The 115343-nt window shown below is 39.1% G+C and carries 121 protein-coding genes, 10 tRNA genes, 3 rRNA genes, 1 pseudogene, 2 riboswitches and 1 other annotated feature (1 of these 138 running past the window's edge); of the genes and pseudogenes, 123 read left to right on the forward strand and 12 right to left on the reverse strand.

From position 1 onward, the window contains the following. The first annotated feature begins 1113 nt into the window (after positions 1–1113). From ACWNMY_RS11555 to ACWNMY_RS11920, 74 genes and pseudogenes are all read left to right on the forward strand, one after another. Positions 1114–1815, forward strand: a complete 702-nt coding sequence (locus ACWNMY_RS11555; RefSeq protein WP_449538449.1) for an MgtC/SapB family protein — start codon at positions 1114–1116, stop codon at positions 1813–1815. A 185-nt stretch (positions 1816–2000) separates the two neighbouring features. After that, the gene (locus tag ACWNMY_RS11560; protein WP_449538628.1) at positions 2001–2462 is read left to right on the forward strand and encodes a CtsR family transcriptional regulator; all 462 of its coding nucleotides are present in this window, start codon (positions 2001–2003) and stop codon (positions 2460–2462) included. Positions 2463–2504: 42 nt separating this feature from the next. After that, positions 2505–3050 (forward strand): UvrB/UvrC motif-containing protein, encoded by a 546-nt coding sequence (locus tag ACWNMY_RS11565; protein WP_449538450.1) that lies wholly within the window; start codon positions 2505–2507, stop codon positions 3048–3050. 3 nt (positions 3051–3053) lie between these two features. Continuing rightward, complete coding sequence (locus ACWNMY_RS11570; protein ID WP_449538451.1) at positions 3054–4148, forward strand: protein arginine kinase; 1095 nt, start codon at positions 3054–3056, stop codon at positions 4146–4148. Then, positions 4145–6589 (forward strand): ATP-dependent protease ATP-binding subunit ClpC, encoded by a 2445-nt coding sequence (gene clpC / locus ACWNMY_RS11575; protein WP_449538452.1) that lies wholly within the window; start codon positions 4145–4147, stop codon positions 6587–6589. The genes ACWNMY_RS11570 and clpC overlap by 4 nt, the downstream gene beginning before the upstream one ends. A 75-nt stretch (positions 6590–6664) precedes the next feature. After that, on the forward strand, positions 6665–8035 hold the full coding sequence (gene radA, locus ACWNMY_RS11580; protein WP_449538453.1) for a DNA repair protein RadA: 1371 nt from the start codon (positions 6665–6667) through the stop codon (positions 8033–8035). A gap of 284 nt (positions 8036–8319) precedes the next feature. Continuing rightward, complete coding sequence (locus ACWNMY_RS11585) at positions 8320–9411, forward strand: PIN domain-containing protein (RefSeq protein ID WP_449538454.1); 1092 nt, start codon at positions 8320–8322, stop codon at positions 9409–9411. Between the two features lie 202 nt (positions 9412–9613). After that, positions 9614–10300, forward strand: a complete 687-nt coding sequence (ispD, locus tag ACWNMY_RS11590) for a 2-C-methyl-D-erythritol 4-phosphate cytidylyltransferase (protein WP_449538455.1) — start codon at positions 9614–9616, stop codon at positions 10298–10300. 71 nt (positions 10301–10371) lie between these two features. After that, positions 10372–10854 carry a 2-C-methyl-D-erythritol 2,4-cyclodiphosphate synthase gene (gene ispF / locus ACWNMY_RS11595; protein ID WP_449538456.1) on the forward strand — a complete coding sequence of 161 codons (483 nt, stop codon included), beginning with the start codon at positions 10372–10374 and terminating at the stop codon, positions 10852–10854. Positions 10855–11020: 166 nt separating this feature from the next. Continuing rightward, positions 11021–12478, forward strand: coding sequence for a glutamate--tRNA ligase (gene gltX / locus ACWNMY_RS11600; RefSeq protein WP_449538457.1), 1458 nt, complete (start codon positions 11021–11023; stop codon positions 12476–12478). 695 nt (positions 12479–13173) lie between these two features. Beyond that, positions 13174–13842 (forward strand): serine O-acetyltransferase, encoded by a 669-nt coding sequence (gene cysE, locus ACWNMY_RS11605; protein ID WP_449538458.1) that lies wholly within the window; start codon positions 13174–13176, stop codon positions 13840–13842. Next, complete coding sequence (gene cysS, locus ACWNMY_RS11610; protein ID WP_449538459.1) at positions 13823–15220, forward strand: cysteine--tRNA ligase; 1398 nt, start codon at positions 13823–13825, stop codon at positions 15218–15220. Before cysE ends, cysS begins: the two co-directional genes overlap by 20 nt. A 3-nt stretch (positions 15221–15223) precedes the next feature. Continuing rightward, positions 15224–15631: a Mini-ribonuclease 3 gene (locus ACWNMY_RS11615; RefSeq protein WP_449538460.1), complete on the forward strand. Its 408-nt coding sequence runs from the start codon at positions 15224–15226 to the stop codon at positions 15629–15631. A gap of 18 nt (positions 15632–15649) precedes the next feature. Further along, positions 15650–16393 (forward strand): 23S rRNA (guanosine(2251)-2'-O)-methyltransferase RlmB, encoded by a 744-nt coding sequence (gene rlmB / locus ACWNMY_RS11620; protein WP_449538461.1) that lies wholly within the window; start codon positions 15650–15652, stop codon positions 16391–16393. Between the two features lie 6 nt (positions 16394–16399). Further along, on the forward strand, positions 16400–16909 hold the full coding sequence (locus ACWNMY_RS11625) for an NYN domain-containing protein (RefSeq protein WP_449538462.1): 510 nt from the start codon (positions 16400–16402) through the stop codon (positions 16907–16909). 127 nt (positions 16910–17036) lie between these two features. Further along, entirely contained in the window at positions 17037–17690 is a 654-nt protein-coding gene (gene sigH, locus ACWNMY_RS11630; protein WP_449538463.1) for an RNA polymerase sporulation sigma factor SigH, read from the forward strand. Between the two features lie 147 nt (positions 17691–17837). Next, a complete protein-coding gene (gene rpmG, locus ACWNMY_RS11635; protein ID WP_449538464.1) occupies positions 17838–17984 on the forward strand; it encodes a 50S ribosomal protein L33 in 147 nt (48 codons plus the stop codon). A gap of 37 nt (positions 17985–18021) precedes the next feature. After that, positions 18022–18204: a preprotein translocase subunit SecE gene (gene secE / locus ACWNMY_RS11640; RefSeq protein ID WP_449538465.1), complete on the forward strand. Its 183-nt coding sequence runs from the start codon at positions 18022–18024 to the stop codon at positions 18202–18204. Positions 18205–18437: 233 nt separating this feature from the next. Beyond that, positions 18438–18971, forward strand: a complete 534-nt coding sequence (gene nusG, locus ACWNMY_RS11645) for a transcription termination/antitermination protein NusG (RefSeq protein WP_449538466.1) — start codon at positions 18438–18440, stop codon at positions 18969–18971. A gap of 323 nt (positions 18972–19294) precedes the next feature. After that, a complete protein-coding gene (rplK, locus tag ACWNMY_RS11650) occupies positions 19295–19720 on the forward strand; it encodes a 50S ribosomal protein L11 (RefSeq protein WP_010285014.1) in 426 nt (141 codons plus the stop codon). Between the two features lie 165 nt (positions 19721–19885). Beyond that, positions 19886–20575, forward strand: coding sequence for a 50S ribosomal protein L1 (gene rplA / locus ACWNMY_RS11655; RefSeq protein WP_449538467.1), 690 nt, complete (start codon positions 19886–19888; stop codon positions 20573–20575). 72 nt (positions 20576–20647) lie between these two features. Beyond that, positions 20648–20776: a sequence feature (ribosomal protein L10 leader region), on the forward strand. 74 nt (positions 20777–20850) lie between these two features. Continuing rightward, positions 20851–21351, forward strand: a complete 501-nt coding sequence (gene rplJ / locus ACWNMY_RS11660) for a 50S ribosomal protein L10 (RefSeq protein WP_449538468.1) — start codon at positions 20851–20853, stop codon at positions 21349–21351. Positions 21352–21412: 61 nt separating this feature from the next. Further along, positions 21413–21775 (forward strand): 50S ribosomal protein L7/L12, encoded by a 363-nt coding sequence (rplL, locus tag ACWNMY_RS11665; protein WP_449538469.1) that lies wholly within the window; start codon positions 21413–21415, stop codon positions 21773–21775. Positions 21776–21900: 125 nt separating this feature from the next. Beyond that, a complete protein-coding gene (locus ACWNMY_RS11670) occupies positions 21901–22506 on the forward strand; it encodes a class I SAM-dependent methyltransferase (protein ID WP_449538470.1) in 606 nt (201 codons plus the stop codon). 434 nt (positions 22507–22940) lie between these two features. Further along, positions 22941–26510, forward strand: coding sequence for a DNA-directed RNA polymerase subunit beta (rpoB, locus tag ACWNMY_RS11675; protein WP_449538471.1), 3570 nt, complete (start codon positions 22941–22943; stop codon positions 26508–26510). 175 nt (positions 26511–26685) lie between these two features. Next, positions 26686–30282 carry a DNA-directed RNA polymerase subunit beta' gene (rpoC, locus tag ACWNMY_RS11680; RefSeq protein ID WP_449538472.1) on the forward strand — a complete coding sequence of 1199 codons (3597 nt, stop codon included), beginning with the start codon at positions 26686–26688 and terminating at the stop codon, positions 30280–30282. Between the two features lie 140 nt (positions 30283–30422). After that, the gene (locus tag ACWNMY_RS11685; RefSeq protein WP_449538473.1) at positions 30423–30671 is read left to right on the forward strand and encodes a 50S ribosomal protein L7ae-like protein; all 249 of its coding nucleotides are present in this window, start codon (positions 30423–30425) and stop codon (positions 30669–30671) included. Positions 30672–30776: 105 nt separating this feature from the next. Continuing rightward, positions 30777–31199 (forward strand): 30S ribosomal protein S12, encoded by a 423-nt coding sequence (gene rpsL / locus ACWNMY_RS11690; RefSeq protein WP_099352736.1) that lies wholly within the window; start codon positions 30777–30779, stop codon positions 31197–31199. Positions 31200–31237: 38 nt separating this feature from the next. Then, positions 31238–31708: a 30S ribosomal protein S7 gene (gene rpsG / locus ACWNMY_RS11695; RefSeq protein WP_449538474.1), complete on the forward strand. Its 471-nt coding sequence runs from the start codon at positions 31238–31240 to the stop codon at positions 31706–31708. A 178-nt stretch (positions 31709–31886) separates the two neighbouring features. Further along, the gene (fusA, locus tag ACWNMY_RS11700) at positions 31887–33965 is read left to right on the forward strand and encodes an elongation factor G (protein ID WP_449538475.1); all 2079 of its coding nucleotides are present in this window, start codon (positions 31887–31889) and stop codon (positions 33963–33965) included. Between the two features lie 121 nt (positions 33966–34086). Continuing rightward, a complete protein-coding gene (gene tuf, locus ACWNMY_RS11705; RefSeq protein ID WP_449538476.1) occupies positions 34087–35277 on the forward strand; it encodes an elongation factor Tu in 1191 nt (396 codons plus the stop codon). Positions 35278–35651: 374 nt separating this feature from the next. Beyond that, positions 35652–35960, forward strand: coding sequence for a 30S ribosomal protein S10 (gene rpsJ / locus ACWNMY_RS11710; RefSeq protein ID WP_003348621.1), 309 nt, complete (start codon positions 35652–35654; stop codon positions 35958–35960). Between the two features lie 43 nt (positions 35961–36003). After that, positions 36004–36633 carry a 50S ribosomal protein L3 gene (rplC, locus tag ACWNMY_RS11715; protein WP_449538477.1) on the forward strand — a complete coding sequence of 210 codons (630 nt, stop codon included), beginning with the start codon at positions 36004–36006 and terminating at the stop codon, positions 36631–36633. Between the two features lie 25 nt (positions 36634–36658). Beyond that, the gene (gene rplD, locus ACWNMY_RS11720; protein WP_449538478.1) at positions 36659–37282 is read left to right on the forward strand and encodes a 50S ribosomal protein L4; all 624 of its coding nucleotides are present in this window, start codon (positions 36659–36661) and stop codon (positions 37280–37282) included. After that, positions 37282–37569: a 50S ribosomal protein L23 gene (rplW, locus tag ACWNMY_RS11725; RefSeq protein ID WP_449538479.1), complete on the forward strand. Its 288-nt coding sequence runs from the start codon at positions 37282–37284 to the stop codon at positions 37567–37569. The genes rplD and rplW overlap by 1 nt, the downstream gene beginning before the upstream one ends. 26 nt (positions 37570–37595) lie before the next feature. After that, positions 37596–38426, forward strand: a complete 831-nt coding sequence (gene rplB / locus ACWNMY_RS11730; protein ID WP_449538480.1) for a 50S ribosomal protein L2 — start codon at positions 37596–37598, stop codon at positions 38424–38426. A 57-nt stretch (positions 38427–38483) separates the two neighbouring features. Beyond that, positions 38484–38762, forward strand: a complete 279-nt coding sequence (gene rpsS, locus ACWNMY_RS11735; protein ID WP_449538481.1) for a 30S ribosomal protein S19 — start codon at positions 38484–38486, stop codon at positions 38760–38762. A 17-nt stretch (positions 38763–38779) separates the two neighbouring features. Next, positions 38780–39121: a 50S ribosomal protein L22 gene (gene rplV / locus ACWNMY_RS11740; RefSeq protein WP_449538482.1), complete on the forward strand. Its 342-nt coding sequence runs from the start codon at positions 38780–38782 to the stop codon at positions 39119–39121. Between the two features lie 3 nt (positions 39122–39124). Then, positions 39125–39781, forward strand: coding sequence for a 30S ribosomal protein S3 (rpsC, locus tag ACWNMY_RS11745; protein WP_449538483.1), 657 nt, complete (start codon positions 39125–39127; stop codon positions 39779–39781). Position 39782: 1 nt separating this feature from the next. Continuing rightward, positions 39783–40217 (forward strand): 50S ribosomal protein L16, encoded by a 435-nt coding sequence (rplP, locus tag ACWNMY_RS11750; RefSeq protein ID WP_010285062.1) that lies wholly within the window; start codon positions 39783–39785, stop codon positions 40215–40217. Then, positions 40207–40404 carry a 50S ribosomal protein L29 gene (gene rpmC / locus ACWNMY_RS11755; RefSeq protein ID WP_010285065.1) on the forward strand — a complete coding sequence of 66 codons (198 nt, stop codon included), beginning with the start codon at positions 40207–40209 and terminating at the stop codon, positions 40402–40404. The genes rplP and rpmC overlap by 11 nt, the downstream gene beginning before the upstream one ends. Positions 40405–40432: 28 nt before the next feature. After that, the gene (gene rpsQ / locus ACWNMY_RS11760) at positions 40433–40696 is read left to right on the forward strand and encodes a 30S ribosomal protein S17 (protein ID WP_449538484.1); all 264 of its coding nucleotides are present in this window, start codon (positions 40433–40435) and stop codon (positions 40694–40696) included. Positions 40697–40743: 47 nt separating this feature from the next. Beyond that, positions 40744–41112, forward strand: a complete 369-nt coding sequence (rplN, locus tag ACWNMY_RS11765; RefSeq protein WP_058000134.1) for a 50S ribosomal protein L14 — start codon at positions 40744–40746, stop codon at positions 41110–41112. A gap of 37 nt (positions 41113–41149) precedes the next feature. Then, entirely contained in the window at positions 41150–41461 is a 312-nt protein-coding gene (gene rplX / locus ACWNMY_RS11770; RefSeq protein ID WP_449538485.1) for a 50S ribosomal protein L24, read from the forward strand. A 24-nt stretch (positions 41462–41485) separates the two neighbouring features. Then, positions 41486–42025 carry a 50S ribosomal protein L5 gene (gene rplE / locus ACWNMY_RS11775; RefSeq protein WP_449538486.1) on the forward strand — a complete coding sequence of 180 codons (540 nt, stop codon included), beginning with the start codon at positions 41486–41488 and terminating at the stop codon, positions 42023–42025. 13 nt (positions 42026–42038) lie between these two features. Next, the gene (rpsN, locus tag ACWNMY_RS11780) at positions 42039–42224 is read left to right on the forward strand and encodes a 30S ribosomal protein S14 (protein WP_010285078.1); all 186 of its coding nucleotides are present in this window, start codon (positions 42039–42041) and stop codon (positions 42222–42224) included. A 30-nt stretch (positions 42225–42254) separates the two neighbouring features. Next, complete coding sequence (rpsH, locus tag ACWNMY_RS11785; protein WP_449538487.1) at positions 42255–42653, forward strand: 30S ribosomal protein S8; 399 nt, start codon at positions 42255–42257, stop codon at positions 42651–42653. Between the two features lie 28 nt (positions 42654–42681). After that, positions 42682–43218 (forward strand): 50S ribosomal protein L6, encoded by a 537-nt coding sequence (rplF, locus tag ACWNMY_RS11790; protein WP_449538488.1) that lies wholly within the window; start codon positions 42682–42684, stop codon positions 43216–43218. 32 nt (positions 43219–43250) lie between these two features. Further along, positions 43251–43613 (forward strand): 50S ribosomal protein L18, encoded by a 363-nt coding sequence (rplR, locus tag ACWNMY_RS11795; RefSeq protein WP_449538489.1) that lies wholly within the window; start codon positions 43251–43253, stop codon positions 43611–43613. A gap of 20 nt (positions 43614–43633) precedes the next feature. Continuing rightward, positions 43634–44134, forward strand: a complete 501-nt coding sequence (gene rpsE / locus ACWNMY_RS11800; RefSeq protein ID WP_449538490.1) for a 30S ribosomal protein S5 — start codon at positions 43634–43636, stop codon at positions 44132–44134. 13 nt (positions 44135–44147) lie between these two features. Further along, positions 44148–44330: a 50S ribosomal protein L30 gene (gene rpmD / locus ACWNMY_RS11805; RefSeq protein WP_449538491.1), complete on the forward strand. Its 183-nt coding sequence runs from the start codon at positions 44148–44150 to the stop codon at positions 44328–44330. A 33-nt stretch (positions 44331–44363) separates the two neighbouring features. After that, positions 44364–44804: a 50S ribosomal protein L15 gene (rplO, locus tag ACWNMY_RS11810; RefSeq protein WP_449538492.1), complete on the forward strand. Its 441-nt coding sequence runs from the start codon at positions 44364–44366 to the stop codon at positions 44802–44804. Then, on the forward strand, positions 44804–46096 hold the full coding sequence (secY, locus tag ACWNMY_RS11815; RefSeq protein WP_449538493.1) for a preprotein translocase subunit SecY: 1293 nt from the start codon (positions 44804–44806) through the stop codon (positions 46094–46096). The genes rplO and secY overlap by 1 nt, the downstream gene beginning before the upstream one ends. 58 nt (positions 46097–46154) lie before the next feature. Beyond that, positions 46155–46805, forward strand: a complete 651-nt coding sequence (locus ACWNMY_RS11820; protein ID WP_449538494.1) for an adenylate kinase — start codon at positions 46155–46157, stop codon at positions 46803–46805. Then, positions 46806–47552 (forward strand): type I methionyl aminopeptidase, encoded by a 747-nt coding sequence (gene map / locus ACWNMY_RS11825; protein ID WP_449538495.1) that lies wholly within the window; start codon positions 46806–46808, stop codon positions 47550–47552. Positions 47553–47588: 36 nt separating this feature from the next. Beyond that, a pseudogene (locus ACWNMY_RS11830) lies at positions 47589–47744 on the forward strand (KOW domain-containing RNA-binding protein); the annotation flags it as partial. Continuing rightward, entirely contained in the window at positions 47722–47940 is a 219-nt protein-coding gene (gene infA / locus ACWNMY_RS11835; RefSeq protein WP_025909748.1) for a translation initiation factor IF-1, read from the forward strand. The pseudogene ACWNMY_RS11830 and the gene infA, both read left to right, overlap by 23 nt. A gap of 32 nt (positions 47941–47972) precedes the next feature. Beyond that, positions 47973–48086: a 50S ribosomal protein L36 gene (rpmJ, locus tag ACWNMY_RS11840; protein ID WP_003156543.1), complete on the forward strand. Its 114-nt coding sequence runs from the start codon at positions 47973–47975 to the stop codon at positions 48084–48086. A 23-nt stretch (positions 48087–48109) separates the two neighbouring features. Beyond that, positions 48110–48475 carry a 30S ribosomal protein S13 gene (rpsM, locus tag ACWNMY_RS11845; protein ID WP_449538496.1) on the forward strand — a complete coding sequence of 122 codons (366 nt, stop codon included), beginning with the start codon at positions 48110–48112 and terminating at the stop codon, positions 48473–48475. A gap of 19 nt (positions 48476–48494) precedes the next feature. Continuing rightward, a complete protein-coding gene (gene rpsK / locus ACWNMY_RS11850; protein WP_077620236.1) occupies positions 48495–48884 on the forward strand; it encodes a 30S ribosomal protein S11 in 390 nt (129 codons plus the stop codon). Positions 48885–49250: 366 nt separating this feature from the next. Next, positions 49251–50195 carry a DNA-directed RNA polymerase subunit alpha gene (locus ACWNMY_RS11855; RefSeq protein ID WP_449538497.1) on the forward strand — a complete coding sequence of 315 codons (945 nt, stop codon included), beginning with the start codon at positions 49251–49253 and terminating at the stop codon, positions 50193–50195. A gap of 121 nt (positions 50196–50316) precedes the next feature. Further along, complete coding sequence (gene rplQ, locus ACWNMY_RS11860) at positions 50317–50679, forward strand: 50S ribosomal protein L17 (protein ID WP_449538498.1); 363 nt, start codon at positions 50317–50319, stop codon at positions 50677–50679. Between the two features lie 568 nt (positions 50680–51247). After that, complete coding sequence (locus ACWNMY_RS11865; RefSeq protein WP_449538499.1) at positions 51248–52087, forward strand: energy-coupling factor ABC transporter ATP-binding protein; 840 nt, start codon at positions 51248–51250, stop codon at positions 52085–52087. Continuing rightward, entirely contained in the window at positions 52063–52938 is an 876-nt protein-coding gene (locus tag ACWNMY_RS11870; RefSeq protein WP_449538500.1) for an energy-coupling factor ABC transporter ATP-binding protein, read from the forward strand. The genes ACWNMY_RS11865 and ACWNMY_RS11870 overlap by 25 nt, the downstream gene beginning before the upstream one ends. Beyond that, positions 52935–53726: an energy-coupling factor transporter transmembrane component T family protein gene (locus ACWNMY_RS11875; RefSeq protein ID WP_449538501.1), complete on the forward strand. Its 792-nt coding sequence runs from the start codon at positions 52935–52937 to the stop codon at positions 53724–53726. The genes ACWNMY_RS11870 and ACWNMY_RS11875 overlap by 4 nt, the downstream gene beginning before the upstream one ends. 11 nt (positions 53727–53737) lie before the next feature. After that, positions 53738–54490, forward strand: coding sequence for a tRNA pseudouridine(38-40) synthase TruA (truA, locus tag ACWNMY_RS11880; RefSeq protein ID WP_449538502.1), 753 nt, complete (start codon positions 53738–53740; stop codon positions 54488–54490). A 173-nt stretch (positions 54491–54663) separates the two neighbouring features. After that, positions 54664–55101 (forward strand): 50S ribosomal protein L13, encoded by a 438-nt coding sequence (rplM, locus tag ACWNMY_RS11885; RefSeq protein ID WP_077620243.1) that lies wholly within the window; start codon positions 54664–54666, stop codon positions 55099–55101. A 20-nt stretch (positions 55102–55121) separates the two neighbouring features. After that, positions 55122–55514: a 30S ribosomal protein S9 gene (gene rpsI / locus ACWNMY_RS11890; RefSeq protein WP_449538503.1), complete on the forward strand. Its 393-nt coding sequence runs from the start codon at positions 55122–55124 to the stop codon at positions 55512–55514. A gap of 311 nt (positions 55515–55825) precedes the next feature. After that, entirely contained in the window at positions 55826–56638 is an 813-nt protein-coding gene (locus ACWNMY_RS11895; protein ID WP_449538504.1) for a squalene/phytoene synthase family protein, read from the forward strand. A 100-nt stretch (positions 56639–56738) separates the two neighbouring features. Beyond that, complete coding sequence (gene fni / locus ACWNMY_RS11900; RefSeq protein WP_449538505.1) at positions 56739–57767, forward strand: type 2 isopentenyl-diphosphate Delta-isomerase; 1029 nt, start codon at positions 56739–56741, stop codon at positions 57765–57767. A 277-nt stretch (positions 57768–58044) separates the two neighbouring features. Further along, a complete protein-coding gene (locus ACWNMY_RS11905; protein WP_449538506.1) occupies positions 58045–58824 on the forward strand; it encodes an ABC transporter permease subunit in 780 nt (259 codons plus the stop codon). A 27-nt stretch (positions 58825–58851) separates the two neighbouring features. Next, positions 58852–59550, forward strand: coding sequence for an ABC transporter ATP-binding protein (locus ACWNMY_RS11910; RefSeq protein WP_449538507.1), 699 nt, complete (start codon positions 58852–58854; stop codon positions 59548–59550). Between the two features lies 1 nt (position 59551). After that, positions 59552–60565, forward strand: a complete 1014-nt coding sequence (locus ACWNMY_RS11915) for an aliphatic sulfonate ABC transporter substrate-binding protein (protein ID WP_449538508.1) — start codon at positions 59552–59554, stop codon at positions 60563–60565. 11 nt (positions 60566–60576) lie between these two features. Further along, the gene (locus tag ACWNMY_RS11920) at positions 60577–61092 is read left to right on the forward strand and encodes a thioredoxin domain-containing protein (RefSeq protein WP_449538509.1); all 516 of its coding nucleotides are present in this window, start codon (positions 60577–60579) and stop codon (positions 61090–61092) included. 109 nt (positions 61093–61201) lie between these two features. Here ACWNMY_RS11920 and ACWNMY_RS11925 read toward each other — a convergent pair whose 3' ends face one another. The 5 genes from ACWNMY_RS11925 to ACWNMY_RS11945 all read right to left on the reverse strand — a co-directional run bounded on the left by ACWNMY_RS11925 (position 61202) and on the right by ACWNMY_RS11945 (position 65138). Then, positions 61202–61834: a response regulator gene (locus ACWNMY_RS11925; protein ID WP_449538510.1), complete on the reverse strand. Its 633-nt coding sequence runs from the start codon at positions 61832–61834 to the stop codon at positions 61202–61204. A 12-nt stretch (positions 61835–61846) separates the two neighbouring features. Continuing rightward, the gene (locus ACWNMY_RS11930; protein ID WP_449538511.1) at positions 61847–62965 is read right to left on the reverse strand and encodes a GAF domain-containing sensor histidine kinase; all 1119 of its coding nucleotides are present in this window, start codon (positions 62963–62965) and stop codon (positions 61847–61849) included. A 65-nt stretch (positions 62966–63030) separates the two neighbouring features. After that, a complete protein-coding gene (locus ACWNMY_RS11935) occupies positions 63031–63378 on the reverse strand; it encodes a VOC family protein (RefSeq protein ID WP_449538512.1) in 348 nt (115 codons plus the stop codon). A gap of 14 nt (positions 63379–63392) precedes the next feature. Further along, entirely contained in the window at positions 63393–64421 is a 1029-nt protein-coding gene (locus ACWNMY_RS11940) for an S-adenosylmethionine:tRNA ribosyltransferase-isomerase (protein WP_449538513.1), read from the reverse strand. Between the two features lie 3 nt (positions 64422–64424). Then, positions 64425–65138, reverse strand: coding sequence for an SDR family NAD(P)-dependent oxidoreductase (locus ACWNMY_RS11945; RefSeq protein ID WP_449538514.1), 714 nt, complete (start codon positions 65136–65138; stop codon positions 64425–64427). Between the two features lie 272 nt (positions 65139–65410). Between ACWNMY_RS11945 and ACWNMY_RS11950 the strand changes: the two genes are divergently transcribed. The 4 genes from ACWNMY_RS11950 (at position 65411) to ACWNMY_RS11965 (ending at position 68203) form a co-directional block, all read left to right on the forward strand. Next, positions 65411–65635 carry a hypothetical protein gene (locus ACWNMY_RS11950; protein WP_449538515.1) on the forward strand — a complete coding sequence of 75 codons (225 nt, stop codon included), beginning with the start codon at positions 65411–65413 and terminating at the stop codon, positions 65633–65635. 159 nt (positions 65636–65794) lie between these two features. Further along, positions 65795–66238, forward strand: a complete 444-nt coding sequence (locus ACWNMY_RS11955) for a YbaK family protein (RefSeq protein ID WP_449538516.1) — start codon at positions 65795–65797, stop codon at positions 66236–66238. 68 nt (positions 66239–66306) lie between these two features. After that, entirely contained in the window at positions 66307–67020 is a 714-nt protein-coding gene (cwlD, locus tag ACWNMY_RS11960) for an N-acetylmuramoyl-L-alanine amidase CwlD (protein WP_449538517.1), read from the forward strand. Between the two features lie 136 nt (positions 67021–67156). Continuing rightward, positions 67157–68203: a P-loop NTPase gene (locus tag ACWNMY_RS11965; RefSeq protein WP_449538518.1), complete on the forward strand. Its 1047-nt coding sequence runs from the start codon at positions 67157–67159 to the stop codon at positions 68201–68203. A 53-nt stretch (positions 68204–68256) separates the two neighbouring features. Here ACWNMY_RS11965 and gerD read toward each other — a convergent pair whose 3' ends face one another. Beyond that, positions 68257–68859 carry a spore germination lipoprotein GerD gene (gene gerD / locus ACWNMY_RS11970; RefSeq protein WP_449538519.1) on the reverse strand — a complete coding sequence of 201 codons (603 nt, stop codon included), beginning with the start codon at positions 68857–68859 and terminating at the stop codon, positions 68257–68259. A 149-nt stretch (positions 68860–69008) separates the two neighbouring features. Between gerD and ACWNMY_RS11975 the strand changes: the two genes are divergently transcribed. Further along, positions 69009–69605: a KinB-signaling pathway activation protein gene (locus ACWNMY_RS11975; RefSeq protein ID WP_449538520.1), complete on the forward strand. Its 597-nt coding sequence runs from the start codon at positions 69009–69011 to the stop codon at positions 69603–69605. 141 nt (positions 69606–69746) lie between these two features. On the opposite strand, the gene pdaB is transcribed toward ACWNMY_RS11975, so the two are convergent. After that, entirely contained in the window at positions 69747–70511 is a 765-nt protein-coding gene (gene pdaB / locus ACWNMY_RS11980; protein WP_449538521.1) for a polysaccharide deacetylase family sporulation protein PdaB, read from the reverse strand. Positions 70512–70652: 141 nt separating this feature from the next. Between pdaB and ACWNMY_RS11985 the strand changes: the two genes are divergently transcribed. The 29 genes from ACWNMY_RS11985 to ACWNMY_RS12125 all read left to right on the forward strand — a co-directional run bounded on the left by ACWNMY_RS11985 (position 70653) and on the right by ACWNMY_RS12125 (position 91790). After that, complete coding sequence (locus ACWNMY_RS11985; RefSeq protein ID WP_449538522.1) at positions 70653–70883, forward strand: hypothetical protein; 231 nt, start codon at positions 70653–70655, stop codon at positions 70881–70883. A gap of 300 nt (positions 70884–71183) precedes the next feature. Further along, positions 71184–72733: ribosomal RNA gene (locus tag ACWNMY_RS11990) — 16S ribosomal RNA — on the forward strand. Between the two features lie 408 nt (positions 72734–73141). After that, positions 73142–76075 (forward strand): 23S ribosomal RNA (locus ACWNMY_RS11995). A 241-nt stretch (positions 76076–76316) separates the two neighbouring features. Next, positions 76317–76432 (forward strand): 5S ribosomal RNA (rrf, locus tag ACWNMY_RS12000). The 16S, 23S and 5S rRNA genes sit together here with 10 tRNA genes alongside, the layout of an rRNA operon. A gap of 6 nt (positions 76433–76438) precedes the next feature. Further along, positions 76439–76513: transfer RNA gene (locus tag ACWNMY_RS12005), tRNA-Asn, on the forward strand. 8 nt (positions 76514–76521) lie between these two features. Continuing rightward, positions 76522–76594 (forward strand) — tRNA-Thr (locus ACWNMY_RS12010). A 22-nt stretch (positions 76595–76616) separates the two neighbouring features. Continuing rightward, positions 76617–76691, forward strand: a tRNA-Glu gene (locus ACWNMY_RS12015). Between the two features lie 53 nt (positions 76692–76744). Beyond that, positions 76745–76820: transfer RNA gene (locus ACWNMY_RS12020), tRNA-Val, on the forward strand. 19 nt (positions 76821–76839) lie between these two features. Next, positions 76840–76915: transfer RNA gene (locus ACWNMY_RS12025), tRNA-Thr, on the forward strand. 16 nt (positions 76916–76931) lie between these two features. Beyond that, positions 76932–77016 (forward strand) — tRNA-Tyr (locus ACWNMY_RS12030). 228 nt (positions 77017–77244) lie between these two features. Further along, positions 77245–77319, forward strand: a tRNA-Gln gene (locus ACWNMY_RS12035). Positions 77320–77340: 21 nt separating this feature from the next. Further along, a tRNA-Lys gene (locus ACWNMY_RS12040) sits at positions 77341–77413 on the forward strand. A 6-nt stretch (positions 77414–77419) separates the two neighbouring features. Beyond that, positions 77420–77493, forward strand: a tRNA-Gly gene (locus ACWNMY_RS12045). Between the two features lie 21 nt (positions 77494–77514). Continuing rightward, a tRNA-Ala gene (locus tag ACWNMY_RS12050) sits at positions 77515–77590 on the forward strand. A gap of 177 nt (positions 77591–77767) precedes the next feature. Beyond that, entirely contained in the window at positions 77768–78670 is a 903-nt protein-coding gene (gene rocF, locus ACWNMY_RS12055; RefSeq protein WP_449538523.1) for an arginase, read from the forward strand. 181 nt (positions 78671–78851) lie between these two features. After that, positions 78852–79415, forward strand: coding sequence for an RNA polymerase sigma factor SigW (sigW, locus tag ACWNMY_RS12060; protein WP_449538524.1), 564 nt, complete (start codon positions 78852–78854; stop codon positions 79413–79415). An 11-nt stretch (positions 79416–79426) separates the two neighbouring features. Continuing rightward, entirely contained in the window at positions 79427–80050 is a 624-nt protein-coding gene (locus ACWNMY_RS12065; protein WP_449538525.1) for a zf-HC2 domain-containing protein, read from the forward strand. A 143-nt stretch (positions 80051–80193) separates the two neighbouring features. Further along, positions 80194–81015: a diadenylate cyclase CdaA gene (cdaA, locus tag ACWNMY_RS12070; RefSeq protein WP_449538526.1), complete on the forward strand. Its 822-nt coding sequence runs from the start codon at positions 80194–80196 to the stop codon at positions 81013–81015. Further along, positions 81008–82249: a CdaR family protein gene (locus ACWNMY_RS12075; RefSeq protein ID WP_449538527.1), complete on the forward strand. Its 1242-nt coding sequence runs from the start codon at positions 81008–81010 to the stop codon at positions 82247–82249. Before cdaA ends, ACWNMY_RS12075 begins: the two co-directional genes overlap by 8 nt. 29 nt (positions 82250–82278) lie before the next feature. Beyond that, a complete protein-coding gene (gene glmM / locus ACWNMY_RS12080) occupies positions 82279–83625 on the forward strand; it encodes a phosphoglucosamine mutase (RefSeq protein ID WP_449538528.1) in 1347 nt (448 codons plus the stop codon). Between the two features lie 452 nt (positions 83626–84077). Beyond that, a complete protein-coding gene (gene glmS / locus ACWNMY_RS12085; RefSeq protein ID WP_449538529.1) occupies positions 84078–85880 on the forward strand; it encodes a glutamine--fructose-6-phosphate transaminase (isomerizing) in 1803 nt (600 codons plus the stop codon). A gap of 278 nt (positions 85881–86158) precedes the next feature. Beyond that, on the forward strand, positions 86159–87190 hold the full coding sequence (locus ACWNMY_RS12090; protein ID WP_449538530.1) for an alpha/beta fold hydrolase: 1032 nt from the start codon (positions 86159–86161) through the stop codon (positions 87188–87190). 373 nt (positions 87191–87563) lie between these two features. After that, positions 87564–87884 carry an ArsR/SmtB family transcription factor gene (locus ACWNMY_RS12095; RefSeq protein WP_449538531.1) on the forward strand — a complete coding sequence of 107 codons (321 nt, stop codon included), beginning with the start codon at positions 87564–87566 and terminating at the stop codon, positions 87882–87884. 3 nt (positions 87885–87887) lie between these two features. Then, positions 87888–88277: an SRPBCC family protein gene (locus tag ACWNMY_RS12100; RefSeq protein ID WP_449538532.1), complete on the forward strand. Its 390-nt coding sequence runs from the start codon at positions 87888–87890 to the stop codon at positions 88275–88277. A 134-nt stretch (positions 88278–88411) separates the two neighbouring features. Further along, on the forward strand, positions 88412–88783 hold the full coding sequence (locus ACWNMY_RS12105) for an iron chaperone (protein ID WP_449538533.1): 372 nt from the start codon (positions 88412–88414) through the stop codon (positions 88781–88783). A gap of 60 nt (positions 88784–88843) precedes the next feature. Beyond that, the gene (locus tag ACWNMY_RS12110) at positions 88844–89551 is read left to right on the forward strand and encodes an FAD-dependent oxidoreductase (protein ID WP_449538534.1); all 708 of its coding nucleotides are present in this window, start codon (positions 88844–88846) and stop codon (positions 89549–89551) included. 109 nt (positions 89552–89660) lie between these two features. Then, entirely contained in the window at positions 89661–90227 is a 567-nt protein-coding gene (locus tag ACWNMY_RS12115; protein ID WP_449538629.1) for a DUF4256 domain-containing protein, read from the forward strand. A gap of 86 nt (positions 90228–90313) precedes the next feature. Then, positions 90314–90922 carry a hypothetical protein gene (locus ACWNMY_RS12120; protein ID WP_449538535.1) on the forward strand — a complete coding sequence of 203 codons (609 nt, stop codon included), beginning with the start codon at positions 90314–90316 and terminating at the stop codon, positions 90920–90922. Between the two features lie 31 nt (positions 90923–90953). After that, the gene (locus ACWNMY_RS12125) at positions 90954–91790 is read left to right on the forward strand and encodes a hypothetical protein (protein ID WP_449538536.1); all 837 of its coding nucleotides are present in this window, start codon (positions 90954–90956) and stop codon (positions 91788–91790) included. A 60-nt stretch (positions 91791–91850) separates the two neighbouring features. Here the strand turns inward: ACWNMY_RS12125 and ACWNMY_RS12130 are convergent, their stop codons facing one another. Continuing rightward, positions 91851–92693 (reverse strand): LysR family transcriptional regulator, encoded by an 843-nt coding sequence (locus tag ACWNMY_RS12130; RefSeq protein WP_449538537.1) that lies wholly within the window; start codon positions 92691–92693, stop codon positions 91851–91853. Positions 92694–92831: 138 nt separating this feature from the next. Between ACWNMY_RS12130 and ACWNMY_RS12135 the strand changes: the two genes are divergently transcribed. Further along, positions 92832–93800 (forward strand): DMT family transporter, encoded by a 969-nt coding sequence (locus tag ACWNMY_RS12135; protein WP_449538538.1) that lies wholly within the window; start codon positions 92832–92834, stop codon positions 93798–93800. Between the two features lie 59 nt (positions 93801–93859). Here ACWNMY_RS12135 and ACWNMY_RS12140 read toward each other — a convergent pair whose 3' ends face one another. Together ACWNMY_RS12140 and ACWNMY_RS12145 are read right to left on the reverse strand one after the other, a co-directional pair. Further along, positions 93860–95059, reverse strand: a complete 1200-nt coding sequence (locus ACWNMY_RS12140; protein ID WP_449538539.1) for a phosphoglycerate dehydrogenase — start codon at positions 95057–95059, stop codon at positions 93860–93862. 134 nt (positions 95060–95193) lie between these two features. After that, positions 95194–95271: riboswitch (ZMP/ZTP riboswitch) on the reverse strand. Positions 95272–95387: 116 nt separating this feature from the next. Continuing rightward, positions 95388–95891, reverse strand: coding sequence for a PPC domain-containing DNA-binding protein (locus ACWNMY_RS12145; RefSeq protein WP_449538540.1), 504 nt, complete (start codon positions 95889–95891; stop codon positions 95388–95390). Between the two features lie 149 nt (positions 95892–96040). Next, a riboswitch (SAM riboswitch) is annotated at positions 96041–96152 on the forward strand. Between the two features lie 113 nt (positions 96153–96265). Here ACWNMY_RS12145 and ACWNMY_RS12150 point away from each other — a divergent pair. The 6 genes from ACWNMY_RS12150 (at position 96266) to ACWNMY_RS12175 (ending at position 102292) form a co-directional block, all read left to right on the forward strand. Next, the gene (locus ACWNMY_RS12150) at positions 96266–97081 is read left to right on the forward strand and encodes a MetQ/NlpA family ABC transporter substrate-binding protein (protein WP_449538541.1); all 816 of its coding nucleotides are present in this window, start codon (positions 96266–96268) and stop codon (positions 97079–97081) included. Positions 97082–97160: 79 nt separating this feature from the next. After that, positions 97161–98174 carry a methionine ABC transporter ATP-binding protein gene (locus ACWNMY_RS12155; protein ID WP_449538542.1) on the forward strand — a complete coding sequence of 338 codons (1014 nt, stop codon included), beginning with the start codon at positions 97161–97163 and terminating at the stop codon, positions 98172–98174. A 5-nt stretch (positions 98175–98179) separates the two neighbouring features. Further along, positions 98180–98848 (forward strand): methionine ABC transporter permease, encoded by a 669-nt coding sequence (locus tag ACWNMY_RS12160; protein ID WP_449538543.1) that lies wholly within the window; start codon positions 98180–98182, stop codon positions 98846–98848. Positions 98849–99142: 294 nt separating this feature from the next. Then, positions 99143–99919 (forward strand): enoyl-CoA hydratase/isomerase family protein, encoded by a 777-nt coding sequence (locus ACWNMY_RS12165; protein ID WP_449538544.1) that lies wholly within the window; start codon positions 99143–99145, stop codon positions 99917–99919. A gap of 45 nt (positions 99920–99964) precedes the next feature. Then, positions 99965–101107 carry an alpha-hydroxy acid oxidase gene (locus tag ACWNMY_RS12170; RefSeq protein ID WP_449538545.1) on the forward strand — a complete coding sequence of 381 codons (1143 nt, stop codon included), beginning with the start codon at positions 99965–99967 and terminating at the stop codon, positions 101105–101107. Between the two features lie 18 nt (positions 101108–101125). Beyond that, positions 101126–102292 (forward strand): CaiB/BaiF CoA transferase family protein, encoded by a 1167-nt coding sequence (locus ACWNMY_RS12175; protein ID WP_449538546.1) that lies wholly within the window; start codon positions 101126–101128, stop codon positions 102290–102292. A 19-nt stretch (positions 102293–102311) separates the two neighbouring features. Here the strand turns inward: ACWNMY_RS12175 and ACWNMY_RS12180 are convergent, their stop codons facing one another. Then, the gene (locus tag ACWNMY_RS12180; protein ID WP_449538547.1) at positions 102312–103025 is read right to left on the reverse strand and encodes an MOSC domain-containing protein; all 714 of its coding nucleotides are present in this window, start codon (positions 103023–103025) and stop codon (positions 102312–102314) included. A 599-nt stretch (positions 103026–103624) separates the two neighbouring features. Here ACWNMY_RS12180 and proC point away from each other — a divergent pair. The 3 genes from proC (at position 103625) to ACWNMY_RS12195 (ending at position 107058) form a co-directional block, all read left to right on the forward strand. Beyond that, a complete protein-coding gene (proC, locus tag ACWNMY_RS12185) occupies positions 103625–104485 on the forward strand; it encodes a pyrroline-5-carboxylate reductase (RefSeq protein WP_449538548.1) in 861 nt (286 codons plus the stop codon). Positions 104486–104646: 161 nt separating this feature from the next. Further along, complete coding sequence (proB, locus tag ACWNMY_RS12190; RefSeq protein ID WP_449538549.1) at positions 104647–105768, forward strand: glutamate 5-kinase; 1122 nt, start codon at positions 104647–104649, stop codon at positions 105766–105768. A 27-nt stretch (positions 105769–105795) separates the two neighbouring features. Next, complete coding sequence (locus ACWNMY_RS12195; protein ID WP_449538550.1) at positions 105796–107058, forward strand: glutamate-5-semialdehyde dehydrogenase; 1263 nt, start codon at positions 105796–105798, stop codon at positions 107056–107058. Between the two features lie 55 nt (positions 107059–107113). Here the strand turns inward: ACWNMY_RS12195 and ACWNMY_RS12200 are convergent, their stop codons facing one another. Next, on the reverse strand, positions 107114–107947 hold the full coding sequence (locus tag ACWNMY_RS12200; RefSeq protein ID WP_449538551.1) for a TetR/AcrR family transcriptional regulator: 834 nt from the start codon (positions 107945–107947) through the stop codon (positions 107114–107116). 97 nt (positions 107948–108044) lie between these two features. On the opposite strand from ACWNMY_RS12200, the gene ACWNMY_RS12205 reads away from it, so the two are divergent. The 5 genes from ACWNMY_RS12205 to ACWNMY_RS12225 form a co-directional block, all read left to right on the forward strand. Then, on the forward strand, positions 108045–111131 hold the full coding sequence (locus ACWNMY_RS12205; RefSeq protein WP_449538552.1) for an efflux RND transporter permease subunit: 3087 nt from the start codon (positions 108045–108047) through the stop codon (positions 111129–111131). A gap of 1179 nt (positions 111132–112310) precedes the next feature. Next, the gene (locus ACWNMY_RS12210) at positions 112311–113078 is read left to right on the forward strand and encodes a MerR family transcriptional regulator (RefSeq protein WP_449538553.1); all 768 of its coding nucleotides are present in this window, start codon (positions 112311–112313) and stop codon (positions 113076–113078) included. A 201-nt stretch (positions 113079–113279) separates the two neighbouring features. Next, the gene (locus ACWNMY_RS12215) at positions 113280–114134 is read left to right on the forward strand and encodes a 2OG-Fe(II) oxygenase (RefSeq protein ID WP_449538554.1); all 855 of its coding nucleotides are present in this window, start codon (positions 113280–113282) and stop codon (positions 114132–114134) included. Positions 114135–114378: 244 nt separating this feature from the next. After that, the gene (locus ACWNMY_RS12220; protein ID WP_449538555.1) at positions 114379–114873 is read left to right on the forward strand and encodes a flavin reductase family protein; all 495 of its coding nucleotides are present in this window, start codon (positions 114379–114381) and stop codon (positions 114871–114873) included. An 84-nt stretch (positions 114874–114957) separates the two neighbouring features. Further along, on the forward strand, positions 114958–115343 hold the 5' portion of the coding sequence (locus ACWNMY_RS12225; RefSeq protein ID WP_449538556.1) for a DUF1189 family protein. The gene runs 100 nt beyond the window's last position; 386 of the gene's 486 nt are visible here — the first part of the coding sequence; the start codon lies at positions 114958–114960; the stop codon falls past the right edge of the window.

Here is a 115343-nt window from a genome sequence, read left to right on the forward strand (position 1 = left end):
ACTTTGTCCCTGTGAGAGTAGGACGTCGCTAGGCAAACGAAAGATCAGCTATAATGGCTGGTCTTTTTTGATTTTAATAAACCGGAAGGTTTAGTGGAAGCAAAGAATCATTAGGATATAAATAAAGAAAATGAAGAATAAATGGTTGGGTTTCGAGGAGCAAGGAGTTCAAGGAAGCAAGTGAGCGACAACCGGAGTGTACAGCGTACATGAGGATTGGAGGGAGTGAAGCTGACGCAGAAATCCGAAGTTCATCGGAAGCCAACCACCGAACGCGGAAGTTAAGCTTCGGCGCCGATGGTAGTTGGGACTTTGTCCCTGTGAGAGTAGGACGTCGCTAAGCAAACGAAAGATCAGCTATAATGGCTGGTCTTTTTTGATTTTAATAAACCGGAAGGTTTAGTGGAAGCAAAGAATCATTAGGATATAAATAAAGAAAATGAAGAATAAATGGTTGGGTTTCGAGGAGCAAGGAGTTCAAGGAAGCAAGTGAGCGACAACCGGAGTGTACAGCGTACATGAGGATTGGAGGGAGTGAAGCTGACGCAGAAATCCGAAGTTCATCGGAAGCCAACCACCGAACGCGGAAGTTAAGCTTCGGCGCCGATGGTAGTTGGGACTTTGTCCCTGTGAGAGTAGGACGTTGCTAAGCAAACGAAAGATCAGCTATAACGGCTGGTCTTTTTTGTTACATAAAAATACCTAGGAATCCTGCTCTGGGACTTATACTCGTAAATCTATCCATCTCCAGAGTAACCAATATTTCATAAAGGTGCGATATTGTAATCTTTCAAATGTTTTTTAGATAAGCGATAGAATAATAATTACCTTGTTGATTTTGATTTTTCCTGTACTATCAGCACTCATTTTTTCCCCTAACCTTTTCCCCTATTTTTATCTATATATTTTGTACGATTGTCCATGATATAAATGTCTTACTTAATAGGGCAGAAATACTATTCTAAAAATTATCGGCAGAGAACTCATAAAATCACTAATTATCCGTATAAATATAAAACACTATTTTTTTCTGTTTTATAAAGGTGTTTTGGATTACCTATCGAATAAAATACTTAAACGGAATTTTAGAGATAAGACAAGGGGATGTAGGACATGGCACAATTTCTAGCATCTTTTCAAACTGAAGAGTTTTTTACTATGGCGGTTCGCATTTTTCTGGCAGCATTATTATGTGGATTGGTTGGTTTGGAAAGGGAGGTAAATAAGCATCCTGCTGGATTTCGTACCCATCTATTAGTAGGAGTAGGATCATGTTTAATGATGCTGATGTCTATATACGGATTTCAACCATACCTAGAAATGAGTGAAAATGTCCGATTTGATCCAGCTCGTATTCCTTCCTATGTCATAAGCGGTATTGGATTTTTGGGTGCGGGAACCATCCTAGTTAGGGATGCGACTGTTCGGGGTTTAACTACAGCTGCCTCTATTTGGGTTGTTGCTGGACTTGGATTAATAATTGGATTAGGGATGTACGCACCGGCTATTCTAACAACCATTGTAGTTTTACTAAGCCTAATTTTTCTTAACAGATTTGAGGAATACTTTTTTAAATCTACGAAACGAAAAACAGTACATATCATTATTAATGAAAACATTTCTTCGTTCTCTACTATACTGGAAATGTTTAAGAATAATGGCTTTAAAGTGAAGGACTTTAATATCAAGTACTCAAAGGACAAAATTAATAATAACTGTCAGTACACAATTGATATTGAAGTTACAACCAAAAAGGAACGCTTGCGCTTATACGAGGAAATGTCGAAGTTGGAAATAGTACAAAAAATTTTTTGATTTGGTGTTTAGAGCAGTGTGTGAAATGGCAAGTATAAGAAAGTAAATGCCTTTAATACCAATAATGAATGATTGCTGGATTCATTTTCAACAAGCGAAACAGTTGAAAAAATAAAGCGGTCATTTTATATTATAGTTATAGTCAAATATAGTCAAAGTCAGGGATAGGGTGAGGTGTGGATATGATGAGGAATATATCAGATATCATTGAACAGTATCTCAAAAATGTTCTTGATACGAGTGATCGAGCTATTGTTGAAATAAAAAGAAGTGAGATTGCCGATAAATTTGAATGTGTCCCATCTCAAATCAATTATGTTATAAATACACGATTTACCTTAGAGAGAGGATACTTGGTTGAAAGTAAACGTGGTGGTGGAGGCTACATTCGTATCATGAGGGTAACGGCGAATGATGACTCACAAGTCATAAATCAGCTTGTTCGTCTGATAGATAAACGAATCTCCCAAACGAGCGCAGAAGATGTCATATTCCGCTTAGTTGAAGAGGAAGTAATCTCGAAAAGAGAAGCAAAAATTATGCTAAGTGTAATTGATCGTTCGGTGTTGTTTATTGAGTTGCCCCATCGGGACGAACTACGAGCAAGAATGTTAAAAGCAATGCTGACTTCCTTAATGTATAGATAACCACTCTTTAAATTAAGTTTAGAAGTAGGAGAGGTGTTTACCATGATATGCCAAGATTGCAATAAGCGCCCGGCTACATTGCATTTCACAAAAATTATTAATGGCGAAAAGACAGAAGTTCATATATGTGAACACTGTGCACAAGAAAAAAGCGAGATGTTTATGTTTCCAGGCACATCTGGCTTTTCAATAGATAATTTATTAGCAGGTCTTCTTCATATTGAACCATTAGCAGGTTCCAAACAAAATGCATTCCAACAAAATGAAGTTTTACAATGTGATAGTTGTAAAATGACTTTTCAACAGTTTGCAAAGGTAGGACGTTTCGGCTGTTCTAATTGTTATCCAACCTTTGAAAAACAACTTACTCCAATACTAAAACGTCTGCATAGTGGAAATACACATCATTCTGGGAAAATCCCAAAACGAATTGGCGGTTCTTTCCATATCCGAAAAGAGATTGAACAACTAAAGCAAAAAATGAAGGAATATATTTCTTTAGAGGAATTTGAAAAGGCTGCAGAAGTTCGTGATCATGTAAGAGCGTTGGAGAAGAAGTTGAGTGGTTACGAAGAGGGGGAGGTGTAGTCTATGTCACTTGAGCGTTTTATCAATCAAGCACTAAGCTCTTGGATGAGCCAGCAGGGACCCGATTCTGATATCGTTTTAAGTTCAAGAATTAGATTAGCTCGAAACCTGAAAAATGTTCCCTTCTCCACTGTTAATTCAAATGAAGAAGCTCAAAAAATCGTAGATGTATTTCAAAGTGGATTTTCCGGAAAGAGTTTTCCTTCTCTGGGAGAGTTTGAGTTAGTAAAGATGATGGAGCTTCAGCCAATTGAAAAAAGAGTACTTGTTGAAAAACACTTGATAAGCCCTCATTTAGCTGAGGACTCACCCTTTGGTGCATGTCTACTATCAGAAAACGAAGAAGTTAGTATTATGGTAAATGAAGAAGATCATATTCGAATTCAGTGTTTGTTTCCAGGCTTACAATTAACTGAAGCCCTTCAGGTAGCAAATAACCTGGATGACTGGATTGAAGAACATGTTGATTACGCGTTTGATGAGACTAGAGGATACTTAACAAGTTGTCCAACAAATGTCGGAACTGGCTTACGAGCTTCTGTTATGATGCATCTACCAGCGTTAATCCTAACGCACCAAATGAGTCGCATTATCCCAGCGATTAACCAATTAGGCTTAGTCGTTAGAGGAATCTATGGAGAAGGTAGCGAGGCATTAGGGAATATCTTTCAAATTTCCAATCAAATTACGCTTGGAAAGACAGAGGAAGATATTGTTGATGATTTAAAGAGTGTCGTTGCTCAACTTATTTCTCAGGAGAGGTCTGCAAGAGAAGCACTTGTAAAAACATCGAATATACAATTAGAAGACCGTGTTTTTCGCTCTTATGGGGTATTAGCAAATAGCAGGATTATCGAATCGAAGGAAGCTGCAAAATGCTTATCAGATGTTCGATTAGGTATTGATCTTGGCTATATTGAAAATATATCTAGAAGTATCCTTAATGAACTCATGATTCTAACGCAACCTGGATTTTTACAATCGTATGCTGGCGGGGCATTAAGGCCAAATGAAAGAGATGTCAGAAGGGCGTCTATTATTCGAGAAAGATTAAAACTAGAAACTAATAAGACTGACATGGAGGGTGATGGGTTATGATGTTTGGCAGATTTACTGAGCGTGCACAAAAGGTGTTGGCATTGGCTCAAGAGGAAGCTGTACGATTGGGGCATAACAATATTGGAACTGAACATGTATTATTAGGTCTTATTCGAGAAGGCGAAGGAATTGCTGCTAAGGCACTTTTAGCTCTTGGTCTAGGGCCTGAAAAAATCCAAAAAGAAGTAGAAGCTCTAATCGGAAGAGGACAAGAGGGCTCTCAAACGATTCATTACACGCCAAGGGCGAAAAAGGTTATTGAATTATCGATGGATGAGGCACGTAAGTTGGGTCATTCCTATGTGGGGACTGAACACATCCTATTAGGGTTAATACGTGAGGGTGAAGGTGTTGCAGCTAGGGTGTTAAATAACTTAGGTGTAAGTCTAAATAAAGCTCGTCAACAGGTTTTACAACTGTTAGGAAGCAATGAATCATCTTCAGGGCACCATGGCGGAGGAACTGCCAACGCTAACACACCAACACTAGATAGCTTAGCTAGAGACCTTACCGCCATCGCACGAGAAGGAAGCCTAGACCCAGTGATAGGCCGTAGTAAGGAAATTCAACGTGTGATTGAGGTACTTAGTCGACGTACGAAAAACAATCCAGTATTAATTGGTGAACCTGGTGTAGGGAAGACCGCTATAGCAGAAGGGCTAGCACAACAAATTATAAATAATGAGGTTCCTGAAACACTTCGTGACAAGCGTGTCATGACTCTTGATATGGGTACGGTTGTTGCGGGTACTAAGTACCGTGGGGAATTTGAGGATCGTTTGAAAAAGGTAATGGATGAAATACGTCAAGCTGGTAATATTATTCTATTTATCGACGAGCTTCATACCCTAATTGGTGCTGGTGGTGCGGAAGGGGCAATAGATGCTTCTAATATATTAAAGCCATCACTTGCTCGTGGTGAATTACAATGTATCGGTGCTACAACTTTGGATGAATATAGAAAGTACATTGAGAAGGATGCGGCACTTGAGCGTAGATTCCAGCCAATTCAAGTAGATGAACCTACTGTTGAGGAATCAATTTTAATTCTAAAAGGATTGCGCGATCGTTATGAGGCGCATCACCGTGTCTCTATTTCTGATGAGTCAATTATCCAAGCTGTTAAGCTATCTGATCGATATATCTCAGATCGATTCTTACCAGACAAAGCGATTGATTTAATTGATGAGGCAGGTTCGAAGGTTCGCCTTCGTTCATATACGGCTCCACCGAATTTAAAAGAGTTAGAGCAAAAGCTAGAAGAAGTTCGTAAGGAAAAGGATGCCGCCGTTCAAAGTCAGGAATTTGAAAAGGCTGCTTCATTAAGAGATACAGAGCAACGACTTCGTGAACAATTAGAAGAAACCAAGAAAAGCTGGAAAGAAAAGCAAGGACAAGAGAATTCAGAAGTTACAGTGGAAGATATCGCGATGGTTGTATCAAGCTGGACGGGTGTACCAGTATCAAAACTTGCGCAGACAGAAGCAGATAAATTATTAAATATGGAAGAAATCCTACATTCACGTGTGATTGGTCAAGAGGAGGCTGTAAAAGCCGTTTCTAAAGCCGTTCGTCGTTCACGTGCAGGACTAAAGGATCCAAAACGACCAACAGGGTCATTTATCTTCCTTGGGCCAACAGGTGTAGGGAAAACAGAATTAGCTCGTGCTTTAGCTGAGTCCATTTTTGGTGATGAAGATGCGATGATTCGCGTGGATATGTCAGAATATATGGAGAAGCACTCCACATCTAGATTAGTAGGTTCACCTCCTGGGTATGTTGGATATGATGAAGGTGGTCAATTAACAGAAAAGGTACGTAGAAAGCCGTATTCTGTTATACTTTTAGATGAAATTGAAAAGGCGCATCCAGATGTATTTAACATCCTATTACAGGTCCTTGAAGATGGTCGTCTAACTGATTCAAAAGGGCGTACAGTCGACTTTAGAAACACAATTCTAATTATGACTTCAAACGTAGGAGCAAGCACTTTGAAACGTAACAAATATGTTGGCTTTGCCCTCGAGAGTGAAAAACAAGATTATCGGAATATGAAGGATAAGGTAATGGAAGAATTAAAGAAGGCGTTCCGTCCTGAATTTCTAAACCGTATCGACGAAATCATCGTTTTCCATTCTCTTGAGAAGAAGCATTTGAAGGAAATTGTGACTCTTATGGCAGATCAGTTAACCAAACGGTTAAAGGAGCAGGACTTTGAAATCACGTTGACAGATGCTGCGAAGGACCAAATTGCTGAAGAGGGCTATGACCCTGAATATGGAGCAAGACCATTACGTCGTGCCATTCAGAAGCAAATAGAGGACCGTTTATCAGAAGAACTATTACGAGGAAATATAGAAAAAGGCAAGAAGATCGAAATAGACTTCGATAATGGAGAATATGTAATTCGTTCGAAGGAAACTGTTAAGCAAGAAAGATAGATAATGAAATTGTGAGGAGGTATACATTCATTTGATTTATGTATACCTCTTTTTTAAAAGAAAGGACTAACCAAGATGGCGAAAACAAAGACAAAATTCACCTGTCAATCCTGCGGATATGAATCCGCAAAATGGATGGGAAAGTGTCCAGGTTGTAATGCATGGAATACACTAGTTGAGGAAATTGAGCAAAAGTCGGCTAGGAAAGGTGCATTTGCTCATTCAAGTCCCACCATTCAACGCAAGCCTTCTCCTATTACTTCTATCGAAACCGTTAAAGAACCTAGAATGTATACATCAAATAAAGAATTTAATCGAGTACTTGGTGGTGGAATCGTACAAGGTTCCCTTGTACTAATTGGCGGTGACCCTGGGATTGGGAAGTCTACCCTGCTGCTACAAGTATCCTCACAATTAGCCCAACAAAATAAAGTGTTATATATATCAGGAGAGGAGTCTGTGAAACAGACGAAGTTACGCTCTGACCGACTGGGTGTTACTTCAGACCAACTATACGTTCAATCTGAAACTGACCTAGAATTTATTTCCCAGACAATTTTAGAATTAAAGCCTCATTTCGTTGTCATTGATTCAATACAGACGATACATCACCCTGATGTAGCATCAGCTCCAGGCAGTGTCTCACAGGTTCGTGAATGTACGGCAGAGTTAATGCGAATTGCAAAAACCAACGGGATTGCAGTGTTTATAGTAGGGCATGTAACAAAAGAAGGCAATATAGCTGGACCACGACTATTGGAACATATGGTCGATACGGTTCTTTATTTTGAGGGAGAGCGTCACCATACGTATCGTATTCTACGTGCTGTAAAAAACCGTTTCGGTTCCACAAATGAAATGGGAATTTTTGAAATGAAGGAAACAGGCTTGGAGGAAGTTGCGAATCCTTCTGAAATCTTTCTAGAGGAGCGGTCGGCAGGCTCAGCAGGCTCAACAGTTGTAGCTTCGATGGAGGGGACACGTCCGGTTTTAGTTGAGGTTCAGGCACTAATATCCCCCACTAGCTTTGGGAATCCTCGCCGAATGGCTACTGGTATAGATCATAACCGAGTTTCTCTTTTAATGGCTGTTTTAGAGAAAAGAGCAGGGCTTCTCTTACAAAATCAGGATGCATATCTAAAAGTTGCCGGGGGAGTAAAACTCGATGAACCAGCAATTGATTTGGCAGTTGCATTGAGTATTGCATCAAGCTTTAAAGACAAACCGACACAACCTACAGATTGCATTATTGGAGAGGTTGGCTTAACAGGAGAGGTTAGACGTGTTTCGAGAATTGAACAGCGGGTTCAGGAGGCTGCAAAGCTTGGGTTTAAACGGGTGATTCTACCAGAGCGGAATATTGGTGGATGGACAACACCAAAAGGAATTCAAGTAATTGGGGTAAGTGATATTAGGCAAGCCATTAATCATACATTAGAAAAATAACAGAATAAGTGAAACATATTGTCCCATTAAAACGTATAACTAATAGCTGGTGTTTATGTACATACAAACCAAGGTGAATAGATATACAAAATGATTATCGTGCTGCTTTGTATGTAATTTTAAAAATTTCTAATGAAGTAGTAATAATTTTAGCAGGTTTAAAAAATAATATATTGGTATCGTTTTACACATCTATGTCATTCTGTTTACATTTTCAAAAAAGCTATTTATTGCAGGTTTCAATTATTATAAAGTGATTATAATGAATAAGAGGAGGTGAAGGAATGTTAAAACGTATTGTACAGCTATTTTTTCTTATCGTTGGAGGTATGCTTGGTATTGTTTATCTACCAGACTTACTAAAGCTGTTAAATATCGACAATATTCCATATGTTAATAATTCGTATACGCTTGCGATTTTAGGTGCTATTATATTATTTATTGTTACTTTTTGGTTGGTAGATTATATTGTAGGTCTTATCAAGTGGCTTGAAGAAACTTTAATTAAAGCTCCGGTTACAGATGTTCTATTTGGTAGCTTAGGGTTGATATCGGGATTAATTGTTGCATTTTTAATTGTCATTCCATTAGACCGAATTCATTTTTCTGTTGTGAATACGGTTCTTCCTATCTTTATTACTCTTCTCTTAGGTTACTTAGGATTTCAGGTTGGCTTTAAAAAGAGGGATGAACTGGTCAATTTATTCTCCATTAACCGATCAGGTAAGAAGAAGGGTATGGAGGAAGAAGAGGTAAACCAACAAGCCAAAAAGCTAAAAATTTTAGATACTAGTGTAATTATTGATGGTCGCATAGCGGATATTTGTCAAACAGGTTTTCTAGAAGGAACGATTGTAATCCCTAGATTTGTCTTAGAGGAACTACAACATATTGCAGATTCTTCAGATGTATTAAAACGTAATCGTGGAAGAAGAGGACTCGATATTCTCAATCGCATCCAGAAGGAACTATCAATCAAGGTTGATATTTACGAAGGTGATTTTGATGATATTCAAGAGGTTGATAGTAAATTAGTGAAGCTTGCAAAATTGACTATGGGTGTTGTTGTTACAAACGACTTTAATCTTAATAAGGTATGTGAGTTGCAGAATGTTGCGGTGTTAAATATTAATGACTTAGCAAATGCTGTAAAGCCAGTCGTTCTTCCTGGTGAGGAGCTTAGTGTTCAAGTTATTAAGGATGGTAAAGAGCATAATCAAGGTGTAGCCTATTTAGATGATGGCACGATGATTGTGGTAGAGGAAGGTCGCGACTACATTGGAAAACGGATAGATGTACTTGTGACGAGCGTATTACAGACATCTGCAGGTCGTATGATTTTTGCAAAGCCTAAGCTACTCGAAAAGGCCTTGTAGCGTTATTCTACAGTAGACACTAAGGTTTCCAGCTTGGATAATGTAAAAGGCTATAGTATATAGTTGTGATTCAATTCCACTGAATAAAGGTTAAGCCTCCGGTGGATGTCACAGATTTTCAAATGTAGTTTTTCGCACAGTCGAAAATAAACCAAGACTATTTGATTAACTTAATTTATTTATTTGATAGGGGCGCTACAAGATGAATTATCAAGTTGTAATTCCTGCAGCAGGGCAAGGAAAAAGAATGAATGCAGGGAAGAATAAACAATTCATCGAATTGCAAACAGTACCAGTAATTATTCATACATTACAAGTGTTCGAACGAGATCCCCTATGTACGGGAATTGTTTTGGTGATTAACAAAGATGAACAGCTAATGTTTGAAACATTGCTAGAAACGTATAGTATTAAAAAGGTAACTTCATTAGTACATGGTGGTAGTGAACGACAGTATAGTGTCTATAATGGGCTGATGGAAGTCAGTCATACAGACATTGTGCTGGTCCACGATGGGGCAAGACCTTTTGTAAAACAGGAACTTGTTCATGAGTTAGTAAAAGCAGCTTCAAATAAAGGAGCAGCTGTTTTAGCAGTGCCGGTAAAGGATACAATTAAACGTGCTACCGATGATTTATATGTTGATGAAACTGTTGAACGTTCTAGCTTGTGGGCAATCCAAACCCCACAAGCTTTTCATGTTTCTGTCTTAAAAGAGGCTCATGATAGAGCAAGAAACGAGAACTTTCTTGGAACAGATGAAGCTAGTCTCGTTGAAAGATTATCCAAACAAGTTTATATTGTTAAAGGTGATTATTTGAATATTAAACTAACAACTCCAGATGATTTAGTTTTTGCTGAGGCCATTTTACAAAACTGGACAAACTAGATAAGAGAAACGCAAGTCGTCTGGAGATAGATTAAAAAATAGTATTTACCTTTATAAAAGGGGGAGAATTCATGTTTCGTATTGGACAAGGCTTTGATGTTCATCAACTGGTTGAAGGACGTCCATTAATAATAGGCGGAATTACCATTCCATATGAAAAGGGATTACTGGGCCATTCTGATGCAGATGTATTGCTTCATACTGTATCAGATGCTTGTCTCGGGGCTATAGGAGAAGGGGACATTGGTAGACACTTTCCTGACACTGACCAAGCTTTTAAAGATGCCGATTCAGCTGAACTTCAAAAGTACGTTTGGCAACTCGTAAAACAAAAGGGTTATAAGTTAGGAAATATCGACTGTACAATTATTGCACAGAAGCCAAAAATGGCTCCATATATAGAACAAATTAGAGGAAGGATTGCAGAATTGCTAGAAGCAGATCCTTCTCAGGTTAACGTAAAAGCAACAACAACGGAGAAATTGGGGTTTACGGGCCGTGGTGAAGGAATAGCTGCACAAGCAACTGTACTGCTACAAAAGGCTGATATATAATAGCAATGATACTACTACTGTAGAATACCTTATTAGCGGGGTAAAAAACCTGCCTAATAGAGCATAGCCTCCTGGCGGTGCTTCGACTTTTTGACGTTTTTTTCGTGTGAGACTAAAAGATCGGTCGCATCTACGCCAAGGCGCAATTAATTGGAGGGTACATAATATGTCAAATAACGTACGAGTGCGATATGCACCAAGTCCAACAGGACACTTACATATAGGTAATGCAAGAACGGCCTTATTTAATTATTTGTTTGCAAGGAATCAAAATGGGAAATTTATAATTCGTATCGAGGATACTGATAAGAAACGTAATATTGAAGGTGGAGAAGAAAGCCAACTAAAATATTTAAAATGGCTAGGAATCGATTGGGATGAGAGTACAGATGTTGGTGGTGAATACGGCCCCTATCGTCAGTCAGAACGTAATGATTTATATCAAAAGTATTACTCCGAGTTACTTGAGAAAGAACTAGCATACAAATGCTATTGTACTGAAGAAGAAATTGAAAAAGAACGTGAAGAGCAACTTGAGCGTGGCGAAACTCCACAGTATTCTGGGAAGTGCCGCCATTTAACAAAGGAGCAACAGAGTGCATTTGAAGAAGAAGGAAGACAACCAAGCATTCGTTTTATGGTTCCAGAAGGAAAAGTGTATACCTTTCAAGATATGGTAAAAGGAGAGATTTCTTTCGAATCAGAGGGTATGGGTGACTTCGTCATCGTGAAAAAGGATGGTACTCCTACTTATAACTTCGCGGTTGCTATTGATGATCATCTTATGGAGATCTCTCATGTGCTGCGTGGTGAAGACCATATTTCTAATACACCAAAGCAAATGATGGTATATGAGGCTTTCAATTGGGATATTCCAACCTTTGGCCATATGACATTAATTGTGAATGAGACCCGTAAGAAGTTGAGCAAGCGTGACGAGTCTATTATTCAATTTATTGAGCAATACGAAGAGCTTGGCTATTTACCAGAAGCATTGTTTAACTTCATTACTCTTTTAGGGTGGTCACCAGGTGGAGAAGAAGAATTGCATACGAAGGAAGAGTTTATCGAAATCTTTGACCCAGCTCGTTTATCAAAATCACCTGCTGTTTTTGATACACAAAAACTGACTTGGATGAACAATCAATACATGAAGAATATTGATGTAGACCGTCTAGTAGAATTATCATTGCCACACCTAGTAAAAGCGGGAAAAATCAGTGAACAGTTGGATGAGTCACAAAAGCAATGGGCTCGTGACTTGATTGCATTACACCAAGAAAAAATGAGTTTTGGTGCGGAAATCGTAGAACTAACTGAACTATTTTTTAAAGATGAACTTGAACTAGAACAAGAGGCAAAAGAAGTACTAGCAGGAGAACAGGTACCTGAAGTATTGGAAGCATTTTTACAAGAAATTAATGGCTTAGAAGCATTTAGTGCAGAAGAGATCAAAGCATCCATTAAATCCGTTCAAAAATCGACTGGTCAAAAAGGGAAAAACCTGTTTATGCCGATTCGTGCGGCAGCTACAGGACAGCTACATGGACCTGATTTACCACAAGCCATTCATCTGTTAGGAAAAGACAAAATTATTTCTCGTGTAAAGGGTCTAATTAGTTAACATATTGATAAAAATGTAATATAGTATATGTAACCTTATTAAGAAGAAGTCCCTCACTTGTAAAAGTGGTAGGATGATTGCGATAAGAAAAATTAATTCAGTGGGTTCAAACTCGACTGAATAAAGGTAAAGCCTGCGGCGGATGCCACGATTTTTCAAGGAAATTTTCGAGCAAGCTCGAAAAAACCGGATGCAAATACGCCAAGGCGCATTGGAACTTTTAAAATAACATATGTGAAAAATGTTGATAAGGAGAGTAAATAAGTAGTTACCTTACCATATTTGTTCGAGTACCTCGAACAAGTATACACAGAGAGAACCATCACCGGCTGAAAGTGGTTTATGGAGAACGCTTATTGAAATGCACCTTTGAGTCTTTTTTTGAACCAGTTTGGTATTACACATACTGTAGTAGATAAAAGCGGAGTCTCACCGTTATGAGATTAAGTTGAGGTAGTGGAGTATCCCATTGCCTAAACAGAGTGGAACCGCGCAATTTTAGCGTCTCTGTGTGTATACACAGGGGCGCTTTTTATTTTTATTTAAAAAAAGTTATGTCTAGCTCTTGCACCCATAGGCTCATTGGTCTAAGTCAATCACTTCAGAGGGTATTTAGATCCTTCTAAACGTGTACATTTTATTCTTTTAGCCTAAGCTGTGCGCATTAGAGCTTTTCTTATAAGGAGGGTTGGATGATGTTTAAACGAATGAAAGAGGATATCGAGGTTGTTTTTGAGCAGGACCCAGCTGCAAGAACCCACATTGAAGTGATGCTTACCTATTCTGGCTTACATGCCATTTGGGCGCATCGTATCGCACACTTTCTGTTTAAACGAAAGATGTTTTTCCTAGCAAGAGTCGTTTCTCAAGTAAGCCGTTTTTTTACAGGAATTGAAATACATCCGGGAGCCAAAATAGGTCGTCGCTTTTTTATTGACCATGGAATGGGTGTAGTGATCGGTGAAACTTGTGAAATTGGAAATAATGTTACGGTGTTTCAGGGGGTCACACTTGGTGGAACAGGAAAAGAAAAAGGAAAACGGCATCCAACAATCAAAGATAATGCCCTCATAGCTACAGGTGCTAAGGTATTAGGATCAATTGTAATTGGGGAAAATTCTAAGGTAGGAGCGGGTTCGGTTGTTCTGCAAGATGTTCCGCCAAATTCAACGGTGGTCGGGATACCGGGGAGAGTCGTAATCCAGGATGGAATTAAAGTAAAGAATAGCAAAGACTTAAATCATAGCGATCTACCAGATCCGGTTTTAGATAAAATGAAAGAGTTAGAAAAAGAAATAAAAAGTCTAAAAGAGGAAATTAAGAAAAAGGAAGGTGCGAGGGATAATGCCCATTCACATCTATAATACGCTGACACGTAAAAAGGAAGAATTTAAGCCGCTTGAGGAAAATAAGGTAAAAATGTATGTATGCGGTCCGACTGTTTATAACTATATCCATATTGGGAACGCTCGCCCGGCTATAGTCTTTGATACCGTTCGTCGTTATTTTGAATTCCGTGGATTTAATGTTAATTATGTATCGAACTTCACAGATGTAGACGATAAGTTAATTAAAGCTGCAAATGAGCTAGGTGAGGATGTCCCTACCATTGCAGACAGGTTTATTGATGCCTACTTTGACGATGTGTCTGCATTAGGGTGCAAAAAAGCGGACGTACACCCAAGGGTTACAGAAAATATGGATATTATCATTGAATTTATTCAGGCCTTAATTGATAAGGGTTACGCCTATGAATCTGAAGGGGACGTATATTATCGTACAAGGGAATTTGAAGAGTATGGTAAGCTCTCTCATCAGTCTGTTGATGAATTACGCTTAGGTGCAAGGATTGAAGTTGGAGATAAAAAGCAGGATGCACTCGACTTTGTTCTTTGGAAGAGTGCAAAGGCAGGTGAAATCTATTGGGAAAGTCCGTGGGGGCAAGGTCGTCCAGGTTGGCATATCGAATGCTCTGCAATGGCGAAACGATACTTAGGGGATACGATAGATATTCACGCAGGTGGTCAGGATCTAGCTTTTCCACATCATGAGAATGAAATTGCCCAATCAGAGGCTGTAAACGGAAAAACCTTTGCTAACTATTGGATGCATAATGGATATATTAATATCGATAATGAAAAGATGTCTAAGTCGCTTGGAAATTTTGTATTGGTGCACGATATCATTAAAGAAACAGACCCACAGGTGTTACGATTCTTTATGCTTTCTGTTCACTATCGTCATCCAATTAACTATAGCCTTGATCTGCTAGAGAGCACAAAAAATGCATTAGATCGATTACGTACTTCGTATGCAAATTTAAAACATCGCCTGCAAAGCAGTACCAATTTGACGGTCAATGATAAAGAGTGGTTAGAAAAAATTAACGGTCTCAGAGATGAATTCACAGAAGCGATGGATGATGATTTTAATACAGCAAATGGGATATCTGTCTTGTTTGAGCTATCTAAACAAGCGAATTATTATTTACAAGAGAAAAACACGTCAGAAGAAGTTATTACGAAATTTTTAGAGGAATTTGAAGTGTTATTTACTGTTCTCGGACTTACACTAGAGGATGAAACGTTACTTGACGAAGAAATTGAGGATTTAATTGCAAAACGAAATCAGGCTAGAAAAGATCGCGATTTTGCTCTATCTGACCAAATTCGAGATGAATTAAAAGCACGTAACATTATTTTAGAAGATACTCCTCAAGGTACGAGATGGAAAAGAGGATGATCAATGTTATTTCTGTCAGAAGACCAAATTGATAGCCATCAGCTAAATAGTCTTGCACTTGCATATATGGGTGATGCCGTATACGAAATGTATGTTCGGCATTACCTTTTGCACAAAGGAAATGTACGACCAAACCAGCTGCATAATCGTGCGAAGCATTATGTATCTGCGAAAGCACAGTCTGCTACCCTACACCAGATGCTAGATAATGATTTTTTTTCAGAAGAGGAGCTAGCTGTTGTTCGTAGAGGCCGCAATGCCAAAAGTGGGACAGTTCCTAAAAATACGGATGTACAAACTTACCGCTATAGTACAGCTTTTGAAGCTTTGCTTGGCTATCATTATTTGCAAAAGAATACAAAACGAATTTATACCATAATTGAAGAGGTATTTCGAATTATTGAATCGTAAGAAAGGAGGAAACAGGAAATGGCAAGTGATTTTATCATAGGGAAAAATCCTGTTATTGAAGCCCTAAAATCAGAGAGAGATATTAATAAAATTTGGATTGCAGAAGGTTCGAATAGAGGACAGATGAATCAAATTACATCTCTTGCGAAGGAAACCAATGTATTGGTTCAATTTGTACCGAAAAAGAAAATTGATCAGATGGTGGAAGGAAATCACCAAGGAGTAGTGGCTCAAGTAGCTGCATATGAGTATTCGGAAGTTGATGACATTTTAGCTGCTGCTGAGAAACGAAATGAACCTCCATTTATTATTCTATTAGATGAGTTGGAGGATCCACATAATCTGGGCTCCATTCTTCGTACGGCAGATGCTGCTGGGGCACACGGGGTTATTATCCCAAAAAGAAGAGCAGTAGGTTTAACTGCAACTGTTGCAAAGGCTTCAACAGGTGCAATAGAGTATGTTCCAGTAGCGCGAGTGACAAATCTGGCTAGAACGATTGATGAGTTAAAGGAACGTGGCGTTTGGATTGTTGGAACAGATGCTAAAGGGAAAGAAGACTATCGGAATGTTGATGGCAATATGCCAATCGGGCTAGTGATTGGTAGTGAAGGGAAGGGAATGGGACGTCTGATAAGGGACAAGTGTGATTTCCTTTTACGCTTACCAATGCAAGGTAAGGTAACGTCTTTAAATGCTTCTGTAGCTGCTAGTCTACTTATGTATGAGGTATATCGCAAGCGGAATCCATTAGGAGAATAATTCATTATGGATATCCTGCTTGTTGATGGCTACAACATAATAGGTGCTTGGCCAGAGCTACGTCTTCTTAAAATAAAGGACTTTTCTGCTGCGCGTGATCTATTAATCGAAAAGATGGCTGAATATCAAGCATACACAGGATATAAGGTAATCGTAGTATTTGATGCTCACCTCGTACCGGGAATTGAAACAAAGATGAAAAGCCGTAAAATTGAAGTGATTTTCACACGGGAAAATGAGACAGCTGATGAGAGAATTGAAAAACTTGCTAAACAATTAAGTAATATAAAGACCCAAATCCATGTAGCAACTTCGGATTATACGGAACAATGGCAAATATTTGGACAAGGTGCATTACGAAAATCAGCTAGAGAACTCTTAACGGAAATGGAAGTCATTGAAACTCGGATTCAGCGCAAAGTCAAAAAAACCTATCAGGAAAAGAGTGTTTCAAAAATTCCTCTTACTGATGAAATTGCAGAAATATTTGAAAAATGGCGCCGAGGACAACGATGACCTGTTGACGCTTTGAAAAGTACTCCTGTATAATATTTCTAGATAGAGAATTTTATGAACATTACGTATTGTAGAGTAATGTATATCTTTTTTGAAACAACTTCTAAGGCAGGTCGGAGGGATCGGCGTGAGTTCAAGCTTCGATGATTATGGCAACAGGGTATATTATGACCGACTAGAGGATGAAGAAGTCGTAGAATTAGTCCATGCAGGAGAGAGTGAAGCGCTGGACTATTTAATCAATAAATATAAAAATTTTGTGCGTGCAAAAGCCAGATCATACTTTCTAATTGGGGCAGACCGTGAGGATATTGTTCAAGAAGGAATGATTGGTCTATATAAGGCCATACGCGACTTTAAGGAGGACAAGCTATCTTCTTTTAAAGCGTTTGCGGAGCTTTGTATTACACGTCAAATTATTACTGCGATTAAAACTGCGACAAGACAAAAACATATACCTCTAAACTCCTATGTTTCGTTGGACAAGCCGATTTATGATGAAGAATCAGACCGTACATTAATGGATGTCATCTCAGGTGCAAAAGTGTTAGACCCTGAAGAACTGATTATTAATAGGGAAAAGTTTGATGACATCGAATTAAAAATGGCAGAACTCCTAAGCGACTTGGAACGCAAGGTGTTATCATTATATCTAGATGGTAGATCGTACCAAGAGATATCAGAGGATTTGAAACGACATGTGAAGTCTATTGATAATGCACTGCAACGAGTAAAAAGAAAACTAGAACGTTATTTAGAAATTCAAGAGATTAAACTATAAACAATATAGTCATTACCCATTATTTACAGCTAATAGCCAGTATTGACAGATAAATCAAGCCTATGATACATTTTTAAGGATATATAGAGAGTATTTTCAAATTCCTAGAAATTGAATGCAAAAGCATTTTACATGGATGGTGATAAAATGCGAAAAAAAGTCATCTTAGCTTGTGTTGAGTGCGGTAGTAGGAATTACTCAACCATGAAAAATAGTGCTTTAGCTGAACGACTAGAAATGAAAAAGTTCTGTAAGACTTGCAATTCTCACACGAGTCATCGTGAAACGAAATAGATCAGGGTCGTCTTTGATAAAGTTGGAGGTTACATGGATGAAGGGCATAACGCAATTTTTTCGTAATGTAGTACGTGAAATGAAGAAAACAAGCTGGCCAAAGAGAAAAGAATTAACACGTTATACAATTGTTACTTTAACGACAGTTATCTTTGTATCAGTGTTTTTTGCTGTAATCGATTTAGGAATTTCTGAATTAATTCGTTTGGTACTTGAATAAACACGGTACACTCATGGTATAATGATGGATAATAAAGGAATTCACAAAAAGCCCGGAAACGGGTTTTTTTAGTTGCAAAAAAATAGATCTTCAAAGAGTACTGAAAAATATTGTACTTTTCAACAAATTCAGTAGAAGACTTGTTTTCTAACATATTTCGTAAGGAAAGCCCGCAAAATAATAGTAATGGTAATTTGTTCACACAGGGAGGGAAGGACAAGCAGTCCTAACAAATGGAAAAGAATTGGTATGTTGTTCATACGTATTCGGGGTATGAAAATAAAGTAAAAGCAAATTTAGAAAAACGTGTAGAATCAATGGGTATGCAGGACAAGATCTTCCGCGTGGTTGTACCGGAAGATGAAGAAACAGATATTAAGAATGGAAAAAAGAAGATCGTTAAAAAGAAAGTATTCCCAGGTTATGTATTAGTTGAGCTTATTATGACTGATGATTCTTGGTATGTTGTACGAAACACACCTGGAGTTACAGGCTTTGTAGGGTCAGCGGGGTCTGGTTCAAAACCAACACCTCTTTTACCTGAGGAAATAACTTTTATCCTTAAGAGAATGGGAATGGACGAAAGACCTATTGAGGTTGATTTTGAATTAAAAGAAACTGTACGAGTTAAGGAAGGTCCATTTACAAACTTCACTGGTGCAATTGAAGATCTAGATGCAGATAAGCAAAAGGTGAAAGTTCTTGTAAATATGTTTGGTCGTGAAACGCCAGTAGAATTAGACTTCTCCCAAATAGAAAAGATCTAGTAAGTAATTCATGTTCCAAAAGTTGACAAGTCAGAAGTGAAGAAGCCTATAAAAGACAGTTTCGTGGGACAGAATGTATGTAACACATACAGGTAACAGAGCGACGTAGAGATATACAGTCTTATCGGTCGATGACTTTTTGAACATCTTTTTAGAAAAAACTTGATAATCATAAACGAAAGTGGTAATATTGCATAAGTCAGTATGTCTCAAAGATAAAGAGACTAGCTATGCTAATATTCTTTATTAATATATAAAGAATGATGATGAGTGGGAGGGTGAATCCCTATTACCACATCACGGACTTTAAGGAGGTGTGTCTCGTGGCTAAAAAAGTAATTAAAGAAGTTAAATTACAAATTCCAGCTGGTAAAGCTAACCCAGCGCCACCGGTAGGACCAGCATTAGGTCAAGCAGGTGTTAATATCATGGGATTCTGTAAAGAGTTCAATGCTCGTACAGCAGAACAAGCTGGTTTAATTATTCCTGTTGTAATCACTGTATATGAGGATCGTTCATTTACATTTATTACGAAAACTCCTCCTGCTGCAGTTCTTTTAAAGAAAGCGGCTGGTATTGAGTCTGGTTCTGGTGAACCTAACCGTAATAAAGTTGCAACAGTTAAGCGCGATAAAGTACGCGAGATTGCAGAAACAAAGATGCCTGATTTAAATGCAGCAAATGTTGAATCTGCAATGCGTATGGTTGAAGGTACTGCTCGTAGCATGGGAATTGTTATCGAAGACTAATTCCAAATTGTTACATCGTTATGGGGTTGCGGATGGAACAACTATTTCTCTATTCGCAACCTTTGTTCTGTCTAGCGGTAGAAGAACACTTATAGTTTAATATAGGTGTTCTTGCTAGGCGTGGGAGGTTATTCCGTTAAAACCACAATTGAGGAGGAAATTATTATGGCAAAAAGAGGTAAAAAGTACGTTGAAGCTGCTAAATTAGTAGAACGTACAAAAGCTTATTCAGTTGCGGAAGCAGTTGAACTTGTTAAGAAAACTAACACAACTAAATTTGATGCTACAGTTGAAGTTGCATTCCGTTTAGGAGTTGACCCTAAGAAGGCTGACCAACAAATTCGTGGTGCAGTTGTTCTACCACACGGTACTGGTAAAACTCAACGTGTATTAGTATTCGCAAAAGGTGAAAAGGCGAAAGAAGCAGAAGCTGCTGGAGCTGATTATGTAGGTGATAGCGAGTATATCAACAAAATCAACCAAGGTTGGTTTGAATTTGATGTAATCGTAGCTACTCCTGACATGATGGGTGAAGTTGGTAAACTTGGTCGTACGTTAGGACCTAAAGGTTTAATGCCAAACCCTAAAACAGGAACTGTTACATTTGATGTAACAAAAGCTGTGAATGAAATCAAAGCTGGTAAGGTTGAATACCGTGTTGATAAATCTTCTAACATCCATGTTCCAATTGGTAAGATCTCATTTGATGATCAAAAACTAGTTGAAAACTTTACTACAATTTATGAAACTATGCTTAAGGTTAAGCCGTCCGCAGCTAAAGGTACTTACATTAAGAACATAGCTGTTTCTTCAACGATGGGACCTGGCGTAAAAGTTGACGCTTCTACTTTTTAATAACTAACAATTGCTAAATAGTGGATATTGACTTTTGCGATAGCATTTCATATAATAGATTTTGTTGTTAACAAAAGAATAACATTTGTACCGTAGACAGTAGGTGCTTCAATAGCTTAATTTCCTACCGAGGTGTAGTAAACATTACTTGAAAATTACTACCTCTATGTCTACTTGACATAGAGGTATTTTATTCTAGAAAAGGGTTCGGACTTCGGACGCCTTTCAACACCGAACGGTATTAAGTGTCAAAATTACTCGCAGGAGGTGTAAGAATGGGTAATGCAGTTGAACAAAAGAAACAAATTGTAACTGAAATAGCAGATAAATTACGTGAAAGTAAATCAACAGTTGTTGTTGACTACCGTGGTCTTTCTGTTGCTGAAGTAACTGAACTTCGTAAGCAACTTCGTGACGCTGGTATCGAATTTAAAGTGTACAAAAACACTTTAACTCGTCGTGCTGCAGAACAAGCTGAACTTGCTGGTTTAAATGATGCATTAACAGGACCGAATGCAATTGCATTCAGTAATGAAGATGTGGTTGCTCCTGCTAAAATTCTTAATGATTTTGCTAAAAAGCATGAAGCATTAGAAATTAAAGCTGGTGTAATCGAAGGAAACATCGCAACACTTGAAGATGTTAAAGCTCTTGCTGAGCTACCATCACGCGAAGGTTTACTTTCTATGTTGCTTAGCGTGCTTCAAGCTCCAATTCGAAATCTTGCTCTTGCTACTAAAGCAGTTGCAGATCAAAAAGAAGAGCAAGGCGCTTAATCTGATACAAAGAACACAATTCGAAATTCAAATAGGATAAATATTTAAGGAGGATTTTCTAATGACTAAAGAACAAATCATTGAAGCAGTTAAATCTATGACTGTTTTAGAACTAAATGACCTTGTAAAAGCAATCGAAGAAGAATTTGGTGTAACTGCTGCTGCTCCTGTAGCTGTAGCTGGTGGCGGAGCTGCTGAAGCTGCTGCTGAGCAAACTGAATTTGATGTTGTATTAGCAGATGCTGGTGCACAAAAAATCAAAGTTATCAAAGTTGTACGTGAAATCACTGGTCTTGGCTTAAAAGAAGCTAAAGAACTAGTTGACAACACTCCAAAAGCTATCAAAGAAGGCGTTTCTAAAGAAGAGGCTGAAGAAGTTAAAGCTAAACTTGAAGAAGTTGGAGCTGGCGTAGAAGTTAAGTAATAACTAGTAACGTAAGAAAAAAGCTCGCTTTTATAGCGAGCTTTTTTTTACAACTGCAGCTTTTTATTTTTCTAGGGTGTGAAAGGGGTATACTGTCATATACTCTTATGTTGGGAGATGCATGAATGGGCGAACATTATTATACTAGTAAACCAATCGTGGCAAGTGACCAAAAAACATGGCCGTTTGAACTAAAGGGTTATACATTTACATTTACGAGTGATAGTGGAGTTTTTTCGAAAAATGAAGTAGACTTTGGATCGAGGTTGCTAATAGAGGAGTTTGTAACTCCCGAAGCTGCCGGGCCATTTTTAGATGTGGGTTGTGGATATGGGCCGATTGGACTTGCGCTTGCAAAAGTACATGAGGAACGTTTGATTGAAATGATTGACGTGAATGAACGTGCAGTCGATCTCTCAAAGAGGAATGCAGAACTAAATAAAGTTCACAATGTAGAAATTCATATAAGCAATCTCTTTGAAAATGTTGAAAAGCGTGGTTTCGCGGCAATTTTATCAAACCCACCGATTCGTGCGGGAAAAAAAGTGGTTCATCATATTTTAGAAGAAAGTTATCATTATCTAGTGCCTGGTGGAGAACTTTGGGTTGTCATACAGAAAAAACAGGGTGCACCATCTGCCATTCAAAAGCTTGAATCGATTTATGATGAAGTAGAGGTAGTTGAAAAGAAGAAAGGTTACCATATCGTTAAAGCAGTGCGTGCTAAATAGTACGTAAGATATATTGTTGAATCAAAGGAAAAAAATATTTGACTGGTAATTTTTCCTGTGGTAGCATTATATAATGCCGATATGTAATTTTTCCATGTATAACTAAAAAATTAAATATATGTATAAATATAGTATGTATGGAAAAACTAATAAAATCAATAGTTCGTTTTTTGAAAATGTGGTTTTCTTAGTAGAAACCCTTTTTCTTTTTGTCTATAAAAGATGCAAATTTGTATCATATTTAGACATAAAACGAGTGCACGTCTGACTTACATATGTCACGTGATTTCTGATAGTTGCCATAAGGGGTTTCTATCAATTTGGTTCATTTTTTACTTCTTACTATTTAACTAAGTTCTGAAGTAGAAGTTTGTTACTAGTAAGTACTTATAAATTAGCAAGATTAATAACGCTTGATATGAGGGGTGAATGGGTTGACAGGTCAACTAGTTCAGTATGGACGACACCGCCAACGAAGAAGTTATGCTCGTATTAGTGAAGTTTTAGAATTACCAAATCTTATTGAGATTCAAACCTCTTCTTATCAGTGGTTTCTTGATGAGGGTCTTAGGGAGATGTTTCAAGATATTTCCCCAATTGAAGATTTTACAGGTAACCTTTCTCTAGAGTTCATTGATTACAGTTTAGGTGAGCCGAAGTATTCTGTTGAAGAAACTAAGGAGCGAGATGTTACTTATTCAGCGCCACTTCGAGTTAAGGTGCGTTTGATCAATAAAGAAACTGGTGAAGTAAAAGATCAAGATGTATTTATGGGTGATTTCCCACTCATGACAGAAACGGGTACGTTCGTTATCAACGGTGCGGAACGTGTAATTGTTTCTCAATTGGTTCGTTCACCAAGTGTCTATTATAGTGGTAAGGTTGATAAGAATGGAAAACGCGGCTTTACTGCTACGGTAATACCAAACCGTGGTGCCTGGTTAGAGTACGAAACAGATGCGAAGGACGTTGTTTACGTTCGTATAGATCGTACAAGAAAATTACCGGTTACGGTTCTTTTGCGCGCGCTTGGGTTTGGCTCTGATCAAGAAATCATCGATTTGTTTGGTGAAAATGAATACTTGCGTAACACACTTGAAAAAGACAACACAGAGAGTACAGAAAAAGCACTACTCGAAATATATGAACGTCTACGTCCGGGTGAACCACCGACAGTAGATAATGCAAAAAGTTTATTAGAATCACGCTTTTTTGATCCAAAGCGTTACGACCTTGCAAGTGTAGGTCGCTACAAAATTAATAAAAAGCTTCATATTAAAAACCGTTTATTTAATCAACGTTTAGCAGAAACTCTCGTTGATCCAGAAACGGGTGAAATCATTGTAGAAAAAGATACTCTACTTGACCGTAGAGCGTTAGATCGTATCATTCCGTATTTAGAGAATGGGATTGGATTTAAATCCGTTCAACCATCAGGTGGAGTAATAGATGAAGAAATTACGCTTCAATCTATTAAAATTTATGCTCCGAATGATCCAGATGGAGAACACGTAATAAATGTCATCGGAAATGCGTATGTAGAAGAAGCTGTTAAGAATATTACGCAAGCTGATATTTTATCTTCTATTAGTTATTTCTTTAATCTGTTACATCAGGTTGGGGATACAGATGATATCGACCATTTAGGTAACCGTCGTTTACGTTCGGTTGGAGAACTTCTTCAAAACCAATTCCGTATCGGGTTATCAAGAATGGAACGTGTTGTTCGTGAGAGAATGTCCATTCAAGATACGAATACAATTACTCCACAACAATTAATTAATATCCGTCCTGTGATTGCGTCTATTAAAGAGTTCTTCGGAAGTTCGCAGCTGTCACAATTTATGGATCAAACAAATCCATTGGCGGAATTAACACATAAAAGAAGACTTTCAGCATTAGGGCCTGGAGGACTAACTCGTGAACGAGCAGGGTTTGAAGTTCGTGACGTTCACTATTCCCACTATGGCCGTATGTGTCCGATTGAAACTCCGGAAGGTCCAAACATTGGGTTAATTAACTCTCTATCTTCATATGCGAAAGTAAATCGATTTGGGTTTATTGAAACGCCATATAGAAGAGTCGATCCGGAAACAGGAAAGGTAACAGCACGTATTGATTACCTAACTGCAGACGAAGAGGATAATTATGTTGTCGCGCAGGCGAATGCTCGTTTGGATGATGATGGCTCTTTCTTAGATGATGATGTTGTTGCGCGTTTTAAAGGTGAGAACACAGTTGTAAATCGTGATCGAATTGATTACATGGATGTATCTCCTAAGCAAGTTGTTTCTGCAGCGACTGCATGTATTCCTTTCTTAGAGAACGATGACTCGAACCGTGCGCTAATGGGAGCGAACATGCAACGTCAGGCAGTGCCGCTTATGCAACCAGAAGCACCAATTGTAGGTACTGGTATGGAGTATGTATCAGGTAAAGACTCTGGTGCTGCAGTTATCTGTAAAAATCCTGGTATTGTTGAACATGTGGAAGCGAAGCAAGTTTGGGTTAGACGATACGAAGAGGTTGATGGCCAAAAGGTAAAAGGTGACCTTGATAAGTATCGTATGCTTAAATTTATCCGTTCCAACCAAGGAACTTGTTATAACCAACGTCCGATCGTTTCGGTTGGAGACGAGGTTGTAAAAGGAGAAATCCTTGCAGATGGTCCTTCAATGGAAAAAGGTGAGCTAGCGTTAGGACGTAATGTTCTTGTTGGTTTTATGACTTGGGATGGCTACAACTATGAAGATGCTATCATTATGAGCGAAAGACTTGTAAAAGATGATGTCTATACATCTATTCATATAGAAGAGTATGAATCTGAGTCACGTGATACGAAGCTGGGACCTGAAGAAATCACACGCGATATTCCAAATGTTGGTGAAGATGCTTTGCGCAATCTTGATGAGCGAGGAATTATTCGTGTGGGTGCAGAAGTAAAAGATGGAGATTTATTAGTTGGTAAAGTTACACCTAAAGGAGTAACTGAGTTAACTGCAGAAGAACGTCTTTTACATGCGATCTTCGGAGAAAAAGCTCGTGAGGTTCGGGATACGTCCCTTCGCGTACCACATGGTGGTGGAGGAATTATCCTAGATGTTAAAGTATTTAACCGTGAAGACGGTGATGAATTACCACCAGGCGTAAATCAGCTCGTTCGTGTATATATCGTACAGAAACGTAAGATTCACGAAGGCGATAAAATGGCTGGACGCCACGGAAATAAAGGGGTAATTTCGAGAATTCTTCCAGAAGAGGATATGCCATATCTTCCGGATGGAACACCGATTGATATCATGTTAAATCCGTTAGGGGTTCCATCACGTATGAACATCGGTCAGGTGCTAGAGCTACACTTAGGTATGGCTGCTAGATATCTAGGCATTCATGTTGCTTCACCGGTATTTGATGGAGCGAGTGAATCGGATGTTTGGGATACTCTCGAGGAAGCTGGTATGTCACGTGATGCAAAAACAGTACTATACGACGGAAGAACGGGTGAGCCGTTTGACAATCGTGTATCTGTTGGTGTCATGTATATGATTAAGCTAGCACATATGGTTGATGACAAACTTCATGCTCGTTCAACTGGACCTTATTCACTTGTAACGCAACAACCACTTGGTGGTAAAGCACAGTTCGGTGGACAACGTTTTGGTGAGATGGAGGTATGGGCACTTGAAGCTTATGGTGCAGCTTACACATTACAGGAAATCTTAACTGTTAAATCAGACGATGTCGTAGGTCGTGTGAAGACATATGAAGCAATTGTGAAGGGTGAAAATGTACCAGAACCTGGTGTCCCTGAATCATTTAAGGTATTAATAAAAGAATTACAGTCACTTGGTATGGATGTGAAGATCCTTTCAGGTGATGAACAAGAAATCGAAATGCGTGATCTTGAAGATGATGAAGAGGCTAGTCAATCAGAGGGTATCTCCCTTGATACTGACCAACCTAGCGATTCAGAACTAGAAAAGAATGCAGTTGTAAAAGAATAAAAGTACATGTTCAAATAAATAGGTGAAAGAGAATGCGTCGACACGAACTCCACTATGTGTGGGTTTGTCGACGCTTCACTTCCGCTAGAATCTTGAACAATACTTACGAATTAACACTCATTGAGCATATAGGTCAATTAGGGTAATCCTGAAGATCAAAAGGGAGGTAGGCCCCTTGCTAGATGTTAATAATTTTGAATACATGAGCATTGGTCTCGCATCACCAGATAAAATCCGTTCATGGTCATTTGGTGAAGTGAAGAAGCCAGAAACAATTAATTATCGTACTCTAAAACCAGAAAAAGATGGTTTATTCTGTGAACGTATTTTTGGTCCGCAAAAGGACTGGGAATGTCACTGTGGAAAGTATAAGCGTGTTCGATATAAAGGTGTTGTATGTGACCGATGTGGCGTAGAGGTTACTCGTGCAAAAGTCCGTCGTGAGCGTATGGGACATATTGAACTTGCTGCACCTGTATCACACATTTGGTATTTTAAAGGAATTCCAAGCCGTATGGGACTTGTCTTAGATATGTCTCCGCGTGCTCTTGAAGAAGTAATTTACTTTGCCTCTTATGTTGTAACAGAAACTGGAGATACTCCTTTAGATAAAAAGCAATTGCTATCTGAAAAGGAATATCGTGCATATCGTGAAAAGTACGGGAACACTTTCCAAGCGTCAATGGGAGCTGAAGCAATAAGAAAACTTCTGTTTGATATCGACCTTGAAAAGGAAGTAAGTGGCTTGAAAGAGGAATTGAAAACTTCTCAAGGCCAAAGAAGAACGCGTGCTATTAAACGTCTAGAAGTACTAGAAGCTTTCCGTAATTCTGGTAATGAACCATCATGGATGATCCTAGATGTTCTACCAGTTATACCACCTGAATTAAGACCTATGGTTCAGTTAGATGGTGGACGATTTGCAACTTCAGATCTAAATGATTTGTATAGACGAGTAATTAACCGTAATAATCGTTTGAAACGTCTTTTGGACCTTGGTGCACCTAGCATTATCGTTCAAAACGAAAAACGTATGCTTCAAGAAGCAGTTGATGCTTTAATAGACAATGGACGTCGTGGTAGACCTGTTACAGGTCCAGGTAACCGTCCGTTAAAGTCACTTTCTCATATGTTAAAAGGTAAACAAGGTCGTTTCCGTCAGAACCTATTAGGAAAACGTGTTGACTATTCAGGACGTTCAGTAATCGTAGTAGGACCGAACCTCAAAATGTACCAATGTGGTTTACCAAAAGAAATGGCTTTAGAGCTATTTAAGCCGTTTGTTATGAAAGAGTTAGTCGAAAAAGGACTTGCTCACAATATAAAAAGTGCAAAACGCAAAATTGAACGTGTACAACCAGAGGTCTGGGATGTACTTGAATCTGTTATTAAGGAGCATCCGGTTCTACTAAACCGTGCACCTACATTACACCGATTGGGTATTCAAGCGTTCGAACCAACATTAGTTGAAGGTCGTGCAATCCGTTTGCATCCACTTGTATGTACGGCATATAATGCAGACTTTGACGGTGACCAAATGGCTGTTCACGTACCACTATCTGCCGAAGCGCAAGCTGAAGCTAGACTGTTAATGTTGGCTGCACAAAACATCCTTAACCCTAAAGACGGTAAGCCTGTTGTTACGCCATCACAGGATATGGTATTAGGTAACTATTATCTAACACTAGAGCGTCCTGGTGCTGTTGGTGAAGGAATGGTGTTTAAGGATACAAATGAAGCGATTCTTGCTTATCAAAATGGCTATGTTCATCTTCATACAAGGGTTGCAGTACATGCAGGTTCCTTAAAGAACCAAACATTTACTGAAGAACAAAACAATATGTTGTTAATGACAACAGTAGGTAAGTTAATATTCAACGAGATTCTTCCAGAATCATTCCCGTATATAAATGAACCTACTAAAACAAACCTTGAGGTTAAAACACCTGAGAGATATTTCATCCCTAAAGGTGCGAATGTAAAAGAAATTATTCAAAGTCAAGAACAAATAGATCCATTCAAAAAGAAAATACTTGGTAATATTATTGCTGAAGTATTTAAACGTTTTAAGATTACGGAAACCTCCAAAATGCTTGACCGCATGAAGGATCTTGGTTTTAAGTACTCAACAAAAGCTGGTATTACCGTTGGTGTAGCTGACATTGTCGTATTAGCTGAAAAAGAAGAAATCTTAACACAAGCCCAGGCGAAGGTTGACAATGTGTTAAAACAGTTCAGACGTGGTTTAATTACAGAAGATGAACGTTATGACCGAGTTATCTCTATTTGGAGTGCTGCTAAAGATACAATCCAAGGGAAGCTAATGGCCTCACTTGATAAGCGCAACCCAATCTTTATGATGAGTGACTCTGGTGCCCGTGGTAATGCATCTAACTTTACTCAGTTAGCTGGTATGCGTGGTCTAATGGCGAACCCGGCTGGACGTATTATTGAACTTCCAATCAAATCAAGTTTCCGTGAAGGTTTAACAGTACTTGAATACTTCATCTCAACACATGGTGCGCGTAAAGGACTTGCGGATACAGCCTTAAAGACGGCTGACTCTGGTTATTTAACTAGACGTTTAGTAGACGTTGCCCAAGATGTAATTGTACGTGAAGATGACTGTGGTACCGATCGTGGATTACTCGTAGGATCATTGAAAGAAGGTACAGAAATTATTGAACCTCTTGAAGAACGATTAGAAGGTCGTTATGCAAGAAAGAAAGTAGTTCATCCTGAAACCAATGAAATATTAGTAGCAGAAAATGATTTAATTACAGAAGATATAGCAAAGACAATAGTCGATGCTGGTGTTGAAACTGTAACGATTCGTTCTGCATTCACTTGTAACACACGACATGGTGTCTGTAAAAAATGTTATGGGCGTAACCTAGCAACAGGATCAGAGGTTGAAGTTGGTGAGGCAGTAGGTATTATTGCAGCTCAGTCAATTGGAGAACCGGGAACTCAGCTTACAATGCGTACGTTCCATACTGGTGGGGTTGCAGGAGACGATATTACCCAAGGTTTACCTCGTATTCAAGAATTATTTGAAGCGAGAAATCCAAAAGGGCAAGCCGTTATTACTGAAATTAACGGTGTAATAACTTCAATAAATGAAGTGAAAGATAGACAGCAGGAAATTGTTATCCAAGGTGACGTTGAATCACGTTCATACACTGCGCCTTATAGTGCTCGATTAAAAGTGACGGAAGGTCAACAAGTTGAGAGTGGTCAGGTATTAACGGAAGGTTCAATTGATCCTAAGGAACTATTAAAGGTTACAAATAGTACGGCTGTTCAAGAATATCTATTAAAAGAAGTTCAAAAGGTATATCGTATGCAGGGTGTTGAAATTGGTGATAAGCACGTCGAAGTAATGGTTAGACAAATGCTTCGAAAAGTAAGAGTCACTGATGCTGGGGATACTGACGTATTACCAGGTTCATTGCTTGACATACATCAATTTACAGATGCAAATACAAAGGTACTACTTGAAGGCAAAGCACCAGCTACTGGTAGACCGGTACTATTAGGAATTACAAAAGCTTCCTTAGAAACTGACTCATTCTTATCTGCTGCATCATTCCAAGAAACAACGCGTGTGTTAACGGACGCAGCAATTAAAGGTAAACGAGATGAATTACTAGGGTTAAAAGAAAATGTAATTATTGGTAAACTAGTTCCGGCAGGTACAGGTATGAACCGATATCGTCGTGCAGAACCTGTTGTTGTTGAACAACATGAGGATACTGTAGGCGTTGAATAAAGGGTAGAAGAGCATTTCTAAGACAATGGATGTCTACTGGAGGATGAAATAATTTTATTCACATCTAGTTGACATCCTCATCTTAGGGTGTTAATATAGCTAAGGTGCTCCTTTAACCTGATACTTTGGAGGATGTTTTTATGTCTTATGAAAAAGTATTACAGGCAAAGAAGATTATTATTGGTACTAAGCAAACAGCAAAGGCAATCCAGTCAAATGAAGTATCGGAAGTAGTTGTGGCAGAAGATGCTGATCGGCGTGTAATCAATAAAGTATTACAACTAGCTGGTGAACAACAAATTCCTGTCTATAAAGTAGATTCCATGAAAAAGCTTGGAAAGGCTTGTGGAATCGAGGTTGGAGCTTCAGCTGTAGCCATTATTTATTAAAAACTGTTTTTGTGGAGTTAGAGATCTACAAGAACTTTGTTTTTTGCTAAAAAATGAACCACCTGGATATGTGGTCTTGATGAAAAGAGAAGGGAGGAAACAAAAATGCCTACAATTAACCAATTAATTCGTAAGGGTCGTGAATCAAAAGTTCAAAAATCCGACTCTCCTGCGTTAAATAAAGGTTATAACAGCTTCAAAAAGTCACAAACTAACGCAACTTCACCTCAAAAACGTGGTGTTTGTACTCGTGTTGGTACTATGACTCCTAAGAAGCCGAACTCAGCACTTCGTAAGTATGCTCGTGTACGTTTAACAAACGGAATTGAGGTTACTGCTTACATCCCAGGAATTGGTCACAACCTACAAGAGCACAGTGTTGTACTAATCCGTGGAGGACGTGTTAAGGACTTACCGGGGGTACGTTATCACATCGTTCGTGGTGCATTAGACACTGCTGGTGTTAATAATCGTATGCAAGGTCGTTCTAAATATGGTACTAAGAGACCAAAAGCAGCAAAAAAATAATAGACTAACATAATCAAGACTGAAAGGAGGAAATATTAATGCCTCGTAAAGGACCTGTAGCTAAGAGAGATGTATTACCAGATCCAATTTATAATTCAAAGCTTGTAACTCGTTTAATCAACAAAATGATGGTTGATGGAAAAAGAGGTAAATCACAAGCGATTTTATATAATGCGTTTGAAATCGTTCAGCAACGTTCAGGTAAGGATGCAATGGAAGTGTTTGAACAAGCAATCAAAAACATCATGCCTGTACTTGAAGTAAGAGCACGTCGTGTAGGTGGTGCAAACTATCAAGTTCCTGTTGAAGTTCGCCCAGACCGTCGTACTACTTTAGGTTTACGTTGGTTAGTAAACTATGCACGTCTTCGTGGTGAAAAAACGATGGATGAGCGTTTAGCTAACGAAATTCTTGATGCAGCTAACAATAGTGGTGCATCAGTTAAGAAACGTGAAGATACACATAAAATGGCAGAAGCGAACAAAGCGTTTGCTCACTACCGTTGGTAAAATAAAAACTTTATTTAACATATCGTTGTCTAAAGTTAATGTTTGTGGGCACACTACTCTAGTTATCTAACTAGGGTGTGTCGCATGAGCACATTTGATAGAAGAGCTCTGTTAAACTATTTAACAGAGCCATACTTCCATAAAACTATACTTAACATAGGAAAGGAGAAAGACCCAAATGGCAAGAGAGTTCTCCTTAGAAAAGACTCGTAATATTGGGATCATGGCGCACATTGATGCTGGTAAGACAACAACAACTGAGCGTATCCTTTATTACACTGGTAAAATTCATAAAATCGGTGAGACTCACGAAGGTGCTTCTCAAATGGACTGGATGGAGCAAGAACAAGAACGTGGTATCACGATTACTTCTGCTGCTACAACAGCTTCATGGAAGAATCACCGTGTTAACATCATCGATACACCAGGACACGTAGACTTCACTGTAGAGGTTGAACGTTCACTTCGTGTACTTGATGGTGCTGTAACAGTTCTAGATGCACAGTCTGGTGTTGAACCACAAACTGAAACAGTTTGGAGACAAGCTACAACTTACGGAGTACCACGTATTGTATTCGTAAACAAAATGGACAAGATTGGTGCTGACTTCTTGTACTCTGTAGGCACAATTCATGACCGCCTTCAAGCTAATGCGCATCCTATTCAATTACCAATTGGTGCAGAAGACCAATTTAAAGGGATCATTGACCTAATCGAAATGAAAGCAACGTTCTATGGTAACGACCTCGGAACTGAAATCGAAGAGGGAGATATTCCTGAAGAATATGTTGACCAAGCTAACGAGTACCGTGAAAAGCTAATGGAAGCAGTTGCTGAATTAGATGAAGAGTTAATGGAAAAATATCTTGGTGGAGAAGAAATCTCTAACGAAGAGCTAAAAGCTGCTATTCGTCAAGGTACCATTAATGTAGAATTTTATCCTGTTTTATGTGGGACAGCATTTAAGAACAAAGGTGTTCAAAAAATGCTTGATGCTGTAATTGACTATCTTCCAGCTCCAACTGATGTAGAATCAATTAAAGGTCATGTTCCAGATTCAGAAGAAGAAGTTGAACGTCATTCAGATGACAATGAGCCATTCGCAGCTCTAGCATTTAAAGTAATGACAGATCCTTATGTTGGTAAGTTAACATTCTTCCGTGTGTATTCAGGTACATTAAATTCAGGATCATATGTACAAAACTCAACAAAAGGAAAGCGTGAACGTGTTGGTCGTATTCTACAAATGCACGCAAACAGCCGTGAAGAAATCTCAACTGTTTATGCAGGGGACATTGCAGCAGCTGTAGGTTTAAAGGATACTACTACTGGTGATACGTTATGTGACGAAAAGAGTCTAGTAATTCTAGAGTCCATGACATTCCCAGAACCAGTTATTCAACTTTCTGTTGAGCCTAAGTCTAAAGCTGACCAAGATAAAATGGGACAAGCTTTACAAAAACTACAAGAAGAAGATCCTACTTTCAGAGCTCATACTGACCAAGAAACAGGTCAAACAATCATTGCTGGAATGGGTGAATTACACCTAGATATTCTAGTAGATCGTATGAAGCGTGAATTTAAAGTAGAAGCAAATGTAGGTGCTCCTCAGGTTGCTTATCGTGAAACGTTCCGCAGCTCTGCACAGGTTGAGGGTAAATTTGCTCGCCAATCAGGTGGACGTGGTCAATACGGACACGTTTGGATCGAATTTGCACCAAACGAAGAAGGTAAAGGTTTTGAATTTGAAAATGCAATCGTCGGTGGGGTTGTTCCACGCGAATACATTCCTGCTGTACAAGCTGGGTTGGAAGACTCTCTTGAAAGAGGGGTTCTAGCTGGCTATCCATTAGTAGATATCAAAGCTAAACTTTACGATGGTTCTTACCATGATGTTGACTCAAGTGAAATGGCGTTTAAAATTGCTGCTTCAATGGCTCTTAAGAACGCTGCATCAAAATGTAACCCGGTTATCCTTGAGCCTGTAATGAGGGTCGAGGTAGTTATTCCTGAGGAATACATGGGTGATATTATGGGTGGTATCACTTCTCGTCGTGGTCGTGTAGAAGGTATGGAAGCACGCGGTAATGCTCAAGTAGTACGTGCGATGGTTCCACTTTCTGAGATGTTTGGTTACGCAACTTCATTACGTTCTAACACACAAGGTCGTGGAGTATTCACTATGCACTTCGATCACTATGAAGAAGTACCAAAATCAATTTCTGAAGAAATTATTAAAAAAAATAAAGGTGAATAATTGATTTTCATCTTTACTTAAAGTATAACTACTTATGTAGGCCTAGAAAGTGAGGGTTATCTCACTTTCAGGCATATCATACTTACTAATAAAATTACAAATACTTAAGGAGGCTTTTCAAATGGGAAAAGAGAAATTTGACCGTTCGAAACCACATGCTAATATTGGTACAATTGGACACGTTGACCATGGTAAAACTACTTTAACAGCTGCTATTACTTCCGTTCTTGCAAAAAGAAGCGGTAAAGGTGTAGCAATGGCTTATGATCAAATCGATGGTGCTCCAGAAGAACGTGAGCGTGGAATTACAATTTCTACTGCACACGTTGAATACGAAACTGACAATCGTCACTATGCACACGTTGACTGCCCAGGACATGCTGACTATGTTAAAAACATGATCACTGGTGCTGCTCAAATGGACGGCGGTATCTTAGTTGTATCTGCAGCTGATGGTCCAATGCCACAAACTCGTGAGCACATCCTTCTTTCTCGTCAAGTAGGTGTACCTTACCTTGTTGTATTCATGAACAAGTGTGATATGGTAGACGACGAAGAATTACTAGAATTAGTTGAAATGGAAGTTCGTGACCTTCTTTCTGAATATGACTTCCCTGGTGATGATATTCCAGTAATTAAAGGTTCTGCACTTAGAGCTCTTGAAGGAGATGCTGAGTGGGAAGAAAAAATTATCGAATTAATGGCTGCTGTTGATGAGTACATTCCTAACCCACAACGTGACACTGAAAAGCCATTCATGATGCCAGTTGAGGATGTATTCTCAATCACTGGTCGTGGAACAGTTGCTACTGGACGTGTTGAGCGTGGACAAATTAAAGTTGGTGAAGTTGTAGAAATCATCGGTTTAACTGAAGAGCCAAAATCAACTACAGTAACTGGAGTTGAAATGTTCCGTAAGCTTCTTGATTTTGCTGAAGCTGGTGACAACATCGGTGCACTACTTCGTGGTGTTGCTCGTGAAGACATCCAACGTGGACAAGTACTTGCTAAGCCAGGTACAATTAAGCCACACACAAAATTCAAGGCTGAAGTTTATGTATTATCAAAAGAAGAAGGTGGACGTCATACTCCATTCTTCTCAAACTACCGCCCACAGTTCTACTTCCGTACAACTGATGTAACTGGAATTTGTAACCTTCCAGAAGGTGTTGAAATGGTAATGCCTGGTGACAACATTGAAATGACAGTTGAACTAATCGCTCCAGTTGCGATCGAAGACGGAACTAAGTTCTCTATTCGTGAAGGTGGACGTACAGTTGGAGCTGGCGTTGTTGCTTCAATCCAAGAATAATAAATAATATATCTTTAAAAACAGGTGGGGAAACCCACCTGTTTTTTTGGGCAGTAAATTCAAACAAGATCCGTACTTTTAGATGTGAGAAAGAGTCATAATCTTTATTTCCATAATCTAACGTAAAATTAATTCGCATCGTAGGTTGAAATGTCATAACTAGGTGTGTATAATTTAAAAAGTGCGAAACACGTGCATAAAACAAAGAATATGTTGCAATTGTATTTTGTTTTATGTATAATAGACAATGTTGGTCTTTGACTGCGATGATGTGGAAGGTTGCTGATACACCCGGCCGCTTTGCCATGGCGAGTGTAAGGAAATTTCCACGGAGAAGGTCTATTTTAAAAGTAGGCGATAAAGGAGGGAAAATAATGGCAAAACAAAAAATTCGTATTCGTTTAAAAGCATATGATCACCGAATTCTTGATCAATCTGCAGAAAAAATCGTAGAAACAGCAAAACGTTCTGGGGCAGCAGTTTCAGGTCCGATACCACTTCCAACTGAGAAGTCTGTTTATACGATTCTTCGTGCTGTTCACAAGTACAAAGATTCTCGTGAGCAATTCGAAATGCGTACACATAAACGCTTAATCGATATCATTAACCCAACACCACAAACTGTTGATTCATTGATGCGTTTAGATCTACCGTCTGGTGTTGATATTGAAATCAAACTTTAATTTTAAATGAAATATATTGTAAATATTATAGGAGGTGTGACTAATGACCAAAGGAATCTTAGGAAGAAAAATTGGTATGACTCAAGTGTTCGTAGGTAATGGTGAGCTTGTTCCCGTAACTGTAATCGAAGCTACTCCAAACGTAGTTCTTCAAAAGAAATCTGCTGAAACTGATGGATACGAAGCTGTTCAAATCGGTTTTGAAGATAAAAGAGAAAAGCTTTCAAACAAACCTGAAAAGGGCCATGCTGCTAAAGCAAACACTGCACCTAAGCGCTTCGTTCGTGAATTACGTGGAGCAAACTTAGATGAGTTAGAAGTTGGTCAAGAAGTCAAAGTTGATATCTTCGCTGAAGGAGATATTGTAGATGTAACAGGAATATCAAAGGGTAAAGGATTCCAAGGTGCAATCAAGCGTCACGGACAATCTCGCGGACCTATGTCTCATGGTTCACGTTATCACCGTCGCCCTGGTTCAATGGGACCTGTAGCGCCTAACCGTGTATTCAAAAACAAACTTTTACCTGGACGTATGGGTGGAGAGCGTATCACAGTACAAAACTTAGAAATCGTGAAAGTAGATACAGAGCGTAATCTTCTTCTAGTAAAAGGTAATGTACCGGGTGCGAGAAAATCAGTAATTACTATTAAAAGTGCTGTTAAAGCGAAGTAATTTACTAGGAAAGGAGGAAAATTGAATGCCTAAAGTATCATTGTATAACCAAACTGGTTCAGCTGTTGGAGAAATCGAATTAAACGATTCTGTATTCGGTGTAGAGCCAAATCAACAAGTATTATTTGATGCAGTAATTATGCAAAGAGCTTCCTTACGTCAAGGAACTCATAAAACAAAGATTCGTTCTGAAGTAGCAGGCGGAGGACGTAAGCCATGGCGCCAAAAAGGTACCGGTCGCGCTCGTCAAGGTTCTATTCGTTCACCACAATGGCGTGGCGGTGGAACAGTATTCGGTCCTACTCCAAGAAGTTATAGCTATAAATTACCTAAAAAAGTACGCCGTTTAGCAATCAAATCAGCTTTATCAACTAAGGTGTTAGAGGAAAACATTCTAGTATTAGACAATCTACTATTAGAAACTCCTAAAACAAAAGACATGGTTGCGGTACTGAAAGGGTTAAACGTAGAACGCAAAGCGTTAATCGTAACTGCTGATGTAAACGAAGCAGTTGAACTTTCAGCTCGTAATATTCCAGGAGTAACTGTTGTTACTGCTAACGGAGTAAGTGTTCTTGATGTTCTAAACCATGATAAGCTTGTGATTACTAAAGCTGCGGTGGAAAAAGTAGAGGAGGTGCTCGCATAATGAAAGATCCTCGTGATATTATTAAGAGCCCTGTTATTACTGAACGTTCATCAGACCTTATGGCTGAAAAGAAATATACGTTTGAAGTTGACGTGAAATCTAATAAAACTGAAGTTAAAGATGCTATACAGCAAATCTTTGGTGTGAAGGTTGAAAAAGTTAACATCATGAACTACAAAGGTAAGTTCAAGCGTGTAGGACGTCACAGTGGTTACACAAATCGTCGCAGAAAAGCAATCGTTAAATTAACTGCAGATAGCAAAGAAATCGAATTCTTTGAAGTTTAATTTTATAGAGAAGGAGGGAAATAGAGATGGCGATTAAAAAATACAAACCAACCTCTAATGGTCGTCGTAATATGACAACTCTTGATTTCGCTGAAATCACTACAGACAGACCAGAAAAATCATTACTTGCGCCTTTACACAGAAAAGGTGGACGTAATAACCAAGGTAAATTAACAGTACGTCATCAAGGTGGCGGTCATAAGCGTCAATACCGTGTAATCGACTTTAAACGTGATAAAGATGGTATACCAGGACGCGTTGCTACAATCGAATATGATCCAAACCGTTCAGCGAACATTGCATTAGTCAATTATGCTGATGGAGAAAAACGTTACATTCTTGCTCCAAAAAACCTAAAAGTAGGTATGGAGGTAGTTTCAGGTCCTGAAGCTGATATCAAGATCGGTAACGCACTACCATTAACAAACATTCCAGTAGGTACAGTTATCCACAACATCGAACTTAAACCTGGTAAAGGTGGACAATTAGTTCGTTCTGCTGGTACTTCTGCACAAGTACTTGGTAAAGAAGGAAAATATGTACTTGTACGTTTAACATCTGGTGAAGTTCGTATGATTCTTGCTACTTGTCGTGCTACAGTAGGTCAAGTAGGTAACGAACAACATGAACTTGTTAATATTGGTAAAGCAGGTCGTTCTCGTTGGTTAGGCAAACGCCCAACAGTACGTGGATCTGTAATGAACCCTAATGATCACCCACACGGTGGTGGTGAAGGTAAAGCGCCAATCGGACGTAAGTCACCAATGTCTCCATGGGGTAAACCAACTCTTGGATTCAAGACTCGTAAGAAGAAAAACAAATCAGATAAATTTATCGTACGTCGTCGTAAAAAATAACGGGATTTGCTGCGGTTCACTTAAGAACCGTACGCAATCACGAAGGGAGGTTCACTTATGGGACGCAGCTTAAAAAAAGGACCTTTTGTAGATGACCACTTAATGAATAAAATTGAGAAGGCTAACGACTCTGAAAAGAAGCAAGTAATTAAAACTTGGTCTCGTCGTTCTACTATTTTCCCTCAATTTATTGGTCATACAATCGCGGTATATGATGGTCGTAAACACGTACCGGTCTATGTTACTGAAGATATGGTAGGTCACAAACTTGGTGAATTTGCACCAACTCGTACTTACAAAGGCCATGCAAATGACGATAAGAAAACAAGACGTTAATGAGAGGAGGATTATCTATGCAAGCTAAAGCTGTTGCGAGAACAGTTCGTATTGCTCCTCGTAAGGTTCGACTAGTAGCAGATTTAATTCGAGGCAAGCAAGTAGGTGAAGCAATTGCAATTCTACGTCTTACACCAAAAGCTGCTTCTCCAGTTGTGGAAAAAGTATTAAATTCTGCGATTGCGAATGCAGAGCATAACTACGAAATGGACGCTAATAACCTAGTTATTACTGAGGCATATGTAAACGAAGGTCCAACATTAAAAAGATTCCGTCCAAGAGCTATGGGACGTGCAAGTCAAATTAACAAACGCACTAGCCACATTACAATCGTGGTATCAGAAAAGAAGGAGGGATAAGTAGTGGGTCAAAAAGTTAATCCAGTCGGACTGCGTGTTGGGATTATCCGTGATTGGGAGTCAAAATGGTACGCAGGAAAAGACTATGCAGATTTATTACATGAAGATCTTAAAGTACGTGAGTATATCACAAAACGTTTAAGTGATGCTTCTGTTTCTAAAATTGAGATCGAACGTGCAGCTAATCGTATTAACGTTACTGTCCATACTGCTAAACCAGGTATGGTAATTGGTAAAGGTGGTACAGAAGTTGAAGCACTTCGTAAAGCTTTAAATCAATTAACTGGCAAACGTGTACACATTAATATCCTTGAAATTAAAAGAGCTGACATCGATGCTACTCTAGTTGCAGAGAATATTGCTCGTCAATTAGAAAATCGTGTATCATTCCGTCGTGCACAAAAGCAAGCTATCCAACGTGCTATGCGTGCTGGTGCTAAAGGTATTAAAACACAAACTTCAGGTCGTTTAGGCGGAGCTGATATCGCTCGTGCAGAACACTACAGTGAAGGTACAGTTCCACTTCATACACTTCGTGCAGACATCGATTACGGTACTGCTGAAGCTGATACAACTTATGGAAAGATCGGCGTAAAGGTATGGATCTATCGTGGAGAAGTCCTTCCTACAAAGAAGAAAACTGTGGAAGGAGGAAAATAATATGTTGTTACCTAAACGCGTTAAATACCGCAGAGAACACCGTGGAAAAATGCGTGGTCAAGCAAAAGGTGGTACCGAAGTTCATTTCGGCGAATACGGTTTACAAGCTCAAGAAGCTTCTTGGATTACAAACCGTCAAATCGAAGCTGCTCGTATTGCTATGACACGTTATATGAAACGTGGCGGTAAAGTTTGGATTAAAATTTTCCCATCTAAGCCATATACAGCAAAACCTCTTGAAGTACGTATGGGTTCCGGTAAAGGTGCTCCTGAAGGATGGGTAGCTGTTGTTAAACCTGGAAAAGTAATGTTTGAAATTGCTGGTGTATCTGAAGAAATAGCTCGTGAAGCTCTTCGTCTAGCATCTCACAAACTACCAGTTAAAACTAAGTTCGTAAAACGTGAAGAAATTGGTGGTGAATCAAATGAAAGCTAATGAAATCCGTGACCTTACCACTGCCGAAATAGAACAAAAAGTAAAATCATTAAAAGAAGAATTATTTAACCTTCGCTTTCAACTAGCTACTGGTCAGCTTGAAAACACTGCACGTATCCGTGAAGTACGTAAATCAATCGCTCGCATGAAAACAGTAGTCCGCGAAAGAGAAATCGGTCGTAAATAATCGATAACCAGGAAGGAGGTTTACTATAGTGAGTGAACGCAATCAACGAAAAGTCTATACTGGACGTGTTGTATCTGACAAAATGGATAAAACGATCACTGTTCTTGTAGAAACCTATAAGAAACATTCTCTTTACGGCAAACGCGTAAAGTATTCAAAGAAATTTAAAGCACATGATGAAAACAATGTTGCGAAAACTGGCGACATCGTAAAAATTATGGAGACTCGTCCATTATCTGCTACAAAACGTTTCCGTCTTGTTGAGGTAGTAGAACAAGCGGTTATTATCTAATCATATTTTGTTCGGATCAATCAAAAATCCGAAGGGAGGTTTCATGAATGATTCAACAAGAAACTCGTTTGAAGGTTGCTGACAATTCAGGAGCACGTGAAGTACTAACTATTAAAGTATTAGGTGGTTCTGGTCGTAAAACAGCGAATATTGGTGATGTTATTGTATGTACAGTAAAACAAGCAACACCAGGTGGCGTTGTTAAAAAAGGTGATGTAGTAAAAGCTGTAATCGTACGTACGAAACGTGGTGTTCGTCGTAATGACGGAACATACATCCGTTTTGATGAAAATGCTTGCGTTATTATCCGTGATGACAAGAGTCCGCGTGGAACTCGTATCTTCGGTCCTGTTGCGCGTGAATTACGTGATAGCAACTTTATGAAAATTGTTTCATTAGCTCCAGAAGTACTATAATTCGAAAATGATTGGCCTTTAAGGAGGTGCGAGATAGATGCATGTAAAAAAGGGTGACAAAGTTCAGGTTATTTCAGGGAAAGATAAAGGTAAACAAGGTGTAATCCTTGAAAGCTTTCCAAAGAAAGACCGTGTACTTGTAGAAGGCGTTAATATCGTTAAAAAACACTCAAAACCGTCTCAAGTGAATCCACAAGGTGGAATCATTAGCCAAGAGGCACCTATCCATGTATCAAATGTTATGCCATTAGATCCTAAGTCTGGTACACCGACACGTGTTGGTTACAAAGAAGTAGATGGCAAAAAGGTACGTGTATCAAAAAAATCTGGTGAACTTTTAGATAAATAGTAAATGAAGAAAGGAGGTACTTACATGAACCGCCTAAAAGAAAAATTCCAAAGTGAAATCACACCTGCTCTTATGAGTAAGTTCAACTATAAGTCTGTAATGCAGGTTCCTAAAGTAGAAAAAATCGTTATCAACATGGGTATTGGTGATGCTGTTCAAAACTCTAAAGTATTAGACAATGCAGTAGAGGAATTAGCTGCTATCACTGGTCAAAAGCCAGTTGTAACAAGAGCTAAAAAATCAATCGCTGGTTTCCGTCTTCGTGAAGGAATGCCTATCGGTGCAAAAGTTACATTACGTGGTGAACGTATGTATCAATTCTTAGATAAGTTAGTTTCAATTTCACTTCCACGTGTACGTGACTTCCGTGGTATCTCAAAGAAATCATTTGATGGTCGTGGAAACTACACTCTAGGTGTTAAAGAACAATTAATTTTCCCTGAAATAGATTACGACAAAGTAAGTAAAGTACGTGGTATGGATATCGTTATCGTAACTACTGCTAATACTGACGAAGAAGCTCGTGAGTTATTAACAGGATTCGGAATGCCGTTCCAAAAGTAAAGGAGGCGAAAATGTGGCTAAAAAGTCAATGATTGCGAAACAAAAACGCACACAAAAATTTAAAGTACAAGAGTATACACGTTGCGAACGTTGCGGACGTCCACACTCTGTATTACGTAAATTCAAATTATGCCGTATTTGTTTCCGTGAACTAGCTTATAAGGGTCAAATTCCTGGTGTAAAAAAAGCAAGTTGGTAAACCCCGAATTGGGAAGGAGGTAAAAATACTATGGTGATGACAGATCCAATTGCAGATATGCTTACTCGCATCCGAAATGCGAACATGGTACGTCATGAAAAACTTGAAATCCCTGCTTCAAAAATTAAGAGGGAAATCGCTGAAATTCTAAAGCGTGAAGGTTTCGTTCGTGACGTTGAATTTATTGAGGATGATAAACAAGGTATTATCCGTATCTTCTTAAAATACGGTGCAAACAATGAACGCGTAATTACTGGTCTAAAACGTATTAGTAAGCCTGGTTTACGTGTATATGCAAAGTCTACTGAAGTACCACGTGTATTGAACGGTTTAGGAATCGCGATCGTTTCAACTTCACAAGGTGTATTAACTGATAAAGAAGCTCGTCAAAAGCAAGCCGGCGGAGAAGTATTAGCTTACGTTTGGTAATAGCTTGATAAGAATGGAGGTGTAGTACATGTCACGTATTGGTAAAAAACCAATTGAAATACCATCTGGTGTTACTGTAACTTTTAACGGTAATACTGTTACTGTAAAAGGACAAAAAGGCGAATTAACTCGTACTTTCCATCCTGATATGAATATCAGTGTTGAAGAGAACATACTTACTGTTACTCGTCCAACTGACAACAAAGAACATCGTGCTCTTCACGGCACAACACGTAGCCTTCTTGGTAACATGATTGAAGGAGTACACAATGGTTATGAAAAAGGCTTAGAGCTAATCGGGGTCGGATACCGTGCTCAAAAAGCTGGTAACAAACTTGTACTAAACGTTGGATATTCACATCCAGTTGAAATCGTTCCTGAAGCTGGAGTCGAAGTTGATGTTCCTTCTAACACTAAGATTGTTGTTAAAGGAATTGACAAAGAACGTGTTGGAGCACTAGCTGCTAATATTCGTGGTGTACGTCCGCCTGAACCTTACAAAGGAAAAGGTATTCGCTACGAAGGTGAATTTGTTCGTCGTAAAGAAGGTAAAACTGCGAAGTAAGCCTTTTTAGGTAAAAGAAAGGAGAGACGTAAATGATTACGAAACAGGATAAAAATGCAGTTCGTAAAAAAAGACATGGTCGTGTTCGTTCTCGTGTGTCAGGAACTGCCGCTCGTCCTCGCCTAAATGTGTTTCGTTCTAACAAACACATTTACGCTCAATTAATCGATGATGTTAACTCAGTTACAATCGCAAGTGCTTCTACTTTAGATAAAGAGCTTACTGTTGAAGTTGGCGGAAACGTAGATGCAGCACAAAAGGTTGGCGAACTAGTTGCAAAGCGCGGAATTGAAAAGGGAATCAAAGAGGTTGTATTTGACCGCGGAGGTTACTTATATCACGGACGTGTTAAAGCACTAGCAGATGCTGCTCGTGAAGCTGGATTACAATTTTAGTAAAAAGGAGGGACATTTAGATGCGTAGCATTGATCCAAATAAATTAGAACTTGAAGAACGCGTAGTTACCGTTAACCGTGTTGCTAAAGTTGTAAAAGGTGGACGTCGTTTCCGCTTTGCAGCATTAGTAGTTGTCGGTGATAAAAACGGACATGTTGGATTTGGTACTGGTAAAGCACAAGAAGTACCAGATGCAATCCGTAAAGCAATTGAAGATGCTAAAAAGAACCTTATTTCTGTACCAAAGGTTGGAACAACTATACCTCACCAAGTAATTGGTAAATTTGGAGCAGGAGAAGTTTTACTAAAGCCTGCATCTGAAGGTACTGGTGTTATCGCTGGTGGACCAGTTCGTGCGGTACTTGAATTAGCTGGTGTTGGTGATATCCTTTCTAAATCTTTAGGAACAAACACTCCAGTTAACATGATTCGTGCAACTATTGAAGGTCTAAGTCAATTAAAGCGTGCTGAAGAAGTAGCTAAGTTACGTGGTAAATCAGTAGAAGAACTGTTAGGATAGGAGGGAAAACATTATGTCAAAGAAATTAGCAATCACCCTCACTCGCAGTGTAATTGGACGTCCTGAAGACCAACGTGTTACTGTTCGTACTCTTGGATTGAAAAAATTACATCAAACTGTTGTTCATGATGATAATGCTGCGATTCGCGGTATGGTTAATAAAGTTGCTCACCTAGTTACGGTAAAAGAACAATAATCGAATTTTTTTTTGAAATAAGGAGGTGCCCAAATGAAACTTCATGAATTACAACCGGCTGAAGGATCTCGTAAAACACGTAACCGTGTTGGACGTGGAACTGGTTCAGGTAATGGTAAAACATCTGGTAAAGGTCATAAAGGTCAAAAAGCACGTTCTGGTGGCGGAGTACGTCCTGGATTCGAGGGTGGTCAAACACCTTTATTCCAACGCCTACCGAAGCGTGGTTTTACAAATATCAATCGCAAAGACTTTGCAATTGTTAACCTTGAAACATTAAATCGTTTTGAAGACGGTACAGAAGTAACACCTGAACTATTAATTGAAACTGGTGTTGTAAGTAAACTGAATGCTGGAGTTAAGATCCTTGGTAAAGGTACTCTTGATAAAAAGCTAACAGTTAAAGCTCACAAATTCTCCTCTACTGCTCAACAAGCTATTGAAGCTGCTGGCGGAAATACTGAGGTGATTTAATGTTTCAGACAATCTCCAATTTTATGCGCGTTGGTGATATAAGAAACAAGATTATATTCACCTTACTTATGTTAGTAGTATTTCGAATTGGCACCTTTATTCCAGTACCAAATGTAAATGCGGATGTATTAAAGGCTCAAGATAGCAATACTGCGTTCGGATTATTGAATACATTTGGTGGTGGAGCGTTGTTTAACTTCTCTATCCTTGCAATGGGTATCATGCCATATATCACTGCTTCGATTATTATACAATTGTTGCAAATGGACGTTGTTCCTAAGTTTACGGAATGGTCAAAGCAAGGTGAAGTTGGACGTCGCAAATTAGCTCAATTTACTCGCTATGGAACGATCGTTCTCGGTTTTATCCAAGCGCTTGGTATGTCTTACGGATTTAACAATATGTCAAATGGTATGTTAATTGAAAATCCAAGTATCGGTACGTACCTTTTAATAGCTGTAGTTCTGACTGCTGGTACTGCATTCTTAATGTGGTTAGGTGAGCAAATTACCGCTAAGGGTGTAGGGAACGGAATTTCAATTCTTATCTTTGCAGGTATTGTTGCCGCAATTCCTACTGCTGTGAATCAAATTTACATTCAACAATTTGAAGATGCTGGAGATCAATTGTTCTTACGCATCATTACTGTTGTTTTACTGCTAATTGCTGTTATAGCTGTTGTTGTAGGTGTAATCTTCGTACAACAAGCTTTACGTAAGATTCCAATTCAATATGCAAAGCGGTCAGCTGCTAATAGCCCGGTTGGAGGACAGTCTACCCACTTACCATTAAAGGTAAATGCGGCTGGTGTCATTCCTGTAATCTTCGCGGTTTCCTTCATTATCACACCACCAACGATTGCATCGTTCTTTGGTCCTAATGAAGTGACTAACTGGATTGAAACGTATTTCGATTATACTCGTCCAGTTGGGATGATCATATATATCGCGCTAATTATTGCTTTCACATATTTCTACACATTTGTTCAAGTGAACCCTGAGCAAATGGCTGAGAACTTGAAAAAGCAAGGCGGCTATATTCCAGGGATTCGCCCAGGAAAGAATACGCAAGAATATGTAACAAAGATTCTGTATCGATTAACTTTTGTTGGTTCTATTTTCTTAGCAGCCATCTCTGTTCTTCCTGTATTCTTTATAAACTTTGCGAATTTACCGCAGTCTGCACAAATTGGTGGAACTAGCTTGCTAATCGTTGTCGGTGTTGCACTTGAAACGATGAAGCAGCTTGAAAGTCAGCTTGTAAAACGTCATTATAAAGGATTTATCAAATAAGGTACTGGGAATAAATTTTCCCAGCACCTCTAGATAAGAGGCTGAGGGGGGAAATCACTTGAACTTAGTATTAATGGGGCTTCCGGGTGCTGGTAAAGGTACTCAAGCTGAAAAAATCGTAGAAAAGTATAATATCCCTCATATCTCAACGGGAGATATGTTCCGTGCTGCAATAAAGGATGGAACTGAACTTGGGCTACAAGCAAAATCTTTTATGGATAAAGGAGAGCTTGTTCCTGACGAAGTTACGATCGGAATAGTTCGTGAACGATTAAGCAAGGATGATTGCAAACAAGGATTTTTACTTGATGGATTTCCACGTACGGTTCCACAAGCAGAAGCACTTGAAGCAATTCTTACTGATCTCGATAAAAGAATTGATTATGTAATTAATATTGATGTAAATCAAGAAATATTACTTGAGAGATTAACAGGTCGCCGTATTTGTAAGAACTGTGGTTCTACCTATCATTTAGTATTTAATCCTCCTAATCAAGAGGGTACATGTGATAAATGTGGTGGAGAACTTTATCAACGTGCAGATGATAATGCGGAAACTGTCGGAACTCGTCTACAAGTAAATGTCGAGCAATCTCAGCCACTTCTTGACTTTTATCAAGAAAAAGGCTATCTTCGCAATATCGAAGGACAACAAGAAATAAACAAAGTTTTTGGTGATATAGAGGAGCTCCTTGGGGGACTACAATAAATGATTATTTGTAAGACACCAAGAGAGATCGATATTATGCGTGAAGCTGGTAGGATCGTGGCTCTTACACACCAAGAGTTAAAGAAATATATTGCTCCAGGGATTTGTACGAAAGAACTGGATACAATTGCTGAAAAGTTTATTCGTGGATTTGATGCAATTCCTTCTTTTAAAGGGTATAATGGTTTTCGCGGTAGTACCTGTATTTCTGTTAATGAAGAACTGGTACATGGTATACCTGGCGAGCGCGTCTTACTAGATGGTGATATTGTCAGCATTGATATTGGCGCGAAGTACAATGGGTATCATGGTGACTCAGCTTGGACTTATCCAGTAGGTACGATTACGTCCGAAAATCAGAAGCTTCTTGATGTGACGGAAGAGTCTCTTTATAGAGGGTTAAAAGAAGCAAAGCCTGGTGAGCGTCTTTCTAACATTTCTCATGCAATTCAAACATATGCGGAGGCTAATGGTTTCTCGATTGTTCGAGAGTATGTTGGTCATGGTGTAGGGCAAGAATTACATGAGGATCCACAAATTCCACATTATGGTCCTCCTAATAAAGGACCACGTTTAAAACCAGGAATGGTACTTGCCGTTGAACCGATGGTAAATGCAGGTAGTCGATACGTGAAGACGTTAGCAGATAACTGGACTGTTGTAACAGTCGATGGCAAAACGTGTGCACATTTTGAACATACGATTGCTATTACAGAAACAGGGTATGAGATCTTAACAAAATTGTAAGGCATGAACCCTACTCATTAGAATAACATTCATCTATATTTTGATTACGTATCTCCGGAAGTTCAGAGCAGTATTAAGGAAACTGGTCGATGGCAAACGAAGCTAACGGATGTGTTAACGGTGTTTGTCAATGAGCAAGTTACTGATTTGAAGAAGGGAGAACATTCCAATGGCGAAAGACGATGTAATTGAAGTTGAAGGTACTGTTTTAGAAACATTACCAAATGCAATGTTTAAAGTTGAATTAGAGAATGGTCATACTGTTTTGGCCCATGTTTCTGGTAAAATTCGCATGCACTTTATTCGTATTTTACCCGGAGACAAGGTAACGGTTGAGTTATCACCATATGACTTGACTCGCGGTAGAATTACGTACCGTTTTAAATAAATGCGCTCCGTACTATCAAGGAGGTTTGAAAAATGAAAGTGAGACCATCAGTAAAGCCTATCTGCGAAAAATGTAAAGTTATTCGTAGAAAAGGAAAAGTAATGGTGATTTGTGAAAACCCAAAACATAAACAAAAACAAGGTTAATAAATAAGGAGGTGTACGTCTAAATGGCACGTATTGCTGGTGTTGATATTCCACGTGAAAAGCGTGTAGTAATATCTTTAACATATATTTTCGGGATCGGACGTCCAACTGCACAGAAAATCCTAGCAGAAGCTGGTGTTTCTGAAGATACACGTGTTCGTGATCTTACTGAAGATGAATTAGGTAAGATTCGTGATATCGTTGATCGTTATAAAGTAGAAGGTGACCTTCGTCGTGAAGTATCACTAAATATTAAACGTCTTATTGAAATTGGTTCATACCGTGGATTACGTCATCGTCGCGGATTACCTGTAAGAGGACAAAATACTAAGAACAATGCTCGTACACGTAAAGGACCTCGTCGTACTGTAGCAAACAAGAAGAAATAGTAAGGGAGGTAATGGTTAAATGGCACGTAAAACGAATACTCGTAAACGTCGTGTGAAAAAGAATATTGAAACTGGTGTTGCACATATCCGTTCAACATTCAACAATACGATCGTAACAATTACAGATTCACACGGAAATGCAATCTCTTGGTCAAGTGCTGGTGCACTTGGATTCAGAGGATCTCGTAAATCTACTCCATTCGCTGCACAAATGGCTGCTGAAACTGCTGCTAAAGCATCAATGGAACATGGTATGAGAACTCTTGAAGTAACTGTAAAAGGACCTGGTGCAGGTCGTGAAGCTGCAATTCGTGCTCTTCAGGCTGCTGGTCTTGAAGTTACAGCTATTAAAGATGTTACTCCAGTACCACATAATGGATGCCGTCCGCCAAAACGTCGTCGTGTGTAATATTATTCAGTTGAAGTTACACTTCGACTGAATAATAGCTGACATCCGGCAATGCCATAGGTTTATCTAGCAAATCTCTCGAGTTTGTTTGATAAAAATGTGGGCGCAAATACGCTTCGGTGTATTTGACTTTTTTCTGTATTGTATAAGACCTATTATCCATGGCTATAATGGATTAATGGGATTTGATAAACTTTTTTACAGTGTAGGAAGTTTTGATACTTTCTTAACTTATAAGTTCTTTACAGAATAATTAATCGAGTTGTTGTGCACAGATAGGGAACTTAACTTTTAGGAATTTCGGTTAGATGGATACACATTCAATACTCTAGCCGAGGTTTCGACGTTTTGAAGGAGGGTTTATAAATGATCGAAATTGAAAAACCAAAAATCGAAACGGTTGAAATCAGCGAAGATACCAAATACGGTAAATTCGTCGTCGAGCCACTTGAGCGTGGATATGGAACTACTTTGGGTAACTCCTTACGTCGTATCCTATTATCTTCACTCCCTGGTGCCGCTGTAACGTCTATCCAAATAGATGGTGTACTGCACGAGTTCTCAACAATCGAAGGCGTCGTCGAAGATGTAACATCTATTATCTTAAATGTGAAAAAATTGGCTCTCAAAATCTACTCTGATGAAGAGAAGACACTTGAAATCGATGTACAAGGTGAAGGTCCGGTAAAAGCTTCTGACATCACTCATGATAGTGATGTTGAAATTTTGAATCCAGATTTACACATTGCTACACTTGCTAAAGATTCACATTTACGAGTGAGATTAACTGCAAAGCGCGGACGAGGATATACTCCAGCTGATGCAAACAAGCGTGAGGATCGGCCAATTGGGGTAATCCCGATTGATTCAATCTATACTCCGGTATCACGTGTTTCTTACCAAGTTGAGAATACACGTGTAGGACAGGTCGCAAACTTTGACAAACTGACTTTTGATGTATGGACAGATGGCAGTACTGGTCCAAAAGAAGCGATTGCACTAGGAGCGAAAATCCTAACAGAACATCTTAACATTTTTGTAGGATTAACAGATGAAGCTCAAAATGCAGAAATTATGGTCGAAAAGGAAGAGGATCAAAAAGAGAAAGTCCTCGAGATGACAATTGAAGAATTGGATCTCTCTGTTCGTTCATATAACTGCTTAAAAAGAGCAGGTATTAATACCGTACAGGAACTTGCTCACAAAACTGAGGAAGATATGATGAAGGTTCGAAACCTTGGTCGTAAATCTTTAGAAGAAGTTAAGGCTAAACTAGAAGAGTTAGGTTTAGGCTTACGTAAAGATGACTGACTAGTTTTGGATTATGCGAATTAGGCATCTTTCGCTGGCACGTCTAGTCATTTTTGTTACAAGAGCCTAGTTATCTAATGCTTTGTCTTTCATAATAATTCAACAAAGGAGGGAATACCTCATGTCATATCAAAAATTAGGACGTACAAGCGCGCAACGTAAGGCGTTATTACGTGACCTTACTACTGACTTAATCATCAATGAGCGTATCGAAACAACTGAAGCTCGTGCGAAGGAATTAAAGTCAGTTGTTGAAAAAATGATTACATTAGGTAAGCGTGGAGATCTACATGCTCGTCGTCAAGCTGCTGCATACATTCGTAATGAAGTAGCTAATGAAGAGTCTGGTCAAGATGCGCTTCAAAAATTATTCAGTGACATCGCTACTCGTTATGAGGAGCGCCAAGGCGGATACACTCGTATCATGAAGCTTGGGCCTCGTCGCGGTGACGGTGCACCAATGGTAGTTATCGAATTAGTATAATTTTTTCTCCAAAGGGCGGGACAGTTTTGTAAACTGGTCTAAGCCCTTTTTTCTTTTATATATTCTGTTTTTCTAAAACATAGAATTATCTACAAATAGTATTTTACACCGTTATGAAACTACATAAAAACATCTGCTATGCTGACTTCATGAAACAAACTTCTTATTACCTTGACAGATGCGGAAATAACGAATACTTTGATAGTAACCTTATACAACTAATAAAATCAGGTTGCATAAGGGGTCTGCCCTTGTGAAGTCTATGGATTTCAATGGTTATTCTTCGAGGTAGGTCAAATGGTTTGTCAGAAATACATTCCGTTCTACGTAGTTTACGTAGAGTTGAGATTTCGTATTATTTCTATGGAAATAATATTTTTATTTAGCACTTTAGTTGGACAACATATAAAACCTCTGGCTTATGCCACTTATTTCACAGGTTTTTAGGAACAAGGTCAAAGAGTAAGAATGCCAGATACTTATGGCACAGTTTCTTTGAGCGGCTACGTGTGTATGATATACCTGGGTGCAAATACTTAGATGCAATTGATTTTAGAGGGTGATGAGAATGAGTACGAACCTGTTAGTGGTTGATCAAATAAGTTTTAAATACTCGGAAGAAGCAATGCTAGCATTAGAAAATCTTTCATTCTCTGTCCAAAAAGGAGAGTGGCTTGCAATTGTCGGTCATAATGGCTCAGGGAAATCGACATTAGCGAGAATCCTAAATGGGTTGCTATTACCTCAGACAGGAACTGTTACGATAGAAGATATTCAGCTAAATGAGAATACAATTTGGGAAGTCCGTAAGAAAATTGGTATGGTATTTCAAAATCCAGATAATCAATTTGTTGGAACCACTGTAAAGGATGATATCGCTTTTGGAATGGAGAACAACGGCATACCAAGAGAAATTATGACTTCTAGGATTGATAGAGTTATTAATATGGTAAAGATGGGTGAGTTCCTTGAACATGAGCCACATCAGCTGTCAGGTGGTCAAAAGCAAAGAGTTGCTATAGCCGGTGTATTAGCTGTTCAACCGGATTTAATTATACTAGATGAAGCGACATCTATGCTTGATCCAATTGGTAGAATTGAAGTTCTAGAAACAATAAAGAAAATTAAGAATGAGAGTAATATAACTGTTTTATCGATTACACACGACTTGGAGGAAGCAGCAAGAGCGGACCGAATGATTGTCATGAACCAAGGTAAATTATTTGCAGAAGGTTCACCGGATGAAATTTTTGCTCTTGACGAAAAGTTAGTAGAAATTGGACTAGATCTTCCTTTTTCTGTGAAGGTATCGAAGAAGCTACGTTCAATGGGAGTACCTCTCACGAAGAATCATATAACAGAAGAAGGTTTGGTGGATGAGCTATGGACATTACAATCACAAATTTAGAGCATCGTTATCAAATTCGTTCACCTTTTGAAAGGCTAGCTTTGTATGATGTGAATGCTTCTATCCAATCCGGTTCTTATGTTGCAATTATTGGACACACGGGTTCAGGTAAGTCTACGATACTCCAACATTTAAATGGGCTCCTACAACCTACCTCTGGTTCAATTACCATTGGGGACCGTACAATAAGCTCAAAGCAAAAAGAAAAAAACCTAAAGCCTATTCGTAAAAAGGTAGGAGTTGTCTTCCAATTTCCTGAACATCAATTATTTGAAGAAACAGTAGAAAAAGATATCTGTTTTGGCCCATTAAATTTTGGTGTCTCAATAGATGAGGCAAAGAATAGAGCAAGACAAGCTATCGATATGGTTGGCCTCTCACATGAGTATTTATCTAAGTCACCCTTCGATTTAAGTGGCGGGCAAATGAGGCGGGTTGCTATTGCTGGAATTCTTGCGATGAATCCTGAAGTGTTAGTATTAGACGAGCCAACAGCCGGCTTAGATCCTAGAGGTCGTTTTGAAATCATGGAGATGTTTTATAAGCTTCACAAAGAAAGAGGACTTACCACAATTCTAGTAACTCATAGCATGGAAGATGCATCACGATATGCTGATCAAATCCTAGTAATGGAAAAAGGTACGATTAAATTTCAAGGAAGTCCGGTTGAAATTTTTTCAAATCCAGAAAAAGTGATGAACCTTGGGTTAGATGTACCTGAAGCTGTTAGGCTTAAAGGATTGCTCGAAACTAAATTAGGAATTGAGATCCCTGCTTCAGCAAGTTTATCCCTGGATGAAATTACGCGGTACGTAGGAAATGCTCTGAGTAGAAAGGGTGGCAACTTATGAATATCATCATAGGCCGGTACATACCGGGAAACTCTCTCATTCATCAAATGGATCCAAGGGCTAAGCTCCTACTAATTTTCTTTTATGTGTTTATTGTATTTTTAGCAAACTCAGTACTTACTTACGCTTTATTAGGACTCTATACATTAGTGATTGTACTGTTAACGAAGGTACATATCCGCTATATCCTTTCAGGACTTAAACCGATTTTATGGGTTATTCTTTTTACCTTTATCCTTCATATCTTTTTAACAAAGGAAGGAGATCTAGTAGTTGACCTTGGTTGGCTTCAAATCTATGAGGGTGGTATCACGCAAGGTATTTTTATTTCAATGCGGCTATTATTTTTAATTATTATGACTACCATATTAACATTAACGAGTACACCAATAGAAATAACGGACGGAATGGAAAGCTTACTAGCACCTTTTAAAAAGCTTGGACTTCCTACTCATGAGCTTGCATTAATGATGTCAATTTCCCTACGGTTCATACCAACACTGATGCAAGAAACAGAAAAAATCATGAGGGCACAAGCTGCTAGAGGGGTTGAATTTACGAGCGGCCCTTTAAAGGACCGTATGAAGGCTGTTGTTCCTTTGCTAATACCTTTATTTATTGGGTCATTTAAACGCGCTGAAGAGCTTGCCATTGCGATGGAAGCAAGGGGATATAAAGGAGGGGAAGGTCGTACAAAACTGAGAGTATTACAGTGGCGCATGATTGACACTTCTATGTTACTTCTTCTATTTGCACTTGCTGCTGTATTATTTTTATTACGTGGATAATGAGGGAAATCATGAGTCGATTTAAATGTATCATATCGTATGATGGAACAAATTTCTCAGGATATCAAGTACAACCTAATAAACGCACAGTCCAATCAGAATGTGAACGTGTCCTTCAGAAGATCCACAAAGGCTGGCCTGTAAAAATAGTAGCATCTGGTCGTACAGATGCAAATGTTCATGCAATAGGACAAGTCATCCATTTTGACTCCGACCTGGGAATGCGTGTTGAAAGCTGGAAACGTGCCTTGAATGCCATGTTACCTGACGATATACGAGTTCGTTCTATTGAGCAAGTACATCCGGATTTTCATGCTCGTTTTGATGTGAAGGCGAAGGAATACCGCTACAAGTTACTACTGAGACAAGATGCTTCTGTCTTTAGTCGCCATTTCACCTACCATTATCCATATCCTTTAGACATTGATGGTATGAGGGAGGCGGCGCGGAATGTGATAGGCACTCATGACTTTACTAGCTTTTGTGCATCTAGAACAGAAGTCCAGGATAAAGTCCGTACCATTTACCAGATTAAGATTGAGAAACATGATGACGAATTAGTATTTTCGTTTGTTGGAAATGGCTTCTTATATAATATGGTTCGAATTTTAGTAGGTACACTATTAGAGGTAGGTAGTGGTAAAAGGGAACCAAGTTCACTTGCTACGATCGTACGTGAGAAAAATCGATCACTAGCAGGAAAAACCGCACCTGGACATGGTTTATACTTATGGAAAGTATTCTATCAGGAATGGGAAGAATGAATGAATGGAAAAAAAATATATGACAACTAAACCTGGTGTAACATTTTCTTGACATTGTACCCTGAAAGTTATATTATATTTTAGGTATGATATTTTAAATCCCACGTTAAAGCCCCGGAACTTTAATCGTGATTGAATAAAATATGAACTGTTAGAATTTAGGAGGGAAACTCATGCGTACAACATTTATGGCAAATGCTAATAATATAGAGCGCAAATGGTATGTTGTAGATGCTGAAGGTAAAACTTTAGGCCGTCTATCAACTGAAGTTGCTACATTACTTCGTGGAAAACATAAACCAACGTTTACACCACATGTTGACACTGGTGACAATGTAATCATCATCAACGCTGAAAAAATCGAACTAACTGGTAATAAATTAAACGACAAAATTTACTATCGTCACAGCCAATTCCCTGGCGGACTTAAATCAAGAACTGCATTAGAAATGCGTACTAACTATCCAACAAAAATGCTTGAACTTGCAATCAAAGGCATGCTTCCAAAGGGTTCTCTTGGTCGTCAAATGTTTAAAAAATTGCACGTTTATGCTGGAAGCGAACATCCACATCAAGCTCAACAACCTGAAGTTTACGAACTTCGCGGTTAATTATTAAGGAGGGTATTAATTTGGCACAAGTACAATATTATGGCACTGGTCGTCGTAAAAGCTCTGTTGCACGTGTACGTTTAGTTCCTGGCGACGGACGCATTGTGATCAACGGTCGTGACATTGCAGAGTATATTCCATTTGAAGCTTTAAGAGAAGTTGTAAAACAACCTCTAGTTGCTACTGAAACTGTAGGACGTTATGACGTTCTTGTAAATGTTGATGGTGGTGGTTACACAGGTCAAGCTGGCGCAATCCGCCACGGTATCGCTCGTGCGTTACTACAAGCTGATCCTGAATTCCGTCCAACTCTAAAGTCAGCTGGACTATTAACTCGTGACCCACGTATGAAAGAGCGTAAGAAATACGGTCTTAAAGGTGCTCGTCGTGCACCTCAGTTCTCAAAGCGTTAATTTTGGGATTATCAGGGCTCTCAACCAATTGGTTGGGAGTCTTTTTGTTTAGTCTACAATTTGCTTATTGTCTAACAGGGGCTTTCAACTTGTATTAATATAAAATCATTTACTACAACATCAAAGGTAGAATCGCAATTGGATAAAAGTTAAGATAACATAAATTAGCGTTCATAGGTTACGAACTGTTAAAATAAGTACATGCTTACTTTTTAACAAAGAAAAAAATGGATATGGTGTATTACGTGTTTCCTATTAAAAAAAGAGGTACGATGAAATAAGCCAGATTTATTGAGGAGGTACAAAAATAGATGAGTAGGTTTCCAAAAGATGCATTACGTATGCTAAAAGAGACCAGTCGTACATTTTATATTCCTATTACCTTTTTGCAGAAAGAGTTAAAGTATTCAGTTGCATCTGCCTATTTAGTTTTTCGAGCAATTGATGAAATCGAAGATCATGCAAATTTGGACAATGCGGTAAAATACACGATGCTAATGCAAATAAGTAAATTATTAAACAAACCCTTTAATAACGATGAGTATTTACAACTACTCAGTCTTGCTAATGTTGAAATGCCAGAAGTCACAATTCGTTTAGAGGAATGGCTTAACGCTTGTCCAAAGGATGCTCTACCTATTGTAACTAAGTCTGCAAGTGAGATGGCGTTTGGTATGGGAAAATGGACAAAAGCAAATTGGGAGATACACACCCGAGATGATTTGGATGACTATACATATTATGTTGCAGGGTTAGTAGGGGTCATGCTTTCAGACCTTTGGGAGCACTATGCTAATGAAATAACAGATAGAGAACTAGCGATTGGGTATGGACGTGGACTTCAGGCAGTAAATATATTGCGTAATGAGAAGGAAGATTATGATGAACGTGGGGTGCGTTTTGTACCAGATGGTTGGACCCGAGCTGAATTGTTTACTTATGCAGAGGAGAATCTAGCAAAAGCAGACGAATATATGAAATCTCTCAAGTCAAAAAGTATCATTTTATTCTGCCGACTGCCGCTCGCTCTCGCCCATAAGACGTTAAAAGCGTTGAAAGAGGGACGAGAAAAAATGTCACGAGAAGAAGTGGAACAAACAGTGGAAGAAGTTCAAATCGATTAATGGTAAAATAACCCTTCAATTTGAGAGTTTTACCGTCTAAAACAAAAGGAGACGGTGTTAGAGATAAATAGAATCTTGATGACAAAGGCGGGTGTAATGCATGGAAAACTCAATTGAGCGGAGAAAGTCTGAACATATACAAATTGTACTTAATGAAAAGGTAACTGGAGAGTCCATTTCAACTGGATTAGATTCCGTTATGTTCATCCACAATGCACTTCCAGAAATTGATTTTGATGAAATTTCTTTAGAAACCAGATTTCTTGGTGTTGAATGTAGAACGCCATTTCTTATAAGTTCCATGACAGGTGGAACGGCCCTAGCGGGGACAATTAACCGGAACCTGGCAGAAGCAGCAGAGGAACGAGGCTGGATGCTCGCTCTAGGATCCACACGTGCACTCCTTGACAGTGGTAGAGATTCCGACTCTTTCATGATTAGGAAGTATGCACCGAGTGTTCCAATCATAGCTAATTTGGGAGCTGTTCAATTTAATTACGGATATGGTGTTGAGGAATGCAAGAAAATCATTGAATTAACCGAGGCGGATATGCTTGTCCTTCATTTGAACAGCATTCAGGAAGTAATTCAAGAAAACGGAGATACCAATTTTAAAGGATTATTACATAAAATAGAACAATTGTGTAGCACGCTAGAGGTTCCAGTCGGAGTTAAGGAAGTTGGATGGGGAATTGATAGTCAGACAGCGAAAAAGCTAACTGAGGCCGGTGTTGCGTTTATCGACGTTGCTGGGGCAGGAGGTACATCCTGGAGCCAGGTGGAAAAGTTCCGTGCTAAAGATAAAATCCGTAGAGCTGCAGCCGAGGCATTCAGAGAGTGGGGGATTCCTACAGTGGAATCAATCAAACTGGTTCGCGAAGAGATGGAGAACCTACCTCTTATTGCTAGTGGCGGAATGCGGACGGGACTTGACGGTGCAAAGACTCTTGCATTGGGAGCCGATTTGGTTGGATTTGGACGTTCTATCCTTAAAGAAGCAACCCTAAGTACAGCAGATGTTATTGAAACGATGGAAATTCGTGAAATGGAACTTCGTATGTCCATGTTTGGAATTGGTGCGCAAACTATACAAGAGTTAAAAAATACTAAGCGCTTGAAGGAACGATAATCGAAATTTTCAAAGCTAGGCAAGAATGGTTCAACTCACCAATGTTGGAATTAAAAATGTTTGTGAATAGAATAGTTTTTACGAAAATGTTGTCGTTTATAAGGGACCCTTAACCAAACCGGTTGAGGGTTTTTTTACATGGACGAGAGACTTTTACTTGTTTTTCTAAAACACATCCAAATTATTATATTTATGTAAATTGTCAAAACATTAATGTTTACAAAACCAATCGGAATTACTATAATTAATTCCATTGGACTACAAAGTAGGTGAGAAATTGAAAAAAAACAGCAAATGGTATAACAATCAGATCGTCCCGTGGATAGTACCAATTATCCTAATAGTTATTTGGCAAGTATTTGGTCAGTACAAAATCATTGCTTCCTCCATACTTCCAACTCCCTTGGAGGTGGTGCAAGCAGCAATTCGTTTATTCAAAACGGGAGAATTACAGGAGCATGTGTTAATTAGTACACAACGTGCCTTAATTGGTTTTGTCATAGGCGGATTTGTAGGGTTTGTTCTTGGATTATTAAATGGAACGGTTCTATTTTTTGAAAAAACAGTTGATACGACCATACAAATGGTACGTACAATTCCCCATTTGGCATTAATTCCACTTGTGATCCTGTGGTTTGGAATAGACGAAAGCGCCAAGATATTTCTAGTAGCACTCGGGGTGATGTTTCCAATCTACATTAATACATTTAATGGAATTAAAAATGTGGATCATAAGCTAATAGAAATGGGTTCTGTCTATGGTTTATCAAGATGGAAGTTATTCACAAACATTATCTTACCAGGATCTCTGCCTTCTATTCTTGTAGGGATTCGCTATGCTCTAGGAGTAACGTGGATATCATTAATCGTTGCTGAAACAATTGGAGCTAATTCAGGAATTGGATTCTTGGCAACGACAGCTCGTGAATTTATGCAAATGGATATCGTTGTCCTTACGATAGTACTATATGCGATCTTAGGTAAGTTATCTGACTTCATTGCGAAGTTATTTGAAAATCGATTATTAAAGTGGAATCCATCCTACAACAGAAAATAAAAATTGAAATGAGAATGGGGTGGTACGATGTTCAATATTGAGCTAAAAAATGTAGCTAAAAGCTATGGGGAAAATATAGTCCTTCGTGATATTAATCTTTCCATTGAGCAGGGAAGTTTTACTGCCATCGTTGGACGAAGTGGCTGTGGCAAGAGCACACTGTTACGAATTATTGCTAAGCTAGAGGAAATTACAAAAGGAGAATTATCGTTTTCAGGAACAGAGGCGAAGGATCCGAAAATTCGCGTTATGTTTCAAGATGACCGGCTAATTCCTTGGAAAAGCATTCTACATAATATTAACCTTGGAGCAGTCAATAAAGAGGTTGCAAAAGCATCGCTAGAAAAGGTCGGACTGATTGAGAAGGAAAATGACTGGCCAGATCAATTATCAGGCGGACAAAAACAGCGGATTGCTCTTGCGCGTGCACTTGCAAGCAATCCTGATATTTTACTATTCGACGAACCGCTTGGGGCACTTGATGCACTTACTCGTATTGAAATGCAAAATTTAATTGAAGGACTTTGGCAACAGCAAAAATTTACATCTCTTCTTGTTACTCATGACGTAACAGAAGCTGTGCGTTTGGCTGATCGTGTCATTGTAATAGACAAAGGTGTCATTCAACTGGATGAACAAATTGATTTAGCGAGACCTCGTGAACGTGATGAGAAATTCACATATTACGAGAAAAAAATACTAAACGAAATTCTAGGGGGGTACTAACATGAAAAAGTCATTTTTAGTATTTGTATCGGTATTATTTTTATTTATTATAGCAGCTTGCGGAAGTGATTCTAGTAGTGGAACATCAACGGAGGGTAAGTCAAGTGAAAGTGATAATAGTGAAAATGAAGTAATTAGAATTGGCTACCAGAGAGGTAACACGTTAAACATTTTGAAAGAACATGGGAATCTAGATGAAGCTTTAAGTAAAGAAGGTTACGCAATTGAGTGGAAGGTATTCCCTACTGGTACAGTTTTATTAGAAGCGTTAAATACGAATAATATTGATTTTGGACATGCGTCTGACGGTAATGCAGTGTTCATGCAAGCGGGGGGTCACCCGTTACACTATATCGCTTCTGAAGCACCATATCCAAACGGTGTTGCATTAGTTACGAAAGCAGATTCAGATATTGAATCAGTTGAAGATTTTAAGGGTAAAACGATTGGTGTAACAAAAGGCGGGAACCAGCACTATTTATTATTAGTAGCTTTAAAGGAAGCTGGTATCTCATTAGATGAAGTAGAAATAAGATTTTACAAAGATGCAGCTGAGGGACTTTCAGCTTTTACAACCGATCAATTTGATGTTTACGGAACATGGGATCCGTATCTAGCAATTGTTGAAAACAAAGTAGAAACTCGTACGATTGTGAATGGTTCTGATTTAACAGAGAACCGTACGTTCTATTTTGCGGCGGAAGAGTTTTTGGCTGAAAAACCAGATGTGATAAAAATTATTCTAGAAGAACTACAAGAATCTAACCAATGGGCAAATGAGAATAAGAAGGAAGTTTCTGAGATTCTTTCAGCTGAATTAGGTCTAGAAGTAGAACCTATTCAACAGGCAAATGACAGACGTACATTTGGTGTAGAAAAAATAGGAGAAGAAATTATTAATAGCCAACAACAATTAGCAGATACGTTCTATGAAGCGGGCTTATTAGAAACTGAAATTAGTATTGAGGAAGCAACCAATGTAGACGAGGCACTTATTCCTGACAACATCAAATAGGAGGGTTTCATATGGCAAAGGTAATTGAAAATGCATTCTTGAGTTACGGCAATCCAGATGCTCCTGTAAAGGTTGAAGTTTTTTTAAATCTAGCATGTCCTTATTGTGCAACATTTTTCGAAGCAGCAGATCAGACACTAACACCTTATATAAAAGATGGTAGAGTTCAATACGTAATTAAACATTATGACAAACCTCGTGAAATGCTGTTATATGGTACATTGGTTAATTTGTTTTTTGATTACAGCCAACCTGAGCAAATTTATAAGATTATGAAGGAACTGTTTGAGAAACAAAGTGAATGGAGTGAGTCTGATAGTGACTCCATTAAAAAGATGTTAACGGATCAGTACGGATTGAAAGAAGAACCAGAGACGATTGACATCAGCTTAAAGATTACAGCTGAGGCTATTAAACGTCAGGTGAAGATGGTACCAACCGTTTACATTAATGAAAAAGAATTTCAATTTCCAATTGAAATTGATGCTGACCAATTACAGGAAGAAGTTGAAAAGGCATTAGCTTAAGTTCAAAGGGTTTTACAAATGAATTAACGATTTCGCGGTTCTCGACCATTTGGTTGGGAGCCGTTTTTTTAAAAATGAAAGTAGGATGCTGTCATTTACAGCATCCGTTTCAGTCAACTAATCGATGTTTCACTGCGTAAAGTGCTGCCTGGGTCCGGTCAGCCAATTCAAGTTTTGCCAGGAGGTTTGAAACATGTGTTTTTACGGTTTTTTCCGTAATAAATAAAGTTGATGCAATTTCCTTGTTGCTCTTTCCACTAGCAATTTCTTTTAACACATCAAGCTCCCTTTTGGTTAGCTCCTCTTTCATATGGTTTTGTTTATTGGACAAGTTGGCTAATACATGTGACGTTGCTTTTGGATGAAGCTGATTCTCACCATTCATGATTTTTTTAATCGCTGTAACAAGTTCATCAGGCTGGATGTCCTTTAATTGGTATCCTGAAGCACCTGCTTCAAGAGCAGGAATAACATGGTCTATATCGGAAAAACTGGTAAGTATCATGATTTTTATCTTAGGCAATTCCTTCTTTATTAGCATTGTTGCCTCAATTCCGTCCATTTCAGGCATGACTAAGTCCATTAGAATCAAGTCAGGCTTTAAAGATTTTGCTAATTCAAGTGCTTCTTTGCCGTTTGCGGCTTCTCCGATAATTTCAAGTTCATTCTGTGTCTTAAGAAAAAAAACGAGACCGCGTCTCACTACATGGTGGTCATCTGCGACTAAGATTCGTATACTCACGACACTTCCCCCCTAGATTGGAATATGAATCTTTATTTCTGTACCGTTCCCTGGTTTGCTTTTTAGAAAAAATGAGCCGTTTAATGCTTCTGTACGGCTTTTCATATTGCGCAGTCCTAAGGTAGGGATTTCTTGACTTTCCTGATAATGAAAACCACAACCGCTATCCTTAATTGTCATGGTAACCCCTTCGTTGGAAGCTTCAAAACATAATGTTGCCTCAGTGGTGTGAGAATGTTTCTTACAATTTGCTAGGGCTTCCTGACCGATTCGCCACAATGCTTCCTCTACCTTACCAGGAATACTTGTTGCACCCGATACCTTTGTTTCAATTGTCAGCCCCAACATATTGGCATAGCTTCGTAATGCGCTGACTAATCCATTCTCCAGTCCCTGTGGTCGTAACTGCCAGATTAAAGCTCTCATTTCCCCAAGTGCCTCTTGTGATAAATCTTGCATATAGGCGAATGTTTGTTTGAGTTGTGTATTATCTGTCATTTCTACGCCGGCTCTAGCTGTTAAGCTAAGGGAAAAAAGAAGTTGATTTACAGAGTCATGTAGATCCCTAGCCAAACGGTTTCGTTCAGCTACAAGTGCTGTCTCCTGCTCACGTTGGGTTAGTTTGATTCGTTTTAGTGCTGATCCTATTTGGTAAGCGATTGCTTCAAGTAGGGCAAGTTCATTTTTTTCGAAGTGGGTTTTGCTTGGTGCACCGACATTCAGAATTCCAAACTGTTCCTCTCCTGCACGGAGCGGGACGGTTGCATGATATGTCAGATTACCCGTATCACCTGCTTTTTCTGCAATGGCTTCCTCAATTCTTTTACATTCGATTATATTGGTTGCTTTATCTAGTTGTTGGTTGTTGTATTTATTAACACACCAGCACTTGCCTTGGCACATTCTTTTTTTGTTATTACTAGCCAATGCAGGTGGAAGGGCTTCGTCAGCGACAAGGTGATGTGTTCCAGTTTCATCAATGAGAAAAATCCATCCAGAATGAAGCCCAGTTACCTGAAGGAGTTTTTTCAAAACATCTGATAACACACCCTTAGTGTCGGTACCTTCGTTTAAAAGTTCGGCAATTTCCTTTAATATACTAATTTCTTCAAATCTAGCGTCTACGGACATTGTGTTCCCTCCACCGTGAAGTATCTGCTTCCATTATAGCTGATTTGCAATTTTAAGACTTGATTTTATGGTGTAGTGAGCTGTAAAAACTCAAGTATGTGACCATCAGTACCTTCGTAAAAGACCGTTCGCCAACCATTAGCAAGTTGGTAGGGACCTTCTACTATAGAAAAATTCGAGAATTGAAACATAATCTTATCGAGATCGCTAACTTCAAAACAGATATGAGCATGTAGCTCTCCAACCTGTTTACCAGAGAATAACTCAAGCCGAAAATTACCTAACCTTAAAAACACAAGTTCTTCTTCCATAAACATGAGGCGGCTCTCTTCCTCAAAACCGAACTGTCTTTTATAAAAATCGACTGTTTCCACCAAATTTCTTACCTCAAACCCATAGTGATGAAGCTGCATGGTCGTACCTCCATTCAAATAATGAGGTTCATATCCCCAAATTCATGCCAGAGGTAGCCGGCATCAATGGCTTGATTATATGCCTGAAGCAGGTGTTCTTCAGAGATAAAGGCGGTAAGCATATCGAGATGGCTAGCCTGCGGTTCATGAAAACCGGTAATAATTCCATCCGCCATTTTTAAAGGAAAATGTTGATTGATGTATAGAGTGGTTTTACCCGATAGTTCACCTGACATTGCCGCACTCTCAAGGGCCCTAACGACAGTCGTTCCCACAGCAATCACTCTATTACCAGCCTTTTTCGTTTGCATAACTTTTTCTATTGTTTGTTGTGAAATATAGTACTCCTCCTCGTTTGCTTCTGGGCCCAGATGCCACTGGTCATCAAGTAAGTAGCTGAGTCCAGTATGGAGTTGAATAAATTCAACTTGTATTCCCTTTCTCTTTAATGAGAAAAGTAACTCCCAGCTAAAAGCTCTACCGGCAGATGGCATTTCTACTGAACCTGGATGGCTGGCGAATGCCGTTTGATAGTATTCCAACTCCCATGGTTGATCAATGTATTCATACCGAACCGGTTCCCCGAGTGTATAAATACTATTTAATAGATCTGTTCCTTTTTTAGTAAACCTAATCATCTTTAATGGCGAGTTCTTTTTATTGCTTATAACAGTTGCTGATAGTTCAGGTGAAAAAGATAATGTATCTCCAAGTTGTATTGAATCTTGAACAATAAGCGCCTCCCATGTATCATCTTGCTTGCGCCTTGCGAGTCTGACTTCAACAGTAGTGGGGGGAAGGTTCATATCTCTACTCCATTCAGCGTGTAAAACAGCAGGTATAGTTCGGCTGTTGTTTAAGACAACTAGATCTCCTGATTGAAGGTATGTTGGCAATTGATTAAAACGTTCGTGTTTGATATCACCATATATTCTATCTAGCACCATTAACCGTACGTGATCTCTCCTCAGGCCTCGCTTTTCTGGAGGGTGAGAAGCATTCAATTCATTCGGCAGGAAAAAATCCAATGTCTTTGCTTCCATCGATTACACCTCCTCTTGGGACTGAGCTGAAAGTCGCTGGCCATGAATACCTGCTGACCGATCTGAAGCTAGATATAAGAATATGTCAACAATCTCTTCTGGCTTTGTTAATGGGTAATCACAGTCTGGTACAGCTAAACGGTGCATATCTGTATCCATTTCACCTGGATCAACCATATTCATTCGTACACCAGTTTCTTTTAATTCGTCTGCCCATGTTTGAGTTAGACCTTCAACAGCAAACTTAGATACTCCATATGCCCCCCAACCGGCATATCCAATTTGACCAGCTTCAGAGGTTACATTAATGATTGATCCTTGGTTTCGCTCAAGCATTCCTATACAAACCCTTTTCGTAATGGAAAATAATGAAATGGTATTTACTCTTAGTACCTCAGCGAAGTCTCCTACCGGGTAATCAAGAAGTAGTGGCATTGGACTTGGTCCTAACATCGACGCATTATTAATTAACACATCAATATGGCCATATTCCTCTTCGGTCATCGCGACAAAACGCTCGACATCCCTGGAATTCGATACATCAGCAGTAACCGCTAACACCTGTGCTCCAAGTTTTTCAGCTTCTTGTTTTACCTGTAGAAGACTATCTGTTGCTCGTGCACAGATAGCAAGTTTTGCCCCTTCTTTAGCAAATGCCAATGTTAAAGCCATTCCTAACCCTTTAGACGCGCCAGTAATCATTACTACTTTACTCATTGAATATCTCTCCTTTTGTAGTTGATATAGTAAGCATACTAGTTATTCCGAAGGCTTTCTTCGTAGAAAAGCTTGAGATTTATCTACAACTTTAGGATGAGAGGAAGGGTTTTTGACGATGGAAGAACCCTAGTAGTAAAAAAAGGTTACGACAACATTTGGACAACCATTCGCCAAAATTCAAGTAATTTCGAGAGGGTTGCCAACATATGATGGATGTAGGAATGAACTCCGATTAGGAGTATCAATAATATTAGGGGTGAATGAAGAGAATGAGTCGTATTCAAAAATCACTTATCGGTGCAAGTATTGGTGCATCTTCAGCTGGTGTGTGGTTAATTGTTGATCTATTGCTCCCAGAACCAATTGGAGATTATCTGTTATTTATGATCATGGGTGTAGTCAATATGGTCATTGGTTGGCAATTTGGAAGGTTAGTGGGGAAAGAAAAGGAGAAACCAGCGCTTGAAGTGTCAGATAATCTTAAGCCATCATAGGATAAAGTAAGGGAAGGCTCTCGGAAAGTGAGAGTCTTTTTCTATGTGCTTTTTTTTGTTACTATGCATAGTTTATTTTGGCAGTTAAGGTAGTTTGTGTTGGACGCATGTTTACGTTGATACAGTAAGAAACTAGTTGTCAAAGGGGGGTTCTAACTAATGAATGTCATTACAACCTTCAAAGAAAAGCGCAAGGAGAAGCAAATTACGTATGAACGCAAAATGCTACGTGAGCTCTCACTAGAAGGATTAAAAAAGAATGTAGCAGATACCTTTGGCAGTTTTTTTAGAATGGGCACAATGCTTGGAAGTGCCATTGAGGAAGGATGTTTGGATGTTGCCATAGAAGCTTATTTACTAGGAGCCAAATATAGTCGATTTGGTTATTATGGAGAATCTATCGAGGATGTAAGAAGACGCTGTTACCAATATGAGAAGAACCTAATAGATGCACTCTATGAATTCATTTGTTACTGGGGACATATTGGAGATCAAGGCTTTGTAAATGAGTCTCTTTATTATGCGTGTGAGCATTATATCAACTATTGGTGGATGGAAGGATTTCAAAAGGGAGAAAAAAGACACCGCCTAAAATTGCATTAGAGTTTTTAATCATATATACTCTCCTTGTCCCATATAGTAAATTGTAGGGACGCGCAGGAGGGAAAATGGTGAATAAGAAATTAAAAATTGCTGGTATCCTGGTAGGTACTATCGTTTTATTTTTGTTTATTCAATATAAATACATGGATAAAGATGTTTGGAACTCATGGAATTTACCTCTTTCAGGAAAGTTTATTATTATTGACCCTGGTCACGGTGGGGTAGATGGAGGAGCAATGAATGGTGACATTCAGGAAAAAGATATTGCTCTAGAAATATCACTCAAGCTTCGTGATTACTTGCAACAACAGGGTGCTTTGGTTCAAATGATACGGGAAGATGATACAGATTTAGCGCCAGAGGGAATGAAAGGCTATAGTCGAAGAAAAACAGAGGACTTGAAGAAAAGGGTAGAGATCATTAATGAATCAGAAGCGGATTTATTTATAAGTGTTCATCTTAATGCAATTCCATCTCCAAAGTGGAGCGGGGCACAAACCTTTTACTATGGTACCTTTAAGGAAAATGAGGAAGTAGCTAAGTTCATTCAAGATGAATTACGAACCAATTTAGGGAATACCACTAGGAGTGCAAAAGCAATCAATGGAGTGTATTTATTGAAAACTGCTAAGAAGCCCGGTGCCCTTGTAGAGGTTGGATTCCTTTCAAACCCACAGGAGAAATCTTTACTGATCCAAGATAAATATCAAGATAAAGTAGCAGCGTCAATTTACACCGGTATAAACCGATATTTCTCAGATGAATCAAACCCGCCTGACTAATTAGGTGGGTATTTATTTTGTCTTTTAAGGACTGATATTTTTTTACAAAGCTATGAGACACCTCACACTGTATTGTCGGACAGGTATGTTATAATGAGATAGAGTGAAACCGAATACAATCCAGGTGGTGTCTATTATGTTAAATGAACAACAAGTTATTGACGTGTTACACAAAATGCAAGATCCATTCTTACATAAAACTTTCGAGGAAACCAATGCAATCCAAGAGGTTAAAATAAAAGAAGAAAAAAAACACGTTAGTGTGAAGATTGCTTTATCAAAGACGGGTTCAGCTGAACAATTGCAGCTACAAACAACAATTGTAAATGCACTAAAACAAGCGGGTGCAGAATCGGTGGGACTTCGCTTTACAGACCTATCACCAGAAGAGTTGGCTAAATTTAAGACTGATACAGGGGAATCCGCATCCTTATTGTCACCAGTAAATGAAACAACTTTTATTGCGATTGCGAGTGGTAAGGGAGGCGTTGGGAAGTCAACTGTATCTGTAAACTTAGCAGTGTCATTGGCTAGACTTGGTAAAAAGGTTGGTCTAATTGATGCAGATATCTACGGGTTTAGTGTTCCAGATATGATGGGTATTACGAAACGACCTGTCGTTCGTGGGGAAAAAATTATCCCTGTCGATAGAAAGGGAGTAAAAGTAATTTCTATGGGCTTCTTTGTAGAAGATAATTCCCCTGTTATTTGGCGAGGGCCAATGCTTGGAAAAATGCTAAATAATTTCTTTAATGAAGTTGAGTGGGGAGATCTAGATTATCTACTGTTAGATTTACCACCAGGAACTGGAGACGTTGCTCTTGATGTTCATACAATGCTTCCACATTGTAAAGAAATTATTGTAACAACACCACATCCTACTGCAGCATTTGTAGCAGCCAGAGCGGGTGCCATGGCGCTTCGTACAGAACATGAAATACTGGGTGTTATTGAAAATATGTCTTACTTTGAGAGTAAAGTAACTGGAGAAAAGGAATATGTGTTTGGTAAAGGTGGAGGCAAGAAACTAGCAGAGGACCTCCAAACCACATTACTAGGGAACATACCGTTAGGACAGCCAGACTGGAACGATGAGGATTTTGCCCCATCTATTTATGAAGAAAGCCATCCAACTGGAAAGATATATAATGAGATTGCCCAAAAAGTAATTAGTGCTTTATAAGGCAAAAGAACCTCCCTATTTCCCGGAGGTTCTTTTCTATTAGGGGAAGTGAGTTAGCTATTACCGCTTCCTTCACCTTCACCTTCTTCTTTTTTTGCTTTTTCGGCCTTTTGCAAGTCTTCAGCTGCTTTGATGAGAATATCTTCAATCTTCGCCTTGTATAATGGACTCTCTAGAGTTTCGCTAATTACAGATTGTAGATGTTTTCGGTATTCCTGGCTCTTCAGAACTTCGACTAGTTGTTCTTCCATTTCAGGATTTTTCAAGATATCCATCATCATTTTTTGGTAATCAGGATCCTTCATTAAGTCTTTAATGAGTTTTTCGTGCTCCGTCTGCATACTTTTTGCGAAATCCTCTACAAACTTCGTATCCTCAAATGTTTTTTTCCAAAACTCAACTCCATTTTCGGAGGTAAGAGTTTCTCGGATGGAATCTTTTACAACTGCTTGGTCCATGATTAGATGTTGTTTTATCTTTTCATCACGCATGAGTTCCTCAATTGCTTTCTTTCCATCATCAGTTTTTAATATATCGACAACCATTTTCTTGGTTTCTTCATAATCCATTCGATCTTGTTCAACATTGGCTGGGGCACACCCTACCATACTAAAAATGAAACTAGAAATGAGGAGGAGCGACATCCATTTTCTCATTTACAAAGCTCCTTTCATAAGGGATCCTTAGTTGTTAATATGCTTTTTTTGTTGAAAAATATTCATGTAATGCATGTTTTGGAACTGGCATTCATCCCCTGCACTTGATACAATCATATAGTGAATCTTATTGAGTGGGGGATTTTGTAGTGAAGAGTCGAAATTGGGTAAGGTTTTTTCTATCTACCTTACTTGTAGGCGCGATTAGCACAATTATTGTTGGATTTGCCGTTAAATGGAGTGAATATAAAGAATTGTTCATAGCATCAGATGTAGTTGAGATACTCCTTGTTGTATTTTGGCTCATCGGTGTTGGATTTATTTTTAGTATTATTAGCCAAATGGGCTTCTTTGCTTATTTGACTGTTCACCGTTTTGGTCTAGGGTTATTTAAAGGAGCATGGAATCCTGCGCAGATCGTGTTAATTGCATTTGTATTATTTGATTTGATTTATTTCCGTTATAAGGTATTTGCAAATGAAGGAGAAGCAATTACTTCATATGTATTGATACCGATTGCTGTATTGGTTGTTGCTATAATTGTTGGCTACTTAAAAAGTAAGCAGACAAATAGGAGCGCGTTTATACCAGCTATATTTTTTATGTTTGTTGTTTCTGTTATTGAATGGTTTCCAGCTATTCGTGTAAATGAAAACAGTTGGCTATATTTAATGCTTTTTCCACTATTAATATGTAATGCATATCAATTATTAATACTACCAAAAATAACAAACCAAAAAAGCTGACCAAAAGGTCAGCTTTTTGTGTCTATCTCAAGGCGCCATCGGCGCTCGGCTCTAAACCAATCGCTTCGGAAGGTAAAAGGCACCTTCTGTCAGCGCTCGTCTTATGCATGTCGCCAAAGTTAGGGCGCCTTGCGCTTTTCCCTATTCTACTACTTCACTCTTCACATCAGCATTGTTCAGCATATCGTTAACTGTTACAAAGGATAGGCCTTTCTCTTTAATACCTTTTAATATGGATGGAAGAGCTTCTGCGGTTTGTTTAGCTGAATCGGAAGCATGTAATAAAATGATATCTCCACTTTTAACCTTATCCAATACATTACTCGTAATTTTAGCAACGCCGGGATTGTTCCAATCATTTGAATCAATACTCCAATGTACAAGAGTATATCCGAGTGAGTCAGCAATTTTCACAACCCTTGAATCGAAATTCCCATCAGGTGTTCTAAGGAAGGCAACGGTTTTGACACCTAATTTCTTAAATGTATCCTGGGCCTTATAAATATCCTTTTTTATCTGAGCATCTTCAAGTTCAGTATAGTTTTTATAATCGTATCCCTTTATCCCGATTTGGTGTCCATCTTTTACGATTCGACTAACAATATCAGGATGTCTTTCTGCCCAAGAAGCAGAAAGGAAAAACGTAGTGTTCGTAATCCCTTCTTTTTTCAATGTGTCAATAATCGGTAAGGCTTTTGTATCTCCCCAGCTAATATTAAAAGTAAGAGCAATTGCTTTTTCGCTCTTTTCGCCGGTATAAATTACACGAGGTCCATTTTCAGTAGAGAAAGCGGGAGCGATATTACCCTTTTCAATATAGAAAATACCTGCTGTAAATATTGAAGCAAAAAGAATAATTAAGGTTTGTTTAATCTTTTTGCTACTAAGGATGTAGAAAAAATTCATTTTAATCCCCCTTGTCCATAGATCTTCTGTCTAAATAATATGCTTGTCAGCAAAAATTATGTGTAAAGTCTTATGAAAAACCAATCATAAAACAACCAATATTGGAAATAACTAGAATTACAACATACTTGAGGTGAAACTATGATTGGATTATTAGTTGATCAGAAAGAAGTTAAAGAGTTAGAATATCTCCTAAAAAGAGAGATGGATGAAATATTATTTGATATAGAAGATAATAGGATAGACCATATCGTAAAAAGAGCCATGGAGGAAAGATATCAGATATTGTTTCGGTTATTTAAAAGAATTGCTGATCCAACTGAATGCACTAGATACATTAGGACGAAAAAGGTAAATAGAAAAAAAGGATAGAACAAAGGTGGAGGATTGTATCAACTCAACTGAATATAATCCTCTTTAATATATAATTTTATTTTTTTTAATAGGTTGTTGACACAGGGTTATTATGATGATATATTAATTATCGTCGTCGCTGACGATAAAATAATTCACTAAAAACTTTTTAAAAAAATCTTGACTTCAAAAAGTCAGCATGATATATTAAGAAAGTCGCTTACGAGCGATATTTCAAAAAAGTTCTTTGAAAACTGAACACAATACAAGCGTCAACGTTTTAATTCTAAGTAACAAATTATTGAGCAATCAATACTCTTATTGGAGAGTTTGATCCTGGCTCAGGATGAACGCTGGCGGCGTGCCTAATACATGCAAGTCGAGCGGATCTTTGGGAGCTTGCTCCCAAAGATTAGCGGCGGACGGGTGAGTAACACGTGGGTAACCTGCCTGTAAGACTGGGATAACTTCGGGAAACCGGAGCTAATACCGGATAACATATAAGACCACATGGTCTTATATTAAAAGATGGCTTTTAGCTATCACTTACAGATGGACCCGCGGCGCATTAGCTAGTTGGTGAGGTAACGGCTCACCAAGGCGACGATGCGTAGCCGACCTGAGAGGGTGATCGGCCACACTGGGACTGAGACACGGCCCAGACTCCTACGGGAGGCAGCAGTAGGGAATCTTCCGCAATGGACGAAAGTCTGACGGAGCAACGCCGCGTGAGCGATGAAGGCCTTCGGGTCGTAAAGCTCTGTTGTTAGGGAAGAACAAGTACCGTTCGAATAGGGCGGTACCTTGACGGTACCTAACCAGAAAGCCACGGCTAACTACGTGCCAGCAGCCGCGGTAATACGTAGGTGGCAAGCGTTATCCGGAATTATTGGGCGTAAAGCGCGCGCAGGCGGTCCTTTAAGTCTGATGTGAAAGCCCACGGCTCAACCGTGGAGGGTCATTGGAAACTGGGGGACTTGAGTGCAGAAGAGGAGAGCGGAATTCCACGTGTAGCGGTGAAATGCGTAGAGATGTGGAGGAACACCAGTGGCGAAGGCGGCTCTCTGGTCTGTAACTGACGCTGAGGCGCGAAAGCGTGGGGAGCGAACAGGATTAGATACCCTGGTAGTCCACGCCGTAAACGATGAGTGCTAAGTGTTAGAGGGTTTCCGCCCTTTAGTGCTGCAGCAAACGCATTAAGCACTCCGCCTGGGGAGTACGGTCGCAAGACTGAAACTCAAAGGAATTGACGGGGGCCCGCACAAGCGGTGGAGCATGTGGTTTAATTCGAAGCAACGCGAAGAACCTTACCAGGTCTTGACATCCCATGACAACTCTAGAGATAGGGCTTTCCCTTCGGGGACATGGTGACAGGTGGTGCATGGTTGTCGTCAGCTCGTGTCGTGAGATGTTGGGTTAAGTCCCGCAACGAGCGCAACCCTTGATCTTAGTTGCCAGCATTCAGTTGGGCACTCTAAGGTGACTGCCGGTGACAAACCGGAGGAAGGTGGGGATGACGTCAAATCATCATGCCCCTTATGACCTGGGCTACACACGTGCTACAATGGATGGTACAAAGGGCAGCGAAACCGCGAGGTTAAGCAAATCCCATAAAACCATTCTCAGTTCGGATTGCAGGCTGCAACTCGCCTGCATGAAGCCGGAATCGCTAGTAATCGCGGATCAGCATGCCGCGGTGAATACGTTCCCGGGCCTTGTACACACCGCCCGTCACACCACGAGAGTTTGTAACACCCGAAGTCGGTGGGGTAACCGTAAGGAGCCAGCCGCCTAAGGTGGGACAGATGATTGGGGTGAAGTCGTAACAAGGTAGCCGTATCGGAAGGTGCGGCTGGATCACCTCCTTTCTAAGGAAACTGAAGTTCTACGAACTTCATAAAAAGACGCTTTGTATTGTGGTCAGTTTTGAGAGTGCTTTTTCTCTCAAAGGTAGATTTTTGCTTGTTGCAAAAATCATTGCGCTTGCGTCTACAAGATGAATCGAAGATGATTGATTCCTCAGCGCAAGGCAGCATGATGCCGAAACACTGATGATTAATCACGATGTGATTGAAGTCAGTAGCCTCGTTCCTTGAAAACTAGATAACGTAACAAAACATTCATTGAAGTAAGTAAAGTTCTTTAAAACTTAAAGGTGAACGAGAAGCGAGAAGGTCGAGGAACCGATGGAGGAATCACCGGAGCGTACTTTAGGGTACGTGAGGATGATGACGACAGCGGTGACAAAGAGATTCGACGCTTATCAAAGCCGAATAGGTTAAGTTATGAAGGGCGCACGGTGGATGCCTTGGCACTAGGAGCCGATGAAGGACGGTACTAACACCGATATGCTTCGGGGAGCTGTAAGTAAGCATTGATCCGAAGATTTCCGAATGGGGAAACCCACTGCCCGTAATGGGGTAGTATCCATACCTGAATTCATAGGGTATGAGAAGGTAGACCCGGGGAACTGAAACATCTTAGTACCCGGAGGAAGAGAAAGCAAACGCGATTTCCTGAGTAGCGGCGAGCGAAACGGAAGATAGCCCAAACCAAGAGGCTTGCCTCTTGGGGTTGTAGGACACTCTATACGGAGTTACAAAAGAGCGAAGTAGACGAAGCGACCTGGAAAGGTCCGTCAGAGAAGGTAACAACCCTGTAGTCGAAACTTCGTTCTCTCTTGAGTGGATCCTGAGTACGGCGGGACACGAGAAATCCCGTCGGAAGCTGGGAGGACCATCTCCCAAGGCTAAATACTCCCTAGTGACCGATAGTGAACCAGTACCGTGAGGGAAAGGTGAAAAGCACCCCGGAAGGGGAGTGAAATAGAACCTGAAACCGTGTGCCTACAAGTAGTCAAAGCACATTTATGTGTGATGGCGTGCCTTTTGTAGAATGAACCGGCGAGTTACGATCCCGTGCAAGGTTAAGTTGAAGAGACGGAGCCGCAGCGAAAGCGAGTCTGAATAGGGCGAAATAGTACGTGGTCGTAGACCCGAAACCAGGTGATCTACCCATGTCCAGGGTGAAGTTCAGGTAACACTGAATGGAGGCCCGAACCCACGCACGTTGAAAAGTGCGGGGATGAGGTGTGGGTAGCGGAGAAATTCCAATCGAACTTGGAGATAGCTGGTTCTCTCCGAAATAGCTTTAGGGCTAGCCTCGAGTATAGAGTCTTGGAGGTAGAGCACTGATTGGACTAGGGGCCCTCATCGGGTTACCGAATTCAGTCAAACTCCGAATGCCAAAGACTTGATTCTCGGGAGTCAGACTGCGAGTGATAAGATCCGTAGTCAAGAGGGAAACAGCCCAGACCACCAGCTAAGGTCCCAAAGTATACGTTAAGTGGAAAAGGATGTGGAGTTGCTTAGACAACCAGGATGTTGGCTTAGAAGCAGCCACCATTTAAAGAGTGCGTAATAGCTCACTGGTCGAGTGACTCTGCGCCGAAAATGTACCGGGGCTAAACGTATCACCGAAGCTGTGGATTGTTCTTACGAACAATGGTAGGAGAGCGTTCTAAGTGCAGCGAAGTCAGACCGGAAGGACTGGTGGAGCGCTTAGAAGTGAGAATGCCGGTATGAGTAGCGAAAGAGGGGTGAGAATCCCCTCCACCGAATGCCTAAGGTTTCCTGAGGAAGGCTCGTCCGCTCAGGGTTAGTCGGGACCTAAGCCGAGGCCGAAAGGCGTAGGCGATGGACAACAGGTTGATATTCCTGTACCACCTCTTTACCGTTTGAGCGATGGAGGGACGCAGGAGGATAGGGTAAGCGCGCTGTTGGATATGCGCGTCCAAGCAGTTAGACTGGTAAGTAGGCAAATCCGCTTACCGCGAAGGTTGAGCTGTGATGGCGAGGGAAATATAGTACCGAAGTTCCTGATTCCACACTGCCAAGAAAAGCTTCTAGCGAGGTAAATGGTGCCCGTACCGCAAACCGACACAGGTAGGCGAGGAGAGAATCCTAAGGTGATCGAGAGAACTCTCGTTAAGGAACTCGGCAAAATGACCCCGTAACTTCGGGAGAAGGGGTGCTTTTTAGGGTGAATAGCCCTGAAAAGCCGCAGTGAATAGGCCCAGGCGACTGTTTAGCAAAAACACAGGTCTCTGCGAAGCCGCAAGGCGAAGTATAGGGGCTGACACCTGCCCGGTGCTGGAAGGTTAAGAGGAGGGGTTAGCTCTAAGCGAAGCTCTGAATCGAAGCCCCAGTAAACGGCGGCCGTAACTATAACGGTCCTAAGGTAGCGAAATTCCTTGTCAGGTAAGTTCTGACCCGCACGAAAGGTGTAACGATCTGGGCACTGTCTCAACGAGAGACTCGGTGAAATTATAGTACCTGTGAAGATGCAGGTTACCCGCGACAGGACGGAAAGACCCCGTGGAGCTTTACTGCAGCCTGATATTGAATTTTGGTACAGCTTGTACAGGATAGGTAGGAGCCTTGGAAGCCGGAGCGCTAGCTTCGGTGGAGGCGTCGGTGGGATACTACCCTGGCTGTATTGAAATTCTAACCCGAAGGCCTTATCGGCCTTGGAGACAGTGTCAGGTGGGCAGTTTGACTGGGGCGGTCGCCTCCTAAAAAGTAACGGAGGCGCCCAAAGGTTCCCTCAGAATGGTTGGAAATCATTCGTAGAGTGTAAAGGCACAAGGGAGCTTGACTGCGAGACCTACAAGTCGAGCAGGGACGAAAGTCGGGCTTAGTGATCCGGTGGTTCCGCATGGAAGGGCCATCGCTCAACGGATAAAAGCTACCCCGGGGATAACAGGCTTATCTCCCCCAAGAGTCCACATCGACGGGGAGGTTTGGCACCTCGATGTCGGCTCATCGCATCCTGGGGCTGTAGTCGGTCCCAAGGGTTGGGCTGTTCGCCCATTAAAGCGGTACGCGAGCTGGGTTCAGAACGTCGTGAGACAGTTCGGTCCCTATCCGTCGTGGGCGTAGGAAATTTGAGAGGAGCTGTCCTTAGTACGAGAGGACCGGGATGGACACACCGCTGGTGTACCAGTTGTTCTGCCAAGGGCATCGCTGGGTAGCTATGTGTGGAAGGGATAAGTGCTGAAAGCATCTAAGCATGAAGCCCCCCTCAAGATGAGATTTCCCATAGTGTTAAACTAGTAAGATCCCTCGAAGATGACGAGGTTGATAGGTCAGAGGTGTAAGCATGGTGACATGTGTAGCTGACTGATACTAATCGATCGAGGACTTAACCAATTAAGGTTCGCAGACTAAGTACGCCACATCCTGTGGCAACGTCTGCATGACCCACTTCCTGTGGGCCTAAGTGTAGGCGACTGTACAGCCTCGACAAGCGCTGGAACTTCTGTCGGAAAAGTCGTAGACTTTGACAGAAGAAGTGAAGCGACCTCGAGAGGCTAGGAGCCGAAACTGGACATAAAAAAACTTCATGAATGTTTTAGTTATCTAGTTTTGAGGGAATGAATCCTTCTAATAGTCTAGTGACGATGGCGAAGAGGTCACACCCGTTCCCATACCGAACACGGAAGTTAAGCTTCTCAGCGCCGATGGTAGTTGGGACTTTGTCCCTGTGAGAGTAGGACGTCGCTAGGCCTTTATTCCGCAGTAGCTCAGTGGTAGAGCTATCGGCTGTTAACCGATCGGTCGTAGGTTCGAGTCCTACCTGCGGAGCCAACTTTTTTGCTTCCATAGCTCAGCTGGTAGAGCACTTCCATGGTAAGGAAGAGGTCAGCGGTTCGAGCCCGCTTGGAAGCTTAGTAGATGGAAAATTTAGAATGGCCCGTTGGTCAAGCGGTTAAGACACCGCCCTTTCACGGCGGTAACACGGGTTCGAATCCCGTACGGGTCACCATTTTATGCCATAATTGTGACAATGTGTCATATTGGATTCACATTACATGTGTTGGAGGATTAGCTCAGCTGGGAGAGCACCTGCCTTACAAGCAGGGGGTCGGCGGTTCGATCCCGTCATCCTCCACCATTTAAAAATAAGAATAATTGCCGGTGTAGCTCAGTTGGTAGAGCAACTGACTTGTAATCAGTAGGTCGTGGGTTCGACTCCTATCGCCGGCACCATTTCTAACTTAATAGTGGAGGGGTAGCGAAGTGGCTAAACGCGGCGGACTGTAAATCCGCTCCCTCCGGGTTCGGCGGTTCGAATCCGTCCCCCTCCACCATTTTCAAAGTAAAAATGCTATATTCTCCCTTTAGAATTGTTGAAAAGGATAGAGTGAGCTATTTTTATGTCAGAAGATGATAAATGAAGAAAATAATGCTTATAATTTCTTTTAAATTACACATGATAAGAGAGTAGTCATTTAAGTCTATATCTGATCATCTTTTAAAAGTAAGTATTTAATAAGAATACATAGTATTCGACAATGTTTTACATGAAGTTTATTCAATGGGCTATAGCCAAGTGGTAAGGCAACGGACTTTGACTCCGTCATTCGTAGGTTCGAATCCTGCTAGCCCAGCCAATTTTTCCTATTACTTTGCACGAGCCATTAGCTCAGTTGGTAGAGCATCTGACTTTTAATCAGAGGGTCGAAGGTTCGAGTCCTTCATGGCTCATCTCATGCGGAAGTAGTTCAGTGGTAGAACACCACCTTGCCAAGGTGGGGGTCGCGGGTTCAAATCCCGTCTCCGCTCCACTAGCTACTTCCTTTCTATATGGGGCCTTAGCTCAGCTGGGAGAGCGCCTGCCTTGCACGCAGGAGGTCAGCGGTTCGATCCCGCTAGGCTCCACCAATTCTATTACGTTTTACTTAATAAACCAAGTAGGTTTATTTTTTTTTGCATAGAAAAGGTATTTTACTCGTTTTTACTAGCCTCATTACGTATATATATACATGTTTTTGTCGAGTTGAGTCATTCTATTAAAAGTAGGTACAATAGATGTATATGGGAGAAGGAGGTACATAATCGATGAAAAAAGATATTTCTATAATAGGTGTTCCAATGGATCTGGGTCAAATGCGTAGAGGAGTAGATATGGGGCCGAGTGCCATCCGTTATGCAGGTGTTGTTGAACGATTAGAACGACTTGAATATGATATAGATGATTTAGGAGACATTGAAATTACCCGACCCACCCGTGAAGAAATTGCAAATGATGAAAATTTAAAAAACCTAAAGAAGGTCTCTGAGGCTAGTGAAAAACTTGCAGCAACAGTAGACAAGGTTTTACAAAATGGAAGATTTCCTCTTGTGTTAGGTGGGGACCATAGTATTGCAATCGGCTCCTTATCCGGGATTGCGAAGCACTACCAGAACCTAGGTGTTATTTGGTACGATGCACATGGGGATTTAAATACAGCGGATACTTCTCCAACTGGAAATATACACGGTATGCCCCTTGCAGCAAGCTTAGGGCTCGGTCATAAAGCATTAACACATATCTCAGGATATAGTCCGAAAGTTAGACCAGAGAATATTGTACTTATCGGAGCAAGAGCACTTGATGATGGTGAAAAAGAGTTAATTAAACAGTTAGGCATTAAGGTTTATACTATGCATGAAATTGATCGTTTAGGTATGACAAAGGTGATGGAAGAAACGATTGCATACTTGAAAGAAAGAACAGATGGCGTGCATTTATCATTAGATTTAGACGGTCTTGACCCACATGATGCACCTGGGGTAGGTACTCCAGTATTAGGTGGTATTAGTTACCGCGAGAGTCATCTAGCTATGGAAATGCTAGAAGAATCAAAACTAATTACATCTGCTGAATTTGTGGAAGTTAATCCTATCCTAGATGATAAAAATAAAACAGCTTCAGTAGCAGTTGCTTTAATGGGATCTTTATTTGGTGAAAAGCTTTTATAATAAGAAGAAACAGTATCTCATACTTTGAGGTACTGTCTTTTTTATCTACTCTCCAAAAATGTTTTAAATTCCTCCCACATTGTTAGCCAAAATTTGTTAAAATTAAATTTATGAAGAAAATGAAACCTTTATCAAATTGAATCGTAAATAATGTTACCCGCGAGTAGAGCGGAGGTATAAAATGGAGACAATCATTAAAAACAGAATAAGGCAAATAAAAAATGGAGATCAAAGTGCATTTGCGGAGATAGTGGAATTTTACAAGGATAAGGTATTTCAGCTAAGCTATCGTATGCTAGGAAATCGACACGAGGCCGAGGATATTGCACAAGAAGCCTTTATTAGGGCATATGTGAATATTCATAGCTATGATATGAACAAGAAATTCTCCACATGGCTATATCGTATTGCAACTAATCTGTCGATTGATCGCATACGAAAGAAAAAACCGGATTATTATCTTGATGCTGAAATTGCCGGGTCGGATGGACTAACCATGTACTCACAGGTTGCCGCAGATGTCACGTTACCTGAGGACGAGCTGGAGACTTTGGAGCTACAGGAATTAATTCAAGCAGAAATATTAAAGCTCCCGGAGAAATACCGTTCTGTGATTGTATTGAAATACATCGAGGAGTTTTCACTAAAAGAAATTGGCGAGATTCTTGATCTACCAGTTGGTACGGTAAAAACAAGAATTCATAGAGGCCGAGAAGCATTAAGAAATCAGCTTCGACATGTATAGGGGTGAGAAAAATGAACTGTTCAGAAAACTACATGGTTGAACTAATTCACAAATACCTTGATGAAGATATTTCTGAAGAGGAAGAGAAGATACTTCGTGAGCATTTGCATACTTGTCATACTTGTAATCAGCATTTTCATGAGTTAAAGAAATCTATTGCGTTAGTACAAAGTACTTCTCATATTTCTGCACCTGCTGATTTTACATTAAAAGTTATGCAAAATTTACCGAAGGAAAAAAGAACGGTAAGTACGAGACGATGGTTCAGAGAGCATCCAATGCTAACAGCTGCCTCACTTTTTCTCTTGTTAATGGCAGGGAGTCTTTTCTCAGTCTGGAATGAGAATGAGCAATTTTCTGTTTCGAAGCAACCGAATTTAATTGTTGAAAATAATACAGTCATAGTACCTGAAGGTGAAACAGTTAAAGGAGATGTAATCGTTAAAAACGGTAAGATTGTTATTGAGGGTGAAGTTGAGGGGAATGTCACAGTAATCAATGGTGAAAACTATATGGCATCTGCCGGAAATGTCACAGGTGACATTAAGGAAGTAAATCAAATGTTCGAGTGGCTTTGGTACCATATAAAGAAGATAGGAATAGATGCAATACACATTTTTGATAAAGAAGAATAGGCCATCGTAAAGGGTGGCCTTTTTCCACCTTCAAATCAAGCTTTTCCGTCTATGAATTTGTAATCGGTACAGGAAAGATATATGATATAATATTATAGCTATAAGTATGTGTTTTTGGATTATTTCATAGAGGAAGTGTGAGAATGTCATTTAATGAACTCCCATTGTTAGGTTACCTCGGCATTTTTTTAGATGTTCTCCTTGTCTGGTATGTAATATATAAATTACTAACACTGATCCGTGGTACAAAGGCTGTTCAACTATTAAAGGGCATCATCGTAATTGTCTTTATTCGATTGTTGAGCAGTCTATTAGAGCTACATACTCTGTTTTGGTTAGTCGATCAAGTAATGGATTGGGGATTTTTGGCGATTATTGTCATCTTCCAGCCTGAATTAAGAAGAGCACTTGAACAGCTTGGTCGCGGAAAGATTTTTTCTAGAAGTAGTAATGATGAAGATGATCAACAGGTGAAATTAGTGGAAGCCATTACGAAGGCAACCGACTATATGGCAAAACGACGAATAGGTGCACTCATTTCAATTGAACGAGAAACAGGGATGGGAGATTATATCGAAACAGGAATCCCATTACATGCATCGATATCTTCAGAGTTACTCATAAACATCTTTATTCCAAATACACCTCTTCATGATGGAGCAGTAATCATCCAAAAGAACCAGGTGGCTGCTGCAGCTTGTTATTTACCATTGTCAGAGAGTCCATTTATTTCAAAGGAATTGGGAACGCGTCACAGGGCAGCTCTGGGAATAAGTGAGGTAACAGATAGTATTACCATCATAGTTTCAGAGGAAACAGGAAGTGTATCACTAACGAAAAACGGAGAGTTGCATCGAGACTTAAAGCAGGATGCATTTCGAGAGCTATTAAAACAAGAACTAACAACGACTGAACGAATTACCTCTCATTCATTATGGCAATGGAGGGGGAAGAAAAATGGATAAATTTATCGATAATCGGTGGGTTACACGTAGTATCGCATTGATGATTGCGTTGCTGTTGTTTGCTTCTGTCAGCTTTGAAAATCAACCAGCTTCTCAAAGTCCTTCTGGTATACCGTTATTTTCAAATTACACAGAAACTTTAACAGAGATTCCGGTAAATACATACTATGACGATCAAAATCTGGTAGTATCAGGAGTACCCCAATTTGTAAATGTAACGATAGAAGGTCCTTCAGGTGTTACAAAAAGGGAAGGGCTCCAAAAGGAAATTGAAGTGTATGCAGATCTTACACAGTTATCAGTTGGTACTCATAAGGTAAAACTACAGTATCGAAATATTTCTGAAAAAATCAAGGTGAAAATTGATCCTGCTGAAATTACAGTCGTCATTCAAGAAAAGGTAACAAAAGAATTCCCAGTTGAGGTTGACTTTGTTAACCGGGACCAAGTAGAAGAAGGATACACCGTAGAACAACCTGTTATAGAACCTAGAGTCATTAAGATTACTGGGGCATTGGAGGATATTGAAAGAATTGCGTTGGTTAAGGCTGTTGTTGACCTTAAAGGGGTAACAGAAACATTTACGCAAGAATCAAGGGTAGCTGTTTATGATAAGAATCAAAACGTATTATCAGTGACAGTCGAACCGAATGTCGTTGAAATAACTGTTCCGATTACAAGCCCACATAAATCGGTTTCATTTACGCTTAAGCAAACAGGAGAGCTTGCAGAAGGATTAAGCTTATTTAACGTAATTCCTAAACCAAGTCAGGTTACAATATATGGACCTAAGGATGTCATTGATGCCATCGATTCCATTGAAGGTGAAATCGATCTTGGTAAAATAAAAGAGGATTCAACTTTGGAAGTGAAGGTTCCGATACCAAAAGGGGTCAGTCAAGTATCCCCTGCAACTATTGAAGTTACAGTTGATGTTGAAGAGCAAATATCGGAAACCTTCCCTGATTTATCAATAAGAAGTCAAGGGCTGGGACCAAACTACTCACTTGCTTTTTTAAATCCAGAAGCAGGGATACTTTCAGTGGATGTAAGTGGTGCTCCTAGTGTTATAGAAGGGACAAGTCCTACAAATCTTGATGTGTATATTGATGTTACGAATCTAGGGATTGGCGAACATGACGTAGATATAAAAGTGAATGGACCAGAAAATATAACTTGGACATTACCTCAAGAAAAGGCAAAAGTACGAATTACCGAAAATGAAGGTAATTGATGTATTTGCAAAAGGAGAGATTATTCGAAATGGGAAAATATTTTGGTACAGATGGTGTACGTGGTGTTGCAAATAGTGAACTAACTCCGGAACTTGCATTTAAGGTTGGAAGATTTGGTGGTTATGTATTAACAAAGGATAAAGAACGTCCTAAGGTAATTATTGGTCGTGATACTCGTATCTCAGGACATATGCTAGAAGGTGCACTTGTAGCTGGTCTATTGTCAATTGGTGCAGAGGTAATGCGTTTGGGTGTTATCTCAACACCAGGTGTTGCCTTTTTAACAAAGGCACTAGGTGCTGAAGCTGGTGTCATGATTTCCGCTTCACATAACCCCGTACAAGATAACGGGATTAAGTTTTTCGGTCCAGATGGCTTTAAGCTATCTGATGCGCAGGAAAAAGAAATAGAGGATTTATTGGATTTACCTGAGGATCAACTTCCACGCCCAGTGGGTGCCGATTTAGGTCAAGTAAATGACTATTTTGAAGGTGGTCAAAAGTATCTGCAATTCTTAAAACAAACGGTTGATGAAGACTTTACTGGTATTCATGTGGCGTTGGATTGTGCACATGGTGCAACATCTTCCCTAGCTACGCATTTATTTGCTGACCTAGATGCTGATATTTCAACAATGGGAACTTCACCAAATGGTTTAAATATTAATGATGGTGTTGGGTCTACACACCCTGAGGCTCTTGCTGCATTCTTGAAGGAAAAAGGTGCAGATGTTGGGCTTGCGTTTGATGGGGACGGAGATCGCCTTATTGCTATTGACGAAAATGGCGATGTGGTTGACGGTGACCAAATCATGTACATATGTGCTAAGTATATGAAAGAACAAGGTAGATTGAAGCATCAAACAGTAGTATCGACGGTTATGAGTAATTTAGGTTTTTATAAAGCGGTAGAAGAAAACGGCATTGAGAGTGTTCAAACAGCAGTTGGTGACCGCTATGTCGTGGAAGAGATGAAAAATAGTGGTTACAACCTAGGTGGAGAACAATCAGGTCATATTATTTTCCTTGATTACAACACGACTGGGGATGGGTTATTAACAGGTCTTCAATTAGTGAATATCATGAAAATAACGAAGAAACCATTATCACAGCTTGCTAATGAAATGACAAAATATCCACAGCTATTGGTGAATGTAAAGGTAACTGATAAGTATAAGGTTGCTGAAAATCCTGTGATTAAAGAGGTTATCGATCAAGTTGAAGCTGAAATGAATGGAAACGGCCGTATCTTGGTACGTCCTTCTGGTACAGAACCATTAGTAAGGGTAATGGCAGAAGCGCCATCTGAAGAGCAATGTAAAGAATTTGTTGACCGTATCGTTACAGTTGTTGAACGAGAAATGGGATTAGAATAATACAATTTTATTAAAAATATGCATACCTGGCACAATTCAGTCCAAGTATGCATATTTTTTAGTATACATGGAAAGTTTTTACCATGTAATGATTGACGATAGTAGAGTTTCTGTTGTATGATTGTTTTTGTTCTTTTCAAATTGATTGAAGGAGGGTTGTTAGACTAACAGTTTCATCCAAAAGCGCCAGAACTAAATCTATGTACGGAAAACATGGCAGTAGCAAACCTACTGTTACGGATTTAGTTGACGAGGTGGAGGTTTATCGAAATTTCGGCGGATGCCTCCCGGTTGCCAATCAATCACGGCCGTAAGTCCTTTTATGTAAAACAGAGGGGTAACTCTCTGCACAAACGAAAGGATCTGATTGATATAAAAAATAAAATACTGAAAAATAGGGGCAAGAAGAGCCCCGTGCTTTCTTGCTCCCTTTTTTAGGGAGGACACTTATTATGTGCGGAATTGTAGGATTTATTGGACAGCAAGACTCTAAGGAGATTTTGTTAAAGGGACTCGAAAAGCTAGAGTATCGTGGTTATGACTCTGCTGGAATTGCAGTAATGAATGATGAAGGTGTTCACGTCTTTAAAGAGAAAGGTCGTATTGCAACTTTACGTGAGGTTGTCGATAACAATGTGTTTGCAACAGCTGGTATAGGACACACTCGTTGGGCAACACATGGAGTACCAAGTAGAGTAAATGCACACCCACATCAAGCATCAACTGGACGATTCACCCTTGTCCATAATGGGGTAATTGAAAACTATGCACAATTGAAGGAAGAGCATCTACAAAATGTTGAGCTAATTAGTGATACAGATACTGAAGTAATTGTTCAAATCCTAGAGAAATTCGTTCTCGAAGGAACTGAAGTAGAAGCAGCATTCCGTAAAACATTAAGCCTACTAAAAGGTTCATATGCGATTGCCTTACTAGATCAACAAAACAACGAAACGATTTATGTTGCTAAAAACAAAAGCCCATTACTTGTAGGACTCGGAGATAACTTCAATGTTGTAGCAAGTGATGCAATGGCAATGTTACAAGTAACAGATCAATATATAGAACTAATGGATAAAGAGATTGTAATCGTGACAAAAGAGTCTATTACAATTAAAAGTTTAGCGGGAGAAACAATCAACCGCGATCCTTATACAGCAGAACTAGATGCGAGCGACATTGAAAAGGGAACTTACCCACATTATATGTTAAAAGAAATTGATGAACAGCCTTTAGTAATGAGAAAAATCGTTCAGGAGTATCAAAATGATAATGGCCAATTATCCATTGATCCTTGTATTGTAGAAGCGATGAAAGAAGCAGACCGTATTTATATCATTGCTGCTGGAACGAGTTATCATGCTGGTCTTGTTGGGAAGCAGTTCATTGAAAAAATGGCAGAGATTCCTGTTGAGGTTCATATTTCAAGTGAATTTTCTTACAACATGCCGTTGTTATCCAAGAAACCATTGTTCATCTTCATTTCACAAAGTGGTGAAACAGCAGACAGCCGTGCTGTATTGGTACATGTAAAAGAAATGGGACATAAATCTATTACGATTACAAATGTGCCGGGATCAACACTTTCTCGTGAAGCTGATTTCACATTGCTATTACATGCAGGTCCGGAAATTGCAGTTGCATCAACAAAAGCGTATACAGCACAATTAGCGGTTCTTGCCATTCTTGCGTATGTAACAGCAGAATCTAAGGGAATAAAAGTTTGTATGGATCTAGTAAAAGAGCTAGGTATCATTGCAAACAGCATGGAGGTTCTGTGCGGTGACAAAGAAGTAATGGAAGCTATCGCTTGGGAGTATCTAACAACAACTCGCAATGCTTTCTTTATCGGTCGTGCAATGGATTTCTTTGTTGGTTTAGAAGGTGCCCTAAAGTTAAAAGAAATCTCCTACATCCAGGCAGAAGGATTTGCTGGAGGAGAATTAAAGCACGGAACAATTGCCTTAATTGAAGATGGAACACCGGTTATTGCTCTTGCCACTCAAGAGCGTGTTAACCTAAGCATTCGTGGAAATATAAAAGAGGTTGCGGCACGTGGTGCACACCCATGTATTATTTCAATGAAGGGCTTAGAAACAAATGAAGACCGTTATGTGATTCCAGCTGTTAACGAAATGTTAACACCACTGATCTCAGTCATCCCATTACAACTTATTTCATACTATGCAGCACTTCACCGTGACTGTGACGTAGATAAGCCACGTAATTTGGCGAAGAGTGTGACTGTTGAATAAAGTAAAATGAGAAGTTATAGATTAAATTCCTTTAAGGGTAACCTTAAAGGAATTTTTTTACCTATACAAAATTAGTTGTTTAAAAAGTTTTTGCATTACAGGTTGCATGTTCTTAGAAGGAATATGGCCGTTTTTGTTGAATTCCTTACTGAGCTATTAGGTAAGGTATTTTTTTTATGGCGAGAGGTTTAATGGAATTGTTCCTCCTTTGTATTGAAACAGTATGATACTAGAAATAGTAGACACGTTTAGGAAATAAGTAGATAAGGAGTTTCTAAATGAAAAGCAAAAGTAAGATAATAATATTTTTCATTACAATCATGCTTTTTATTCTTTTTCATCCTACCTGGACACCAAAGATAAACGGGGAAAACAGCATTGCTATATTAGAGAGCATAGAAATAAACGGAACAGAACTTGAAGTAATGATTAGAGGTGTGGATAGAGATAACCCAATTGTCATTTTCGTACATGGTGGACCAGGGAGTTCTGAAATTCCTTATGTTAGAAAGTATCAAGATTTACTAGAAGAACATTTTACTATTGTTCATTATGACCAGAGAGGAAGCGGAAAATCATATCAGTTCTTTGAGGATTATTCTACTATTTCCTCAGATCAGCATGTTGAGGACCTATTGGCTTTAACAGACTATGTGAAAAATGAATTTTCTAAAGAAAAGGTTCTATTAGTTGGTCATTCTTACGGTACATATATAGGAATGAAGGCTGCAGATAAAGCTCCTGAAAAATTTGCTGCTTATATCGGAATTGGTCAAGTTTCCAATTATATTACAAGTGAAGTAGATAGCCTCACCTATACAATTAGTGAAGCACAACAAGCTGGGAATCAAAAGGATGTAAATAAACTCAAACTTCTTGAAAACTCGGTTAAAAAAGGGGAAGCATCTACCCCTAGAGATATGGTTCGGAAGTATGGAGGGGCGTCAAGGTTAATTAATGATAATATGGACTATTTTTTAGGGTTTTTAATGAACCCGGAGTATAATCCATTAGATGTAATTCGTTATATAAAAGGGATTTCGGCCACACAGGATATATTACTTACAGAAGAAAAGGAGAATGATATAACAACAATCGTTAGTAGCATAGATATCCCTCTTTATATAGTTATGGGAAAATATGATTATATGACATCTACAAATGCAGCAAAGCAGTATTTTGATAGCATAAAGGCTCCTTTTAAGGATTTTATCGTCTTTGAAAAATCTGCACATTATCCTCAATTTGAAGAAGAGCTTGTCTTTAAAGATTGGTTGCTTCAAACATGGGAGAATTTAGGTCACTATTAAAAGGAACTAAAAAAAGTCTTTCTGGTAAAAACAGGATAGACTTTAGTTTTGATGGATATCTCTTTGCCAAAATAAATGGCTCTATAAAAAGAGTAATGTAAAAATTACTTTGCAACTCGAAGGTATTGCCGTTGCTTTTCTGGCATGCCTTCGTTTTTTTTTTTCAAAATTGATGGAATGGCAAAATTCATTCCAATATATTCATAAGTTCACTAATGTCATACGGGTCCTTATTTGGAAAATGGGAAGAATAAGTAAAAGTAATTTGAGTTAAGTATGCGAATAAATATAAAATTTAATTGACTGGACACTAATTGGTGTCATATAATAAATGACACCAGTTAGTGTCCGATTTAAAAAAGGTGGGAGGATTATGAACACTACTATCCAAGAACGTGATGTATTTGTTGCAATTGCTGATCCAACTAGACGTAAAATCATACGTTTGTTGGCAAGTGCAGAAGAATTACCACTTCACGAATTAACTTCTCAATTTCAAATGGGGCGTACAGCAGTTTCTAAACATTTGGCGATTCTTAAAGAGGCTGATTTAGTAACTAACCGGAAATTAGGTAGAGAAACAAGGTATAAACTAAATCCGGCTCCCTTACAGGAGGTCAAAGATTGGCTATCCTTCTACGAGGAGTTTTGGAATGAAAGAGCGTTGTTACTAAAGAATATATTGGAGGAATAGGAAATGGCAGATTTATTATTGGACTTTCAATTTAAAAGTCCCATCGATAAGGTATGGGGTGCTTTAACAAATTCAGATACGCTAGCACAATGGGTAATGGAAAATAATTTTAAGCCAATTGTTGGGTACAAATGCCAGTTTTGGAATGAGGCTATAAATCTAACTGTTGATAGTGAAGTTTTAGTAGTGGACGAGCCTAATAAACTATCTTACACATGGGTTGGTGGTCCGGTAGAAACTGTAGTTACTTGGACACTAAAGCAAGAGGGCGAAACAACCTACTTACATCTTGAACAAACTGGATTCAACGAAGTAAATCAAGCGTTCAATGGTGCAAAATTTGGTTGGGCGTATAAGATTGAAGAACTTAAGAAAATGTTAGGGGACATGTAAAGCTTTTAGTAGGGTATTAAGTGGTACAACTTTATTTTGAACCTGTTTTATTATCATGGTTTGTATTTTAGTGTGCCTTAAGAATTTATGTAAAGGATTATAAATCCTATAAAGTTACATGAGGAGGGAACAACATGAAAGATTTTGCTGAGTTTGTAGCGGGGATTGACGACCCCTTCCACCGAGAAAGAACGGAAGAGGTGCTCGCTTGGGTGAAAAATAAATATCCAAAACTAAAACCAGAAATCAAATGGAATCAACCGATGTTTACGGATCATGGAACATATATTATTGGTTTTAGCGTATCGAAAAAACATTTAGCCGTCGCTCCAGAAAGTGTGACGATTACTCATGTAGAGGATGATATTGTGAAAGCTGGTTATGACCACACAAAGGAGATTATCCGTATCCCTTGGAATACTCCGGTTGAGTACTCCCTACTTGAGAAAATGATTGAGTTTAATATTGAGGACAAGGCAGACTGTACAACATTATGGCGAAAGTAGATTAAATAGATAGCCCTTATAGATCTTGTAAGGTCTTATGAGGGTAAAGGAGTTTTCAAGATGAGTTTTTTTCAAGATATGTTATCAATATTCAAAAAGAAGGAGTTAGTATTCCTAGAAAGATTAAAAGAAGCAGAAGATGTATACACCTTTCTTTTTGAAAAAGAGAATGATATGACCTGGAAAGCAGGGCAACATGGTTTGTTTTCTATTACACATAAGAAAATAAAAAATGCAACGCGACCATTCACTTTGGTATCTTCACCCAAAGAGAATATTGTTAAAATCACGATGAAGATTAATGATAATCCGAGTGAGTTTAAAAAAGCAATGTTAGAATTAAATCAAGGCATGAAAGTAAGCATGGCTGGACCTGTAGGATCATTTTATGTAAAAGATAACAGTCCTGCGATCCTAATTGCAGGTGGAATTGGGATTACACCATTTCGATCGATAGCAAAGGAATTAGAGATGGAGGGAAATGGCATCGAAAAGCCAATCCATCTACTCTACATGGATAGTAGTAAATCATACATATTTAAAGACGAACTTGATAATATTGCTAACTCTGCTTCAATACAAGTAACGTACCTTGATTCTAGGGATGACTTACAACAGGAGATAGATAAATCTATCAACTTATATAAGAACGATGGAAAATACTTTATTGCAGGACCGAAGTCAATGGTTGATTCAGTTTCGAGTCATTTACAAGCTAAAAATATACCAAAACGGAATATTAAAAAGGATGCTTTTTTTGGATATTAGGTAAGAATGAATAGTAGTGGGTATTATTATGCTAGTAAAGTATCTATTTTAAATTTACTTATGTGTAAGCCGTTAGGAACAACACTAATAAGGGGGTATTTACATGACAATGAGTGAGACCAATAAGGAGTTAACACTAGAAGTACGTGAAAAATTTATAAATGTATTGAAATCCCGTTTTGAGAAGAACATGCACCGCCATAAGGGACTAGAGTGGAATAAAGTTCAAGAAAAGCTGGAGGCTAATCCTGAAAAATTATGGTCACTCAGTGAAATGGAAAGAACGGAAGGTGAACCGGATGTAGTGGGGTATGATAAAGAGAAGGATGAATACGTCTTTTATGATTGTTCGATTGAAAGTCCTAAGGGTCGCAGAAGTGTTTGTTATGACCGTGAAGCACTTGAGTCAAGGAAAAAAAATAAACCAGAAAATACTGCGATTGATATGGCAACTGACATGGGCATCGAGCTATTAACGGAAGAACAATATCGAGCGTTGCAACAACTTGATAATTTCGATATGAAAACGTCGAGTTGGGTACAAACACCCTCTGAAATTAGAGAGCTTGGAGGTGCACTGTTTTGTGATCGGCGGTTTGGACATGTGTTTTTGTACCACAACGGTGCGGACTCTTACTATGGTGCAAGAGGATTCCGTGGATCGCTAAGGGTCTAATCTCTTTGAGACAGTATATATATGAAGTACTTACATACGAGCTTAGTCTAAAGTAAGCTCGTTTTCTATTGGATGGGGGAATAAAAGTGAAACATGCTTTCTATAATAACCCAGAATTATGGTTTGGCGGCTACTACGAACTATCATTAGAATATCATCCGGTTGGTAATGATGAAAGACTGAACAAAGCTATGAACGCATTGTGTACGTGTGGATTCATCAACGGATTATGGAGAGAAAAGAAAGATTATTATAAGAAAACTATGACTCTACCAGTAACTATTGAAGACTCTGCATTTTACGGAACTATATCAGTCTCAGAACAAAGTGAATTGCCTTGTATGCTTAGCATCATAAGAGTAAATGGTGAGTCAGATTGGATAGATATTGGAATACCAAGAGCTAGTTTTGAAAAGAAATATCCATTCCGATACCCACTTACAAAAGAATTAAATCCATGGTTACAAACAATTAATGAACGATATACTGAGTTGGCTGAAATAATCTTTGGTGACTCCCCATTTGACTTTGCCATGATAGGAGAAGAAATATCAGGTTATACGAATCAAGAAGAGCTTTCTGTTGAAATCATTGATGAAATCACTTGCTTATTTCCAGAAGGTTTACAAACTAGATTAGGAATAAAAGACATGGGGAGAAAATTATGTAACGGACTTAGAATAGTAGAGAAATGAACGATTACATCTAAAACGGAGTGTGGTTCCTATGGAACTATTAGAATTGTATTATAAAAAATATACAAGCAATGTCCAAGCCTCAGATTATGTAGAGTGGGCTACTCGTCATTTGTATATGGACGTGAGGGAGATTCAAAAATTAGCGGGTATGGTCTTGGTTGAAAATCAAAATATATTTGAAATCGAAGATATGTTTGCTGATGTGATGACGGTATTACAAAGAGAAGAGCCATCGAAAGAAGAATGTGTAGCTTATCATCTGAAACACCTCCATTCTCTATTGTTGATCTCCGTTGAAGATCCTATATTGCTTGTGAAGGAGATTTATGATTGTACAATCGAACATAGCTTGTTTGAGGAGCAGATGAAATGGCAAGAAGTCAGTGATGCCATTGATGACTTCCAGTACGGAGATAATAGGAATGAGTATGCGATAGAAGATATCAAAGAAATGATTAGGTATCATGCACGAAAACTTTGGCATACCAAGATAAGTAAGGTTACCTTTACCGAATTTATTGGGCAGAAAGTGACGGCTGTTGAATCAAATCCAAATTTTATTATAGAGTTCGAAAAAGGCGCGCTTATTATCGAAAGTCCATGGCGAGTTCGCGATGCTAATGAGATTTTGTTGGGGGAAACAGATATCCAGTCCAATCAGAGGGAATGGAAAGCAATCAAAGAGTTGCTGATTGGAAAAACGATAGAAGATGTACAGCTGTTAGAACAATGTCCACTTCTTATTGTACAATGTGACAATCTCTTTTTAGACGTGTTTCATGCTAGTTCTTTTTTTGATGGCTGGACACTAACAGATGAAGAAGATTTCTATATGTTTTCTATGCATGGGGGAAGCATTGCATGAATGGTAAGATAGCTAGTTTATTACAAAGAGTGAAGCAAGGGTTTTAATCCTTGCTTCTTTTTATTGAATCGATTCAATAAATTTTTCAATGGTTGACGTTAAGTAGGTATCGGTTCTTCTAATAAAAACGGTTTTGAGTTTGCTGTATTTCTCAGGAAGAGGGTGACATTGGATAAGTCCACTTTGTTCCATATGGCTGACCGCTGACTTAGGAACAAACGTAATGCCAAGCCCGACGGCAACACTACGTAAAATCGTTTCTAAGGTTCCAAATTCCATCACTCTTTGTGGGGTAATATGTTGATCTTTAAACCACGATTCAAGACGAGCTCGGTACCCACACCCTTTACTAAAACATAAAACTGGTTCCTCAATCAGATCCTCAAGTGAACAGGTACGCCTATCAGAAATTAGTACAAGCTCTTCCTGGAATACTTCATGTGATACGAGATCAGGATGGAAGTTTGCCTCACTTACAAACGCTCCATCTAACCTATGATTTAATACCTCTGCTTCTAATGTTTCTGTAACGCCAGTGGTTACCGACAAATCCACATTTTTATATTTTTTTATAAAGGTAGATAAAATGGTAGGTAATTGAATCACGGTTTCGACTGTGCCAATTTCTAATTTTCCAGACGGTTCGGTGTTGTCTTTTATTGCTTTTTTCATTTCATCTGTTAACAGTAGAATCTTTTTACTATATGTTAATAACTTTTTTCCCTCAGGAGTCAAGCTCATGCCGCGTCGATGTCGATTAAATAAAGGAGTATTCAATTCAGTTTCAAGCTTGTGAATTCTTGAGGTGATATTCGATTGAACATACCTTAACTCTTTTGCAGCTTCCGTGATTGTTCCTTTTTCAACCACCATTTGAAAAATCTCTAAATCTTTAAATTCCACGATCATGCTCCTTTACTTATAGTGACAACTATATGGTATCACAAAAAATGATGGGTAACATTATAATTATTCATTTTACGAGATATCAAGTTAAGTAGATAATGAATATGTCAGTTTAGGTAAGGAGGCAAAAGAGATATGAAAAACAATATGTTGTTTGGTGCAATTTTGTGCTTTGTTGCTGCAGTTTCTTGGGGAGCAATGTTTCCTGTAGCACATGCTGCATTCAAATTTATAGATCCCTTTTATTTTACAATTATTCGATATGGAACAGTTACGGTTATGTTAGTAGCAATCCTTTTATGGAAAGAGGGGAAGGGGGCATTTCGTTTTGAAGGTAAAGGCCTCTTACTATGGTTCTTTGGTACTATGGCATTTACTGTTTATAACCTATTTATTTTCTGGGGAGAGGATTTATTAGGTGAACCTGGAGTGATGGTTGCGTCCATTATGGAATCATTAATGCCGATGATATCAATTGTGATTGTGTGGCTGGCGTTTAAAAAACGTCCGCATTTTTTCACATTCCTATGTGTAATTATTTCATTTGTCGGTGCGATGTTGGTTATTACAAAAGGAGATGTTAAGTCGTTTCTGGGAGCAACGGGGCATATTATTCCCTCTCTCCTCATATTGATTGCTGTTATTGGCTGGGTGATTTATACGATGGGTGGTAGTGTGTTTAGTGGCTGGTCCGCTTTACGTTATTCAACGTTAAGTTGTTTACTTGGAACGATTACAGCTATCGTTATTGTTATTGTAGCAACATTATTTGGCTATATTTCTGTCCCATCTGAAGAGGCAATCATTGCGGTAAGCCCGCATTTATGGTTTATGATTCTTTTTCCTGGTCTCATTGCGTTGCTTGGGTGGAATGTTGGTGTGAGCATTTTATCTCCAATAAATGCACTTTTGTTCATTAACTTTGTACCTGTTACAACTCTAGCCATTTCTATTTTTCAAGGGTATTCTGTAACATTGTTTGACCTTGTAGGAACGGTTCTAATTATCCTTTCACTTTTGTCCAATAATTTCTATGTAAGATTAGCAAAGAAAAGGAAAGAATCAAAACATGTACAGGTAAGGTTGCGAGAACGGGTATCATAACTCGATTGACATTTAAAAAGAAGCAGGGGGAGACCCTTGCTTCTTCTATTTCTTCGTTCTTAGATAATACGAGTTGTTACGATTCCTTCAATGTTGTTGATTTTTTCGACTAACCCAGGAACAATTTCACCGTTTACTTCATTATCAATGTCAATCATTGTATAGGCAAATTCACCACGACTTCTGTTAACCATGTCTGCAATATTTAGCTGAAAGCTTGAAATTGCAGATGTGATTTGGCCCACCATATTCGGAACATTTTTATGAAAGGCTGTTACACGTGTCTTTCCTGTATAGGGTAGAGATGCGTTTGGAAAGTTTACAGAGTTTTTAATATTACCTGTTTCTAAGTAATCCTTGACTTGACGAGAAGCCATGATTGCACAATTTTCCTCAGACTCATTTGTTGATGCACCTAGATGAGGTGTGCAGATAGTATTTTTCATTTTTAATACATTTTCATTTGGGAAATCAGTCATATACTTCCCAACAATCCCATCTTCAAGTGCAACTGCCATATCAATTTCATTCACAAGCTCACCGCGTGAGAAGTTGATAATATGAACACCTGGCTTCATGATGCTAAAGGTGTCTTTATTAAACATGCCCTTTGTATCATTTGTTAACGGAACATGTACCGTAATATAGTCAGATTCTGCATAAAGCTGTTCAAGGGTCATTGCACGCTGCACATTGCGTGATAAGTTCCATGCTGTATCAACAGAGATGAACGGATCAAAGCCAATGACATCCATATCTAAGTTGAGTGCATCATTTGCAACAAGAGCGCCAATCGCACCTAACCCTATAACACCTAGTGTTTTCCCTTTGATTTCTTTTCCTACAAATTGCTTTTTTCCCTTTTCAACAAGCTTAGGTATTTGGTCACCTTCATTTTCAAGCGTTTTTGTCCAAGCAATACCCGCAAAGACATTGCGAGATGTACCCATTAAAGCTGTAAGCACCATTTCTTTTACTGCATTTGCATTAGCTCCAGGCGTATTAAAAACAACAATACCTTTTTCGGTACATGTATCAACTGGAATATTATTCACACCTACACCAGCACGAGAGATCGCCTTCAAGTTACTGCCAAATTCATACTCATGCATATTAAAACTACGTACAACAATGGCATCCGGATTCTCGCTCTGATCATTCACTTCAAAATAATCCTTATTGAATACCTTTAGCCCACTTTCTGCAATATTATTTAATGTTTTAATCGTTTTTACCTTGTTCTCAATGAGTGTGCTCATTTTGTCTACCTCACTTTTGATAATAGATTTTAGTAAAAATGCTGACATTATATGAAATTTTGAAAGTCTGGATCTGCTAAAGTTAGGAATAGCGTCGCCTTACAATAAACAGAAAGAGGTAAGGAATAATCCCTTACCTCTGCCCAGGCGAACGGCTCCGATACTATATGCTCCCTCGCGGTTATCCGCGTTCGCCAGTTACATATAGCCTTTTTATTTTCTGTATAATATCAAATTTTCCGAAAAATTTCAAGCTATAAAGAGTCTTAAAAACTATTTTTTATCTCGAAAAAAACAAGATATTATAGGAATATATTTATATGTTTACTTATAACTGAAAAGGTTTTGTTTCTCCTTTTCCTACAGGATAGAATTGGTTTGCGCCTGTTTCATCATCAAATCTACGGTAAAGGTCAACATCTACTATCTCAGACAAGATGAGGTCAACAGTGATGACCGGATTTTCCCCTTTGACCATATGTCCACCATATACCTTTCCTTCCTTATCACAAAATGTACCATGCAAATGTGTCTCGTAAATCCCATCTCGCATACATACAATCCCAGTACCATTTAGAAACTCGACGGGTCCTTCTATAGTAGTTAATTCTCCATATCCAGCACCAGCCTTGCTCTCGGGCTTTGGAACTAAATAGAAATATCCTGCTTTTCGAAAGCTGCCAAAACAAGTAACAATTGAAGCGTATGTTATGTCTGTCTTCTTACAAAGTTCCTCGATTCCGGTTAGTAAATCTGTACCTGGTAATAATCTAGCAGTTACCGTTTTGCCTGTATTTCCTACTGCGTAATTTGCTCTCACATTCCCATTCATTAGATCTTAATCTCCTTTTTTTGTGCTCGTACTATTATTCTAATAAAATAATAGTGTAACAATTAAAATGTTTCAAAAATTATTGACAATCATAACATTATCCTGTAAATTTAAAAACTATAAAGTTAAAAAACTTCATATTTGAAATTCTCTTATCAAGAGTAGCGGAGGGACTGGCCCGATGAAGCTCGGCAACCGTTCATGTATCGACATGAAAAGGTGCTAATTCCAGCAAAACATTTGTGTTTTGAAAGATAAGGGGGGACGAACATTTTCGTATGCTCACATGCCTCTCTTTCTTTTGAAAGAGGGGCTTTTTGTTTATCTGATAAGAATTTCAAATCAACTTACAAACAAACTAGGGGGAAAACAAAATGAAAAAAATTGCAATCTTTTTATCATTGTTACTATTGGTTGGTGTATTAGCAGCGTGTGGGGGAGAAGAGGCTTCAAGTGAATTAGATAGCAAGAAACTACTTATTGGAGTTACTGCTGGACCACATGAAGAAATCGTGGAGAAGGTAGCAGAAGTTGCTGCAAAGGATGGCCTAGAGCTTGAATTAAAGGTGTTCTCTGATTATGTAATGCCTAACACTGCGTTAGATGAAGGAAATTTAGATGTAAATAGCTATCAGCATTTACCATTCTTAGAAAAATTCAATGCGGATCACGGTACTAAATTAGTTACAGTTGGAAAAACAATATTAAATCCAATGGGTGTGTACTCAGATAAATACGAAAGCCTAGAAGACCTACCAAAAGGTGCAAAGGTTGGACTTCCAAATGACCCAACAAATGGATCAAGAGCATTATTCGTTTTTGAAAGTGCTGGATTAATCAAAGTTAAAGAAGATGTAAAGGAAAATGCAACGATTTATGATTTGGAAGAGAATCCAAAAGAAATCGAATTTATTGAGTTAGATGCTGCGCAAATTCCGAAACAATTAGGTGAATTAGACGCTGCCGCCATCAACACGAACTTTGCACTTGGCGCGGGATTAAATCCAAAAGAGGATTCAATTGCATTAGAAACAACGGATTCACCTTATGTAAACTATCTAGTCGTACGTGAAGAAAATAAGGATGATAAGGTACTAGAAAAATTAAGAAAAGCGTACCAATCAGATGAGGTTAAGAAATTTATCGAGGAGCAATACAAGGGATCAGTTATCCCTAGCTGGGATGAATAATAGGATTTGATAAGAAAATTTCTAAACCATATGGCGCAATGCTATATGGTTTAGAGCTTATAGGAGAGGAAGTGACACCATGATTGTATTAGAAAACATATCAAAGGAATTTGTATCGAAAAAAGGGAAAGTTGAAGCCGTGAAAAATGTGAGCATTCATGTAGAGAAGGGCGGCATACATGGTGTAATTGGATATAGTGGAGCCGGAAAAAGTACGCTAATTCGTTGTGTGAATTTACTTGAAAGACCTACTAGTGGAAAAGTGTATATAAACGGTAAGGAAACGACTTCTTTTTCAAAAGAAAATCTTCGTGAAACTAGAAAAAAAATCGGGATGATCTTCCAAGGATTTAATCTGCTTAAAACAGCAACCGTGTATGACAACATTGCAATTCCACTGAAATTGCAGGATGTGCCGAAAGAAGAGGTGGCTAAGCGAGTTGAGAAATACCTCGAGATTGTTGGATTATCAGATAAAGCAAATTCCTTTCCGAGTCAATTATCAGGCGGACAGAAACAGCGGGTTGCCATTGCAAGAGCTCTATCACAGGAGCCTGAAGTGTTGTTAAGTGATGAAGCAACAAGTGCTCTAGATCCTGAGACAACAGACTCCATATTGGAATTACTTTTAAAAATCAATAAAGAACTTGGAATTACAATATTATTGATTACTCATGAAATGCATGTGATTCAAAAAATATGTGACTATGTATATGTGATGGAGAATGGCAAAGTTGTTGAACAAAATACAGCAATTGAGTTATTCACAAACCCAAAACATGAAACATCAAAGAAGTTTTTAAATACAATCGCACAACGAAAACTTTCCGATTCTCTTATTAAACAGTTAAAGGTGTCTGGGGCAGTTACACGACTCACATTTGTAGGAGAGTCCACTGGTCAGCCGCTATTAGCAACAGTGAGTAAGAAGTTTGCTATTAAACCAAACATTTTAACAGCAAATATTATTGAACTGAAAAATGGTATTGTTGGAAATTTAGTTGTTCATTTAATGGGAGAACAAAGTGAGATCGACTCTTCACTTCAATTTTTAAAGGAAAATGGAGTCGGGATTGAGAATCTGGAGGGATAAAAGACATGAATCGATTTGCAGAATTTACAGAATGGTTACCCGTTATTGGAAAGTCAGTAGTGGAAACCTTCCAGATGGTAGGAATCTCCTTATTATTTTCAGTACTTATTGGAATCCCACTCGGAATTTTCCTCGTATTAACTCGACCAGGACAATCATTGGAAAATAAATGGGTCTATGAAGCTCTTAATTTAGTGATAAATATTATCCGATCTGTACCATTTATTATTCTATTATTTTTCATTCTTCCATTTACAAAACTAATTGTTGGGACAACGATTGGGGTAAAAGGGGTTATCGTTCCGTTAGTAATTTATACGGCCCCTTATATTTCGAGATTAATGGAATCCGCTTTACTCGAGGTTGATGCAGGTGTAGTCGAAGCCTATCAAGCAATGGGAATTAAAACCAGAAAAATTATTTGGAATGTCATGCTAAGAGAAGCAAGGCCGTCTATTATACTAGGGCTAACAATTGCAACAGTCAGTTTAATAGGAGCAACTGCAATGGCTGGACTTGTAGGGGCTGGAGGACTTGGGGACCTTGCATATCGCTTTGGTCACCTCCGTTACGAAGTGGATGTCATGTATGCCACTGTATTTATCCTAATTGTCCTTGTTCAGTCTATCCAGACAATTGGTAATAAACTTGCAGCAAACTTGAAGAAGGATTAGAGAGGGTGTTCAAAAGGTCCGGTGAAAATGGCACATCAGTATAGGATCTTCGACTAAATACCGACACGTCCTGTGTCGAACGTCGAAGTCACCACATCCTGCGGAAGCTCGTTGGCTTGCCTTTCCGCTCCTCACGTATTAATTGCATACGCTCCGGTACGCGGGAGCTTCGCCGCCTCAAACTTTCGACGCACAGGATGTGCTAGTGTCGACATTGCCACAGGACGTGGCGTTCTTGTCAACGCGGTCCTTTTCATCCTCCTTTTTGAATACGTATTTAAGGGGTGAGGTTTTATGTCAAATGAATTATATATTGAACAGAATGGCGCCATAGCAACTTTGGTGATTAATCGACCTGAAAAGCGCAACGCTTTTACACTTGCCATGTTTGAAAGGTTAACCACGCTATTAGAGGAAGTCGAAAATGATTCTAGCGTTAAGGTCCTACTTGTTAGAGGTGTCGATGAGACTTCTTTTGCATCTGGTGCAGATATAAGTGAATTTATGGATAATCGTTTTTCGGTTGAGAAAGCAAAGCATTACAATGATAAGGCGCTTGAAGGAATTGATAAACTTACACGTTTTAAAAAGCCAACCATTGCAGTTGTTCGCTCGTTTGCAATTGGCGGTGGACTTGAATTAGCGAACGCTTGTGACTTTCGGTTTGCATCAGACGACAGCCGATTTGGTATCACAGCCTCTCGAGTAGGAATCGTCTATAACTTAGCGAGTACTAAAAGGCTTATGGATATAATTGGACCAGCTAAAACAAAAGAACTCCTGTTTACAAGTAAATTAATCAGTGCAAGTGAAGCCAAGGATATTGGCTTACTTCATTATATATATCCTGGAGATTCGGTTCTTGATAAAGCAACTACATTTGCCGAACTTATTGCTTCAAGGTCCTCAGTGGCTAATAATGGGATGAAACAAGTTATTAGAGCCATATTGGATGGAGAGACAGAGGAAGATGAAGATCTTTCGGCTCTTATTTTGGAATCGTTCCATTCGGATGATTATATCGAAGGAATTAATGCCTTTTTAGAAAAAAGAAAACCAAATTTTAAATAGTAGATTAGTTTTACATTTAATATGTAAGGAAAGAAGGCTCTTATTATGACTACATCAAAGGTAAAGGATGCTTATATAGGAAAGATTGTGAATGAGGAGTATTTTCCAGTTTCCTATGAAGAACTTGAACAAGTAGCCCAAAAAAATATGTCCGTTGGTGGTTTTGGATATGTTCGTTCAGGTGCGGGTGGGGAGGAAACCTTACGAAAAAATCTTGACTCATTTTCAAAATATTCTCTTGTACCAAGGGTTTTACGTAACGTATCAAATGTAGATACAAGTATAAACTTGTTTGGAAAGACATATCCGTATCCATTTTTACTTGCTCCAGTAGGAATGCAAAAGCTCGCGCATGAAGAAGGGGAATTAGCAACTTCCAAGGCTGCAGCTACCTTTAAGGTGCCATTTGTTCTTAGTACAGTTGCAAGCTACTCCATTGAGGATGTTGCAGCGGTATCAGGGGATAGCCCGAAATGGTTCCAACTCTATTGGTCTAATAATAAAGAGGTTTCCTTTAATATGGTAAAACGTGCTGAAGCAGCGGGGTACGAAGCGATCGTTCTTACTGTAGATACTGTTATGTTAGGTTGGAGAGAAGAGGACATGAAAAACCGCTTTTCTCCACTAAAGCTTGGGTATGGTAAAGCAAACTATGAACAAGATCCTGTGTTTTTAGCCTCTCTTGACAGTCGTGATCAGGAATCAATCGTACAAGGAATTTTAGATAATGTTTTCCATCCTACTTTAGATTGGAATCACATAGCAGAGTTAAAGGAACACACTACATTGCCAATTCTATTAAAAGGGATACTCAGTCCAGAAGATGCAAGATTAGCAGTGGATCAAGGTGTAGATGGAATTATAGTCTCTAACCATGGAGGCAGGCAGCTGGACGGCGTGATAGCAGCAATTGATGCTTTGCCACTAATAGTAGAGGAGATAAAGGGGGATATCCCTGTCCTGTTTGATAGCGGCATCCGTCGAGGCTCAGATGTTGTAAAGGCACTTGCGTTAGGTGCAGAAGCGGTCTTTATTGGTAGGCCGTTTGTATATGGTCTTGCAGCCGCAGGTAAGGCGGGTGTTGAGAAGGTGATCGGAAATTATATTCAAGATACAAAGGTATCCATCGCATTAGCTGGAGCTTCCAGCATTAAAGACCTTCCTACTATCAAACTAAGAAAATCATAAATTAGGAGGTATGTGAATATGAAACAAGCGTTAGAAGGAATGAAGGTTCTCGATCTTTCACAAATCCTCGCAGGCCCCTATTGTACGATGGTGCTCGGGGACATGGGAGCAGACGTCATTAAGATTGAAAAGTACCCAAACGGGGATGATACTCGTAAAATGGGACCTTATTTCGAAGAAGAAAGCTATATGTATATGATGGTTAACCGAAATAAAAGAGGAATGTGTTTGAATCTGAAAGAAGAAGAACAGCGAGACATTCTTTATAAGTTAGTTGAAACAGCAGATGTGTTTGTGGAAAACTACCGTCCCGGAGTGACAAAAAAGTTACACATAGACTATGAAACATTGAAAGAAATAAACCCAAAACTCATTTATATTTCAATCTCAGGTTATGGGCAGACAGGTCCGTACGCCCAAAAGGGTGGGTTGGATATTATGGCGCAGGGACTTTCCGGAATCATGGATATGACAGGTGACAAGAACGGAAAGCCTGTTAAGGTAGGCCTCGCTATTCATGATATTGCAGCTGCCCAAACAGCCATTCAATCGATCTTAACGGCCTATATCCACCGATTAAAAACGGGGGAAGGTCAATATATTGACGTTTCCCTTGTTGACTCGGGTCTTGCGTGGACAGTGTGGGAAGCGGCTGCTTACTTTGGAAATGGTGATGTTCCACAGAGAAATGGAACGGCACACCGTGCAGCAGCGCCTTATCAAGGTTTCCGAACGAAAGATGGGTTTATTTTAATAGGTGCGGCTAACCAAAAGCTTTGGGAGAGGTTCTGTCTGCAAGTCGTTGCTAAACCGGAGTGGTTAGAGGATTCACGATATAGTACGAATAGTTTGCGCAAGGAGCATGTGGAAGAGCTTGAGCGAGAGATTGAGGCCATATTAGTCCATCATACCTCAGACTACTGGTTAGATTTATTAGATAGAGAAGGTATACCATCTGGCCCAATCTACTCCTATGACCAAACCATGCAAGATCCACATATTCGAGCAAGAGACATGGTGCTAGAGATAGAACATCCAATTGCAGGGAAAATCAATACCCTTGGATTTCCAGCAAAATTTTCAGAAACGCCAGGTCAGCTAGTAAAGCCTGCTCCACTACTCGGACAGCATAATGAAGAAATTATAAAAGAATTAAACCTGAAAAAAGAACATATTACGAAATAGGATGCCGATTTTTGGCATCCTATTCTTTATTTGGTCCATATACTCGATTTTCGATCGACTTTGATTCACCATCGAGTCGTTTTGTTAATGTTTCCTTCCAACTTGAAGCCAAATATTCACAAGCGGCCAATTGTCCAGCAGCCTCTAAATCATTTTTTCTTTCATGCATAATTTCGTTGCAACGCGCAATCGTCCATTCAGGGTAAGGTCGTTTGATCAATGTAACTTGAACATCTTCTTCTACAGACCCTTCCTGCAAAACCCTGAAATACCAGCCCGTTCGGCCGCATTTTTGGATACGTAATGCAAAGTCTAGTATTTTAAAACGGCGAGCGGGCTTCCAGCAAGGCTGACGAGGCTGAGAAACCTGAACTGTTGCCTCTCCAATCTCATATATATCCCCAATACACACATTGGTTTCGTCTAGACCAACGACTGAAAAATTTTCTCCCATTGCGCCTGGTTCAATCTGGTCATTACCGAGTTCGCTTTGCCACTTTTGATAATGACCTGCTGTATAAGCGAGGACTGCCTTTTCTGGCCCACCATGGTTTTTTAAATCGGCTTGCCCATCTCCTTCTAATTGCACCTTGCTAAGCCACACTGGGTGCTGAACGGGTTCTTTGAAAATTCCACTTGTCCACTCTTTATCCATGAGTTTTGTAGCGTTCGGATTTCCAACCGTTTTTGGTTTGCCAATAAACAGTTTTTCTATGTAAGGTTGTTTTTCCATCTAAATTTCCCCTCCCATTTTAGTGTACCATGTTAGGGACAAACCAGGCATATTCCGCTCTCCCTAAAAACTGATATATATCGACGATTCCTGCAGGGACAAGGGGCCTGTCCCTCTGTCCCAAAAATCTGCAAATTCTATCTTCTGCTCTTATTTTTGAGCGTAATGCTTGATTTGAGGGAGTTAGCTTTCTTTGTTAACGCTTACACTAACTAATTGAATGATATGCGCATGACTTTCCTTGAAGTCCTTGATAATCATTTTATAGATGTTACGATAAGGACGTTGCAAAAAAACTTAAATATAAGTGTATGTTTAAAAAGGAGGATGAAAGGACCACGTCGACAATAACGCCACGTCCTGTGGCAATGTCGACACTAGCACATCCTGTGCGTCGAAAGTTTGAGGCGGCGAAGCTCCCGCGTACCGGAGCGTATGCAATTAATACGTGAGGAGCGGAAAGGCAAGCCAACGAGCTTCCGCAGGATGTGGTGACTTCGACGTTCGACACAGGAAGTGTCGGTATATAGTCGAAGATCCTATACTGATGTGTCATTTTCACCGGACTTTTTAAACATCCTCTACAAGGGAGACATTTGATGTTACATGAGAAAACAATCGCTTTTATAGGGGCAGGTTCCATGGCAGAGGCAATGATTTCTGGTATTGTTGCAGCTGAAAAAGTCCCGAATAACCAGGTATATGTTACAAATAAAACAAATAAAGCACGCTTAAAAGAACTTGAAGCGGAATATAGAATTAACGGTTTAGAGAGCCAAAACCTAAACTTGCAAGATATTGATATTATAGTCCTCGCAATGAAACCTAAGGATGCTGAAGTCGCATTACAATCCATCAAAGATTCACTTCTACCAAATCAACTCGTGTTATCTGTATTAGCTGGTATTTCTACATCCTTTATGGAGAAGAATTTACCATTAGGTCAACAGGTGGTTCGAGTGATGCCAAATACATCTAGTATGATTGGAGAGTCCGCAACTGCCATTTCTGCCGGCACTTATACCACAAAAGAAAACATGTCACTTGCGACAGAATTACTTGAATCCATTGGTAAAGTCTATGAAATTCCTGAAGATCAAATGGATGTCTTTACAGGAGTAGCTGGTAGTGGCCCAGCATACATTTATTACCTTATGGAACACATGGAAGCAACTGTAAAAAAAGCAGGTTTGCATGAATCAGTTTCGAGGGACATCATCGCACAGACAATCGTAGGAGCAGCAAAAATGATTCAACAGCAGGATGCAACGCCTACTACTCTACGTGAAAATGTCACTTCACCAAATGGCACAACAGCTGCAGGTTTAGCAGCATTAGAAAAAAATGGTGGAGGAAAAGCAATCTCACAAGCGATAAAGCATGCGGCGAAACGTTCCGAAGAGATAAGCTCACAGTTAGAGGATACAGCTGTTGAAGCTAAGAAAGTAAGAGCTGTTTAATAGAGGTAGTGGGGTAGTTAAACGCAAGATTTGGTACGTACTTATCGACTACGTAAATAAGGAAAAACCTTCGGTGAATGCCTAGATTTTAGTTTATCTGAATAGTTGAGTTAAACACGTGAAGGCATAATTGATTAACAAAAATAGATAGGATTGATCGGATGTCCGCTGAAAAAAGAGTTGTCATAAAAGTCGGAAGTAGTTCCTTAACAAGCCGACATGGAGAAATTAGTAAGCGAAAACTAGAGAAATTAGCCAACGAGATTGCTGAGTTAAAGGATAATGGGCATGAAGTTGTCCTTGTATCATCAGGTGCAGTGGCTGCAGGATATAGAAAACTAGGATGCCTAAAGCGTCCAGATACGTTACCGGAAAAGCAAGCCGCGGCTTCTATCGGTCAAGGTTTGTTAATGGAGTCGTATTCTAATCTCTTTTTATCACATGGTTATGTAGCCTCACAAATTTTAATTTTACGTAGTGACTTCTTAGATGAATCACGCTATCAAAATGTTCGAAACACAATGAATGTACTATTAGAACGTGGGATAATCCCAATCGTCAATGAAAATGATACGTTATCTACGGAACGATTGAATTTTGGGGATAATGACACGCTGGCAGCTAAGGTTGCTGGTTTAGTAGATGCAAATCAGCTCGTCATATTATCTGATATAGATGGTTTGTATGATCATAACCCGGTAAAGAACAAAAATGCCAAGTTAATAGAGCGAGTCCACGAAATTACTGAGGAAATTGAGATGGCTGCAGGTGGCTCCGGAAGTGCAGTTGGTACAGGTGGAATGAAGTCAAAAATAGAAGCAGTAAAGATTGCCATGGCTTCTGGAATTTCAACATTTTTGGGAAATGCTAACACAGAGAATATACTTGTGGAAGCAGTGAATGAACAGGCTACAGGTACGTATTTTTCGTCAGGAGAACCTGTGAACATGTTAAATCAAAAGAAAAAGTGGATAGCCTTTCACTCAGGTATAAAAGGAGACATCCATATAGCTTCCCATGCTACATATCGCATGGTTGAAAAGAGAAAAGATTTACGAGCAAACGAGGTGATTCGAGTGACTGGTCGATTTGAAGAGGGCTCTGTTGTTCGTGTGTTGGATACGGATGGTGAAGAAATTGGCCGAGGAGTTGTGAACCTTTCGTCTGTAGAGATTCAACAGGCTATAAAAGATAAAACCGAAAAATCATTAGAATCAACCATTGTAGTAGATATGAGCGATTTTGTTTGTCATATTGATGCTCCTATTACAATAGGAGTGTAGGAGATTATTAGATTAGGGAGGAATTTGGTGACTTTATTAAAGGAAAACCTTGATATTATTGAACAGGCGCGTAAAGCAAAAAAAGCATCTAAGCAGATTGGTATACTATCAACAGAAGATAAAAATAGAGCATTATATATATTAGCGGAAATACTTGAAGCGGAATACAAAACAATTTTGGAAGCGAACAATGTAGATTTACAACATGGAAGAGAATCAGGATATTCAGAAAGCTTTATGGATCGATTAACTTTAACGAAAGAAAGAGTCTATGACTTTGCTGACGGTTTACGTCAAGTTGCGGAGTTAGAGGACCCAACTGATCAAGTGATTTCGGATTGGACATTGGATAATGGCTTACAGGTTACAAAAGTAACAGTACCACTGGGCGTAATTGGCATGATTTACGAAGCCCGTCCTAATGTAACAGTCGATGCGACAGGTCTTGCTTTAAAGTCAGGAAATGCCATTATTCTTAAGGGTGGTTCCTCTGCAATCCATACGAACAAAGCAATTGTGGAAGTTATCCAGTATGCTTTAGAAAAAACAAAAATCCCGATGGAAGCCGTTCAATTCATTGCAAGTACTGATAGAAACGCTACACAACAGCTATTTACAATGAAGGAATATATAGATGTTCTAATTCCTCGCGGGGGAGCGTCACTGATTCAAACTGTTGTTAAATATGCAACTGTACCTGTACTCGAAACAGGTGTAGGAAACTGTCATATTTATATTGATGCCAAAGCTAATGTTCATAAGGCATTATCCATCCTCGTGAATGCCAAAACCGATCGTCCAGCAGTTTGTAATGCGGCAGAAACAGTTCTTATTCACAAGGATTGGCTGACTGTAAATAAGGAAACGCTCGTGAATACATTACAGGCTCACTCAATTACGGTTCACGGAGATGAGACGACATTGTCAGTCATTCCAAACGCAATACCAGCCGGTGAAGAAGATTGGGTGAACGAGTATTTAAGCCTAGACATTGCAATGAAGGTAGTTGATGGTGTGGATGAGGCAATTGAGCATATTGAAATATATGGAACAAAGCACTCGGAAGCCATCGTTACGGAGGATGTGCAAACTGCTAAAGCATTTATGAAGCTGGTAGACGCTTCTGCTCTTTATCATAATGCTTCCACAAGGTTTACAGACGGAGGAGCTCTTGGATTCGGTGCTGAAATAGGGATATCAACACAAAAACTTCATGCTCGCGGACCAATGGGATTACCAGCTCTAACAACTGTTAAATTTTTAATGTCTGGCAATGGGCAGGTTCGATAAATAAAAAGAAAACAACGGCAAATTGCTTATGGTTAAAAGCAGTCTGCCGTTGTTTTTATAGTTTAAAGTACCTGCCAACTAGATAAGAAATCCATTTGCATTGTGGATTATTTCTTATATTTTCTACCAGTCCCTTTATAATTGCGGGACTAAAGGTTTGTTCAAGGACTTGTTCTTTTAGTAGTACAAGTGACTCCTTATCAATTGAGTCTTCCATATCATGTAATGCTGGGTCAATGATTTCAACTAATTGCTCTCTCGTTACTTCTTCTAACTTATGGAATTCTGATATTCGGTTAAGTTCAGGTGTTATAAAGGGGACTGTCATCCCTCTTGCAAGTAAGTCTGTTTTTTCTACAAGTGACTGACATAACAAATGAAGATCTAATGGTACATCATCGAATAAAAGGAGTTCTGAATAGATCCGCATAAGTCCTTTTATACAGTACAGAAGGTCGTATTTTGTTGTCAGTATGTCATCCCCGTAGATTTGTTCTATCATTGATAGTATAGAATTATCAACAAGCCTGTCATAATAATACATTTTAACTAGTAGTTCTTCGTTGAATGATTGAGTATTTTCTTTCATGAGAACCTTCGCAAAGTTTGAATGCTTTTCAAAGGATTGAAAGCTTACATAATAATAGTTAAAGAGTAAGTTTTCTTCATTTTCTTTATTTTTGACTAGATGGTCAATATCGGATGTGATTTGTTCCATAAAATGGTCAATGAGTGCTAAAATAAGTTCATCCTTTGATTTGAAAGAAAGATAAAAGGCACCCTTTGAAATTCCCGTATGTTCTGTTATTTGCTGAACAGATGTTGCTTCAATACCCTGTTTTGCAAAAAGCTCAAGAGCCTTTTCCATAATAAGCTGTTTTTTTACCATCTTAGTTATTCTCCCCTAGTTCTTCGTTGACAAATGACTGATTGGTCATTATTATAAGTAAATGGGATAAATAAGTCAATCTAGGGTAGGTGTAAGAGTGAGAGGTATAGTAAATTTCGTACTAAAGAATAAACTAGCAGTTTGGTTACTTACCATTATTGTGACAGTATCTGGAGTATATTCAGGTACACAAATGAAGACAGAAACCATTCCTGATATATCAATTCCGTTCCTAATGGTAATGGATGTATATCCTGGGGCAACCCCTGAACAAGTAATGGAAGATGTCTCCATGCCGATTGAAAGTGCAGTCGAGGGACTTGAAGGAGTAAAATCAGTCTATTCAAATTCATATTCAAACATGGCGAATATCCAAGTGGAATATGACTATGGTGAAGATATGGATGAGGCCAAACGTGCCTTACAAGCTGCGTTAGACGCAGTAACTTTGCCAGAGGGTGCGCAGGAGCCTGTTATAACAGCGATAAGCATGAACATGATGCCTGTTGTAGCCCTTAGCGTGAGTAGTTCAACAGAGGATATTGTAGAATTAACTTCTACAGTTGAAGATATCTTGCTTCCAAAACTTGAAAAGCTAGATGGTGTTGCGTCTGCAACAATTACCGGTCAGCATATAGAGGAAGTTGAACTTACTTATAACAAGGAAGAAATGGCAAAATACGATCTAACTGAGGATTCAGTCAAGCAAATGATCCAAGCGAGTGATATGGCTGTATCTTTAGGGTTATTTGAGTTCGAAGAAGGGGAACAAGCTGTTGCCATTGACGGTAAATTCATGACAGCAGATGAATTAAAGAAAATGTTAATTCCTGTTACACCTTCTGAAGAAAACCCAGTTCCATTTGTAGAGCTTGGTAAAATTGCTACGATTGAAGAGGTTGGTAGAGTTCAGTCAGTATCACGTACAAATGGCAAAGATGCAATTGCGATTCAGATTATTAAAGGACAACAGGATAATACAGTCGATGTTGTAAATGAAGTGAAAGACCTAGTAGAAGAAGAACAAAAAAATATCGAGGGTTTAATTATTGATGTGTCACTTGATCAAGGTGAGCCTATTGAAAAGTCCGTATCAACAATGGTTGAAAAGGCGCTATTTGGTGGACTAATTGCCGTTCTAATCATCTTATTGTTCTTACGTAACTTTAAGTCTACGATTATTTCAATTGTATCCATCCCTGTTTCTATATTTATGGCATTATTGCTACTGAAGTGGTTGGATATCACATTAAACTTGATGACACTAGGAGCGGTAACGGTCGCAATTGGTCGTGTAATCGATGATTCAATTGTTGTAGTTGAAAATATATATCGCCGACTCCATCTAAAAGAAGAGAAACTAAACGGACGTGCCTTAATTCGTGAAGCAACGCTCGAAATGTTTAAACCAATCCTTTCATCAACTTTAGTAACGGTTGCTGTTTTTGCTCCACTTATCTTTGTTGGTGGTATGGTTGGAGAATTATTTATGCCGTTCGCATTAACCATGACATTTGCATTAGGTGCTTCGTTATTAGTTGCGATTACCATCGTTCCAGCATTGTCACATACCTTGTTCAAGAAGAAACTTTATAGTGAAAAGGTAGAAGGATCACATAAGGAAGCTGGAAAACTAGCAAATTGGTATAAGGGAATTTTAGATTGGTCTCTTAACCATAAAATTATCGTCTCAGTTCTATCTATTTTATTATTAGTGGGCAGTTTAGCGTTAACTCCACTCATTGGATTTAGTTTCATGGGTAGTGAAGAGGAAAAGGTTATGTACTTAACCTATACTCCAGGTACTGGTGAATTAATGGAAGAAACATTGGAAAATGTTGCTTCAGTTGAAGAGGAACTTTTAAAACGAAAAGATATTGATATCCTTCAGTTATCAGTGACTGAAAGTGGAGATCCGATGGCCGCGATGATGGGAGGCGGCGGTGATGGTGCGTTAATGTACCTCATCTTTGATCCAGAAATGGATAACTTCCCTGAAGTGCGTGAAGAAATCGAGGATTATGTATTTAACTTAGGACAATCTGGAGAATGGAAGAGCCAGAACTTCTCTGCTATGTCAATGAGCACAAATGAAGTTAGCTATACATTCTACAGTGAAGATTTAGATAAGCTGTATGAAGCTGTTCATATGGTAGAAGATGTAATGAAAGAAAATGATGGCTTAGAGGATGTATCTTCAAGTGCAGAGGATGCATATGTAGAATACACATTTAAGGTGGAGCAGGATGAACTGCTACAATATGGATTAACAACTGGTCAAATTCTCATGATGTTAAATCCAGACCGTACGCAAGAAGTCCTCACAACTGTTGAGAAAGACGGAAATACTCTTGAGGTTATTGTGCAGAAGGATCAAGAAGCTACTCAACCTACATCAATTGAGGATATGTTAGCAACTCCTGTTCAAACGGCAGTTGGAACAACAATGCCGCTTTCTGATCTAGTGACTGTTGAAGAAGGAACTGCTTTAAATACACTTGCCCGCAGTAAAGGTGAGTACTATGCATCTGTATCAGGAACCATTATTGGTCAAGATATCTCAAAAGTATCTTCAGAAATAGGTAAAGATATTGATGAGTTAGATTTACCAAAAGGTGTGACAACAGATATTGCTGGTGTTCAAGCAGATATGACAGAAACATTTACTCAGCTAGGATTAGCAATGCTTGCAGCAATTGCAATTGTGTACTTCATCCTTGTAGTAACATTCGGAGAGGGAGTTGCACCATTTGCAATTCTATTCTCACTTCCATTTGCTGTGATCGGTTCATTTGTTGGATTGTTAATTGCAGGGGAAACAATCTCTGTTTCTGTTATGATGGGACTCTTGATGTTAATAGGAATAGTTGTCACAAACGCAATCGTTCTAGTAGACCGTATTATTCATATGGAACGAGATGGAATGACAATGCGTGAGGCTATCTTAGAAGCAGGTTCTACTCGTTTACGCCCGATACTAATGACGGCAATCGCGACAATTGGTGCGCTTATTCCATTAGTACTTGGTGAAGGCGGTGGCGGTCTAATTTCGAAGGGACTTGGTATTACCGTAATCGGCGGTTTGGCAAGCTCTACGCTCTTAACGCTACTTGTCGTACCAATCGTATATGAAGTACTATCTAAGATGTTTAAGAAAAACCGTAAAGACATTCAAGAAAACTAATCGTATCCGCCCTACAAGGTACTATCTATCTTGTAGGGTTTTTTTTTGTTTCTAACTATTCGAATATGGATAAAAAATAGTTCTATCCGATCTTAGAGTTTGTTCTACCATATAGTAGGTGTTTAGCGTGTGTACCGGTTCCGTGTAGTCGGCTGCCAAAAGCATACACAAACTACTTTTGCGAATGGTTTTACTGGATATTTGTTTAAAAACCATTCGAATCTGGAAAGTAATTACAGTTACAGCTGATATCATAGCTAAATTTACCACATACTGGATGCTGCGAATGTATTTCTTATAAACTAGCGGTCAAAAGCATGCGTAAACTAAATTTGCGAATGGTTTTGGCTGAAATTTGTTTAAAAACCATTCGAATCTGGAAAATAATTACAGTTACAGCTGATATTATAGCTAAACTTACCACATACTGGAAGTTGCGAATGTGTTTCTTATAAACTAGCCGTCAAAACCATGCGTAAACTACATTTGCGAATGGATTTACTGGATATTTGTTTAAAAGTCATTCAAATCTGGAAATTAATTACAGTTACAGCTGATATCATAGCTAAATTTACCACATACTGGATGCTGCGAATGTATTTCTTATAAACTAGCGGTCAAAAGCATGCGTAAATTACTTTTGCGAATGGTTTTACTGGATATTTGTTTAAAAACCATTCGAATCTGGAAAGTAATTACAGTTACAGCTGATATCATAGCTAAATTTACCACATACTGGATGCTGCGAATGTATTTCTTATAAACTAGCCGTCAAAAGCATGCGTAAACTACATTTGCGAATGGTTTTGGCTGATATTTGTTTAAAAACCATTCGGAACTGGAAAGTAATTACAGTTATAGCTGATAATATAGTCTAATTTACCACATACTGGAAATTGCGAATGTATTTCTTATAAACTAGCCGTCAAAAGCATACACAAACTACATTTGCGAATGGTTTTACTGGATATTTATATAAAAACCATTCAAATCTGGAAAACAATCACATCTTCCACACGACTCCAAAGCAATTTTTACCATACGTTGGATATTATTTGCAAAGCCCTCTACCCATAAACCAAAATGCATTCTTTTAAAAAGTTTAAAATAATATAGATTATCGTGTTGACCTTACCGTTGCGTAAAGGTGTAAAGTGAAATTATCAGGAGGTGGTGCAGATGGAATACACAGTACAAAGATTAGCAAAGTTAGCTGGAGTAAGTACAAGGACATTACGATACTACGATGAAATCGGGATTCTTAAGCCGGCAAGAATCAATTCATCGGGGTACAGGATATATGGCCAACATGAGGTAAACCGGCTACAGCAAATTCTCTTTTACCGTGAGCTAGGTATCAACCTTACTGATATAAAAAACATAATGACAGATCCAGCTTTTGATGAATCCAAAGCGTTAAAAGAACATCGGGAGCAACTTCTTGATAAACGAAAACAGCTAGATGCCTTAATTGCTAATGTTGAGAAGACAATTGCGCAAAGTGAAGGGAGAATAACGATGAGCGATAAAGAAAAGTTTGAAGGGTTTAAGAGGAAAGCCCTTGAAGATAATGAGAAAAAGTATGGAAAAGAAATTCGGGAGAAGTATGGTGAAGAAACAGTAAAGCAATCAAATGAAAAATTCATGAATCTGTCTAAGGAAGAACATGATGAAGCTGTTCAAATTGAGGCAAAGTTAAGAGAGACCCTTGCCGCCGCTATAAAGGTTGGAGACCCTGCTGGAGAGCTTGGACAAAAGGCGGCCGAATTGCATAAAAAATGGCTTCTGTTTTTTTGGCCACAATACAGCAAAGAGGCTCATGCAGGTTTAGCGCAAATGTATGTGGATGATGAAAGATTTACTGCGTATTACGACAAAGAACAACCTGGAACAGCTGAATTCTTAAGAGACGCAATACAAATCTATACTGGTAGTAAGAATGTATAAAATAAAGTAAAAAGAGGAATGCGGGGTAACTCGTATTCCTTTTTTAATACTCAAGGAAATTCAATTACATTCAAAAAATAGTAATCATTACCACAAATTAGCCACTATATATTAAAATATAATGTAAGGGATTACTTGGGCCAAAGGGACAGGTTCCTCGACCCAAAATCTACGCAAACATGGGCTAAAGGAGAGGTAGAAATGGAGAAAGCGAATCAAATTCCGAGTGCACTCATGGATTGGATTATAAAAACACTAAACAGTGGCGTTAAACCAGAAGCGATTGTAGATGCAATGATTCGAAAAGGGTATGACTCGAGGCTCTCATATACGACTTTATTTCGAATTGTTAACAATAAACCAACTAATATACAAGGTGTACATGCTCCATTTGAATACGAACAGCCCGAGATAGCCAAGAAAGGAAATCTCATACATACAAGTGATCGCAACGTTAAGGTCCTTTCGAAAGTAGAAAAGCCTTTTATTTTACATTTAGATAACGTGTTAACCATAGAAGAGTGTGACCAGTTAATTGAATTATCGAGGAAGCGTTTAAAACCTTCAACTGTCATTGACCCAAAAACAGGTGAGGAAAAGGCAGCAACTGGTCGGACTAGTAAGGGAATGTCTTTTTATTTGCAAGAAAATGAGTTTATCACCAAAATTGAAAAAAGAATTTCGGAACTTACAGAATTCCCAATTGAAAATGGAGAAGGACTTCAGGTTCTGAATTATGGTATCGGTGAGGAGTACAAAAACCATTTTGATTACTTTCCTTCCAGTAAGGTGAATCCAGATAAAGGTGGCCAGCGGGTTGGAACTTTTCTCATTTACCTAAATGATGTATCTGCAGGAGGCCAAACTGTCTTTCCTAAAGCGGGGGTCTCAATCGTGCCTAAGAAGGGCTCTGCCGTATATTTTCAATACGGTAACAGTAGGGGCGAGGTTGATCGTTTGTCATTGCATTCAAGTATACCTGTATCAACGGGTGAAAAATGGGTTGCAACGAAATGGATTCGTCAGGGGAATATATATATCAAAGAGGATAAGTAAAATCGAAGCTACCTAACCGGAGCTCTAGCTTTGGTGGCTGAGCTGGCCTAAATAGAGCTAGGACCATTCTGTACTTTGTCTACGTGCTTTCTACGTTCATGCTTGCCTTTGCTATGCTTTTTTATATTTGTGCATACAATTAGAATTGTCATTATAATCATGATATAGTTAGAGTAGTTTTAGACATGGAAAATTAGTAAGATATAGATAAACAGTGCTCGATTTTATAGAAAGGTGTGTGAGTATGGATAAAAATACGAAAACACAAGACTTTAAGGCTGTAATGGGAAATTATCCTACAGGTGTAACAGTTGTCACTACAACTGATGAAAATGGAGTGCCACTTGGCCTTACCGTTAATTCATTTGCTTCTGTTTCATTAGACCCATTATTAATTTTATGGTCGATTGATAAAAGTGTATCTACTTACGATATTTTTACGAAAACAGATAAATTTGCAGTACATGTGTTAGCGGGTGACCAAGCAGATATTTGCACATTGTTTGCAAGTAAAGGTACAGATCGTTTTGGCAGTTGTGAATGGAAGATGTCAGACAATGACCTTCCAATTATTGAGGGTGCTTCAGGGGTTTTACATTGTAAGACCTTCCAAACAATTGAAGCCGGTGACCATACGATTTTAATTGGTGAAGTGGTTGAAATTGAGAACTACAGCAAGCCGCCACTTCTATACCATAGTCGCAAATTTGGACCTATTCCAGAAGACTTTTATAAGTAAGATCCTTGATACCTTTCCTTCCATTTTGGAAAGGTTTCTTTTCTGTAAAAATATTAATTCATAAAACGAAGTGAGTGGCTCTTGGTGAAACTTTTTTCAACATTATCGGATAGTTGGCGTTTGCCAGAAAAGACAGCTATGAAGCGGTTAAATCGGTTGGAGATGAGAAATACACTAGTATTCCTCCTTTTATTATTGTTTATATTAGCTCTTCCAATTGAAATAAATTTACTGTTGGATGAATCCTATAAAGAAAATGACATTCCTCAAAACGTCTACTTTATCCAAGTCCTCCTATTTTATCCCTTTTTAATGCTTTTTCTAGGGATTCTCGGCATTTCTTTAGTAGCTGGGGTTGGAGTTGCAGTTAGCAGACTAGTACATCGACAATTAAAATTTCAATTTTTATGGAAAATGTGTGCCTTTGCTTTAACAAAACCTATTATTATTTTTGCAGTTGCAAACTTGTT

This window comes from Ferdinandcohnia sp. Marseille-Q9671, assembly GCF_976954385.1.

What these genes read in the sequence shown, in the direction of transcription:
- ACWNMY_RS11555 (WP_449538449.1), top strand. Translation starts at nt 1,114, where the DNA reads ATGGCACAATTTCTAGCATCTTTTCAAACTGAAGAGTTTTTTACTATG.
- ACWNMY_RS11560 (WP_449538628.1), top strand. Translation starts at nt 2,001, where the DNA reads ATGAGGAATATATCAGATATCATTGAACAGTATCTCAAAAATGTTCTT.
- ACWNMY_RS11565 (WP_449538450.1), top strand. Translation starts at nt 2,505, where the DNA reads ATGATATGCCAAGATTGCAATAAGCGCCCGGCTACATTGCATTTCACA.
- ACWNMY_RS11570 (WP_449538451.1), top strand. Translation starts at nt 3,054, where the DNA reads ATGTCACTTGAGCGTTTTATCAATCAAGCACTAAGCTCTTGGATGAGC.
- clpC (WP_449538452.1), top strand. Translation starts at nt 4,145, where the DNA reads ATGATGTTTGGCAGATTTACTGAGCGTGCACAAAAGGTGTTGGCATTG.
- radA (WP_449538453.1), top strand. Translation starts at nt 6,665, where the DNA reads ATGGCGAAAACAAAGACAAAATTCACCTGTCAATCCTGCGGATATGAA.
- ACWNMY_RS11585 (WP_449538454.1), top strand. Translation starts at nt 8,320, where the DNA reads ATGTTAAAACGTATTGTACAGCTATTTTTTCTTATCGTTGGAGGTATG.
- ispD (WP_449538455.1), top strand. Translation starts at nt 9,614, where the DNA reads ATGAATTATCAAGTTGTAATTCCTGCAGCAGGGCAAGGAAAAAGAATG.
- ispF (WP_449538456.1), top strand. Translation starts at nt 10,372, where the DNA reads ATGTTTCGTATTGGACAAGGCTTTGATGTTCATCAACTGGTTGAAGGA.
- gltX (WP_449538457.1), top strand. Translation starts at nt 11,021, where the DNA reads ATGTCAAATAACGTACGAGTGCGATATGCACCAAGTCCAACAGGACAC.
- cysE (WP_449538458.1), top strand. Translation starts at nt 13,174, where the DNA reads ATGTTTAAACGAATGAAAGAGGATATCGAGGTTGTTTTTGAGCAGGAC.
- cysS (WP_449538459.1), top strand. Translation starts at nt 13,823, where the DNA reads ATGCCCATTCACATCTATAATACGCTGACACGTAAAAAGGAAGAATTT.
- ACWNMY_RS11615 (WP_449538460.1), top strand. Translation starts at nt 15,224, where the DNA reads ATGTTATTTCTGTCAGAAGACCAAATTGATAGCCATCAGCTAAATAGT.
- rlmB (WP_449538461.1), top strand. Translation starts at nt 15,650, where the DNA reads ATGGCAAGTGATTTTATCATAGGGAAAAATCCTGTTATTGAAGCCCTA.
- ACWNMY_RS11625 (WP_449538462.1), top strand. Translation starts at nt 16,400, where the DNA reads ATGGATATCCTGCTTGTTGATGGCTACAACATAATAGGTGCTTGGCCA.
- rpmG (WP_449538464.1), top strand. Translation starts at nt 17,838, where the DNA reads ATGCGAAAAAAAGTCATCTTAGCTTGTGTTGAGTGCGGTAGTAGGAAT.
- secE (WP_449538465.1), top strand. Translation starts at nt 18,022, where the DNA reads ATGAAGGGCATAACGCAATTTTTTCGTAATGTAGTACGTGAAATGAAG.
- nusG (WP_449538466.1), top strand. Translation starts at nt 18,438, where the DNA reads ATGGAAAAGAATTGGTATGTTGTTCATACGTATTCGGGGTATGAAAAT.
- rplA (WP_449538467.1), top strand. Translation starts at nt 19,886, where the DNA reads ATGGCAAAAAGAGGTAAAAAGTACGTTGAAGCTGCTAAATTAGTAGAA.
- rplJ (WP_449538468.1), top strand. Translation starts at nt 20,851, where the DNA reads ATGGGTAATGCAGTTGAACAAAAGAAACAAATTGTAACTGAAATAGCA.
- rplL (WP_449538469.1), top strand. Translation starts at nt 21,413, where the DNA reads ATGACTAAAGAACAAATCATTGAAGCAGTTAAATCTATGACTGTTTTA.
- ACWNMY_RS11670 (WP_449538470.1), top strand. Translation starts at nt 21,901, where the DNA reads ATGGGCGAACATTATTATACTAGTAAACCAATCGTGGCAAGTGACCAA.
- ACWNMY_RS11685 (WP_449538473.1), top strand. Translation starts at nt 30,423, where the DNA reads ATGTCTTATGAAAAAGTATTACAGGCAAAGAAGATTATTATTGGTACT.
- rpsL (WP_099352736.1), top strand. Translation starts at nt 30,777, where the DNA reads ATGCCTACAATTAACCAATTAATTCGTAAGGGTCGTGAATCAAAAGTT.
- rpsG (WP_449538474.1), top strand. Translation starts at nt 31,238, where the DNA reads ATGCCTCGTAAAGGACCTGTAGCTAAGAGAGATGTATTACCAGATCCA.
- fusA (WP_449538475.1), top strand. Translation starts at nt 31,887, where the DNA reads ATGGCAAGAGAGTTCTCCTTAGAAAAGACTCGTAATATTGGGATCATG.
- tuf (WP_449538476.1), top strand. Translation starts at nt 34,087, where the DNA reads ATGGGAAAAGAGAAATTTGACCGTTCGAAACCACATGCTAATATTGGT.
- rpsJ (WP_003348621.1), top strand. Translation starts at nt 35,652, where the DNA reads ATGGCAAAACAAAAAATTCGTATTCGTTTAAAAGCATATGATCACCGA.
- rplC (WP_449538477.1), top strand. Translation starts at nt 36,004, where the DNA reads ATGACCAAAGGAATCTTAGGAAGAAAAATTGGTATGACTCAAGTGTTC.
- rplD (WP_449538478.1), top strand. Translation starts at nt 36,659, where the DNA reads ATGCCTAAAGTATCATTGTATAACCAAACTGGTTCAGCTGTTGGAGAA.
- rplW (WP_449538479.1), top strand. Translation starts at nt 37,282, where the DNA reads ATGAAAGATCCTCGTGATATTATTAAGAGCCCTGTTATTACTGAACGT.
- rplB (WP_449538480.1), top strand. Translation starts at nt 37,596, where the DNA reads ATGGCGATTAAAAAATACAAACCAACCTCTAATGGTCGTCGTAATATG.
- rpsS (WP_449538481.1), top strand. Translation starts at nt 38,484, where the DNA reads ATGGGACGCAGCTTAAAAAAAGGACCTTTTGTAGATGACCACTTAATG.
- rplV (WP_449538482.1), top strand. Translation starts at nt 38,780, where the DNA reads ATGCAAGCTAAAGCTGTTGCGAGAACAGTTCGTATTGCTCCTCGTAAG.
- rplP (WP_010285062.1), top strand. Translation starts at nt 39,783, where the DNA reads ATGTTGTTACCTAAACGCGTTAAATACCGCAGAGAACACCGTGGAAAA.
- rpmC (WP_010285065.1), top strand. Translation starts at nt 40,207, where the DNA reads ATGAAAGCTAATGAAATCCGTGACCTTACCACTGCCGAAATAGAACAA.
- rplN (WP_058000134.1), top strand. Translation starts at nt 40,744, where the DNA reads ATGATTCAACAAGAAACTCGTTTGAAGGTTGCTGACAATTCAGGAGCA.
- rplX (WP_449538485.1), top strand. Translation starts at nt 41,150, where the DNA reads ATGCATGTAAAAAAGGGTGACAAAGTTCAGGTTATTTCAGGGAAAGAT.
- rplE (WP_449538486.1), top strand. Translation starts at nt 41,486, where the DNA reads ATGAACCGCCTAAAAGAAAAATTCCAAAGTGAAATCACACCTGCTCTT.
- rpsH (WP_449538487.1), top strand. Translation starts at nt 42,255, where the DNA reads ATGGTGATGACAGATCCAATTGCAGATATGCTTACTCGCATCCGAAAT.
- rplF (WP_449538488.1), top strand. Translation starts at nt 42,682, where the DNA reads ATGTCACGTATTGGTAAAAAACCAATTGAAATACCATCTGGTGTTACT.
- rplR (WP_449538489.1), top strand. Translation starts at nt 43,251, where the DNA reads ATGATTACGAAACAGGATAAAAATGCAGTTCGTAAAAAAAGACATGGT.
- rpsE (WP_449538490.1), top strand. Translation starts at nt 43,634, where the DNA reads ATGCGTAGCATTGATCCAAATAAATTAGAACTTGAAGAACGCGTAGTT.
- rpmD (WP_449538491.1), top strand. Translation starts at nt 44,148, where the DNA reads ATGTCAAAGAAATTAGCAATCACCCTCACTCGCAGTGTAATTGGACGT.
- rplO (WP_449538492.1), top strand. Translation starts at nt 44,364, where the DNA reads ATGAAACTTCATGAATTACAACCGGCTGAAGGATCTCGTAAAACACGT.
- secY (WP_449538493.1), top strand. Translation starts at nt 44,804, where the DNA reads ATGTTTCAGACAATCTCCAATTTTATGCGCGTTGGTGATATAAGAAAC.
- map (WP_449538495.1), top strand. Translation starts at nt 46,806, where the DNA reads ATGATTATTTGTAAGACACCAAGAGAGATCGATATTATGCGTGAAGCT.
- infA (WP_025909748.1), top strand. Translation starts at nt 47,722, where the DNA reads ATGGCGAAAGACGATGTAATTGAAGTTGAAGGTACTGTTTTAGAAACA.
- rpmJ (WP_003156543.1), top strand. Translation starts at nt 47,973, where the DNA reads ATGAAAGTGAGACCATCAGTAAAGCCTATCTGCGAAAAATGTAAAGTT.
- rpsM (WP_449538496.1), top strand. Translation starts at nt 48,110, where the DNA reads ATGGCACGTATTGCTGGTGTTGATATTCCACGTGAAAAGCGTGTAGTA.
- rpsK (WP_077620236.1), top strand. Translation starts at nt 48,495, where the DNA reads ATGGCACGTAAAACGAATACTCGTAAACGTCGTGTGAAAAAGAATATT.
- ACWNMY_RS11855 (WP_449538497.1), top strand. Translation starts at nt 49,251, where the DNA reads ATGATCGAAATTGAAAAACCAAAAATCGAAACGGTTGAAATCAGCGAA.
- rplQ (WP_449538498.1), top strand. Translation starts at nt 50,317, where the DNA reads ATGTCATATCAAAAATTAGGACGTACAAGCGCGCAACGTAAGGCGTTA.
- ACWNMY_RS11865 (WP_449538499.1), top strand. Translation starts at nt 51,248, where the DNA reads ATGAGTACGAACCTGTTAGTGGTTGATCAAATAAGTTTTAAATACTCG.
- ACWNMY_RS11870 (WP_449538500.1), top strand. Translation starts at nt 52,063, where the DNA reads ATGGACATTACAATCACAAATTTAGAGCATCGTTATCAAATTCGTTCA.
- ACWNMY_RS11875 (WP_449538501.1), top strand. Translation starts at nt 52,935, where the DNA reads ATGAATATCATCATAGGCCGGTACATACCGGGAAACTCTCTCATTCAT.
- truA (WP_449538502.1), top strand. Translation starts at nt 53,738, where the DNA reads ATGAGTCGATTTAAATGTATCATATCGTATGATGGAACAAATTTCTCA.
- rplM (WP_077620243.1), top strand. Translation starts at nt 54,664, where the DNA reads ATGCGTACAACATTTATGGCAAATGCTAATAATATAGAGCGCAAATGG.
- ACWNMY_RS11895 (WP_449538504.1), top strand. Translation starts at nt 55,826, where the DNA reads ATGAGTAGGTTTCCAAAAGATGCATTACGTATGCTAAAAGAGACCAGT.
- fni (WP_449538505.1), top strand. Translation starts at nt 56,739, where the DNA reads ATGGAAAACTCAATTGAGCGGAGAAAGTCTGAACATATACAAATTGTA.
- ACWNMY_RS11910 (WP_449538507.1), top strand. Translation starts at nt 58,852, where the DNA reads ATGTTCAATATTGAGCTAAAAAATGTAGCTAAAAGCTATGGGGAAAAT.
- ACWNMY_RS11915 (WP_449538508.1), top strand. Translation starts at nt 59,552, where the DNA reads ATGAAAAAGTCATTTTTAGTATTTGTATCGGTATTATTTTTATTTATT.
- ACWNMY_RS11920 (WP_449538509.1), top strand. Translation starts at nt 60,577, where the DNA reads ATGGCAAAGGTAATTGAAAATGCATTCTTGAGTTACGGCAATCCAGAT.
- ACWNMY_RS11930 (WP_449538511.1), bottom strand. Translation starts at nt 62,965, where the DNA reads ATGTCCGTAGACGCTAGATTTGAAGAAATTAGTATATTAAAGGAAATT.
- ACWNMY_RS11935 (WP_449538512.1), bottom strand. Translation starts at nt 63,378, where the DNA reads ATGCAGCTTCATCACTATGGGTTTGAGGTAAGAAATTTGGTGGAAACA.
- ACWNMY_RS11940 (WP_449538513.1), bottom strand. Translation starts at nt 64,421, where the DNA reads ATGGAAGCAAAGACATTGGATTTTTTCCTGCCGAATGAATTGAATGCT.
- ACWNMY_RS11945 (WP_449538514.1), bottom strand. Translation starts at nt 65,138, where the DNA reads ATGAGTAAAGTAGTAATGATTACTGGCGCGTCTAAAGGGTTAGGAATG.
- ACWNMY_RS11950 (WP_449538515.1), top strand. Translation starts at nt 65,411, where the DNA reads ATGAGTCGTATTCAAAAATCACTTATCGGTGCAAGTATTGGTGCATCT.
- ACWNMY_RS11955 (WP_449538516.1), top strand. Translation starts at nt 65,795, where the DNA reads ATGAATGTCATTACAACCTTCAAAGAAAAGCGCAAGGAGAAGCAAATT.
- ACWNMY_RS11965 (WP_449538518.1), top strand. Translation starts at nt 67,157, where the DNA reads ATGTTAAATGAACAACAAGTTATTGACGTGTTACACAAAATGCAAGAT.
- gerD (WP_449538519.1), bottom strand. Translation starts at nt 68,859, where the DNA reads ATGAGAAAATGGATGTCGCTCCTCCTCATTTCTAGTTTCATTTTTAGT.
- pdaB (WP_449538521.1), bottom strand. Translation starts at nt 70,511, where the DNA reads ATGAATTTTTTCTACATCCTTAGTAGCAAAAAGATTAAACAAACCTTA.
- ACWNMY_RS11985 (WP_449538522.1), top strand. Translation starts at nt 70,653, where the DNA reads ATGATTGGATTATTAGTTGATCAGAAAGAAGTTAAAGAGTTAGAATAT.
- rocF (WP_449538523.1), top strand. Translation starts at nt 77,768, where the DNA reads ATGAAAAAAGATATTTCTATAATAGGTGTTCCAATGGATCTGGGTCAA.
- sigW (WP_449538524.1), top strand. Translation starts at nt 78,852, where the DNA reads ATGGAGACAATCATTAAAAACAGAATAAGGCAAATAAAAAATGGAGAT.
- ACWNMY_RS12065 (WP_449538525.1), top strand. Translation starts at nt 79,427, where the DNA reads ATGAACTGTTCAGAAAACTACATGGTTGAACTAATTCACAAATACCTT.
- cdaA (WP_449538526.1), top strand. Translation starts at nt 80,194, where the DNA reads ATGTCATTTAATGAACTCCCATTGTTAGGTTACCTCGGCATTTTTTTA.
- ACWNMY_RS12075 (WP_449538527.1), top strand. Translation starts at nt 81,008, where the DNA reads ATGGATAAATTTATCGATAATCGGTGGGTTACACGTAGTATCGCATTG.
- glmM (WP_449538528.1), top strand. Translation starts at nt 82,279, where the DNA reads ATGGGAAAATATTTTGGTACAGATGGTGTACGTGGTGTTGCAAATAGT.
- glmS (WP_449538529.1), top strand. Translation starts at nt 84,078, where the DNA reads ATGTGCGGAATTGTAGGATTTATTGGACAGCAAGACTCTAAGGAGATT.
- ACWNMY_RS12090 (WP_449538530.1), top strand. Translation starts at nt 86,159, where the DNA reads ATGAAAAGCAAAAGTAAGATAATAATATTTTTCATTACAATCATGCTT.
- ACWNMY_RS12095 (WP_449538531.1), top strand. Translation starts at nt 87,564, where the DNA reads ATGAACACTACTATCCAAGAACGTGATGTATTTGTTGCAATTGCTGAT.
- ACWNMY_RS12100 (WP_449538532.1), top strand. Translation starts at nt 87,888, where the DNA reads ATGGCAGATTTATTATTGGACTTTCAATTTAAAAGTCCCATCGATAAG.
- ACWNMY_RS12105 (WP_449538533.1), top strand. Translation starts at nt 88,412, where the DNA reads ATGAAAGATTTTGCTGAGTTTGTAGCGGGGATTGACGACCCCTTCCAC.
- ACWNMY_RS12110 (WP_449538534.1), top strand. Translation starts at nt 88,844, where the DNA reads ATGAGTTTTTTTCAAGATATGTTATCAATATTCAAAAAGAAGGAGTTA.
- ACWNMY_RS12115 (WP_449538629.1), top strand. Translation starts at nt 89,661, where the DNA reads ATGAGTGAGACCAATAAGGAGTTAACACTAGAAGTACGTGAAAAATTT.
- ACWNMY_RS12125 (WP_449538536.1), top strand. Translation starts at nt 90,954, where the DNA reads ATGGAACTATTAGAATTGTATTATAAAAAATATACAAGCAATGTCCAA.
- ACWNMY_RS12135 (WP_449538538.1), top strand. Translation starts at nt 92,832, where the DNA reads ATGAAAAACAATATGTTGTTTGGTGCAATTTTGTGCTTTGTTGCTGCA.
- ACWNMY_RS12140 (WP_449538539.1), bottom strand. Translation starts at nt 95,059, where the DNA reads ATGAGCACACTCATTGAGAACAAGGTAAAAACGATTAAAACATTAAAT.
- ACWNMY_RS12145 (WP_449538540.1), bottom strand. Translation starts at nt 95,891, where the DNA reads ATGAATGGGAATGTGAGAGCAAATTACGCAGTAGGAAATACAGGCAAA.
- ACWNMY_RS12150 (WP_449538541.1), top strand. Translation starts at nt 96,266, where the DNA reads ATGAAAAAAATTGCAATCTTTTTATCATTGTTACTATTGGTTGGTGTA.
- ACWNMY_RS12155 (WP_449538542.1), top strand. Translation starts at nt 97,161, where the DNA reads ATGATTGTATTAGAAAACATATCAAAGGAATTTGTATCGAAAAAAGGG.
- ACWNMY_RS12160 (WP_449538543.1), top strand. Translation starts at nt 98,180, where the DNA reads ATGAATCGATTTGCAGAATTTACAGAATGGTTACCCGTTATTGGAAAG.
- ACWNMY_RS12165 (WP_449538544.1), top strand. Translation starts at nt 99,143, where the DNA reads ATGTCAAATGAATTATATATTGAACAGAATGGCGCCATAGCAACTTTG.
- ACWNMY_RS12170 (WP_449538545.1), top strand. Translation starts at nt 99,965, where the DNA reads ATGACTACATCAAAGGTAAAGGATGCTTATATAGGAAAGATTGTGAAT.
- ACWNMY_RS12175 (WP_449538546.1), top strand. Translation starts at nt 101,126, where the DNA reads ATGAAACAAGCGTTAGAAGGAATGAAGGTTCTCGATCTTTCACAAATC.
- ACWNMY_RS12180 (WP_449538547.1), bottom strand. Translation starts at nt 103,025, where the DNA reads ATGGAAAAACAACCTTACATAGAAAAACTGTTTATTGGCAAACCAAAA.
- proC (WP_449538548.1), top strand. Translation starts at nt 103,625, where the DNA reads ATGTTACATGAGAAAACAATCGCTTTTATAGGGGCAGGTTCCATGGCA.
- proB (WP_449538549.1), top strand. Translation starts at nt 104,647, where the DNA reads ATGTCCGCTGAAAAAAGAGTTGTCATAAAAGTCGGAAGTAGTTCCTTA.
- ACWNMY_RS12200 (WP_449538551.1), bottom strand. Translation starts at nt 107,947, where the DNA reads ATGGTAAAAAAACAGCTTATTATGGAAAAGGCTCTTGAGCTTTTTGCA.
- ACWNMY_RS12210 (WP_449538553.1), top strand. Translation starts at nt 112,311, where the DNA reads ATGGAATACACAGTACAAAGATTAGCAAAGTTAGCTGGAGTAAGTACA.
- ACWNMY_RS12215 (WP_449538554.1), top strand. Translation starts at nt 113,280, where the DNA reads ATGGAGAAAGCGAATCAAATTCCGAGTGCACTCATGGATTGGATTATA.
- ACWNMY_RS12220 (WP_449538555.1), top strand. Translation starts at nt 114,379, where the DNA reads ATGGATAAAAATACGAAAACACAAGACTTTAAGGCTGTAATGGGAAAT.